The organism is Devosia sp. A369 (assembly GCF_054489345.1).
The window spans coordinates 167,984-281,809 of the sequence record NZ_JBTMWV010000002.1 but is presented as its reverse complement, the minus strand read 5'-3'; the positions used below and the strand labels follow the sequence as shown (position 1 = coordinate 281,809).

General features: G+C 64.0%; 105 protein-coding genes, 1 tRNA gene and 1 riboswitch (2 of these 107 only partly in view). Of the genes, 41 read left to right on the top strand and 65 right to left on the bottom strand.

Features of this window, described 5'->3' with window-relative positions; translation table 11 throughout:
• On the top strand, window positions 1-641 hold the end of the coding sequence (gene gcvPB, locus ACX3OZ_RS04860; RefSeq protein WP_459096654.1) for an aminomethyl-transferring glycine dehydrogenase subunit GcvPB. It extends 907 nt beyond the left edge of the window; the window shows 641 of its 1,548 coding nt (coding positions 908-1,548); the start codon falls outside the window, past its left edge; it ends in the stop codon at window positions 639-641.
• Between the two features lie 141 nt (window positions 642-782).
• On the opposite strand, the gene ACX3OZ_RS04855 is transcribed toward gcvPB, so the two are convergent.
• From ACX3OZ_RS04855 to ACX3OZ_RS04845, 3 genes are all read right to left on the bottom strand, one after another.
• Window positions 783-1,370 (bottom strand): hypothetical protein, encoded by a 588-nt coding sequence (locus ACX3OZ_RS04855; protein ID WP_459096653.1) that lies wholly within the window; start codon window positions 1,368-1,370, stop codon window positions 783-785.
• A 22-nt stretch (window positions 1,371-1,392) separates the two neighbouring features.
• Window positions 1,393-1,887 (bottom strand): redoxin family protein, encoded by a 495-nt coding sequence (locus tag ACX3OZ_RS04850; RefSeq protein WP_459096652.1) that lies wholly within the window; start codon window positions 1,885-1,887, stop codon window positions 1,393-1,395.
• Window positions 1,888-2,009: 122 nt separating this feature from the next.
• Entirely contained in the window at window positions 2,010-2,822 is an 813-nt protein-coding gene (locus tag ACX3OZ_RS04845; protein WP_459096651.1) for a protein-disulfide reductase DsbD domain-containing protein, read from the bottom strand.
• A 112-nt stretch (window positions 2,823-2,934) separates the two neighbouring features.
• Between ACX3OZ_RS04845 and ACX3OZ_RS04840 the strand changes: the two genes are divergently transcribed.
• Entirely contained in the window at window positions 2,935-3,510 is a 576-nt protein-coding gene (locus tag ACX3OZ_RS04840) for a YqgE/AlgH family protein (protein ID WP_459096650.1), read from the top strand.
• 12 nt (window positions 3,511-3,522) lie between these two features.
• Here the strand turns inward: ACX3OZ_RS04840 and ACX3OZ_RS04835 are convergent, their stop codons facing one another.
• The 11 genes from ACX3OZ_RS04835 to coxB all read right to left on the bottom strand — a co-directional run bounded on the left by ACX3OZ_RS04835 (window position 3,523) and on the right by coxB (window position 16,028).
• Window positions 3,523-6,378, bottom strand: coding sequence for a putative bifunctional diguanylate cyclase/phosphodiesterase (locus tag ACX3OZ_RS04835; protein ID WP_459096649.1), 2,856 nt, complete (start codon window positions 6,376-6,378; stop codon window positions 3,523-3,525).
• 196 nt (window positions 6,379-6,574) lie between these two features.
• Window positions 6,575-7,183 carry a GNAT family N-acetyltransferase gene (locus ACX3OZ_RS04830; protein ID WP_459096648.1) on the bottom strand — a complete coding sequence of 203 codons (609 nt, stop codon included), beginning with the start codon at window positions 7,181-7,183 and terminating at the stop codon, window positions 6,575-6,577.
• 15 nt (window positions 7,184-7,198) lie between these two features.
• A complete protein-coding gene (locus tag ACX3OZ_RS04825) occupies window positions 7,199-8,461 on the bottom strand; it encodes a M16 family metallopeptidase (RefSeq protein ID WP_459096647.1) in 1,263 nt (420 codons plus the stop codon).
• Between the two features lie 54 nt (window positions 8,462-8,515).
• Entirely contained in the window at window positions 8,516-9,907 is a 1,392-nt protein-coding gene (thrC, locus tag ACX3OZ_RS04820; protein ID WP_459103943.1) for a threonine synthase, read from the bottom strand.
• A gap of 62 nt (window positions 9,908-9,969) precedes the next feature.
• Entirely contained in the window at window positions 9,970-10,719 is a 750-nt protein-coding gene (locus tag ACX3OZ_RS04815; protein ID WP_459096645.1) for an SURF1 family protein, read from the bottom strand.
• 74 nt (window positions 10,720-10,793) lie between these two features.
• Entirely contained in the window at window positions 10,794-11,630 is an 837-nt protein-coding gene (locus tag ACX3OZ_RS04810) for a cytochrome c oxidase subunit 3 (protein WP_459096644.1), read from the bottom strand.
• Window positions 11,631-11,632: 2 nt separating this feature from the next.
• Window positions 11,633-12,199 carry a cytochrome c oxidase assembly protein gene (locus ACX3OZ_RS04805; protein WP_459096643.1) on the bottom strand — a complete coding sequence of 189 codons (567 nt, stop codon included), beginning with the start codon at window positions 12,197-12,199 and terminating at the stop codon, window positions 11,633-11,635.
• Window positions 12,199-12,381, bottom strand: a complete 183-nt coding sequence (locus tag ACX3OZ_RS04800; RefSeq protein WP_459096642.1) for a hypothetical protein — start codon at window positions 12,379-12,381, stop codon at window positions 12,199-12,201. The genes ACX3OZ_RS04805 and ACX3OZ_RS04800 overlap by 1 nt, the downstream gene beginning before the upstream one ends.
• A complete protein-coding gene (locus ACX3OZ_RS04795; protein ID WP_459096641.1) occupies window positions 12,381-13,313 on the bottom strand; it encodes a heme o synthase in 933 nt (310 codons plus the stop codon). The genes ACX3OZ_RS04800 and ACX3OZ_RS04795 overlap by 1 nt, the downstream gene beginning before the upstream one ends.
• Window positions 13,314-13,368: 55 nt before the next feature.
• Window positions 13,369-15,066 carry a cytochrome c oxidase subunit I gene (ctaD, locus tag ACX3OZ_RS04790; RefSeq protein ID WP_459096640.1) on the bottom strand — a complete coding sequence of 566 codons (1,698 nt, stop codon included), beginning with the start codon at window positions 15,064-15,066 and terminating at the stop codon, window positions 13,369-13,371.
• Between the two features lie 23 nt (window positions 15,067-15,089).
• On the bottom strand, window positions 15,090-16,028 hold the full coding sequence (gene coxB / locus ACX3OZ_RS04785) for a cytochrome c oxidase subunit II (RefSeq protein WP_459096639.1): 939 nt from the start codon (window positions 16,026-16,028) through the stop codon (window positions 15,090-15,092).
• Between the two features lie 349 nt (window positions 16,029-16,377).
• Between coxB and ACX3OZ_RS04780 the strand changes: the two genes are divergently transcribed.
• Together ACX3OZ_RS04780 and ACX3OZ_RS04775 are read left to right on the top strand one after the other, a co-directional pair.
• Window positions 16,378-16,842 (top strand): invasion associated locus B family protein, encoded by a 465-nt coding sequence (locus ACX3OZ_RS04780; RefSeq protein WP_459096736.1) that lies wholly within the window; start codon window positions 16,378-16,380, stop codon window positions 16,840-16,842.
• 15 nt (window positions 16,843-16,857) lie between these two features.
• Window positions 16,858-17,109, top strand: a complete 252-nt coding sequence (locus ACX3OZ_RS04775; protein WP_459096638.1) for a PilZ domain-containing protein — start codon at window positions 16,858-16,860, stop codon at window positions 17,107-17,109.
• Between the two features lie 158 nt (window positions 17,110-17,267).
• On the opposite strand, the gene ACX3OZ_RS04770 is transcribed toward ACX3OZ_RS04775, so the two are convergent.
• Window positions 17,268-17,525, bottom strand: coding sequence for a hypothetical protein (locus tag ACX3OZ_RS04770; RefSeq protein ID WP_459096637.1), 258 nt, complete (start codon window positions 17,523-17,525; stop codon window positions 17,268-17,270).
• A gap of 151 nt (window positions 17,526-17,676) precedes the next feature.
• Between ACX3OZ_RS04770 and ACX3OZ_RS04765 the strand changes: the two genes are divergently transcribed.
• The 4 genes from ACX3OZ_RS04765 (at window position 17,677) to ACX3OZ_RS04750 (ending at window position 21,801) form a co-directional block, all read left to right on the top strand.
• The gene (locus ACX3OZ_RS04765) at window positions 17,677-18,564 is read left to right on the top strand and encodes a LysR family transcriptional regulator (protein ID WP_459096636.1); all 888 of its coding nucleotides are present in this window, start codon (window positions 17,677-17,679) and stop codon (window positions 18,562-18,564) included.
• 201 nt (window positions 18,565-18,765) lie between these two features.
• On the top strand, window positions 18,766-20,379 hold the full coding sequence (gene xseA, locus ACX3OZ_RS04760) for an exodeoxyribonuclease VII large subunit (RefSeq protein WP_459096635.1): 1,614 nt from the start codon (window positions 18,766-18,768) through the stop codon (window positions 20,377-20,379).
• A 49-nt stretch (window positions 20,380-20,428) separates the two neighbouring features.
• Window positions 20,429-20,650, top strand: coding sequence for a DUF2093 domain-containing protein (locus ACX3OZ_RS04755; protein WP_459096634.1), 222 nt, complete (start codon window positions 20,429-20,431; stop codon window positions 20,648-20,650).
• A gap of 2 nt (window positions 20,651-20,652) precedes the next feature.
• The gene (locus tag ACX3OZ_RS04750; RefSeq protein WP_459103942.1) at window positions 20,653-21,801 is read left to right on the top strand and encodes a hypothetical protein; all 1,149 of its coding nucleotides are present in this window, start codon (window positions 20,653-20,655) and stop codon (window positions 21,799-21,801) included.
• On the opposite strand, the gene ACX3OZ_RS04745 is transcribed toward ACX3OZ_RS04750, so the two are convergent.
• The 3 genes from ACX3OZ_RS04745 to ACX3OZ_RS04735 are packed head-to-tail and all read right to left on the bottom strand — an operon-like array spanning window position 21,798 to window position 24,213.
• Window positions 21,798-23,069: an O-antigen ligase family protein gene (locus tag ACX3OZ_RS04745; RefSeq protein ID WP_459103941.1), complete on the bottom strand. Its 1,272-nt coding sequence runs from the start codon at window positions 23,067-23,069 to the stop codon at window positions 21,798-21,800. The two genes, ACX3OZ_RS04750 and ACX3OZ_RS04745, sit on opposite strands and share 4 nt — an antisense overlap.
• 45 nt (window positions 23,070-23,114) lie before the next feature.
• On the bottom strand, window positions 23,115-23,357 hold the full coding sequence (locus ACX3OZ_RS04740) for a DUF4170 domain-containing protein (RefSeq protein ID WP_459096631.1): 243 nt from the start codon (window positions 23,355-23,357) through the stop codon (window positions 23,115-23,117).
• Complete coding sequence (locus tag ACX3OZ_RS04735; protein WP_459096630.1) at window positions 23,347-24,213, bottom strand: 3'(2'),5'-bisphosphate nucleotidase CysQ; 867 nt, start codon at window positions 24,211-24,213, stop codon at window positions 23,347-23,349. The genes ACX3OZ_RS04740 and ACX3OZ_RS04735 overlap by 11 nt, the downstream gene beginning before the upstream one ends.
• 265 nt (window positions 24,214-24,478) lie before the next feature.
• On the opposite strand from ACX3OZ_RS04735, the gene ACX3OZ_RS04730 reads away from it, so the two are divergent.
• A complete protein-coding gene (locus tag ACX3OZ_RS04730) occupies window positions 24,479-24,994 on the top strand; it encodes a DUF6101 family protein (RefSeq protein ID WP_459103940.1) in 516 nt (171 codons plus the stop codon).
• A 124-nt stretch (window positions 24,995-25,118) separates the two neighbouring features.
• Window positions 25,119-25,853 carry a class I SAM-dependent methyltransferase gene (locus tag ACX3OZ_RS04725; RefSeq protein ID WP_459103939.1) on the top strand — a complete coding sequence of 245 codons (735 nt, stop codon included), beginning with the start codon at window positions 25,119-25,121 and terminating at the stop codon, window positions 25,851-25,853.
• A 5-nt stretch (window positions 25,854-25,858) separates the two neighbouring features.
• On the opposite strand, the gene ubiA is transcribed toward ACX3OZ_RS04725, so the two are convergent.
• A complete protein-coding gene (ubiA, locus tag ACX3OZ_RS04720; protein ID WP_459103938.1) occupies window positions 25,859-26,791 on the bottom strand; it encodes a 4-hydroxybenzoate octaprenyltransferase in 933 nt (310 codons plus the stop codon).
• A 128-nt stretch (window positions 26,792-26,919) separates the two neighbouring features.
• Here ubiA and ACX3OZ_RS04715 point away from each other — a divergent pair, with 128 nt between their 5' ends.
• The 6 genes from ACX3OZ_RS04715 to ACX3OZ_RS04690 all read left to right on the top strand — a co-directional run bounded on the left by ACX3OZ_RS04715 (window position 26,920) and on the right by ACX3OZ_RS04690 (window position 34,663).
• On the top strand, window positions 26,920-27,660 hold the full coding sequence (locus ACX3OZ_RS04715) for a 16S rRNA (uracil(1498)-N(3))-methyltransferase (RefSeq protein ID WP_459096626.1): 741 nt from the start codon (window positions 26,920-26,922) through the stop codon (window positions 27,658-27,660).
• Between the two features lie 66 nt (window positions 27,661-27,726).
• Window positions 27,727-29,097: a glutamate--cysteine ligase gene (locus ACX3OZ_RS04710; RefSeq protein ID WP_459103937.1), complete on the top strand. Its 1,371-nt coding sequence runs from the start codon at window positions 27,727-27,729 to the stop codon at window positions 29,095-29,097.
• Window positions 29,098-29,285: 188 nt separating this feature from the next.
• Window positions 29,286-30,560 (top strand): phosphoribosylamine--glycine ligase, encoded by a 1,275-nt coding sequence (gene purD / locus ACX3OZ_RS04705; protein ID WP_459103936.1) that lies wholly within the window; start codon window positions 29,286-29,288, stop codon window positions 30,558-30,560.
• Window positions 30,493-31,572, top strand: coding sequence for a patatin-like phospholipase family protein (locus tag ACX3OZ_RS04700; RefSeq protein WP_459103935.1), 1,080 nt, complete (start codon window positions 30,493-30,495; stop codon window positions 31,570-31,572). The genes purD and ACX3OZ_RS04700 overlap by 68 nt, the downstream gene beginning before the upstream one ends.
• A 187-nt stretch (window positions 31,573-31,759) precedes the next feature.
• Complete coding sequence (locus ACX3OZ_RS04695) at window positions 31,760-32,275, top strand: GFA family protein (protein WP_459103934.1); 516 nt, start codon at window positions 31,760-31,762, stop codon at window positions 32,273-32,275.
• 81 nt (window positions 32,276-32,356) lie between these two features.
• Window positions 32,357-34,663 (top strand): Tex family protein, encoded by a 2,307-nt coding sequence (locus tag ACX3OZ_RS04690; RefSeq protein ID WP_459103933.1) that lies wholly within the window; start codon window positions 32,357-32,359, stop codon window positions 34,661-34,663.
• A gap of 124 nt (window positions 34,664-34,787) precedes the next feature.
• Here ACX3OZ_RS04690 and ACX3OZ_RS04685 read toward each other — a convergent pair whose 3' ends face one another.
• Window positions 34,788-35,234 carry a nucleoside deaminase gene (locus ACX3OZ_RS04685; RefSeq protein WP_459103932.1) on the bottom strand — a complete coding sequence of 149 codons (447 nt, stop codon included), beginning with the start codon at window positions 35,232-35,234 and terminating at the stop codon, window positions 34,788-34,790.
• Window positions 35,235-35,324: 90 nt separating this feature from the next.
• Between ACX3OZ_RS04685 and mutL the strand changes: the two genes are divergently transcribed.
• Together mutL and ACX3OZ_RS04675 are read left to right on the top strand one after the other, a co-directional pair.
• Window positions 35,325-37,145 (top strand): DNA mismatch repair endonuclease MutL, encoded by a 1,821-nt coding sequence (gene mutL / locus ACX3OZ_RS04680; protein ID WP_459103931.1) that lies wholly within the window; start codon window positions 35,325-35,327, stop codon window positions 37,143-37,145.
• A gap of 3 nt (window positions 37,146-37,148) precedes the next feature.
• On the top strand, window positions 37,149-38,750 hold the full coding sequence (locus tag ACX3OZ_RS04675; protein WP_459103930.1) for a VOC family protein: 1,602 nt from the start codon (window positions 37,149-37,151) through the stop codon (window positions 38,748-38,750).
• Between the two features lie 82 nt (window positions 38,751-38,832).
• On the opposite strand, the gene edd is transcribed toward ACX3OZ_RS04675, so the two are convergent.
• The 4 genes from edd to ACX3OZ_RS04655 all read right to left on the bottom strand — a co-directional run bounded on the left by edd (window position 38,833) and on the right by ACX3OZ_RS04655 (window position 44,045).
• The gene (edd, locus tag ACX3OZ_RS04670) at window positions 38,833-40,647 is read right to left on the bottom strand and encodes a phosphogluconate dehydratase (RefSeq protein ID WP_459096618.1); all 1,815 of its coding nucleotides are present in this window, start codon (window positions 40,645-40,647) and stop codon (window positions 38,833-38,835) included.
• A gap of 123 nt (window positions 40,648-40,770) precedes the next feature.
• On the bottom strand, window positions 40,771-41,466 hold the full coding sequence (gene pgl / locus ACX3OZ_RS04665) for a 6-phosphogluconolactonase (protein WP_459096617.1): 696 nt from the start codon (window positions 41,464-41,466) through the stop codon (window positions 40,771-40,773).
• 145 nt (window positions 41,467-41,611) lie between these two features.
• Window positions 41,612-43,090, bottom strand: coding sequence for a glucose-6-phosphate dehydrogenase (gene zwf / locus ACX3OZ_RS04660; RefSeq protein WP_459096616.1), 1,479 nt, complete (start codon window positions 43,088-43,090; stop codon window positions 41,612-41,614).
• 13 nt (window positions 43,091-43,103) lie between these two features.
• Window positions 43,104-44,045 carry a glucosamine kinase nucleotide-binding domain-containing protein gene (locus ACX3OZ_RS04655; RefSeq protein WP_459096615.1) on the bottom strand — a complete coding sequence of 314 codons (942 nt, stop codon included), beginning with the start codon at window positions 44,043-44,045 and terminating at the stop codon, window positions 43,104-43,106.
• A 214-nt stretch (window positions 44,046-44,259) separates the two neighbouring features.
• Between ACX3OZ_RS04655 and cobU the strand changes: the two genes are divergently transcribed.
• Window positions 44,260-44,814: a bifunctional adenosylcobinamide kinase/adenosylcobinamide-phosphate guanylyltransferase gene (gene cobU, locus ACX3OZ_RS04650; RefSeq protein WP_459096614.1), complete on the top strand. Its 555-nt coding sequence runs from the start codon at window positions 44,260-44,262 to the stop codon at window positions 44,812-44,814.
• Window positions 44,815-44,971: 157 nt separating this feature from the next.
• Here the strand turns inward: cobU and cbiB are convergent, their stop codons facing one another.
• The 4 genes from cbiB to cobA form a co-directional block, all read right to left on the bottom strand.
• Window positions 44,972-45,934: an adenosylcobinamide-phosphate synthase CbiB gene (cbiB, locus tag ACX3OZ_RS04645; RefSeq protein ID WP_459103929.1), complete on the bottom strand. Its 963-nt coding sequence runs from the start codon at window positions 45,932-45,934 to the stop codon at window positions 44,972-44,974.
• Window positions 45,935-46,227: 293 nt separating this feature from the next.
• Window positions 46,228-47,676, bottom strand: coding sequence for a cobyric acid synthase (locus tag ACX3OZ_RS04640; RefSeq protein WP_459103928.1), 1,449 nt, complete (start codon window positions 47,674-47,676; stop codon window positions 46,228-46,230).
• Between the two features lie 8 nt (window positions 47,677-47,684).
• The gene (locus ACX3OZ_RS04635; RefSeq protein WP_459103927.1) at window positions 47,685-48,974 is read right to left on the bottom strand and encodes a cobyrinate a,c-diamide synthase; all 1,290 of its coding nucleotides are present in this window, start codon (window positions 48,972-48,974) and stop codon (window positions 47,685-47,687) included.
• The gene (gene cobA / locus ACX3OZ_RS04630) at window positions 48,967-49,731 is read right to left on the bottom strand and encodes a uroporphyrinogen-III C-methyltransferase (RefSeq protein WP_459103967.1); all 765 of its coding nucleotides are present in this window, start codon (window positions 49,729-49,731) and stop codon (window positions 48,967-48,969) included. The genes ACX3OZ_RS04635 and cobA overlap by 8 nt, the downstream gene beginning before the upstream one ends.
• Window positions 49,732-49,907: 176 nt before the next feature.
• Here cobA and ACX3OZ_RS04625 point away from each other — a divergent pair, with 176 nt between their 5' ends.
• Window positions 49,908-50,636, top strand: a complete 729-nt coding sequence (locus ACX3OZ_RS04625; RefSeq protein WP_459103926.1) for a cobalt-precorrin-6A reductase — start codon at window positions 49,908-49,910, stop codon at window positions 50,634-50,636.
• Here the strand turns inward: ACX3OZ_RS04625 and ACX3OZ_RS04620 are convergent.
• Window positions 50,570-51,049 (bottom strand): cobalamin biosynthesis protein, encoded by a 480-nt coding sequence (locus tag ACX3OZ_RS04620; protein ID WP_459103925.1) that lies wholly within the window; start codon window positions 51,047-51,049, stop codon window positions 50,570-50,572. The genes ACX3OZ_RS04625 and ACX3OZ_RS04620 overlap by 67 nt on opposite strands.
• A 278-nt stretch (window positions 51,050-51,327) precedes the next feature.
• Here ACX3OZ_RS04620 and ACX3OZ_RS04615 point away from each other — a divergent pair, with 278 nt between their 5' ends.
• Complete coding sequence (locus ACX3OZ_RS04615) at window positions 51,328-52,227, top strand: cation diffusion facilitator family transporter (protein ID WP_459103924.1); 900 nt, start codon at window positions 51,328-51,330, stop codon at window positions 52,225-52,227.
• A 43-nt stretch (window positions 52,228-52,270) separates the two neighbouring features.
• A complete protein-coding gene (locus ACX3OZ_RS04610) occupies window positions 52,271-52,741 on the top strand; it encodes a hypothetical protein (protein ID WP_459103923.1) in 471 nt (156 codons plus the stop codon).
• A gap of 188 nt (window positions 52,742-52,929) precedes the next feature.
• Here ACX3OZ_RS04610 and cobO read toward each other — a convergent pair whose 3' ends face one another.
• Genes cobO through ACX3OZ_RS04585 form a run of 5 tightly spaced genes read right to left on the bottom strand, consistent with a single transcriptional unit; the run spans window position 52,930 to window position 59,321 of the window.
• Window positions 52,930-53,571: a cob(I)yrinic acid a,c-diamide adenosyltransferase gene (gene cobO / locus ACX3OZ_RS04605; protein WP_459096606.1), complete on the bottom strand. Its 642-nt coding sequence runs from the start codon at window positions 53,569-53,571 to the stop codon at window positions 52,930-52,932.
• Entirely contained in the window at window positions 53,568-57,305 is a 3,738-nt protein-coding gene (gene cobN / locus ACX3OZ_RS04600; protein WP_459103922.1) for a cobaltochelatase subunit CobN, read from the bottom strand. The genes cobO and cobN overlap by 4 nt, the downstream gene beginning before the upstream one ends.
• A 21-nt stretch (window positions 57,306-57,326) precedes the next feature.
• Window positions 57,327-58,385 carry a cobalamin biosynthesis protein CobW gene (gene cobW, locus ACX3OZ_RS04595; protein ID WP_459103921.1) on the bottom strand — a complete coding sequence of 353 codons (1,059 nt, stop codon included), beginning with the start codon at window positions 58,383-58,385 and terminating at the stop codon, window positions 57,327-57,329.
• Window positions 58,382-59,113: a CbtA family protein gene (locus ACX3OZ_RS04590; protein WP_459103920.1), complete on the bottom strand. Its 732-nt coding sequence runs from the start codon at window positions 59,111-59,113 to the stop codon at window positions 58,382-58,384. Before ACX3OZ_RS04590 ends, cobW begins: the two co-directional genes overlap by 4 nt.
• 22 nt (window positions 59,114-59,135) lie before the next feature.
• Entirely contained in the window at window positions 59,136-59,321 is a 186-nt protein-coding gene (locus ACX3OZ_RS04585) for a CbtB domain-containing protein (protein ID WP_459096602.1), read from the bottom strand.
• A 39-nt stretch (window positions 59,322-59,360) separates the two neighbouring features.
• Window positions 59,361-59,601: riboswitch (cobalamin riboswitch) on the bottom strand.
• A gap of 156 nt (window positions 59,602-59,757) precedes the next feature.
• Between ACX3OZ_RS04585 and ACX3OZ_RS04580 the strand changes: the two genes are divergently transcribed.
• Together ACX3OZ_RS04580 and ACX3OZ_RS04575 are read left to right on the top strand one after the other, a co-directional pair.
• Complete coding sequence (locus ACX3OZ_RS04580) at window positions 59,758-60,012, top strand: DUF2164 domain-containing protein (RefSeq protein WP_459096601.1); 255 nt, start codon at window positions 59,758-59,760, stop codon at window positions 60,010-60,012.
• A gap of 94 nt (window positions 60,013-60,106) precedes the next feature.
• A complete protein-coding gene (locus ACX3OZ_RS04575; protein WP_459096600.1) occupies window positions 60,107-60,463 on the top strand; it encodes a DMT family protein in 357 nt (118 codons plus the stop codon).
• Between the two features lie 131 nt (window positions 60,464-60,594).
• Here ACX3OZ_RS04575 and ACX3OZ_RS04570 read toward each other — a convergent pair whose 3' ends face one another.
• Window positions 60,595-61,539: a zinc ABC transporter substrate-binding protein gene (locus ACX3OZ_RS04570; RefSeq protein ID WP_459103919.1), complete on the bottom strand. Its 945-nt coding sequence runs from the start codon at window positions 61,537-61,539 to the stop codon at window positions 60,595-60,597.
• A 186-nt stretch (window positions 61,540-61,725) separates the two neighbouring features.
• Here ACX3OZ_RS04570 and znuC point away from each other — a divergent pair, with 186 nt between their 5' ends.
• From znuC to ACX3OZ_RS04555, 3 genes are read left to right on the top strand one after another with little or no spacing between them, the layout of a single operon-like run.
• Entirely contained in the window at window positions 61,726-62,526 is an 801-nt protein-coding gene (znuC, locus tag ACX3OZ_RS04565; protein ID WP_459096598.1) for a zinc ABC transporter ATP-binding protein ZnuC, read from the top strand.
• Window positions 62,516-63,334: a metal ABC transporter permease gene (locus tag ACX3OZ_RS04560; protein ID WP_459096733.1), complete on the top strand. Its 819-nt coding sequence runs from the start codon at window positions 62,516-62,518 to the stop codon at window positions 63,332-63,334. The genes znuC and ACX3OZ_RS04560 overlap by 11 nt, the downstream gene beginning before the upstream one ends.
• Window positions 63,324-63,737 (top strand): Fur family transcriptional regulator, encoded by a 414-nt coding sequence (locus ACX3OZ_RS04555; protein WP_459096597.1) that lies wholly within the window; start codon window positions 63,324-63,326, stop codon window positions 63,735-63,737. The genes ACX3OZ_RS04560 and ACX3OZ_RS04555 overlap by 11 nt, the downstream gene beginning before the upstream one ends.
• Window position 63,738: 1 nt before the next feature.
• Here the strand turns inward: ACX3OZ_RS04555 and rsmD are convergent, their stop codons facing one another.
• From rsmD to ACX3OZ_RS04520, 7 genes are all read right to left on the bottom strand, one after another.
• Window positions 63,739-64,302 (bottom strand): 16S rRNA (guanine(966)-N(2))-methyltransferase RsmD, encoded by a 564-nt coding sequence (rsmD, locus tag ACX3OZ_RS04550; protein WP_459096596.1) that lies wholly within the window; start codon window positions 64,300-64,302, stop codon window positions 63,739-63,741.
• A 70-nt stretch (window positions 64,303-64,372) separates the two neighbouring features.
• Window positions 64,373-66,325, bottom strand: coding sequence for a pseudouridine synthase (locus ACX3OZ_RS04545; protein ID WP_459096595.1), 1,953 nt, complete (start codon window positions 66,323-66,325; stop codon window positions 64,373-64,375).
• A 116-nt stretch (window positions 66,326-66,441) separates the two neighbouring features.
• Window positions 66,442-67,149: a hypothetical protein gene (locus ACX3OZ_RS04540; protein ID WP_459096594.1), complete on the bottom strand. Its 708-nt coding sequence runs from the start codon at window positions 67,147-67,149 to the stop codon at window positions 66,442-66,444.
• 82 nt (window positions 67,150-67,231) lie between these two features.
• Entirely contained in the window at window positions 67,232-67,795 is a 564-nt protein-coding gene (gene lspA / locus ACX3OZ_RS04535) for a signal peptidase II (RefSeq protein ID WP_459096593.1), read from the bottom strand.
• A 151-nt stretch (window positions 67,796-67,946) separates the two neighbouring features.
• On the bottom strand, window positions 67,947-70,865 hold the full coding sequence (ileS, locus tag ACX3OZ_RS04530) for an isoleucine--tRNA ligase (RefSeq protein WP_459096592.1): 2,919 nt from the start codon (window positions 70,863-70,865) through the stop codon (window positions 67,947-67,949).
• A gap of 79 nt (window positions 70,866-70,944) precedes the next feature.
• Window positions 70,945-72,138, bottom strand: coding sequence for a glycosyltransferase (locus tag ACX3OZ_RS04525; RefSeq protein ID WP_459103918.1), 1,194 nt, complete (start codon window positions 72,136-72,138; stop codon window positions 70,945-70,947).
• Window positions 72,138-72,494 (bottom strand): hypothetical protein, encoded by a 357-nt coding sequence (locus ACX3OZ_RS04520; protein ID WP_459096590.1) that lies wholly within the window; start codon window positions 72,492-72,494, stop codon window positions 72,138-72,140. Before ACX3OZ_RS04520 ends, ACX3OZ_RS04525 begins: the two co-directional genes overlap by 1 nt.
• 151 nt (window positions 72,495-72,645) lie before the next feature.
• On the opposite strand from ACX3OZ_RS04520, the gene ACX3OZ_RS04515 reads away from it, so the two are divergent.
• Entirely contained in the window at window positions 72,646-73,752 is a 1,107-nt protein-coding gene (locus ACX3OZ_RS04515; RefSeq protein ID WP_459096589.1) for a helix-turn-helix transcriptional regulator, read from the top strand.
• On the opposite strand, the gene ACX3OZ_RS04510 is transcribed toward ACX3OZ_RS04515, so the two are convergent.
• From ACX3OZ_RS04510 to ACX3OZ_RS04495, 4 genes are all read right to left on the bottom strand, one after another.
• A complete protein-coding gene (locus ACX3OZ_RS04510; protein ID WP_459096588.1) occupies window positions 73,742-74,716 on the bottom strand; it encodes a bifunctional riboflavin kinase/FAD synthetase in 975 nt (324 codons plus the stop codon). The genes ACX3OZ_RS04515 and ACX3OZ_RS04510 overlap by 11 nt on opposite strands.
• A gap of 4 nt (window positions 74,717-74,720) precedes the next feature.
• Window positions 74,721-75,587, bottom strand: coding sequence for a TIGR01459 family HAD-type hydrolase (locus ACX3OZ_RS04505; protein ID WP_459096587.1), 867 nt, complete (start codon window positions 75,585-75,587; stop codon window positions 74,721-74,723).
• A 113-nt stretch (window positions 75,588-75,700) separates the two neighbouring features.
• Window positions 75,701-76,918: an EAL domain-containing protein gene (locus ACX3OZ_RS04500; protein ID WP_459096586.1), complete on the bottom strand. Its 1,218-nt coding sequence runs from the start codon at window positions 76,916-76,918 to the stop codon at window positions 75,701-75,703.
• Between the two features lie 112 nt (window positions 76,919-77,030).
• On the bottom strand, window positions 77,031-78,194 hold the full coding sequence (locus ACX3OZ_RS04495; protein ID WP_459096585.1) for an ROK family transcriptional regulator: 1,164 nt from the start codon (window positions 78,192-78,194) through the stop codon (window positions 77,031-77,033).
• A 213-nt stretch (window positions 78,195-78,407) separates the two neighbouring features.
• Here ACX3OZ_RS04495 and ACX3OZ_RS04490 point away from each other — a divergent pair, with 213 nt between their 5' ends.
• Window positions 78,408-79,835: a sigma-54-dependent transcriptional regulator gene (locus tag ACX3OZ_RS04490; RefSeq protein ID WP_459096584.1), complete on the top strand. Its 1,428-nt coding sequence runs from the start codon at window positions 78,408-78,410 to the stop codon at window positions 79,833-79,835.
• Between the two features lie 8 nt (window positions 79,836-79,843).
• Here the strand turns inward: ACX3OZ_RS04490 and ACX3OZ_RS04485 are convergent, their stop codons facing one another.
• From ACX3OZ_RS04485 to ACX3OZ_RS04475, 3 genes are all read right to left on the bottom strand, one after another.
• Complete coding sequence (locus ACX3OZ_RS04485) at window positions 79,844-80,794, bottom strand: DMT family transporter (RefSeq protein WP_459103917.1); 951 nt, start codon at window positions 80,792-80,794, stop codon at window positions 79,844-79,846.
• A 26-nt stretch (window positions 80,795-80,820) separates the two neighbouring features.
• Entirely contained in the window at window positions 80,821-81,015 is a 195-nt protein-coding gene (locus tag ACX3OZ_RS04480; protein WP_459096582.1) for a hypothetical protein, read from the bottom strand.
• A gap of 392 nt (window positions 81,016-81,407) precedes the next feature.
• The gene (locus ACX3OZ_RS04475) at window positions 81,408-81,770 is read right to left on the bottom strand and encodes a DUF427 domain-containing protein (protein ID WP_459096581.1); all 363 of its coding nucleotides are present in this window, start codon (window positions 81,768-81,770) and stop codon (window positions 81,408-81,410) included.
• 184 nt (window positions 81,771-81,954) lie between these two features.
• On the opposite strand from ACX3OZ_RS04475, the gene ACX3OZ_RS04470 reads away from it, so the two are divergent.
• The 3 genes from ACX3OZ_RS04470 (at window position 81,955) to ACX3OZ_RS04460 (ending at window position 84,318) form a co-directional block, all read left to right on the top strand.
• A complete protein-coding gene (locus tag ACX3OZ_RS04470; protein WP_459096580.1) occupies window positions 81,955-82,245 on the top strand; it encodes a co-chaperone GroES in 291 nt (96 codons plus the stop codon).
• A gap of 53 nt (window positions 82,246-82,298) precedes the next feature.
• Window positions 82,299-83,939, top strand: a complete 1,641-nt coding sequence (gene groL / locus ACX3OZ_RS04465; RefSeq protein WP_459096579.1) for a chaperonin GroEL — start codon at window positions 82,299-82,301, stop codon at window positions 83,937-83,939.
• Between the two features lie 142 nt (window positions 83,940-84,081).
• Window positions 84,082-84,318, top strand: a complete 237-nt coding sequence (locus ACX3OZ_RS04460) for a BrnA antitoxin family protein (protein ID WP_459096578.1) — start codon at window positions 84,082-84,084, stop codon at window positions 84,316-84,318.
• 11 nt (window positions 84,319-84,329) lie between these two features.
• On the opposite strand, the gene ACX3OZ_RS04455 is transcribed toward ACX3OZ_RS04460, so the two are convergent.
• From ACX3OZ_RS04455 to ACX3OZ_RS04425, 7 genes are all read right to left on the bottom strand, one after another.
• Window positions 84,330-85,079 carry a TSUP family transporter gene (locus tag ACX3OZ_RS04455; protein WP_459103916.1) on the bottom strand — a complete coding sequence of 250 codons (750 nt, stop codon included), beginning with the start codon at window positions 85,077-85,079 and terminating at the stop codon, window positions 84,330-84,332.
• A 15-nt stretch (window positions 85,080-85,094) separates the two neighbouring features.
• Window positions 85,095-86,294 carry a glycosyltransferase family 2 protein gene (locus ACX3OZ_RS04450; RefSeq protein WP_459096576.1) on the bottom strand — a complete coding sequence of 400 codons (1,200 nt, stop codon included), beginning with the start codon at window positions 86,292-86,294 and terminating at the stop codon, window positions 85,095-85,097.
• 61 nt (window positions 86,295-86,355) lie between these two features.
• The gene (hisG, locus tag ACX3OZ_RS04445; protein WP_459103915.1) at window positions 86,356-87,072 is read right to left on the bottom strand and encodes an ATP phosphoribosyltransferase; all 717 of its coding nucleotides are present in this window, start codon (window positions 87,070-87,072) and stop codon (window positions 86,356-86,358) included.
• A complete protein-coding gene (locus ACX3OZ_RS04440) occupies window positions 87,069-88,133 on the bottom strand; it encodes an ATP phosphoribosyltransferase regulatory subunit (RefSeq protein WP_459096574.1) in 1,065 nt (354 codons plus the stop codon). Before ACX3OZ_RS04440 ends, hisG begins: the two co-directional genes overlap by 4 nt.
• Before the next feature lie 22 nt (window positions 88,134-88,155).
• Window positions 88,156-89,688: a histidine--tRNA ligase gene (gene hisS / locus ACX3OZ_RS04435; protein ID WP_459096732.1), complete on the bottom strand. Its 1,533-nt coding sequence runs from the start codon at window positions 89,686-89,688 to the stop codon at window positions 88,156-88,158.
• 145 nt (window positions 89,689-89,833) lie between these two features.
• The gene (locus tag ACX3OZ_RS04430; RefSeq protein WP_459096573.1) at window positions 89,834-90,094 is read right to left on the bottom strand and encodes a hypothetical protein; all 261 of its coding nucleotides are present in this window, start codon (window positions 90,092-90,094) and stop codon (window positions 89,834-89,836) included.
• A 354-nt stretch (window positions 90,095-90,448) separates the two neighbouring features.
• Window positions 90,449-91,072, bottom strand: coding sequence for a DNA-3-methyladenine glycosylase I (locus tag ACX3OZ_RS04425; RefSeq protein WP_459096572.1), 624 nt, complete (start codon window positions 91,070-91,072; stop codon window positions 90,449-90,451).
• 244 nt (window positions 91,073-91,316) lie between these two features.
• On the opposite strand from ACX3OZ_RS04425, the gene ACX3OZ_RS04420 reads away from it, so the two are divergent.
• Together ACX3OZ_RS04420 and ACX3OZ_RS04415 are read left to right on the top strand one after the other, a co-directional pair.
• Window positions 91,317-91,943 carry a L,D-transpeptidase gene (locus ACX3OZ_RS04420; protein ID WP_459096571.1) on the top strand — a complete coding sequence of 209 codons (627 nt, stop codon included), beginning with the start codon at window positions 91,317-91,319 and terminating at the stop codon, window positions 91,941-91,943.
• Between the two features lie 61 nt (window positions 91,944-92,004).
• Entirely contained in the window at window positions 92,005-93,834 is a 1,830-nt protein-coding gene (locus ACX3OZ_RS04415) for a ubiquitin-activating E1 FCCH domain-containing protein (RefSeq protein WP_459103914.1), read from the top strand.
• Window positions 93,835-93,963: 129 nt separating this feature from the next.
• On the opposite strand, the gene ACX3OZ_RS04410 is transcribed toward ACX3OZ_RS04415, so the two are convergent.
• The 5 genes from ACX3OZ_RS04410 to ACX3OZ_RS04390 all read right to left on the bottom strand — a co-directional run bounded on the left by ACX3OZ_RS04410 (window position 93,964) and on the right by ACX3OZ_RS04390 (window position 98,997).
• Complete coding sequence (locus ACX3OZ_RS04410) at window positions 93,964-95,484, bottom strand: TolC family protein (protein ID WP_459103913.1); 1,521 nt, start codon at window positions 95,482-95,484, stop codon at window positions 93,964-93,966.
• The gene (locus ACX3OZ_RS04405) at window positions 95,481-97,454 is read right to left on the bottom strand and encodes an FUSC family protein (protein WP_459103912.1); all 1,974 of its coding nucleotides are present in this window, start codon (window positions 97,452-97,454) and stop codon (window positions 95,481-95,483) included. The genes ACX3OZ_RS04410 and ACX3OZ_RS04405 overlap by 4 nt, the downstream gene beginning before the upstream one ends.
• Complete coding sequence (gene mdtN / locus ACX3OZ_RS04400; protein ID WP_459103911.1) at window positions 97,435-98,481, bottom strand: multidrug transporter subunit MdtN; 1,047 nt, start codon at window positions 98,479-98,481, stop codon at window positions 97,435-97,437. The genes ACX3OZ_RS04405 and mdtN overlap by 20 nt, the downstream gene beginning before the upstream one ends.
• Window positions 98,481-98,753 (bottom strand): YtcA family lipoprotein, encoded by a 273-nt coding sequence (locus ACX3OZ_RS04395; protein WP_459096566.1) that lies wholly within the window; start codon window positions 98,751-98,753, stop codon window positions 98,481-98,483. The genes mdtN and ACX3OZ_RS04395 overlap by 1 nt, the downstream gene beginning before the upstream one ends.
• A gap of 167 nt (window positions 98,754-98,920) precedes the next feature.
• Window positions 98,921-98,997: transfer RNA gene (locus ACX3OZ_RS04390), tRNA-His, on the bottom strand.
• 272 nt (window positions 98,998-99,269) lie between these two features.
• Here ACX3OZ_RS04390 and ACX3OZ_RS04385 point away from each other — a divergent pair.
• From ACX3OZ_RS04385 to ACX3OZ_RS04355, 7 genes are all read left to right on the top strand, one after another.
• The gene (locus ACX3OZ_RS04385) at window positions 99,270-101,801 is read left to right on the top strand and encodes a histidine kinase dimerization/phospho-acceptor domain-containing protein (RefSeq protein ID WP_459103910.1); all 2,532 of its coding nucleotides are present in this window, start codon (window positions 99,270-99,272) and stop codon (window positions 101,799-101,801) included.
• 201 nt (window positions 101,802-102,002) lie between these two features.
• Entirely contained in the window at window positions 102,003-103,049 is a 1,047-nt protein-coding gene (locus ACX3OZ_RS04380) for an extracellular solute-binding protein (RefSeq protein WP_459096564.1), read from the top strand.
• A gap of 42 nt (window positions 103,050-103,091) precedes the next feature.
• Window positions 103,092-104,750 (top strand): ABC transporter permease, encoded by a 1,659-nt coding sequence (locus ACX3OZ_RS04375; RefSeq protein WP_459096563.1) that lies wholly within the window; start codon window positions 103,092-103,094, stop codon window positions 104,748-104,750.
• 121 nt (window positions 104,751-104,871) lie between these two features.
• On the top strand, window positions 104,872-106,353 hold the full coding sequence (locus ACX3OZ_RS04370; protein ID WP_459103909.1) for an ABC transporter substrate-binding protein: 1,482 nt from the start codon (window positions 104,872-104,874) through the stop codon (window positions 106,351-106,353).
• Between the two features lie 168 nt (window positions 106,354-106,521).
• Window positions 106,522-107,475 carry an ABC transporter permease gene (locus tag ACX3OZ_RS04365; RefSeq protein ID WP_459096561.1) on the top strand — a complete coding sequence of 318 codons (954 nt, stop codon included), beginning with the start codon at window positions 106,522-106,524 and terminating at the stop codon, window positions 107,473-107,475.
• A complete protein-coding gene (locus tag ACX3OZ_RS04360) occupies window positions 107,472-108,314 on the top strand; it encodes an ABC transporter permease (RefSeq protein WP_459096560.1) in 843 nt (280 codons plus the stop codon). The genes ACX3OZ_RS04365 and ACX3OZ_RS04360 overlap by 4 nt, the downstream gene beginning before the upstream one ends.
• On the top strand, window positions 108,301-109,860 hold the full coding sequence (locus ACX3OZ_RS04355) for a dipeptide ABC transporter ATP-binding protein (RefSeq protein ID WP_459096559.1): 1,560 nt from the start codon (window positions 108,301-108,303) through the stop codon (window positions 109,858-109,860). Before ACX3OZ_RS04360 ends, ACX3OZ_RS04355 begins: the two co-directional genes overlap by 14 nt.
• Before the next feature lie 41 nt (window positions 109,861-109,901).
• Here ACX3OZ_RS04355 and ACX3OZ_RS04350 read toward each other — a convergent pair whose 3' ends face one another.
• From ACX3OZ_RS04350 to ACX3OZ_RS04335, 4 genes are all read right to left on the bottom strand, one after another.
• Window positions 109,902-110,870: a Bug family tripartite tricarboxylate transporter substrate binding protein gene (locus ACX3OZ_RS04350; RefSeq protein WP_459103908.1), complete on the bottom strand. Its 969-nt coding sequence runs from the start codon at window positions 110,868-110,870 to the stop codon at window positions 109,902-109,904.
• A 77-nt stretch (window positions 110,871-110,947) separates the two neighbouring features.
• Window positions 110,948-112,603 (bottom strand): beta-galactosidase BglA, encoded by a 1,656-nt coding sequence (bglA, locus tag ACX3OZ_RS04345; protein ID WP_459096731.1) that lies wholly within the window; start codon window positions 112,601-112,603, stop codon window positions 110,948-110,950.
• 44 nt (window positions 112,604-112,647) lie between these two features.
• Entirely contained in the window at window positions 112,648-113,313 is a 666-nt protein-coding gene (locus tag ACX3OZ_RS04340; protein WP_459096557.1) for a UPF0149 family protein, read from the bottom strand.
• Between the two features lie 68 nt (window positions 113,314-113,381).
• Window positions 113,382-113,826, bottom strand: the 3' portion of a protein-coding gene (locus ACX3OZ_RS04335) for a GH1 family beta-glucosidase (RefSeq protein WP_459103907.1). The gene runs 869 nt beyond the window's last position; the window shows 445 of its 1,314 coding nt (coding positions 870-1,314); the start codon falls outside the window, past its right edge — the gene reads right to left on this strand; its stop codon occupies window positions 113,382-113,384.

Here is a 113,826-nt window from a genome sequence, read left to right as displayed (position 1 = left end):
GCGCGGGTCCGGTGGTGCTGTCGGCAGCGCTGGCGCCCTTCGCTCCGGTGCCGTTCGTGCGCCAGGGCAGCGCTGGGCTGGAACTGGTGGAACATGCCGAGGGCGACGCCCTGGGCCGTATCACCGCCTTCCAGGGCCAGATGGGCATGTATGTTCGCGCGCTGACCTACATGCTCAGCCATGGCGGCGATGGCCTCGCCCAGGCGGCCGAGGATGCGGTGCTCAATGCCAATTACATCAAGGCGCGACTTGAGCATGTCTTCTCGGTGCCGTTCAATGACTATCCGACCATGCATGAGGCGCTGTTCGACGACAGCTTCCTCGCCGGCACCGGCGTCACCACGCTCGATTTCGCCAAGGCGCTGATCGACGAGGGCTTCCACCCGATGACCATGTATTTCCCGCTGGTGGTGCATGGCGCGATGCTGATCGAGCCGACCGAAAGCGAGAGCAAGCAGACGCTGGACCGCTTCTGCGATGTGATGGAAGAGCTGGCGATCGACGCCAAATCCGGCAATAGCACCCGCTTCACTTCCGCCCCGCTCAAGGCCCCGCGCCGTCGCCTCGACGAAACCCGCGCCGCCCGCTCGCCGATCCTGCGCTGGGAACGGCCAGAGGAACTGCCCAAGGCAGCGGAGTAAGCTCTTCCTCGCCCCACCCTCGATGTCACCCCGGCCCTGAGCCGGGGCCCATCCTGAGAAGCCTCCCAAACGGGAAGAGAAACAAAAAAAGCCCCGTGGACTTATCCACGGGGCCTTAAACTTCACTATTCTCGGCTGATGTCAGCTCTTGGTATCGAAACCGACCCAGATGGTGATTTCCTCGCCGCCCAGATAGGGGATGGCGACGTTTTCGATGACCTTGACGAATTCAGCCGAACGCGCCGGCGCGGTGATCGCCACGGGCAGCGTATATTTTTCCGAGAACACCGCCTGGCCATCGCGCTCCACCGCAAAGCGGATCGGGGCATTGACCGTGCTCTGCTTGCCGGCGGGGCCGAGCAGCACGCGGCCGACAACACCCATATTGACAGTGATCAGCCCGTTGCTCACCACGCAGTTGCGCGAGCTTTCGTCGATCACGCCCTGATATTGCAGCGACTTGGCGTCGCCGGTGCGGCCGCCGCCATAATAGAACATCGCCTCGCTACCGGCGCGCACACGGATGGGCGGGCATTCGGTGGCGATGGCAGGCAGCGCATTGGTCTGCGCCTGCGCCACGGCCGCCGGGGTGGCGGTGGCGTTCTGCAATTGCTGGTTCTGCGCGGCATTGCCGCCGCCAAACATGCCGCCCATCGAGCAACCGGCCAGCACGGCAGCGGTGACCCCGAGGATCGGCAGGCGCAGCATCAGGGACGAAGGCAGGTTCATGAGGGTATCTCCTGACGCGACACTAGCTATTGGCGGCTTCGAGCGCCATCAGAATGGCAGGCGCGCCGCTGGCTGTCACGCCCGGCGCATCTTCGGTGAACACCGCGTCGACGACGCCATTGCGGATCAGCATGGCCGAGCGGGCGAAGCGCTGGCCCATGCCGGCGCCGGAAAAATCCTTGTCGAGGCCCAGCGCCGTGGCCAGCTCGGCATTGCCATCGGCGATGAATTCGATCTTGCCCAGCGCGCCCGAAGCTTCGCCCCAGGCCTTCATCACGTGATGATCATTGACCGAGGCGCAGACGATGCGGTCGACGCCGGCCGCGCGCAGCTTGGCCTCATTGGCGACGAAGCCGGGCAGATGGTTGACGTGGCAGGTGGGCGTGAACGCCCCCGGAACGGCAAAGAACACGACCAGCCCGGAGCCGAGAACGGCGTCGCTGGTTGTATCCGTCGCGCCATCGGCACCCACAAGTTTCACCCGCACGGACGGGACCGGACTGCCGCGATCAATCATAAAAGGATATGCCCCATGACTTTGGCCACCGGGCGGCGGCCGTTCCTCAGTCTTAAAGTGCTTTCGGGATAAGCGGCTTTGACGCCGCCGACAAGGCCAAAAGGCCCTTTCCCTCGCACCGTTCAGTCGGCCGACGCATCCACGATGGTGCGCGTCACCTCAAAAGCTCCCATGCCGGTAAGGAATGTGAGCTGAACAGCCTGGTTTTCCAAGTCGATTGCATCGCTTTTGCCCAGGATGGGAATGAGCACTAGGTTCGGTTCCGGGCTTTTTTGCGGCACGCCGAATAGCGGCTCGCCACTGGCGCTCGAAACGATCAGCGACGCCGGATCCAGCGTGGGGTCACTGAGATGAACCGCCAGCATGCCCGCCTCGGCCTGCCATTCGACCGCGCCAAACGGCTGGAGCTCGCCATCCCAGTCGATGGGCGCCGTCGCCAGCGCCTGGCGGATGCGCAAGCCATTGGGCCGGTCGGGCTTGGCGTCGGTCAGCGGCAGCGAAAACCGCGCCTGTGCCGGGACGCAGATTTCGGAGCAGACGCCGAGCATGGCGCTCAACTCGACATTGGCGGCGCCCGGCGCCAGCGTCAGTTCGACGGGCAAGACGGTGGGACCGAAATAGACGTAATCGAGATAATCGTCGGTCTGCTGCCGGGTTGGATAAGGCCACAGCACCTGATGACCCAGCACACCACTCGAGCCGGCAAAATCCAGCTCGGTGGGCAGGCCGGTATCGCCCGGTATGCGCCAATAGGTCTTGGTGTTCTGCGGCATGTCGAGTTCGAGCCCGAGCAGCGTCCTGCCATCGGCCTTGATCTGCCCGGTGCTGACCAGCCGCAGCTTCACGCCGGGGGCAACCTCCTGCCACGCCGTCTCGCCCGCAGAAGCGGGCATGGCAAGCAGCAGCAAAGCGGAGATGAGGATCAATGGACGCATGGCCAAGCCATTAGCGCAGGATGGGGTTTAGAAATAGCTGACAGGCCATCAGGCCTTCGTGATGATCGCATCGTAACTTGGCATTGTGCCGCCGCGTGCCTACAATTGGGCCATGAACTCGCTTGAAGGACAATTTCTCGTCGCCATGCCGGACATGATGGACGAGCGCTTCGCGGAAAGCGTTATCCTGCTCGTCGGCCATGGCAGCGAGGGGGCGATGGGGCTGGTCGTCAACCACGAGCTGGCCAATCTGCGCTTTGCCGACGTGCTGGACGAACTCGATTTGGGCGATCCCGATGCGGTGATCCGGCTGCCCGATTCCATCCGCCAGCGCGTGGTGATGCGGGGTGGTCCGGTGGAAAAGGGCCGCGGCTTCGTGCTGCATTCCCCCGATTATCACAGCGGCAACACCTATCAGGTCACCGAAGGCATCTGCCTCACCGCCACGCTGGATATTCTCAAGGCCATGGCCTTTGGACCAGCGCCCAAGGCGTCGATGTTCGCTCTGGGCTGCTGCGGCTGGGGCGCCGGTCAGCTGGAAGACGAAATCGGCGACAATGGCTGGCTGACCGCGCCCTTCTCACAGAAGCTGCTGTTCGATACCCCGGTCGAAGACCGCTACGAAGCCGCCCTCGCCAGCCTGCGCATCACCCGCGCCACGCTGAGCCCCGACGCCGGCCACGCGTAAGCCCTCTTGGTGCTACCGCGCCAGTTGTGCGCTCAGCTTCTTGCCGAATTCGCCGCCGGTCATCGCCGCGCCAAAGGCAAAGCCCTGGGCATAGCGGCAGTTGAGCTGACGCAGACGTTCGATCTCATCCAGCGTCTCGACGCCTTCGGCGATCACCATCAGGTCCAGATCGGCCGCCAATTGCACCACGGCCTTGATAATCGGCCCCTGTGTATGGGCGATGCCATTGCTGCCACCCATGGTCACGAAGGGTGCGGGGATCTTGATGGTGTCGAACGGGAAGCGGTGCAGATAGCTCAGCGAGGAATGCCCGGTGCCGAAATCGTCGAGCGCCAGTCCCAGCCCCAGATTGCGCAATGCCTGCAGCATATAGGCGGAGTGCTCGGGATTGGTCATCACCTGGCTCTCGGTGATCTCGAGCTTGAGGTGGCGCGCCAATTCCTTGTCCTGGCTGACCAGCATCCGCATGTCGTTGAGCAGCGTCTCGGTCGCCAGTTGCGTTGGCGACAGGTTGACCGAGATGAAGAATTCCTCGGGCAGGCCCAGCGTCGTCATCCAGTCCTTGGCCTGGGCCGCCGATTGTTCAAACGCCAGCCGACCGAGCTTTTCGATCTGGCCCGAGCGTTCGGCCAGTGGCACGAATTCGTCTGGATTGACCACGCCGCGCGTCGGGTGGGTCCAGCGCATCAGCGCCTCGGCGCCGGCGATCTGGCCGGTCTGGATATCCATCACCGGCTGGAACTGCACATGCAGCTCGCCCTGTTTCATGCCGCGCTCGAGGTCTTCCTCGCTGGCCCGGTTATAGGCGGCGATGGAGCGCGCCGAGGCGCGATAGGCCTCGATGCGGTCGCCGCCCAGGCGCTTGGCGTAATACATCGCCAGCTCGGCGTCGCGCAGCACATCGGTCGCAGCGGCGGGGTTGCTGTCATAGATGGTGACGCCGATGGAGGCCGACAGGGTCAGGTCGCGGTCGCCGAAATTGAAGGGGGCCTTGAGCGCCTTGCGGATCTGCTCGGCCGTCTCGGCAATCTTGCCGGCGGCCTGCTCGGAGGCCAGAATCACCGCGAACTGGTCGCCGGTGATGCGCGCCACGGTATCGAGCGGCCGCATGATGCGGGCAATGCGGCGCGAAATCGCCAGCAGCACCGAATCCGCCGCCGAGTGGCCGATGCGTTCTTCCAGCTCCATGAAGCGGTCGATATCGATCAGGAACACCGCCGGCTTGGTGCCGCCGGGCGTGCGGGCCCGCACCAGGGCGCGCTCCAGCCGGTCGAGGAACAATTGCCGGTTGGGCAGGCCGGTGAGGCTATCATGAACCGCGTCGTGCAGCAGGCGCTCGCGGGCGGCCCGGTCTTCGGTGACGTCCTGCAGCGTGCCAACGATGCGATTGACCTGCCCGTCGCCGCCCAGCACCGGCTTCACCCGCATGCGGAAGCTGCGATAGCTGCCATCATGGCCGGCAATGCGCATATCGGCGCTGACCTTGCCGCGCCGCAGCTCCACCAGCGTGTCGAAGGCGGTGCGGAAACGATCGCGATCATCGGGATGCACGCGGTCGAGCCAGCGCTTGATGGCGCCGCGCAAGGCACCGCGCTTTTCGCCGAGGCGGGTTGCCAGCTCATCGCTGACCGAGACGCGGTCGCGCTCGATATTCCAGTCGAAGACAAAATCGCCCGAGCCGGTCAGCGCCAGCGCCCGGCGCTCGACTTCGGACAGGGTGCCGATCGACACCTGCCCTTCGGAGAAGGCGTGTTGCACGGCGGTAAAGCCGAGCAGCATCACAATGAGTACGAGACCGCCCCCAACGGCGGGCTGGGCCACGTCGTTGGACACCTGCCCCGACACGACGAGATAGGAATAGAACAACCAGGCGATCAGGATGATCCAGGTGGGCACCAGCAGCACGGCGCGGTCATAGCCGCGCAAGGCCAGCAGCAGGATCAGGAAGAAGCCGGAAACGCCGAGCAGCGCCAGCACCAGCCGCGCAATGGTGGCGGCAATGGCGGGCTGGAAGAAGGCAAAGGCAAACAGCGCGAGGAACAATGCCGCCAGCCCAAGCGCCAGATGGATAAAGCGCAAATGCCAGCGATGCAGGTTGAGATAGATAAACAGGAACCCCGCCAGCGTGGTGGCTATGCCCGCCTCCGCCGCCGCGCGCAAAGGCTGCATGCCCCCCGCATCGAGCCCGAGCAACCGCCCCAGCACGCCAAAATCGATCAGCAGATAGGTCAGCACCGCCCAGGCGAAGGCCGCCGTCGCCGGGAACACGCCGCGCCCCTTGACCACGAACATGATGGTGAGGAACACCGCCGCCAGCGATGCGACGCCCAGCACCACGCCGCGGAACAGCGTGAACGAGTTGACGTAGTCGCGATAGGCGTTGGGCTGCCACAGATAGAGTTCGGGCAGATCCTGCGCCGTCAGCTCGGCGACAAAGGTCACCGTGGCGCCGGGGTCGAGCGTGACCTCCCAGACGTCGGCTTCACTGTCCGTGAGGCGCACTGGTCGGATGCCGGCGCTCGGCGTCAGCGCCTTGAGCCGGTCATTGCCCAAATCAGGCTGGAAAATGCCGGAGCCCGGCAGGCGGAAAAACGGCGCGACCAAGAGGCGCTCGATCTGCTGATCGCTCTCATTGCGCAGTGCAAACAGCACGAAATTGGGATTGGTCCCCGGCTCGCTCGCCAGCACCTCGATGCGGCGAATGATGCCGTCTTCGCCGGGCGCGGTCGACAGCTGCACGCGGCCATTGGCGCCGGGCTGCAGCTCAACCACATCGCTGAGGTTGACGGCATTGACGTCTTCGGGGACCGAAATGACTTCGAAGGCGGTGGCGGGCACGAGGCCAGACAGCGCGAACGCAAGACACATCGCGAGTGCAATTAGGTGACGCATCACGGGCGAGTATATCCTGCGATAGGCTTCATTGTGGCAACGTTTTGGCAATGTGGTGTAAAACAGCCACGTGCTGAAACGGCATCCTCTTGGCGGGAGCGCCTCTTTGGTAGCGGGGATTGCCGCCTGCGACAAGGTTAAGGGACTGTTGCTAAATGGCAACAAGGCGAGCCTAGGCCCGGCGCAACAACCGGCTCAGCTCATAGCGTTCCTTGGTCAAACCGAACAACACGTGGTCTTCCCAGCGGCCGTTGATCTGCAGATATTTTTCGGCAAAGCCTTCTTCGACAAAGCCGTTCTTCTCCAGCACCCGGCGCGAGGCCATGTTGCCGGGCAGGAATGCGGCGTGGATTCGGTGCAGATCGAGCGTATCAAACACAAAGGGCAGACTCAGCCCCACGGCTTCGCTCATCATGCCCTGCCCGGCATATTGCTGGCCCATCCAATAGCCGAGATTGACGAATTGGGCGGCGCGGCGCCGCACATTGGAGAGCGTGATGCCGCCCACCAAAACCTCCTGCCCGTCTTGGGCGAGGAAGATGAACAGCGAATAATCGGTGCCCTCTTCGGCCTCTTCACGGGCCCGCTTGACCCTTGTGGCAAAGATGCGCTGCCCCAGATCGGCCTCGGTCCAGCGCGGCTCGAATGGCCGCAGGAAATCGCGGCTGCCCCGGCGCAAAGCGTACCACGACGCATAGTCGCTCATCAGCGGCAGCCGCATCAGCAGACGCGGGCCGCGCAGGGCGATCAGGGGCGTGGGTGACGACCAGGGCCAGAGCATGGCAGTTCGATCGCCCTACCGCTTGAGATGGTCGCTGATGGCACCGACATCGGCGAGGCCACCAATGGGGCCGATGCCCGCCAGGGTCGGCGCGCTCTGGGTGAAAATCTGCTCAGCCACTTCCTGCACCCGCTTGGCGGTGATGCGGTTGATGCGCTCGACGGTTTCGGCCATCGGAATCGGCCGGCCCCACAATATCTGCTGGCGCGCCAGCTGCCCGGCGCGGGCCGAGGGGCTTTCGAGCGACATCAGCAGGCCCGCGCGGATCTGGTTGCGGACGCGGATCACTTCGTCATCGCTGATGGATTCAGTGGCGCGCTTGAGCTCGTCCAGCACCACCGGCACCAGATCACCCACCTCATCCTCGCCGGTTGCCGCGGCAACGCCAAAGACGCCGCTATCGGCAAAGGCCCAGTGGAAGGAATAGACCGAGTAACACAGCCCGCGCTTCTCGCGCACTTCCTGGAACAGGCGCGAACTCATGCCCCCGCCCAGGATCGAGGCCAGCACCTGCGCGGCGTAAAAGCCGTCGGAATTATAGGCGCGGCCCTCGAAGCCGACGACGATGTGGGCCTGCTCGTGGTCAGAAACCAGCCGCTCCTCGCCGCCCTGATATTCGGCACGCTGCGGCGCCGGGGCGCCATTGGGCTTGAGCGTCGAGAAATGCTGCTGCGCCACCTCGACCAGTCCGGCATGATCGACATTACCGGCCGCAGCCATCACCATGTGGTCGCCCACATAGTTGCGGTTCATATATTTGCGGATGGTGTCGGGGCTGAATTCGCGTACCGAATCCACCGTGCCCAAAATCGTCCGGCCAATCGGCTGGGTGGGGAAAGCGGCGGCCTGGAACAGGTCGAACACATGGTCGTCGGGATTGTCGCGCGCCGCGCCGATCTCCTGCACGATCACCTGCTTTTCGCGGGTCAGCTCATCGTCATCAAAAACAGAATTCTGCAAGATATCCGACAGAATATCGGCAGCAAGAACCACGTCATCTTTCAGCACGCGGGCGAAATAGCCGGTGTGTTCGATGGAGGTGGCGGCGTTGAGGTCGCCCCCCACATTCTCGATGGCCTCGGCGATCTGCAACGAGGTGCGCGACGCGGTGCCCTTGAAGGCCATGTGTTCGAGCAGGTGGGAAATGCCGTGCTCAGCCTTGCGTTCGCTGCGGGCCCCGGCCTTGACCCAGACCCCCAGCGAAGCACTTTCGAGATGCGGCATGTCGTCGGTGAGCACCACCATGCCGTTATCCAGGATCGTTGTTTCTACGCTCACGCGAGGCTCCTCCCAGGCCTGGCATTCGAGGGACCGCGTCGGCCCTCGAATGCATCAGGCAGCGCGCGTACGCGCTGAAATGAAATCTTCGACCGCCGTTTGGTCGTTGGCAAGGACGCTTAGGCGTTCCTCGCGCGAATGCAGATCGGCCAGCCAGGCCGGCAGGGCCGGTGCGATGCCGGTGGCATCCTCGACCGCCGCCGGGAATTTGGCCGGATGGGCGGTGCCCAGCGTGACCATCGGCGTCGCCCCGAGATGAGCCCGCGCGACATGCACGCCGACTGCGGTATGCGGATCGAGCAGATAGCCGGCCGCCTTGAGCGTGGTGGCAATCGTCGCCTTGGTCTCGGCCTCGCCGGTGGTGCCGGCGGCAAAGTCGCGGCGGATGGCGGCCAGCGCCTGCTCCGGGACGGCAAAGCCACCCGATTGCCTGAGGCTTTCCATCATGCGGACTACGGCAGCGGCATCGCGGCCGGCGCCCTCAAACAGCAGGCGTTCGAAATTGGACGAAATCTGAATATCCATCGACGGGCTGATGGTGGGCGCCACGCCGTCCATCTCGTAGCGGCCGCTATCCATGGTGCGGCGCAGAATGTCGTTGGCATTGGTGGCGATGATCAGCTGCTCGATCGGCAGGCCCATGGCCTTGGCGCAATAGCCGGCGAAAATATCGCCGAAATTGCCGGTGGGCACGGTGAAGCTGATCTTGCGATGCGGGCTGCCCAGGGAGGCCGCAGCAGTGAAATAATACACGATCTGCGCGACGATGCGGCCCCAATTGATGGAGTTGACGCCGCTGAGGCGCACGCTGTCGCGGAATTTATGGTTGTTGAACATCGCCTTGACGATGTTCTGGCAGTCGTCGAACGTGCCATCGAGCGCGATATTATGCACGTTGGCGTCGAGCACGGTGGTCATCTGCAGGCGCTGCACGGGCGAGGTGCGCCCCTGCGGATGCAGGATGAAGATATCGGTGGTGTCGCGCCCGCGAAACGCCTCGATGGCGGCCGAGCCGGTATCCCCCGAAGTGGCGCCGACAATGGTGGCGCGCAGGCCGCGCTCGGCCAGGATGTGGTCCATCACCCGGCTGAGGAACTGCATGGCCACGTCCTTGAAGGCCAGGGTCGGGCCGTGGAACAGCTCCAGCACGAAATGGTTGGGCTCGATCTCGACCAGCGGCGTCACCGAAGGGTGGCGGAACACGGCATAGGATTCGTCGAGCATCGCCTTGAGAGCTGCCGGGGCAATTTCATTGCCGGTGAAACGGCTGATGATGGCATAGGCGACATCGGCATAGGGCTTGCCGGCGAAACTGGCGATTTCAGCGGGGCTGATCTGGGGCCAGCTCTGGGGAACATAGAGTCCCCCATCGGACGCCAGGCCGGCGAGAACTGCATCCGAAAAACCGAGCACGGGCGCCTGGCCGCGCGTTGAGACAAACTGCATTCGGGGAAAGGGCCCTTTTAGAAACGCTGCAACCTATTCAAACAGCGGGCGAACCGCAAGTTTCACGGACGCCGCTGGCGCCGAAGCCAGAAGCCCAGCATGACCACGGCGACAATGGCGAAGCCATACCAAGTATAGGCATAGCCCAGGTGGTTGTTGGGAAATTCGATGACCGTCTCGCCGCCCTGCGGCAGTTGGCCCGGCGGACCGGCGGGAAGATCGACATAGAACGGGGCGAAGGGCGCCAGCGCCGGATCGACCATCGCGGCCAGCCGTACCGGGTCACGCACCCATTCGATGCGGTTGGAGGTGTCGGGGCCCGGCGTCATGAAGCCGGCCGCCTCGCCAGGACGCAGCAGGCCGGAAATGGTCACCTGGCGCTCATCGCCTTCAGCATCGGTGACAGCGGCTTCCTGATGGCTCTGGGGCACGAAGCCACGATTGACGAACACCGAGCCGCCATCGGCCAGCACGAAGGGCGTCACCACCCAATAGCCCGGGCCCGAGGCGGGGCCATTGGCATTGCTGAGGCTGGTGAACACCGTCACCGTCTGATTGTAGCGGAAGGCGCCGGTCAGCGAGACCGGCTGGAAATTGAGGGCTTCGAGATCGAGGCCCGGCCATTGCGCCATTGGCGGCGCCGACACCGGATCGGCCCCGAGACGGGCGTCGACAGCGGCGATCAACGCTTCCTTCTCGGCGAGGCGCTGCATCTGCCAAGTGCCGAGCCAGAGGCAGGTGGCGGCGAGCGCCAGCATCAGCACGACGAAGGTCCAGGTCATGGCTCGCCCGAGGGCGCGTTGTTCGGTCATTGCTGGCTTCCGGGTCGACAAACAAATTGGGGCGCAGCTTGCGGCTGCGCCCCATGAATTTTGGTGGGCGAACCCTAGTGGCTAAGAGCCACGCCCCAGCTGCCCCACACATAGATGGCAGCAAACAGGAAGATCCAGACCACGTCCACGAAGTGCCAGTACCAGGCGGCCAGCTCGAAGCCGATATGGCGCTGCGGGGTGAAATCACCGCGGACGGCGCGCAGCAGGCAGACGGCGAGGAAGATGGTGCCGATGATGACGTGGAAGCCATGCAGGCCCGTCACCATGAAGAAGGTAGCGCCATACATGTTGCCGCTGAAGCTGAAGCCGGCTTCGCTATATTCGATAGCCTGCACGATGGTGAACAGCACGCCCAGCAACACGGTCAGCCCCAGACCCCACTTGAGACCCTCACGGTCGTTCTCCAGCAGCGCATGGTGCGCCCAGGTGACCGTCGTGCCCGAGGTGAGCAGCAGCAGCGTATTGAACAGCGGCAGGTGGAACGGATCGAACAGTTCCACACCAATCGGCGGCCAGATGCCACCGGTACCGGCAACACGGGCATACTGCTCGATGTCATCGAGGCGGAAGAAGCCGTCGAAATAGGCCCAGAAGAAGCCGAAGAAAACGAAGATTTCCGAGGTGATGAACAGCATCATGCCGTAGCGCAGATGCATCTGCACCACCGGGGTGTGATCGACGCCGTTATTGGCTTCCTTGATCACGTCGCTCCACCACGCATACATGGTGTAGAGCACGCCGGTCAGGCCGATAAAGAACACCCATGGCGTCCACTGGCGCATCCAGAAGACGATGCCCAATGCCAATATCAGTACGGCAGCCGACATGACAAAGGGCCATGGGCTCGGTTCGACCATGTGATAGTCGTGGTTCTTGGCTACTCCGGCCATGGTCAGCTTTCCCCGTTATCTGAAGAGTAGAAGGTATAAGAGAGGGTAATCTCTTTGATGGTTGCGAGTTCGTGGTCATCCGCAAGATCGGGATCCACGAAGAAGACAATCGGCATCTCGGCGGTTTCGCCGGGCTGCAGCGTCTGCTCGGTAAAGCAGAAGCATTCGATCTTGTTGAAATAGACGCCGGCCTTGTCGGGCGACACATTGAATGTCGCCATGCCCGAAATGACCTTGTCGGTATTGTTCGTCGCCACGTAATGCACGGTGTCGACAGTGCCGATCCGGTCAGTGACAGGCGCGGCGGCCTTGACGGTCCAGGCCAGATCTCCGGCCACGTTGGAGTCGAAGCTCACCTTCATTTCGCGGTCGATGGCGCCCTTGGGCGCGCTCTCGGCGATCTGCGGCGTGCCACCAAAGCCGGTGACCTGGCAGAACAGCTGGTAGAGCGGCACGGCCGCATAGGCCACGCCGACCATGCCGGCTGCGATAAACACACCCGTCAATGCCATCCGCTGGTTGCGGCGGCGCGTCATGGCGTCAACATCATGCTGCTTCACATCGGTCATTACAGCGCCCGATCGAACAGAGCCGGCCCCATCTTGATGATGGTCAGCGCGTAAAAGGTCAGGGCGAACAGTGCCAGCGCAACGCCCAGGGCAATCGAGCGACGGCGGCGGATTTTGGCGCGTGCGGCGGCAACTTCAGCCGTTTCCGGCGCGACGCTGCGGATTTCGTCAGGAGAACTCATCAGAACAGTCCCCCGAAACGCGTCAGCAGATTGTCGGTCATGTAGGCGAAGAACAGGACGAACAGATAGCTGAGGGAATAATTGAACAGCGAACGGGCCGACTTGCGCATCGCCACGTCCTCTTTCGTCCGCAGCAGGCGCCAGGCGAAATAGGTGAACGAGGCGCCGGTGATGACGGCAACAGCGGTGTAGATCCAGCCGGCATAGCCGAAGAAGGTCGGCAGCATGGCCGAAGCCGACAGCAGCAATGTATAGGCGAAGATCTGCACCTTGGTGGAGTCGACACCCACGACATTGGGCATCATCGGCACACCGGCAGCGCCATAGTCGGACTGCTTGTAGAGCGCCAGCGCCCAGAAATGCGGCGGGGTCCACAGGAAGATGATGAGGAACAGCACGATGGGTTCAAACGCCACCGAGCCGGTCACCGCCGCCCAGCCCACGATGGGCGGGAAGGCACCCGCAGCACCGCCGATGACGATGTTCTGCGGCGTCGCGCGCTTCAGCCACATCGTATAGACGACGGCATAGAAAAAGATAGTGAAGGCGAGCAGGCCGGCAGCAACCCAATTGGTCGCGAGGCCCAGCAGCGCTACCGAGAACACCGACAGCACCAGCCCGAAGACCAGCGCCTGCTGCGGCGTCATGCGACCAGCCGGGATCGGCCGGTTCTGCGTGCGGCTCATGATCCGGTCGATATCGGCATCATACCACATGTTGAGCGCGCCCGAGGCCCCGGCCCCGATGGCGATGCAGGCAATGGCGATGATCGCCAGCACCGGATTGATACCACCCGGCGCCACGATCAGGCCAACGATGGCGGTGAACACGACCAGCTGCATGACGGATGGCTTCAGCAGCGCGAGGTAATCCTCGACGCTTGCTTCGCCGGTCAGACCGGACAGGTTCCTACTGTCATCGATGAGAGCCACTAGCTTGCCTTTATCCTTGTAATGGCGGGCCGCGCGAACGCGGCCCGGAATTGCATTAATGTGCGTTGGTCGAAGTTTCGAAGTTCGGCAGCGTGGTGAACTGGTGGTGCGGCGGCGGGCTGGACAGGGTCCATTCCAGCGTCGTGGCACCAATGCCCCACGGATTGTCACCAGCCGGACGCTTCTTCCGGAAGGCTTCCCAGGTTGCGTAGAAGAAGATGATCATCGCAACGAAGGTGATGTAGTAGCCGATCGAGGAGACACGGTTCCACAGGGCGAAGGCATCCGGATAGTCGATATAACGACGCGGCATGCCGGCGAGACCGAGGAAGTGCTGCGGGAAGAAGATCAGGTTCACACCGACAAACATGATCCAGAAGTGAGCCTTGGCCATGAACTCGCTGTACATGTAGCCGCTCATCTTGGGGAACCAGTAGTACCAGCCCGCGAAGATGGAGAACACAGCGCCCAGCGACAGCACGTAGTGGAAATGCGCCACGACATAATAGGTGTCGTGCAGCATCCGGTCCGCGCCGGCATTGGCCAGCACCACGCCCGTCACACCACCAACGGTGAACAGGAAGATGAAGCCGATGGCCCAGAGCATGGGCGACTTAAAGGTGATGGAGCCGCCCCACATGGTGGCGATCCACGAGAAGATCTTCACGCCGGTCGGCACTGCGATGACCATGGTGGCGGCCACGAAGTAGCGCTGCACGTCAAGGCTGAGGCCCGTGGTGTACATGTGGTGAGCCCACACGACGAAACCGACGAAGCCGATGGCCACCATGGCATAGGCCATGGCCATGTAGCCGAAGATCGGCTTGCGGCTGAAGGTCGAGACGATGTGGCTGACAATGCCGAAGCCCGGCAGGATCATGATGTACACTTCGGGGTGACCGAAGAACCAGAACAGGTGCTGGAACAGGACCGGGTCACCGCCCTCGGAAGGCTTGAAGAAAGCCGTACCCAGGTTGCGGTCGGTCAGCAGCATGGTGATGGCGCCAGCCAGCACCGGCAGAGCCAGCAGCAGCAGGAAGCCGGTGACGAGCACGGACCAGGCGAACAGCGGCATCTTGTGCAGCGTCATGCCGGGAGCGCGCATGTTGAAGATCGTGGTGATCAGGTTGATGGCGCCCAGGATCGAGCTGATACCGGCCACGTGCAGCGACAGGATCACGAAATCCATAGCCGGACCAGGCATGCCGGTCGTCGAGAGCGGCGGGTAGATCGTCCAGCCGCCACCAGCACCGAGCGCCTCGGGACCAACGCCCTCAACAAACAGGCTGATCATCAGCAGGATGAACGCCGGCGGCAGCAGCCAGAAGGCGATGTTGTTGATGCGCGGGAATGCCGTATCGGGGGCACCGATCATCAGCGGCGCGAAATAGTTGGCAAAGCCGCCCATGGTGGCGGGCATCACCACGAAGAACACCATGATCAGCGCATGCGCCGTGGTGAACACGTTGTACATGTGCTTGCCGGCGTCGAGCGCGGCGTCGCCATCAATGCCATAGACCATCCCGGCGAGGCCGTGGAAAATCTGGATACCCGGCTCCTGCAGTTCCAGGCGCATGACGCCGGACAGCAGGCCACCGATGATCCCCGCCACGATGGCGAAGATCATGTACATAATACCGATATCTTTGTGGTTGGTCGAATAGACCCAACGACGCCAACCGGTCGGCGTATGGTGTTCATGCGCAGGAGCAAGTCCGGCAGCATGGGTCTCGAGGTGAGCTGTTTCGGCCATGTGTTGTTTCCCCTGACCCGTGTTTACTGCACTGCCGCAAGCGTGGCGTTGGCAGCAGCGTAACCGCCGCTTTCATACGCCGCCATGAAGGCGGTGAATTCTTCCTTGGTGACGACGCGCACGGCGATCGGCATGAACGCATGGTCCTTGCCGCACAGCTCAGAGCACTGGCCGTAATAGATGCCGGTCTCGCGTGCATTGAACCAGGTCTCATTGAGACGGCCCGGCACGGCGTCGATCTTGATGCCGAAGGACGGCACGGCGAAAGCGTGGATCACACCGATCGGGTCGGCCGTGATCTGCATGCGCACCGTGGTATCGACCGGAACGACCAGCTCATTGTCGACGGCGAGCAGGCGCGGCTGGTTCGGCTTGTCGGCCAGGCGCTCTTCTTCCTGCAGCATCAGCGACGTCAGGGCGAAACCCTGGTCGACATATTCATAATCCCAGTACCACTGCTGGCCGATGGCCTTGACGGTCAATTCGGGAGCCGGAACCTCGACTTCGCCGAACGAGAAGATGTTGGCGCCGAGATACTTGCGCTCGCCATCAGGGGTGGTGAGCTGGTCGCTCAGCACGCCGAAAGACGGAATGGCAATGATGATCAGCACGACGATCGGCAGGACCGTCCAGATGATCTCGACCATCGTATTATGGGTAAAGCCGGCCGGAACCGGATTGCGCTTGGCGTTGTAGCGGAAAACGATCCACGCCAGCAAAACCAGCACCAGGACAACGATGAAGCTGATGGACCACATCAGGATGCCATCGTGGAAAGCCACGATGGAGTCCATGATCGGGGTCACCGATGGCTGCAGATGAATCTGGCCTGGGACAGGATGTCCCGCTCCACTATCCTGCGCCGTGGCAAGAGCTGGGGCCAGCGCCATTGCGGCCGCCGAAATCGCCCCCATCTTTCTCAAGAACTGCCCGGTCACATTAAACCCCCGTATCGACTTCAACTGGTGCTCCACACCGGGATTGAGGGGCAAAAACAGCGGCATAGCATACGCCGCCCCGACTCAACCTCGGAGCGCAAAAACTCTTCCTGACCTAAATCACATCGCCAAGGCCGAGTCCATTGCGGCAAGCGGGCGCGCCACTGCGTCATATTGTTCGAGGCCAACCGCAAAAATGCCTCACCACCGCCGCAGTTTGGCGCGCATAAGCCTTGCAAAACGGGGCTTTGGTTGACTTGAACCCCAGCCTGTCGGAAACAGGAAAGCTCGCGTTCGCGCGCGATTCGTCTGGAGAATTGATACAGTGAAGCCAATTGTGAAGCGTCGCCTGGCCGGTCTGGGCCTTGCACTTATGGCAGTGGCGGCAGCAGCCGGCGCCAGCTTCGGTCAGGGCGTGGTCCGCGCCCAGTATGGCGACTGGCAGATGAGCTGCGACACGCCCCCCGGCGCCAGTTTTGAACAATGCGCCATCATCCAGAATGTGATGGCCGAGGATCAGCCCAATGTGGGCCTGTCGGTCATCGTGCTGCGCACGGCGGATCGTGAAGCCCGCCTGCTGCGCGTGCTGGCCCCACTCGGCGTGCTGCTGCCCAACGGGCTCGGGCTCAATGTCGATGGCGAAGATATGGGCCGCGTCGCCTTTGTGCGCTGCCTGCCCAATGGCTGCGTCGCCGAAGTGGTGCTTGATGACACGCTGATCGAAACCTTGTCGAAAGGCAGCAATGCCATTTTCGTCGTGTTCAAGACCCCCGAAGAAGGTATCGGCATCCCCGTATCGCTCAATGGGTTTGCTGATGGCTTCGCCCAACTCCCCTGATCCGGAGTAAAGCCGATGACTGACGAGCACCGCATATCGCCACGCCAGCGCACGCTGAAAGGCGGGCGCATCGTGGTCAATGACGGGTTTTCGACCTTTCAATGCACCGTGCGCAATATGTCGGAGACCGGCGCTCGCCTCAAACTGCCCAGCATTGTCGGCATTCCCGACAGCTTCCAACTGGTGATGGATGACGGCCGTAAATTCGCCTGCACCGTCGTCTGGCGCACCGCCACCGAAATCGGCGTCACCTACGCCGCAACCTGAACAAAAAAGCCGGACAAGCGCTCAACGCACTGGTCCGGCAAGTCATCAGGAAACGGGACCGACGGCAAAACCGGCCCGGAAGATGGCACGAGCGCGCATAGCGATTGTCCGTACCAACAGGGACGCGTCGGCATCAGGCTGACGCAAATCCGGCTTGATCAGAGGCGGGCGCTGCAGGCGCGGGCGGCGCTGAGCACCCGACCAGCCTGGCCCGGCGTGGTCATCGCCACGACAACGTCATCACGTGAAATGCCGAGATCGCTGAGGCGACTGTGATCGAGATCCAGCAGGGCTGACAACGCGACCCGTCGGGTATGCGCGGCCTGGGCCTGGGCGATCCAGCGCGCGAAGGCGGCAATTGGATTGGCTGGCGTGGCGGCCGCGATTGACCGCTCGCCGGGGAGCGAGAGAGCCATGATAGTCTCCAAACATGTGGTTGTGCCGAGGGAGGTCGGCGGGGCCGGCGCGAGAATATTGCGTCGATGATCAAGAGCTAACGCTCTGGACATCCATTCGTCCAACAAATAGATTTCATCTACCCTATCAAATTGAGTGATGGTGATTGCGATGGCATCTCCCCTCGATCTCGATCAATTGCAGAGCTTCTGCGCCATTGCCGATTGCGGCAGTTTCACCGAGGCAGCGCGCCGGGTGAACAAGACCCAGTCGGCGGTGTCGATGCAGATCAAGCGGCTGGAAGAACGGCTGGGCCAGTCGCTGCTGACCCGCGATGGCCGCAGCGTGACGCTGACCCTGCATGGCGAGGCGCTCTATGCCCGCGCTCGCAAGATGCTGCGCACCAATGCCGAAATTCTCGATCATTTCTCCGATGGCGACCTGGCCGGCTCGATCCGCTTCGGCGTGCCCGACGACTATGCCGTCCGCCTGCTGCCGGTGATCCTTTCCAGCTTCCAGCGCACCCACCCCAAGATCGCCGTCGACGTCGCCTGCATGGCCTCCGAACATTTGCTCGAAGGCATGCGCGCTGGCCGCTACGATCTCATCGTCTTCACCCAGGGCACCGAGCAGAATTACGGCGAGCTGTTCCGCACCGAAAAAATGTTCTGGGTGGCCAGCCATGGCGGGCGGGCTTTGGCCAGCGATCCGGTGGCCATCGCCTGCGGGCCGCAATATTGCATCTGGCGCAAGGACGCTATGGAAGCGCTGGACCGCAGCGGGCGGGACTATCGCATCGCCTATACCTCCTCCAACGCCACCGCGATTTCGAGCGCCGTGCTGTCGGACCTGGCTGTCGGCTTCCTGCCGGAAAGCGCGCTACAGCCGGGCATGCGCGTGATCAATGACGAGATCGCCCTGCCCCGGCTCAACGACGCCCAGATCGCGCTCAAGCGGGCCAGCCACGCCTATGGTGGCATCTATGACGCGCTGGCCAATCATATCGTCCAGTCGATGGGCAATCTCGACGCACCACGCGGGGCCGAGGCGGCGGAGTAGTCGCCCTCGGTCGCCGCCCTCGGGTCGAGCCCAACCCTCGATCGTCACCCTCGGGCTTGACCCGAGGGCTCTTCACTTCCCCAGGTCAGACGAAGTGCAGCATCCTCGGGTCGAGCCCGAGGATGACGGTCTGTGGGTGACTTTGTGGACGAGCCCTCACCGAACCCTTGACCAGCCCCTTCTGATATCGCACCAGAGAGCATGGCCGACACCCTCACCAATGCCGCCGAATTTACCGTCAGCGAAATCTCCCAAGCGGTCAAACGCACCGTCGAGGATGAGTTCGGCCATGTGCGCGTCCGCGGCGAAATTTCCGGCTTTCGCGGACAACATTCCTCGGGCCACGCCTATTTCACCCTTAAGGATGAAAGCGCCTCAATCGACGCGGTGGTATGGAAAACCAGCTATGCCAAGCTGAGCTTCAAGCCGCAGGAAGGGCTGGAGGTGATCGTCACCGGCCGGCTCACCACCTTCCCGCGCTCCTCCAAATACCAGATCGTCATCGACAATATCGAGCCGGCCGGCGCCGGCGCGCTGATGGCATTGCTCGAAGAGCGGCGGAAAAAGCTGCTGGCCGAGGGCCTGTTCGACCGCGACCGCAAGCGCGCCCTCCCCTATCTGCCGCGCGTCATCGGCGTCATCACCTCGCCCACCGGCGCGGTGATCCGCGATATTCTGCATCGCCTCGACGACCGCTTCCCCAGTCATGTGCTGGTGTGGCCGGTGCGGGTGCAGGGTGACACCTGCGCGCCCGAAGTTGTCAACGCCATCGAAGGCTTTAACGCGCTGCTACCCGACGGACCGATTCCTCGCCCCGATCTGCTGATCGTGGCCCGCGGCGGCGGCTCCATCGAGGACCTGTGGGGCTTCAACGAGGAAGCTGTAGTCCGCGCTGTCGCCGCCAGCGGCATTCCAATCATTTCAGCTATCGGTCACGAAACCGATACGACGCTGGTCGACTACGCCTCGGACATGCGCGCGCCCACGCCCACCGCAGCCGCAGAAGCGGCGGTGCCGGTGCGGGCCGAACTGATCGGCTATGTCGACGATCTGGGCTCGCGCCAGCGTCAGGCCGCGCGCCGGCTGACCGGCAGTGCCCGTGACCGCCTGCGCGCCGCCGCAGCCGGCCTGCCCCGCCCCGGCGATCTCGTTGCCACCCAGCGTCAGCGCCTCGACCATGCCGCCAGCAATCTGTTTACCGGGTTGCGCCACTCCGTGCAGGAGCACCGCCTGCAATTTTCGCGGCTCGAGCCTCGCCTCGGCCCCAAACTGCTGGAGCGTCGTCAGGCCGAATTTAGCGAGCGGCTGCGCAATCTCTCCATGCGCGCCGATGCCGGCCTGCGCCAGACCGTCGATCGTGCCCGCCTGACCCATAATCCACGTGCCGAACGCCTCGCCGCTGCTGCCGGCCGACTGGTCGAACGCAAGCGCGCCCAATTCGATGCCATATCGCCCAAGCTGTCGCCAAATGCGCTCAAGTCCGAACTGCGCCACTCCCAGGGCCAGTTGGCGCCACTGACCGCAAGACTGCTGGCCGGCATCACCCAGACGCTGGCCGACCGCCGCGCGGGGCTGGCCCAATCGGGCAAGCTGTTGGCCTCGCTGAGCTACAAAAATGTGCTGGCGCGCGGCTATGCGGTGATCAAGGATGGCGAGGGCAATCTGGTGCAGCAACGCGCTGGCCTGCAGCCAGGCGACATGGTGGCTATCGAGTTCGCCGATGGCGCAGTGGGCGCGACCATTGCCGGCAGTCCGGCGGTCAAAAAGAAGCCCCGTCCCGCCTCGGACGGCGACACGCAGGAAAGCCTCTTTTGATCTGGCGCATTGCTCGCTATATCGATGCAACGCTTGAAGGAGTGCCAGCATGAACATCTTCGACAAGGGCTTCGCGCCCACCGAGGCGGTCATCCGCTATCTTGATGGCGACTATGTCGTGCTCAAGCCCGGCAGCTTCGTGCGCTGCGCCATCACGCAAAAGCCCATTCCGCTCGATGAACTGTTTTACTGGAGCGTCGACCGGCAGGAGCCCTATGCCGACGCCGTTGCCGCCCACACCGCTTTCGAGCGCTTCGGCCGCGGAGTCTGACGGTGGCGGCCGCAGCGTCGGGCCCCAGCCGGTTCCTTTTCATTTCCAACGGTCATGGCGAAGACGCCATCGCCGCAGCCGTCATTGCCCAGCTCCCCAATACGGTCGCCGTTGAAGCCTATCCGATGATCGGCGCCGGCAATGCCTATACCGGGGTCTGCCCGATTGTCGGGCCACGCGCCACGCTGGCCTCCGAAGGCTGGCGCAATGTTAAAGGCTCACTGCGCCGCGACATCGCCACCGGCGGTCTGGGCACCGTGCCCCCGGCCCTCGGCTTCCTTCGCAAGATGGTCGGAAAATATGATCGCGTGGTCGTGGTCGGCGACATGGTCGGGGTGCTGGCCTGCTACCTCACCGGCCATCGTGGCCTCTATTATCTCGACGTCTACAAAACCGGCGCCGCCCGGCTCTATTCCAGCGCCGAACGCTGGACCATCAAGCGCGCCTGCACCACGATCTTCTGCCGCTCCGACAGCCTGGCGCAGGTGCTGGAACAGGCCGGCGTCGATGCGCGCTCGGCCGGCAATGTGATGATGGACACCATTCCGCAGGGCGATTACGACGCCAACAGCAGGCGCAGCCGGCCAATGGCGGTGACGCTGCTGCCGGGCAGTCGCGCACTGACGGCGGAAAGCTTTGCCCTCCAGGTCGATGCGCTGCGCACCCTGCCGACCGAATTGCGCCCGGATGTCTTCCTCGCCGTCGCCGGCAGCATCAATGTCGATGATCTGGCGCGCAAGACCGGGCTCAAACGCACCTCCATGCTCAGTGTCGAGCCGGGTGATCTCGGCGAACTTTCCGACGGCGACCTGACCATCCACATGGCGCGTGGCGGGGCGATGGGCAATCTGCTGCTGGCCTCCGATGTCGTGCTGTCGCAGGCCGGCACCGCCACGGTGCAGGCACTGGGCCTGGGCAAGCCGGTAATCACCTTCATCAACCCACGCGACCGCCGCTCGCGCTTCAACGACGAACAGCAACTCTTCGGCGAAGCCCGCACCGTCACCACCGCGGAGGCCCCCGCCATCGGGGCCGCCCTGCACCATTTGCTGGAAAATGATGATGAGCGCCGCCGGCTGGCCGGCATCGGCCGCCAGCGCATCGGCGGCCCAGGAGCCATCCACGCCATCATCGACGCCCTGGTGCGCTAAGGCTGGCTGGCCAAAGTGGCGCGCTGCAAGGCCATCAGGTAGCCCAAGACCAGCACAAACAGCATGGTTTGCGGCAAGATACCGAACATGGCGTTGGTCAGCCCCAACACGCCATAGCTCACCACCAGCATGATACTGCCCAACACCAGCGCGTGGTTTTTCCGCGCCGCCGCAGGCCATAGCAACACCAGCGGCGACAGCATGACGAAGCAATAGGCGAGGATACCGAACAGGCCTGCCATGGCGGCAAAATTGGCCAAATCGTTGTGGTAATTGTCCAATTCGGCCAACCCAGCCATACCCGGATACAGTTGGTTGGCGAAGGGCATGATCTGGCCCAGCCCAATCCCCACGATTGGCGACGATTTGAACGCCGCCAAAGCCGAATTCAGCATCGCCAACCGGATGCTATCCTGTTCCCGGATCGCCTGTGCCACTGGCGTCTGCGCAATGAGCACGGACAGCTCGGACGCGTCAGGGACCTGCTCGGGCGGAAGCCCCGCGGCGGCCTGGGCAATCTCGTGGTCGGCCAACTCGGCCGCATCAAAGAGCATGGTGGTTGCGCGATTATCTGGCGAGAGTGTCGTCAGCCCTACCGCCGCAGCCAATATAATTGCCACCCCGACAAGGGTCAGCCAATCGCGCCGGTTCCACCACACCAGGAAGGGAACCGCCACTGCCGCCGTCGCGAACCAGGCCAGCAATGGGCCACGGGAGCCCGACAGCAGGACCGCGACCAAGCCAGCCAGTGGCCCGATCAAAAACAGCAGCCGCATCGGCGATCGCCCGGCAACAACCCCTGTCAGGGCCATGAAGCCCAGCACGGCAGCAATGCCGCCATAGTGGATGGGATTATTGCCGACACCAACGCGCATGCCCTCAATCGACGCGGTCTCGGCGAGCCCCATCAGGCAGGCGGTCACGGCACCGGTCAGGCAGGCCAGGGCAAAGGCATAAGGTGACAGCCATTCCGGGCTGCGCTGGATCAGCACTGCGACGCCGGGCGCCAGCAAAAATGCTGAGAACACGGCCAGCGGCAGCAGATCCAGTTCACTCTTATAGACAAAGGGAATGGTGAGCGCGATCAGCACCAGAGCCAGCAGCGGGAGTCGAGCCGGCCAGGTCTTCAGCACGGCGTCACGGCTAACCAGCGCCAGCCCCAGCCCAAACAGGCCGGCCGCCAACACGATATAGTCGGCCACGAAGGGCGCCGTGCCCATGAAGGCGAGCCCGGAGACCAACATGATGCTGGAAAGGGAATTCAGCACGCCGCTATCCTCGTCTAATACAGCAAAAAACCTGACCGCGAAGTCTTACGGCTTGTAGGTTTCGGGCTCGAGCAGGCGGTGCAGGTGGACGATGAAATAACGCGTATGGGCGTTGTCGACGGTCATCTGCGCCTTCTGCTTCCACACCGCATAGGCCGATGCATAGTTGGGGTAGAGCCCGACGATGTCGACCTTGTCGAGATCGGAGAAGGTCACGCCCTCAAGGCTCGACAATTCGCCGCCGATCACGAGATGCAACAGCTGCTTGGTGGGATCTTCATTTGCCATCGGTCAGGTCCGTCAGTGAGGGAATGGAGAGTTCGGTGTCGCCGGCATCGGGCGCGGGACAACCATAGACTTTGATCAGTGCCGCGTGCACCAGCGGTTTTAGGCTCATGTCGCTCAGCGCTGCAAGCGCCCCGTGGCGCACGTCCCGCTTGTTGAATAGCGGGAACCCCTCGCACACATCAGCAAAATCGATGCCCGCCTCGTTCAGAATGAGCGCGGCGGCGGCAATATCCCAGTCCTGGCTGCCGCGCCGGGCCACGGCGGCGTCGAGCTTGCCGGTGGCCACCTGCACCAGCCGATAGGCCAGCGAGGGGAAAGCGGGGCCGCGGGTATAATGCAGGCCGGCCGTCTGCATCTCCTGATGCACGGCGCCCGGCGCCGGAATCAGCGGTGGCGCACCGGCCCGGCGGCTACGGCGAATGAGCTGGCCATTGAGACGCGCGCCGCCACCCTTGAGCCCGTCATACATTTCATCGCGCACCGGGGCATAGACCACCCCCGCCACCGGCACGCCATTTTCGACCACCGCCAGCGAAACCGTCCAGCTGTCCTCGCCGCGCAGGAACCCGCGCGTCCCGTCAATCGGATCGACGATAAACACCCGTTCGCATTGCAGCCGGCTAGGATTGTCGGCGGTTTCCTCGCTCAGCCAGCCATAATCGGGACGGGCATGCAGTAAAGAGGAGGCCAGATAGCGGTCGACCAGGATATCGGCCTCGCTCACCGGCGAGGCATTCTCCTTGTTCCAGCTCTTGACGTCGCGCCGGAAGAAGCTGCTGGCAATGATCCCGGCCGCGACCGCAGAGGAGCGGAGCAGTTCGAGATCGTCACTGTAACTGGTGGCGGGCGCTGGCATTGCGGGCCTTTTAGGCTTGGCGCGTGCCTTGGGCAAGGCCCCCGCCCCGCCGCAGCGCCGGGTGGCGGAATATGGCACGGTTAATGCCACCGCACCGAGCGCGGTTAATCGGTTCCTACCCGGTGCAAGACACCGCTAACCCTCTCGAAAAACAAGATAAACTTAACCCAACCGATTAAGGAGGCAGGTAAGGCGGCGCGCTATGGTGGGGGCATAAAGAGAGCGCAAAAAACAGCTCTCGAAGTTGACAGGAAGGCGAATTCAAATGGTTCATGGTGTCGCGATGGAAGGGACTTCGGTCGTTCTCGCATTCGGCCGCCCGACGCTGGCAGATCGCCGCTTCGTGGCTGCCAACGACAACGGCCCCAAAGATCCCGTCAAGACCGTTACCGTGCGCCGCATGCTGGAACAGAGCGGCGTGGCCATCAAGGTCAAGGTGCCGGTCACTGAATTCATCGGCGTCGCCGTGGCGACCCGCATCTCCGAAGAAGGCGTGCTGACCAGCTCGATCGAGCTGGTCCACTCCGACAACGAACTGAATTATCGCGTGTTTGAGGAAGAGGGCAATCACAACGTCGTCGCGGAATGGCAGAACTGGGGCAAGAAGCTCCGCCTGCCGCTGTTCATCAAGGCCGGCGACGGCGCCTATATGCCCTATAGCCAGCAGGTTGATGGCGTCATGGTCGGCAGCTCGGCCTCGCGCCGCAAGCTGGTCGCCGAAGCCAATCGCCGCCCGCGTTTCCTCAACCGCCGCAAGCCGGGCGCCCAGCCCGACGGCTAAGTTTACTGCGCCTCCAAAGCACGTCAAAAGGGGTGAACCGGTGGTGCGGTTCGCCCCTTTGGCGTTTTAAAAAATACGCCACCGCCGCATGGTGTGCATATTGAGCCGCCCGGAGGATGCTGGCATGAAACAAGAAGACATTTGGGATGAGCAGGCGGCCAAGAGCTACGACACGCCCGGCACCGGCATGTTCGCGCCAGAGATACTCGGCCCCACGGTCGACCGCCTGGCGAAATTGGCCGGCTCGGGCCGCGCTCTGGAATTTGCCATTGGCACCGGCCGGGTCGCCGTGCCGCTGCGCGAACGCGGCGTGCCGGTCGCCGGGATCGAGATTGCGCCGCCCATGGTCACCCAATTGCGAACCAGGGCTGACGAGCAAACCATTCCCGTTGTCATTGGCGATATGACCAAGGCCACCGTCCCCGGTGAATTCTCGCTGGTATTCCTGGTGTTTAACGGCATTTCCAATGTGCTCACGCAGGACGAGCAGATCGCGTGCTTCCGCAATGCCGCGCGGCATCTAGGCCCGGGTGGGTGCTTCGTGATCGAATTATGGGTTCCCGAGCTGCCCCAGGCATTGCCGGCTGCGCAGGCGGTGGTGGGGCGCAGTCAGAATGGCTACATGCTGGTCGACAGTTTCGATGTCGTCGCCCAGCACGTCATTTCGCACCACTTCAACTTTGCACAGGATGCTGCGCCCACTCTGTTCCGGTCACCGCACCGCTATGTTTGGCCGTCAGAACTCGACCTGATGGGACAACTGGCTGGATTTACGCTAGAAAGCCGCCACGCTGATTGGACGGGGTCGGCCTTCACCGCCGCATCCAGATCCCATATTTCCGTCTATCGCCTGCCGTAACCGCGCTACCACACCCAATCGGCCAGCAGCGCCAGCGTCAGGGCAATGCCGACATAGTGGTTGGATTTGAACCGGGCCAGGGCATTCTCGGTGCCCCCGGTATCCAGCGTCTGCACCTGCCAGGCCAGAATGCCTGCCGCCACCAGCGACAGCACCGCAAAAATAATGCCGCCGCCGACCATCATGGCGGCCGTCAGCCACAGCAGATAGGCTACGATATAAAAGCCGGAAACGATCAATCGGGCCTGCGCGCCAAACAGGCGGGCAGTGGATTTAACGCCGATCAGCGCGTCATCCTCGATATCCTGCAGCGCATAGAGGGTGTCGTAACCGATGACCCAGAGGATGGTGCCGAAATACAGCAGCAGCGCCGGTACGGCGAGGCCGCCGGTTTGTGAACTCCAGCCCACCAAGGCGCCATAGGAGAAGGCCAGCCCCAAAAACGCCTGCGGCCACCAGGTAACCCGTTTCATGAAGGGATAAATCGCCACCAGCACCAGCGAAGCCACGCCGGCCCAGACGGTGAAGCGGTTGAACTGGAACAGGACCACCGAGCCCAGCAGCGCCTGCGCCACCAGAAACGCCAGCGCGTCGCGGGCCGTCACCTGCCCCGAGGGGATCGGACGCGAGCGGGTGCGGGCCACCTTGTCGTCGATGTCGCGGTCGACAATGTCGTTAAAGATGCAGCCGGCGCCGCGCATCAGGATGGCGCCCACCAGCATCAGCACCACGCCCCACCAGTCAAATCCCTGCGCCGGATTGGCCACGGCAGCCAGGGCCAGCCCCCAGGCGCAAGGCCAGAACAGCAGCCAGAAGCCGATCGGCCGGTCCCAGCGCGCCAGCCGCGCATAGGGTTTCAGCCAGGCCGGGGCATAGCGATCAACCCAGTTGCCGGATTGGGCATCGGCAACGGTGCCGGAAGGATTTGCGTCTGGCATAGTGCCACGACCTCGTGGTTCGACAAGCTTAACAAGAGGTCTACTCCAACTCCGCCAATCACAGTAGACCTCATCCGGCCTTGTCGCAGGACGAGGTCGTGGCACAATGCCGCAAACTGGATTTCGTCATGCCCCGTACCCACGCCACCCTGCCTCGCCTGTTCGTTGAACCCGACCTGATCGCGGGAACCCAGCTCACCCTGGGCAAGGACCAGTCGCTGTATCTGGCGGCGGTGCTGCGCAAGAGCGTCGGCGATGAGGTGGTGCTGTTTAACGGACGGGACGGCGCCTGGCTGACCCGACTCACCAGCGACTCGAAAAAGTCGGTCGCACTCGAATTGGTCGAACAGATCGCGCCGCAAACGCCGGTATCGAATCTCTGGTATGGCTTTGCCCCGCTCAAGACCGAGCGGCTCGACTATGTGGTACAGAAGGCTGTGGAAATGGGTGTCGGCACCATCCAGCCGGTCATCACCCGCTTCACCCAGGTCAATCGGCTCAAGCATGAGCGGCTGCTGGCCAACGCCATCGAGGCGGCGGAACAATGCGAAGTGTTGAGCGTGCCCACAGTCGAAACCGAGATCACTCTGGAGCGCTTGCTCGACAATTGGCCCGCCGAACGGGCGTTGATCCTGGCCGATGAGGGCGCCGCCTCATCCTCGCCGGTCGCGGCGCTGGCCGCGCTCAAGGGCCGGCCGGTCGGGGTTCTCATCGGGCCCGAGGGCGGATTTTCCGACGAGGAACGCGCCAGATTGCTGGCACTGCCCTATATTGTGCCCATCAGCCTTGGCCCCCGCATCCTGCGGGCCGATACGGCGGCGGTGGCGGCGCTGGCGGTGATTCAGGCGACCATCGGCGATTGGCGATAAAAGCCGATTGCTTTCGGCTTGGACGGCGCTATGTTCCGCGCAATTATTTCCTGCAGAGTACGCCGAATGGCTGACCACGAGACGAACGAGCCGCTGATCGAATCGCGCGCCGACCTGATTGACGCCATGGCGCGCGGGTGCAAACCCGAGAGCGACTGGCGTATTGGCACCGAACACGAAAAACATGTGTTTCATACCAACCCCTTACGGCCCGTGACCTATGAAGGTCCGCAGGGCATTCGGGCACTGCTCGACGGCATTCAGGCCGAAACCGGCTGGCACCCCTTCTATGACGGCGACAGCCCGATCGGGCTGCGCAATGACGAAGTGGCCGGCGGGATTTCGCTGGAGCCCGGCGGGCAGTTTGAACTCTCCGGTTCTCCGCAGGCCGATTTGCATGGCACCGCCGCCGAACTCGCCGAACACATGGCCGTGACCAAGAAGGTCGCCGCACCGCTGGATATTCATTTCCTCGGGTTGGGCGTCACCCCGATCTGGTCGGTCGACCAGATCCCCTCGATGCCGAAATCGCGCTACGGCATCATGAAGCCCTATATGGAGCAGGTCGGCACGCTGGGCACGTCGATGATGTTCCGCTCCTGCACCGTGCAGGCCAATCTCGACTTTTCCAGCGAAGCCGACATGGTCAAAAAGCTGCGCGTCGCGGTGGCGCTGCAGCCGGTGGCCACCGCTTTGTTTGCCAATTCGCCCTTCTCGGAAGGCCGCGAGTCCGGCTATCTGAGCTATCGCAGCCATATCTGGCTCAACACCGACGACGCCCGCACCGGCATGCTCCCCTTCGCCTTCGACGAGGGTTTCGGCTTCGAGCAATATGCCGACTATGCCCTTGATGTGCCGATGTATTTCGTCATCCGCAATGACCAGTATGTCAATGTCGCAGGCGAGAGCTTCCGCGCCTTCCTGCGCGGCGAGCTGCCGCAATTGCCGGGCGAAAAGCCGACCAAGAAGGATTGGGAAGACCATCTCTCGACCATCTTCCCCGAGGTACGGCTCAAGCAGTTCCTCGAAATGCGCGGCGCCGATATGGGCGACGAGGCTTCGGTGGTGGCGCTGTCGGCATTCTGGACCGGCCTGCTCTATGACGAGGTTTCGCTGGAAGCCGCCTATGAGCTGATCGAGCCCTGGTCCAACGAAGACCGCGAGCAGATGCGCCGCGAGGTGCCGCGCCTGGCGCTGATGACCCCGCATGACCGCTCCAACCTCTATGATGTCGCCGCGCAGGCCGTGGGCATCGCCGAAGCGGGCCTCGTCCGCCGCGGCCGCCGCAACGCTCAGGGCAAGGATGAAACCATCCACCTCGCCCCGCTGGAAGAAACCATCCGCCTCGCCAAATCCCCAGCCCAGCGCTGGCTGGACAAGCTCCACGGCGAATGGAACGGCGATCTGACCCGCATCTTCAAAGAAGCCGAAATGTAGGCTGGGGCCACAAGCCTCTCCCCACCCACAATGTCACCCCGGCCTTGAGCCGGGGCCCATCCTGAGATCTCGAGATGGATCCCGGCTCAAGGCCGGGATGACACAGCGTTTTGGGGTGCGCCGGAGCAGAGCCCTTGCCACCACCGCCCCGCTGGTGCATCACGCCCCCAGCAATGACGGAGGCTATGATGCGGGTTTTGGTGATCGGTTCGGGCGGGCGCGAGCATGCCTTGGCGTGGAAAATCGCCCAGTCTCCCCAACTGACCAAGCTGTTCATCGCCCCCGGCAATGGCGGCACCGGCGCCGTGGCTGAAAATGTCCTCATCGACATCACCGACCATCAGGCCGTAACCGACTTCTGCAGACTGATGGCGATTGATTTCGTCGTGGTCGGCCCCGACGCACAAGTTGTGGCCGGGTTGGGCGACGATGTGCGCGCCGCCGGCATTGCCTGCTTCTGCCCCAGCAAGGCCGCCGGCCAGTTGGAAGGCTCCAAGAGCTTTACCAAAGCCCTCTGCGACGAGATGAATATCCCCACCGCCGCCTATGGCCGCTTCGATAACGAAGCGGCGGCGCTAGCCTATCTCTACACCCAGGGCGCGCCGATCGTGATCAAGGCCGATGGGCTCGCCGCCGGCAAGGGTGTCACCGTCGCCATGAGCGTCGATGAAGCCGAAGCCGCCATTATCGACTGTTTTGCCGGCGCCTTTGGCGCATCCGGCGCCTCGGTGGTGATCGAGGAATTCATGGAAGGCGAGGAGGTCAGCCTGTTCGTGCTGTGCGACGGCACCAACATTCTGCCGCTGACCACCGCCCAGGACCACAAGCGCGCCTTTGAGGGCGACACCGGCCCCAATACCGGTGGCATGGGCGCCTACTCCCCCGCCCCCGTGATGACGCAAGAGCTCTATGACGAAACCATCGAGCGGGTGATCTGGCCGACGGTCCGGGGCCTCGCCGCGCGCGGCACGCCCTATCAGGGCGTGCTCTATGCCGGGCTGATGCTAACCGCTACCGGCCCCCGGCTGGTGGAATATAATGCCCGCTTCGGCGACCCCGAAACCCAGGTGCTGGTGATGCGCATGGAAAGCGACCTGCTGCCGCTGCTTTATGCCACCGCCACCGGCACGCTGGCCGGCCATGACGTGGCCTGGATCGACCAGTTCGCGTTGACGGTCATCATGGCGACCGAGGGCTATCCGGGTGATTATGGCAAGGGCTCGGAAATTCGCGGCGTCGGCACGGTCAATCGTGATGACACTATGGTGTTCCACGCCGGAACGCGTCGCGATGGGGAACGTTTACTTGCTGCTGGCGGTCGCGTGCTGAACGTCACCGCGCTGGGCAAGGACCTCAAAGAGGCGCAACAGCGTGCTTACGCGGGCGTGGACCAGATTGATTGGCCAGAAGGCTTTTGCCGCCGAGACATCGGCTGGCGCGAGCTCGCCCGCACGTCCGTCTGAACCATTCCTCAACTTCGCCGGCCTAGGCTTCCGCAAGACCGTCTTTGACGCAGCATCGCCCCGCTCCCTGACCCCGCTGCAATTGCGCGGTCAGGCCCTCGGCCAGCAGCTGCGCTCGAAAGGCAAGGAGCGGGCCGGCATGAACAGCGGAGGGCTACCTCGGATCGGCGTGGCACTGGGCGGCGGGTCCGCCCGTGGGCTGACGCATATTCCTTATATCGAGGCGATGGACGAGCTGGGGCTGAAACCCTCGGTCATCGCCGGCACCTCCATCGGCGCGCTGATCGGCGCCGGCTGGGCCGCCGGCATGACCGGCAAGGAATTGCGCGAACACTCCTATCTGGTGCTGGGCACCATGCGCACCATCGCCAGCAAATTGTGGGCCGCCCAGATTCGCAGCATTGGCGGCATTCTCAAAAACGGCATTTCGATGCAGCTCGACGCCACCAGCATTGTCGACGCCTTCGCCCCGGGTGATTTTCCGCTCGAATTCAAGGACCTCAAGGTGCCGCTCTATGTGGTGGCCACCGATTTCCAGTCCTGGCATCAGGTGGTGTTCAATACCGGGCTGCTGCGCCCGGCCATTGCCGGCTCCATCGCCATCCCGAGCCTGTTCAAGCCGGTGCTTTATGCCAATCACATTCTGGTCGATGGCGGCGTGGTCAATCCGCTGCCGCTGGATCAGGCCGATATCGACACCGATTTCCTCATTGGCATCGACGTCAATGGCGACCCTTCCGAGGGCCTGACCAAAACCGACCACAAGGCGCTCGATATCTGGTTCGGCTCGGCCCAGATCATGATGCATTCGCTGACCGCCCACATGATGGCGGCCTATCCGCCCGACATCTATATCCGCCCGCACGTCGCCGCCATCGGCGCGCTGGAATTCTGGCGCGTCCGCGAAATCGTCGCCCACGCCGAACAGGAAAAAGAACGCTTCAAGCGCATCCTGGCGCAGAAAATCGAGGACTACATCGCAGATCGGGTCGAGGTCATCGACAGCAATTAACGGCAGTAGCCTCAAAAAACTCGGTGTCATCCCGGCCTTGAGCCGGGATCCATCCCGAGATCCATTTACCGGCACAATCTCGAGATGGGCCCCGGCTCAAGGCCGGGGTGACACCGTGGGTGGGACCCGCCCCTTGTCGAATCCCCCCATTTCCAGTCGACTGGCTCAATCGACACGGAACCAGCAAATGGCACAAAATCGCGACCGTCAGGTCACTGCCACCTGCAGTTGCGGGCAGGTGGAAATCGAAGCGTGGGGCAAGCCGATTGCCAGCGTCATCTGCCATTGCGACGACTGCCAGGCGGCAGGGCTGATCCTGGGCGCGCTGCCGGGTGCGCCGCCGATGCTCGACGCGGCCGGGGGCACCGCCACCGTGCTCTATCGCAAGGATCGGGTGCGCTTCGGCAAGGGCGCGGACCTGCTGGTGAGCCACAAGCTAAGCCCGGATTCGGCGACCAACCGGGTAGTGGCCAGCTGTTGCAATGCGCCGCTGGCGGTGACGTTTGACGATGCCCGCCACTGGGTGCCGCTCTATCGCGACCGGTTGAGCGGCGCCGTACCGCCGGTGCAATGGCGCATCTGCACCAAATTCATCCCCGAAAACACCACCCTGCCCGACGCGATCCCGAGCTCTCCCATGTATCCCTTCGGCATGATGGCCGCCCTGACGCTCTCGGCGCTGGCCATGCTGCTGCTGGGGTAAGCTGAGGATAGTGCCCTAGTTTGGGTGTCATCGCTGCGTAAGGTCCAATAGGATTGCGCCCTTACGAACCGAAAGCCTGACATGTCCGCACTCGACACCCGCATTGCCGCCCAGATCGCCACCGAAATCGTCGCCCGACCCGAGCAGGTCAAGGCGGCGGTCGAATTGCTGGACGGCGGGGCCACGGTGCCCTTCGTGGCGCGCTACCGCAAGGAAGTGACCGGCGGGCTCGACGACACGCAATTGCGCAATCTGGCCGAGCGGCTGACCTATCTGCGCGAGCTGGAATCGCGCCGTGCCGCCATCGTCAAATCCATCGATGAACAGGGCAAGCTCACCCCGGTGCTGACGGCATCGATCATGGGCGCCGTGACCAAGGCCGAGCTGGAAGACCTTTATCTGCCCTATAAGCCCAAGCGCCGCACCAAGGCCGAAATCGCCCGCGAGCGCGGGCTTGGCCCGCTGGCTGAAGCGATCCTGGCCAATCGCGCCAGCAACCCCGTCATGCTGGCCGAGAGCTACCTCACCGAGGAAGTCCCCGGCACCAAGGAAGCGCTGGAAGGCGCGCGCGACATCGTCGTCGAAGGGCTGAGCGAGAACGCCTCCCTGCTCGGGCAATTGCGCGCATATATGCGCGACAAGGCCATGCTGCGCGCCAAGCTGGTCAAGGGCAAGGAAGAGGCCGGGGCCAAATTCTCCGATTATTTCGACCATGCCGAACGCTGGAACAAGGTCGCCGGTCACCGCGCGCTGGCGATGATGCGCGGGCGCGATGAAGAGTTTCTGAGCCTCGATATCGAGGTCGATGCCGACGTCACCGAGCCGGTCAAGCCGATAGAGCGCTTCGTTGCCGGGGCCTTGCAGGCCCAGGGCAATGGCGCTGGCGATGCCTGGCTGCGCGAAGTGGCCGGCTGGGCCTGGCGCACGCGGCTGCGCATCACCCTCTCCATCGATCTGATGGTGGAACTGCGCGAGCGGGCCGAAGTAGAAGCCATCGCGGTATTTGCCCGCAATCTCAAGGATCTGCTGCTGGCCGCCCCGGCCGGTGCCCGCACCACCATGGGCATCGATCCCGGCATTCGCACCGGCTGCAAGCTGGCGGTGATCGACGCCACCGGCAAGGTGCTCGATACCGAGACCATCTATCCGTTCCAGCCGCGCAATGACGTGATGGGGTCACAAGCCGCCATCGGCCGGCTGATCGCCAAGCACAAGGTGGAACTGATCGCCATCGGCAATGGCACCGGTAGCCGCGAAAGTGAAAAGCTGGTCGCCGATCTGATCGCCCGCCTGCCCACCCCGCACCCCACCAAGGTCATCGTCTCGGAGGCCGGCGCCTCCGTCTATTCTGCCTCGGCATTGGCAGCGGCGGAATTTCCGCAGCTCGATGTGTCCTTGCGCGGCGCGGTGTCCATCGCCCGCCGCCTGCAGGACCCGCTGGCCGAACTGGTCAAGATCGAACCCAAAGCCATCGGCGTCGGCCAGTATCAGCACGACGTCGATCAATATCGCCTCAACCGTTCGCTCGATGCCGTGGTGGAAGATGCGGTGAACGCCGTCGGCGTCGATCTCAACACCGCCTCCGCCCCCCTGCTCGCCCGCATTTCCGGCCTCGGCCCCTCTGTCGCCGAAGCCATCGTCGTGCATCGCGATGCCAATGGCCCGTTCCGCAGCCGCAAGGCCTTGCTGGAAGTGCCCCGACTGGGCCAGCGCACGTTCGAGCAGAGCGCCGGCTTCCTCCGCATCACCGGCGGCACCGAGCCGCTCGACGCCTCCTCGGTCCACCCCGAGGCCTATGGCGTCGCCCGCCGCATCGTCGCTGCCTGTGGCCGCGACCTGCGCTCGATCATGGGCGACAAGACGGCACTGGCCGGGCTCGATCCGCGCAGTTTCGTCGATGAGCGCTTCGGCCTGCCCACCGTGCGCGATATCGTGGCCGAACTGGAAAAGCCCGGCCGCGACCCCCGCCCGGCCTTCAAGACCGCAACCTTTGCCGATGGCGTTGACGATATCAAACACCTCAAGCCCGGCATGATGCTGGAAGGGACGGTGACCAACGTCGCCGCCTTCGGCGCCTTCGTCGATATCGGCGTGCATCAGGACGGCTTGGTCCACGTCTCCCAGCTGGCCGACAAATTCGTCAAGGACCCGCATGAAGTGGTGAAAGCTGGCGACGTGGTCAAAGTCCGCGTGACCGAAGTCGACGTCCCTCGCCAGCGCATCGGCCTCTCGATGCGCAGCGAAACCACCGATGACGCCCCGCGCAACGAACGCCCGCGCGACCGCCCCACCGGCAACACCCGTCCAAAACAGCCCGCCCCACCCTCCGGCGGCCTCGGCTCCCTCGGCGACCGCCTGGCCGAAGCCATGCGCAAGGGCAAGAACTGACCACAGCCTCACCCCACCCACGATGTCACCCCGGCCTTGAGCCGGGGCCCATCCTGAGATCAGGCCGGCGAATACATGTCAGGATGGATCCCGGCTCAAGGCCGGGATGACACCGCGTTTTGGACTACCGCAGCGCCCTAAAAAATTCCCGCAACAGCGCTTCGGACCGACTCGCCCCCAGCCCGCCAATCACCTCCGGCGCATGGTGGCAGGTCGGCTGCGCAAACAGCCGCACCCCATTCTCCACCGCCCCAGCCTTCACATCTTCAGCCGCAAAATACACCCGGCGCAGCCGTGTATGGGCAATCGCCCCGGCGCACATGGCACAGGGCTCCAGCGTCACATAGAGATCGCAGCCATCCAGCCGCCCCGTCCCGCGCTTGGCCAGCGCCGTGCGGATCGCCAGCATTTCGGCATGCGCGGTGGGATCGTTCAGCGCCTGCATCCGATTGCGCTCGGCGGCCAGCACCACCTCGCCTTCCATGATCACCGCGCCAATCGGCGCTTCGCCATTGGCGGCGGCGTCTTCAGCAAGGGACAAAGCGAGGTCCATGGGGGATTGGCTGGGCATGTTGCTTCCGTAACCTCTTGTGCGCGGTTTCGCAAACGGGTCGGAAAGCGGCGACGGCTCGCCTATATTAGCGGTTCAGGAGAATCGCCCGTGCCCATCCGCCAGCTACCCGAAGATCTGATCAACCGCATTGCTGCCGGCGAGGTGGTGGAGCGGCCGGCCAGTGTGGTCAAGGAGCTGGTGGAAAATGCCATCGACGCTGGCGCCAGCCGCATCGTCGTCACCACCGCCGAAGGCGGCAAGGGGCTGATCCGCATCGAGGATGACGGCCACGGCATGGGTCGGGCCGATCTCGAATTATCGGTCGAACGCCACGCCACCTCCAAGCTGAGCGAAGACGAGCTGGACGATATCCGTACGCTGGGCTTTCGCGGCGAGGCGCTGGCGTCGATTGGTTCGGTGGCCGAGCTGTCGATTGCCTCGCGCCCGGCCGATGCCGAAAGCGGGCTGCGCCTCGAGGTGCATTTTGGCCGCCGCGCCGGGCCGGCCCCGCTGGCGATGAATCGCGGCACCATTCTCGAGGTGAAGAACCTTTTCGCCAAGGTGCCGGCGCGGCTGAAATTTCTCAAGACCGACCGGGCCGAGGCCGGCGCGATCACCGATGTGGTCAAGCGCCTCGCCATGGCCAATCCGGCCGTGCATTTCGTGCTCAATGGCAGCGACCGTTCCCCCGCCAACTGGCCCGCCGTCACCGGCCAGGGCGCGCTGGAGTCCCGGCTCGGTCAGGTGATCGGCGATGATTTCGCCCGCAATGCGGTGACCTTGGCCACCAGCCGCCATGGCGTGGTGGTGGCGGGGCTCGCCGGATTGCCGACCTATACGCGGGCCAATTCGCTCAGCCAGTTCTATTTCGTCAATGGCCGCTCGGTGAAGGACAAGGTGCTGGTCGGCGCCGTGCGCGCCGCCTATGCTGACTATATCTTCCGCGACCGTTTCCCCGTGGTGGCGCTGTATATCGCCGTCGATCCGGGCGAGGTCGACGTCAACGTCCACCCCGCCAAGGCCGAATTGCGCTTCCGCGATGCTGGTGCCGTGCGTAGCGCCGTGATCCGCGCCATCGGCGAGTCGCTGACCGCCGCCGGCTTCAAGGCCTCCGGCACCGTGGCCGAAGACGTGCTCGGCGCCTTCACCACCCCCGCCTATGCCAGCCCCGCCCCGACCCAGCCGACACGCTGGAGCAATCCCCTGCCGCTGGCCGGCTATGAGCGCACAGTGGGCACCGGCAGCGCCAACCCGTTTGCCCCCGACTATGCCAGCCAGTCCGGCCTCGCCGGCTTCACCGAGCCCAGCGCCCGGGTCGAACCCGAAGCCCCCGGCGCGCTGATGGAATATCCGCTCGGCACCGCCCGCGCCCAGATGTTCGACAATTTCATCATTGCCCAGAATGAAGAGGGCCTGCTGCTGGTCGATCAACATGCGGCGCATGAGCGGCTGGTCTATGAGCGCTTCAAGGCGCAACTGGCCGCCGGTCCCATCGCCAGCCAGGCCCAGTTGATCCCGCTGATCATCGAACTGCCCGAGGAAGATTGCGCCCGGCTCGAAGACGCGGCTGCCGAGCTGGAAGGCTTCGGGCTCTATCTCGAACGCTTCGGCCCGCGCGCCATTGCCGTGCGCGAAACCCCGGCTTTGCTCGGCACCTCCGATATTGACGGGCTGGTGCGCGACGTTGCCGATGGGCTGGCCGAATGGGACAGCTCCCGCGCTGTCGCCGACCGCATGGATGCCATCATCGCCCGCATGGCCTGCCACGGCTCGGTGCGCTCGGGTCGTCGCCTCCGCGTCGATGAAATGAACGCGCTGCTGCGCGACATGGAAGCCACCCCCCATTCCGGCCAGTGCATTCACGGCCGCCCCACCTATGTCGCGCTCAGCCAAAAGGATATCGAGCGCCTGTTCGGACGGACCCGATAGCACATGACCAGCGGCATTCATCACGTCACCCTGATCACCGCCGAGGTGCAGGCCAATGTGGATTTCTATGTCGGCTTTCTCGGCCTGCGGCTGGTCAAGCGCACCGGCGGCTATGAAGACCCGCGCCAGCTACATCTGTTTTACGGCGATTACGCCGCCAGCCCCGGTTCGCTGCTCACCTTCCTCGTCTGGCAGGGCGGCTCGGCCGGACAGGCCGGTGCCGGCCAGGTCAGCGAAATCGCCCTGGCCATCGCCCCCGCCTCCATCGGCTATTGGCTCGAACGGGCACTGCGCCATCAGGTTACAGTGGAAGGCACAGCGCAGGAATTCGGCGAAAGCGTGCTGCGCCTGCGTGACCCCGATGGGGTGATGCTCAAGCTGGTGGGCGCGGACCTCCCAGCCCTGACCACGCCGCAAAGCGATATCCCCGCCGAACACGCCATCCGCCGCATTCGCGGCGTAACGCTGCTGTCGGATGTGCAGGAGGAAACCGTCGGCTTCCTCACCAGCCATTTCGGCTTCCGCGCCGGCCCGGTGGAAGGCACGACGCAGCGCCTGCTCTCCGAGATCGGCGACAGCCTCGATATCCGCGATGCCTCCGGCTTCTGGCCCGGCGCAGCCGGAGCCGGCACATTCGACCACGTGGCCTTACGCGCGGTCGATGCCGAGCAGGTGGAAGCCGTGGAGCGCGTGTTGCGGCAGCGCAATTCCAGCCTCACCAATCTGCATGACCGGCATTATTTCACCTCGCTCTATGTGCGCGAACCCGGCGGCACGCTGATCGAACTGGCCAGCGACGGGCCGGGTTTTACCCTCGACGAACCGCTGGACACCCTGGGCAGCGCCCTGTTCATGCCGCCCGACGCCGCCGACTCCGAAGCCATCAAAGTGATGCTGCCGCAATTCGGCCTGCCCGGCGACGACCGCGTGGTCTACCGCGATTTGATCTACACCCACCGTTTCTACACGCCCGAACAGCCGAACGGCCAAACGCTGGTGCTGCTGCACGGCACCGGCGGCGACGAAACCGATTTGCTGCCGATAGCGCACCGCGCCGCGCCCAACGCCACCCTGCTCGGCCTGCGCGGTCGCAGCACCGAAGACGGCACCAGACGCTGGTTTCGCGGCCTCGCGCCGATGCTGTTCGACCAAAAGGATATCCGCTTCGAAGCCGGCGCGCTGGCGGCATTCCTCGAAGAAGCCCGCAGCGCCTATGCGCTCGACCCCTCGGGGCTAATCGGACTGGGCTATTCCAACGGCGCCAATTTCCTCGCGGCGGCGCTATTGCTGCAGCCAGAGCTATTAGCGCGCCGAGCCATCTTGCTGCGACCCGTGGCGGTGCTGGATCAGGTGCCGGAGGCGGATTTGCGCGGAGTCGAAGTGCTCGTTCTAGCCGGCGAGCGCGATGCCTATCGTGCCAAGAGCGAGGCGCTGGCGGCCATGCTGGAAGCGGCGGGGGCGGCTGTGCGGCTGGTGGTGGTCCCCGGCGGGCACGAGCCGGGCGACGCCGACGCAGCGGCGATTGCGGAGTGGCTCAACGCACGTGCAAGCGGTCCCACCCCCTCTAGCCTCCCCCATCAAGGGGGAGGTACAGATCGAGTTTAGGGCACGATTTTGCCCACGAGTGGAGCGATATACCTCCCCCTTGATGGGGGAGGCTAGGAGGGGGTGACGGTTAGCCCCGATCCTACTGAAACACACTCGCCCCACGATCTGCCACGCCCACCAGGCTCCTGAATCCGGCAAACAACTCGCGCCCCATGCCAAAATGCTGGGACCGCAAATCCTCCGTCGCCGGCGTGCGCGAGAAGAATTCCTTCTCATCGCCCAAAAACGTCAGCGTGCCTTCATTGGCATCCAGCCGGATCATATCCCCATCGCGGATCTTCGAAATCGGCCCACCGTCCACCGCTTCCGGCGTCATATGGATCGCCGCCGGCACCTTGCCCGAGGCGCCCGACATGCGGCCATCGGTGACCAGCGCCACCTTGAAGCCGCGATCCTGCAAAATCCCCAGCGCCGGGGTCAGCTTGTGCAGTTCCGGCATGCCCAGCGCGCGCGGCCCGGAGAAGCGGACCACCGCGATCATGTCGCCGGTCAGCTCGCCAGCCTTGAACGCGGCCTGCAAGCCTTCCTGGCCGTGGAACACTTTTGCCGGAGCCTCAATGATGCGGTGTTCCGGCTTGACCGCCGAGACCTTGATCACCGAACGCCCCAGATTGCCGGAAAGCAGCTTGAGCCCGCCGGTCGGCGAGAATGGCGCGGCCACCGTGGTCAGCACCTTGGGCAGCGCCGATTCATGCGGCGAGGGCTGATAGGTCAGCTTCTCGTCGATCAGCTTGGCTTCCACCGTGTAGCCGGAGAGGCCATGGCCCCAGACGGTCTTGACGTCCTCATGCAGGTGCCCGCTTTCCAGCAGTTCCTGAATCAGAAACCCCATGCCGCCGGCAGCGTGGAAATGGTTCACATCGGCAACGCCATTGGGATAGACGCGCGCCAGCAGCGGCGTCGCGTCGCTCAGTTCGCTCATATCGTCCCAGGTCACCTGCAAGCCAGCGGCAGCGGCGATGGCGATCAGATGCATGGTATGGTTGGTCGAGCCGCCGGTGGCGTGGAGGCCGACCAGGCCGTTGACGATGGCCTTTTCGTCGATGACGTGGCCGACCGGGGTGTAATTATTGCCCTGGGCGCTAAGCGACAGCGCCCGCACCGTGGCTTCGCGGGTCAAGGCATCGCGCAACGGCGTGCCCGGATTGACGAAGCTGGAGCCCGGCAGATGCAGGCCCATGATTTCCATCAGCATCTGATTGGAATTGGCGGTGCCGTAGAAGGTGCAGGTGCCGGCCGAGTGATACGACTTGCTCTCGGCTTCGAGCAGTTCGGCGCGGCCGACCTTACCCTCCATATAGAGCTGGCGGACCTTGGCCTTTTCATCATTGGGCAGGCCCGACGGCATCGGCCCGGCGGGCACGAAGACAGCCGGCAGATGGCCAAAGGTCAGCGCGCCGATCAGCAGGCCCGGGACGATCTTGTCGCAAATGCCGAGATAGACGGCAGCATCGAACATGTTGTGGCTGAGCGAAATCGCCGTCGACATGGCAATGACGTCGCGCGAAAACAGCGACAGATCCATGCCCGGCTGGCCCTGGGTGACGCCGTCGCACATGGCCGGCACGCCGCCGGCCACCTGCGCCGTGGCGCCGATTTCGCGGGCCGCCTGCTTGATGATCTCGGGATAGAATTGATAGGGCTGATGCGCGCTGAGCATGTCGTTATAGCTGGTGACAATGCCCAGATTGAGCGACTTGCTGCCGGCCAGCTGCGCCTTTTCGGTCGGGGTGCAGGCGGCAAAGGCGTGGGCGAGGTTGCCGCAGGACAAGACGGTGCGGTTGACGCCGGCTTCGCGCGCGGCATCGAGGCGGCTGAGATAATCGCGACGGCTATCGCGGCTGCGGGCCGCGATCCGGTCGGTGACATCCTGAATGGCCTGACGGACAGACATAGGCGAGCTCCTGACTTTCAGTTGGGCGCGCGCTCGCATGGAACAGTGACCTGCACCGCTCTCGAGAACGCGCCGATGGAGCCCTTCGTGGCCTAAGCGATCAATTGGGGATCGCGAAGGGGACTATGGGCACCAATAGACGTTGACAGCATGGCCGGACCGCAAGACGGCGCGGATGGGCATGTCCTCGATCGGACCATCACCCAGAGCCGTGTCGAGAACGGCGGCCTTTTCCTCTCCTTCGATGTGAAGATACAGCCCATCCGTGCGGAGGAGACGCGGAAGGGTAAAGGTGACGCGTGGCTCGCCCGCGCCGGGAGCGCGGATAGCCAGCACCGGGCCGGCGGCGCTGAGCGCCTCGGCCAGCGTATCGCCGCCGGGGAAGAACGAGGCGGTGTGCCCGTCATTGCCCATGCCCAGAACCACCGCGGCGAACTGCTCGGGCAACTCGCCCAGCAGGGCATTGGTCTTGGCGATATGGGTGGCGTCGGGTTCGTCGCCACCGGAATAAAGCGGGAAGAAGCGCGCCGTGGCGGCCGGTCCCTGCAGCATGCGTTCATTGACCAGCAGCGCATTGGAGCGGTCGCTGGTGTCATCGACCCAGCGCTCGTCCACCAGCGTCACGATGACCTTGGACCAGTCGATATCCTTGGTCTTGCCCAGCGCCTGGAAGAAGCGGCTCGGCGTCGAGCCACCGCTGACGGCAATCGCCGCCATGCCGCGGGTTTCGATGGCCGCGCGAATGCGATCGGCAACGGCCTCGGCCAGTTCCTTGGCCAGGGTCGGCTTGTCAGCAAAACTGCGGCGGTCAATGGTCACTTTAAGTCTTCCTTTCAGTCACATGGCGCTGTCATCCCGGCCTTGAGCCGAGATCCATCCTGAGATGGAATGAGCGGCATGATCTCAAGATGGGCCCCGGCTCAAGGCCGGGGTGACATCGTGGGTGGGAGAACCTCACACCCTGTTATTCATCCTCATACCACGTCCGGCCGTCGCGTTCGATCAGGGCGATGGCGCCGCTCGGGCCCCAGGTGCCGGCGACATAAGACTGCGGCGGTTCGCTCGAGCGGTCCCAGGCCTCGCGGATCGGGTCGATCCACTTCCACGCGGCCTCGAGTTCGTCGCGACGCATGAACAGCGTCTGGCTGCCGCGAATGACGTCCATCAGCAGGCGCTCATAGGCTTCCGGCGTGCGCTCATTGAACGTGGCGGCAAAGCTGAGGTTGAGCGGCACTTCGCGCAGGCGCATGCCACCCGGACCCGGGTCCTTGATCATCATCATCAGCTTGACGCCCTCGTCGGGCTGCAGGCGGATGATCAGCTTGTTGGCCTTGGGCGCGCCCTCGGCATGGTCGAAAATCGAGTGCGGGATCGGCTTGAACTGGATGCAGATTTCCGAGGCGCGGCTGGCCATGCGCTTGCCGGTGCGGAAATAGAACGGCACCCCGGCCCAGCGCCAGTTTTCGACATCGACCTTGAGGGCGACGAAGGTTTCGGTGCGGCTGCCCTTCTTGTCGTCGGGCAGTTCGTCCTGATAGCCGGCCACCGAGGTGGTTTCCGACTTCACGCCCTTATACTGGCCGCGCACGGTGTTCTTGGCCACTTCGCCATTGCTTATTGGCTTCAGCGCGCGCAGCACTTTGAGCTTTTCGTCGCGCAGCGCATCGGCATCGTCGCTGGCCGGTGGCTCCATCGCCACCAGGCACAGCAGCTGCAGCATGTGGTTCTGGATCATGTCGCGCAGCGCGCCGGATTCGTCGTAATAGCCGCGCGTACCGGCCCCGACCGATTCCGCCACGGTCAGCTGGACGTGGTCGATATGCGCCGAATTCCAGATCGGCTCGAACAGCGTATTGGCGAAGCGCAGCGCCAACAGGTTCTGCACCGTCTCTTTGCCGAGATAATGGTCGATGCGATACACCTGATCTTCCTTGAAGATCTTGGCGACGCCGTCATTGATTTCCACCGACGAGGCCAGATCATGGCCCAGCGGCTTCTCGATGACGACGCGGGCGTCGCGGCGATAGAGCTTCTTCTTGTGCAGATATTCGGCGATCGGCTCGAACAGATCGGGCGCCACGGCCAGATAGAAGGCGCGCACCACCTTGGGGTCGTCGCGCAGCTTGGCGCCGAGATCGCCCGAGGTTTCGGGGTTGCTGGCATCGACCGGCACATAGGAGAAAATCTTGACGAAGCGGTCGATCACCGCGGCGTCCTGATATTCCTTTTCCACAAAGGCGGTGATGGCGTCGCGCGCCACCTGCTGGAAATCGGCATCGCTCAGCTTGCTGCGCGAAGCGCCGATAATGTGGCTGGTCTCGTCGAACTGGCCGTCCTTGAACCGGTGATACAGCGCCGGAATCAGCTTGCGCTTGGTCAGATCGCCCGTGGCGCCGAACACCACATAATCGAAAGGCTGGACGGGAATGATGCGGCTGGACACGAGGGGCTAGTCCTTAGTTAGAAGCGAAATTCTGGCGGGCGAGGATGACGGCGCCATGCAGCGGCTCGAATTTGGGCAAAGCGACGAAATCGCCATAGCGCTGTTGGAGCATGGGGAACAGGCGTTCGCCAAAGCCGCCGACAACGGCCATCACCTGGGCATTGTGGCGTTTGAACCAATTGGCATAGGTGTCGATATAGCCAAACTCGATGTCGAGCATCTTGTTGGCCACCGGATCGCCCTGTTCGAGATATTCGATGAACAGCGGCATCAGCTTGCCGAATTCGGCCGGTGCGCGCCCGATCAGGGCATCGTCGCACCCTTCCTTGCCATCATTGCTGATGACCTTCAGCTCCAGCGCCGTGCCAAACGCCCAGGACATCACCGCCTGATTGTCCCCGCCCAGCTGGGCGATCACCGCCTTGGTCAGCGGCGAGCCTTCGACCAGCCCATCCTCGGATTCCACCGCGTAGCGCATCAATTCGCGCCCCAGGATAGCGCCACTCATCTGGTCGCCGGTGGGAAAGCCCCAGCCGCCGGCCTGATGGCGTTCGCCATCGACGATGGAGAGCGCCGCCGAGCCGGTGCCGACGATGATCACCCCGCCCTCGCCGCCACCCAGCGCGCCGGCATGGGCAATGTCGATATCGTCATAGACCTGCACCCCGGCAAACGGCCAGGGCCGCGCCGCGAACTCGGCGCGGGCACTATCCATCCGGCCGCCGGCCATGCCGAAACAGGCATAAGTATTGGCGGTTTCGCTGAAATCGAGGCCCGCTGCCTTGAACACGTCGCGCGTGCCATCGCTGATAGCGCGGAAGGCGGGCTCGCCATCGTCGATCTGCAGATTGGAACGGCCGTTCTTGACTTCGGCGAGAGTCTTCAGATTCTCGTCGGCCAGACGCACGCGGCAATTGGTGCCGCCGCCATCAACGCCAAGATAATACCTGGGCACGCGGGGAATCTCCGGGATGGAACGGAAGGTAAAATATCGTTTCGGCGCGGACCATAATGCCAAAGGTGCTAAGACGAAAGTAGAATAAGGCACAAAAAGCGCCCGCTAGCGGCAAGGTGGCGCATAGTCGGCGCATACCGGCGGCGCAACCGGTTCGGCACGGAGACTATTTCCCGCTATACCGCAGCGGCGGACGGAAATGGAGAGTGATACAATGACACGACACGTATTGATCCTGGGGGGCGCCCGCTCGGGCAAGACCGCCTTTTCCGAGCAATTGGCCATTCGCAGCGGCAGTCGCCCTGCCTATGTCGCCACCGCCGAAGCGCTCGACGCCGAAATGCGTGATCGGGTGGCCAGCCATCAGGCCAGCCGCGCCACCCGCTTCACCACCATCGAGGAACCGCTGGCGCTGCCCGAGACCCTGCTGCGGGCTTCGGCCAAGCATGACGTGATCCTGGTCGATTGCCTGACGCTGTGGATCACCAATCTGCTGCTGGCCGAAATGGATGTCGCCCTGGCGGTGAGCGAATTGGGCGCCGCGCTGGTGCAGATCGAAAACTGCAAGATCATCCTGGTCAGCAATGAGGTGGGCCAGGGCATCGTGCCCGACAACGCCATGGCCCGCACCTTCCGCGACCTGGCCGGCGCCGCCCACCAACGCCTCGCCGAAATTTGCGACGACGTGCATTTCATCATTGCCGGCCTGCCGATGACCCTGAAAGGCGAAGTCGCCGAGCGCGCCGAAGGGCGAATTTACCGGGCCTGAGGCCACCGGTGACAGTCCAAACTCGATGCCATCCCCTCCCCCTTGAGGGGAGGGTTAGGGTGGGGGTGTCGTGGTCTCCACACCCACCGCGCCAGGGGAGGTTCCGACACCCCCACCCCGGCCCTCCCCTCAAGGGGGAGGGAGAAGAAAGAGTCCCTCAGGCCACAAACACCAGCAGCCCAATCACCACACTCACCCCCAGCAGCACATTGAGCGTGCTGCGATACAGCACCAGCGCCCGCAGGATATCACTCCCCACCAGCGCCGATTTGCCATCGCCAAACTGCGGCAGCTCGACCAGCTCCCCGTCATAACTCCGCGGCCCGCCCAGGGCGAAGCCGAGCGCGCCGGCAAAGGCGGCTTCCGGCCAGCCGGCATTGGGCGATTCATGCTTGCGCGCATCGCGGCGCGCCATCGCCCAGGCCTTCGACGGACTGGCATGGGGGGTGATGAAACAGGCGGCGGTGATCAACAGCGCCGTCAGCCGGGCCGGAATCCAGTTGACCACATCGTCCAGCTTGGCCGCCGCCCAGCCATAGTCGCGATAGCGCTCATTAAGATGGCCGATCATCGAATCGGCAGTGTTGATCGCCTTGTAGACGGCGATCCCCGGCAGCCCGAACAGCACCAGAAAGAACCACGGCGCCACCACGCCGTCCGACGTGCTTTCGGCCAGGGTTTCGATAGCAGCCCGCGCCACCCCTGCCTCATCCAGCGCCTGCGGATCGCGCCCGACAATATGGCTGACCGCTTCCCGCCCAGCCTCCAGCGAGGTCCGCAACGCGGTAGCTACCGCCTCGACGGCGCGCCCAAGTTCCTTTTGCGCCAGAAACGGCGTGGCCACGAGAATTTCCATCACCCAGCCAAACGGGATGCTGCGCAAGAATTGCTGCACCAGCATAGTGATCACCAGCGTCACCCCCAGCAGCATCGCCAGCGTCAGAATGCCGGCGTCACGGCGCTGGCGCGGTGTCCGTTCGCGCTTGTCGACGCCCTGCTCCAGCCAGGTAATGCCCCGGCCGATCCAGACCACCGGATGACCGATCAGCGCCAGCAGCCGCGGCGGATAGCCAAGCCAGCGTTCCAGCAGCAGCGCGAGGGGAGCGATAAAGGCGTGCATGATGATTCCGGACCCAATATTCAGCCGCCCTACCTAACCACTGCATCATCCCCACGAAAGCGGGAATCTCTTTGCCCCAGCGCTCCCACACCCTTGATGTCATCCCGGCCTTGAGCCGGGACCCATCCTGAGATGGCGAGCTCGGCGCGCGTGACACCCCTACCCTTGATCCCTCCCAACAAGGGGGAGGGAGACGATGAGCACGGACGCTGGCGCTGGCGCCTCCCTCCCCATTGATGGGGAGGGATAGAGGGTGGGTGGGGCCAGGCACACCAAGACGGCAATAGTGACGCCTACTCCGCCAGCGCCAGCAACGCGTCGATATCCAAATGCGCTTCCAGATGCGCCGCCAGCGCATCCAGCGTTGCCTCGATGCTGGTTTCATAGGCCAGATCCGCACTGGCCCCATCGCCCAAAAAAGCCCGCCGGAACGGGTCGGCCGCAAACAGCCCATGCAGATAGGTGCCAGCCACCCGCCCATCCGCGCTCACGGCGCCCTCATGGTCGGCCCCGACCTGCGCAAACGGCCGCCCCCGGTCCGGCCCCTCAGTCACCCCCATATGCATATGATAGCCGCTGATCGCCTCCCCCGACGCCACATGACGGGCCTGCTCCACCCGCAATTGCTTGACCGGCGTCAGCACCGTCTCGACATCGAGCAGCCCCAGCCCCGCGCTCGTCCCCGGCGCGCCCTCAATCCCATCCGGATCGGCAATCGAGCGCCCCAGCAGCTGATAGCCGCCGCAAATCCCCAGCACCCGCCCCCCGGCCCGGTGATGCGCCGCAATGTCGATATCCCAGCCATGCTCCCGCAGCGCCGCCAGATCGCCGCGCGTGGCTTTCGACCCCGGCAGGATGACCAGATCGGCATCGCGCGGCAAAGCCTGCCCCGGCTCGACCAGAACCAGCGTCACCCCGGGCTCGGCCCGCAACGGATCGAGATCATCGAAATTGGCAATCCGCGGCAGGCGCGGCACGGCGATGGTGAAGCCACCCGAACGAGCCGTGCTGTAATCCTCCAGCGCCAGCACATCTTCGGCGGGCAGTTTCCCCGCGTCAGCAAACCACGGCACCGGCCCCAGACAGGGCACGCCGCTCCGCTCGGCAATGAAGCGTACCCCATCGGCAAACAGCGCCGGATCGCCCTGAAACTTGTTGATCAGGCTGGCCCGGATCAGCCCCGCATCCTCGGGCGCAATCACCGCAAAGGTGCCGATAATGGCGGCGATGACCCCGCCGCGCTGGATATCCCCCACCAGCACCACCGGCACTTTCGTCGCCTGGGCAAAACCAAAATTGGCCAGATCATTGGCCCGCAGATTGACCTCCGAAGCGCTGCCCGCGCCCTCGACCAGCACGATATCGGCACTCTCGGCCAGCTCGTTAAACGCGGCCAGCACCTCGGGCATCAGCCTGCCGCGCTCGGCCCAATATTGCCGCGCCGACATCGACGCCCGGCGCTGCCCCCGCACCACCACCTGCGAGCCGGTCTCCTGCTCCGGCTTGAGCAAAACCGGGTTCATCGCCGTAATCGGCTCTCGCCGCGCCGCCCGCGCCTGCAACGCCTGCGCCCGGCCGATTTCGCCGCCATCGGCGGTCACGGCGGCATTATTGCTCATATTCTGCGGCTTGAACGGCGCCACGCGCAGCCCACGATTGGCCAGCGCCCGGCACAGCCCAGCCACCAGCAGCGATTTGCCGACATCGGAGCCGGTGCCCATGAACATCAGGGATTTAGCCATGATCAGCCCTACGCCCCATCCACCACATGCGCATACGACCCCATCACCCGCCCAATCGCCGCCCCCATTGGCGGCAGCGCCTCGCCCCGTGCATCCGTCGCCGCAAACAGCGGCGGCAGGCGGGATTGCTTGGCTGACGAATAGTGAAACTCATGGCCATTGAGCCGCCCCGGCCACGGCAAGGCCCCGGACTGCACCAACCGCCGATAACCCAAAATCCGCTTGGGCCGATCAATCCGCGTGGTCACCGGCAGCAGCCCGGCCATTTCATGGCCCTGCCCGGCCTTGTCGACCAGCATTTCGCCCAGCACCATGAAGCCACCGCACTCGCCATAGAGCAGCGCCTCGCGGTCGCGCGCCGCGACCAGCCCGGCCTTGAAATTTGCCGCATTGGCGAGGGTCGCGCCATGCAATTCGGGATAACCACCCGGCAAAAACACCGCGTCACAATCACTGCCGGGCGCTTCATCAGCCAGCGGCGAGAAAAAGCTCAATTCGGCCCCCAGCGCCCGCCAGCCATCCAGCAGATGCGGATAGGCAAAGGCAAAGGCGTCGTCGCGGGCTATGGCGATGCGCTGGCCCAGTGGCGGCAGCGGCGCGGACGGCGCATCGGCTTCGGGCAATGGCGCGGCCAGCGCTTGCAGGCGGGGCAGATCGACATAGGTGCCGATGGCCGTGGCAGCGGCGTCAATAAAACCAGCAAAAGCCGCCATCTCCCCCGGCAACACCAGGCCGAGATGACGTTCGGGCACCACCAGCGCCGGATCGCGCGGAATGGCCCCGAGGCAAGGAATGCCCGTCGCCGCCAGCGCCTCGACCAGCATGCGCTCATGCTTGGTCGACGCCACCCGGTTGAGGATGACGCCGCCAATGCGCACGCCGGGCCGCCAATTGGCAAAGCCGGCCACCAGCGGCGCCACCGACTGGCTCTGCCGCTCGCTATCCACCACCAGCACCACCGGCAGCTCGAGCAATTCGGCCAGATCGGCGGTGGAGCCGGTATTGTCGGCCGCGCCATCAAACAGGCCCATGACGCCCTCGACCAGCAGCAGATCGGCGCCGGTCGCCTGCGTGCTGGCCAGCGTTTTGAGCCGCGCGCCACTCATCGACCACGGATCAAGATTGACCGCCTCGCGCAATGCCGCCCGCGCCAGAAACGCCGGATCAATATAGTCCGGCCCGGTCTTGGCGGGGGCCACGACCACGCCGCTTTGGCGCAAAGCCGCCAGCAGGCCGAGGGTGATCACGGTCTTGCCCGAACCCGAACGCGGCGCGGCGATGACGAGGCCCTTAGCCAAAAATATGCCTCCTGGCGGCGTCGACATACCAATCGAGCGAGGCGCGATAGGCACTGACCGGCCCCAGCACGATAATGGCGGGCGTCGGCACATCACTCAGCGTCCCAGCTGCGGCCAACGTGGTTTCAATCACTGCCTGCTGCGGTGTCGCGGCATGCGAGACGATGGCGAGGCGCTCATTGCCATCGCGGCCGGCGGCGATCAGCTTTTGCGAGATCGAGCCCAGATGTTTGACCGCCATGAACATGACGATGACCGGAGCCGCCTTGGCGATGGCCGGCCAATCGACGCCCTGCGGCACCGCGCCGGTTTCGTCGTGCCCAGTGAGGAAGATCACCGCATGATTGGTGTCACGATGGGTCACCGGAATGCCGGCATAGGCCAGCCCGCCGAGCCCCGAGGAAATGCCCGGCACGATGCGGAACTTCACCCCCGCCCGCGCCAGCGCCCCGGCCTCCTCACCGCCGCGCCCGAACATGAAGGGATCGCCGCCCTTGAGCCGCAGCACCCGCTTGCCGGCCTTGGCCAGCTCGATCAGTTGCAGGGTGATATCGGCCTGTTTCGGCGACGGCTTGCCGCCGCGCTTACCAGCAAAGACGATCTGTGTGTGGCGCGGCGCCATGGCCAGCAGCTCGGGCGACACCAGCGCATCATGCACGATGACATCGGCCTGCCCCAACGCATGAAACGCCAGCAGCGAGGTCAGCCCCGGCCCGCCGGGACCGGCGCCGACCAGCCAGACCGTGCCGGGCTGCATTGCCGGAAAATCGGCGTGATCGAGCCGGGCGAAGTGGCCGGCAGTGCGGCGGCGTTTGAACCAGTTGAGCATCAGGCAGGGCCTCGGCAGGAGGGATCGCGCAGAGCGGCCCCGGGTTGGCCTTGTGAGCGGCTATCGGAATAGGCACATTGGAAGGCAGGAGAAACGCAAAACCGATGAAGATTCTGATCCTTGGCGGCACCGGCGAAGCGCGCGAACTGGCCAACCGGCTGGTGGCGCTGGGCCATGACGTGATTACCTCGCTGGCCGGGCGCACGCAGGACCCCAAATTGCCGCAAGGCGAATTGCGCATGGGCAATTTCGGCGGCATTCCGGGGCTGGCGGCCTATCTGCGGATCGCCAAGATCGAGCGACTGGTCGATGCCACCCACCCCTATGCGGGGCAGATTTCCATCAATGCGGTGGCAGCGGCGCAGACCATCAGCGTGCCCCTGGTGCGCTATATGCGGCCGGCCTGGGAGCAACAGCTGGGCGATGACTGGCTGACCGTGGCCAATGCCGCCGAGGCCGCCGCCGCCCTGCCCGCCAATGCCGAAGTGCTGCTGACCACCGGCCATACCGGGCTGGAGCAGTTTCTCGAACGCGACGATTGCCACTTCGTGGTCCGCACCATCGAGGCGCCGGCCGAAAAGCTGCCGCCGCATGCGCGCCTGCTGCAATCGCGCCCGCCTTACACGCTCGACGCTGAACTGGCGCTGCTGCAGCGCGAGAACATTACTCATCTAGTCACCAAGAATTCCGGTGGCGCGCAGACGGCGGCCAAGCTCGAAGCGGCCCGCAGGCTGGGCGTAAAAATCATCATGATCGCGCGCCCTGCCTATGGCCCGGCGCTGGAAGTCGACAGCCTCGACGCCGCCATCGAAGCGCTCCAGCGCGACGCCTGACCAAAGCTCAGCGCATCGAAATCGGCCGGACAGAGCGCCAGGGCGCAGGTGGCATAAGCCGATTTCTGCTTGGCCAGCACCAACTGCCCCGCCGCAGCCGCCACCGCTTCGGCAATGGACAGCCGGCCGATCGCCGCAAAAACCACCTCGGACGGCGTGGGCATGTCCTCGGCCAGCTCACCGTCACCCAGCAGACGCAGCGGCACATCGAAATGGCTGGCAGCGTCCATCAGCGCGACGACACCGGATTTGCGACTGTGACTGGCAATGGCGGTGAGAGCGGAGGCCTCGACCCCCAGTCTGGCGAGGCAGCGGTCCAGCAAGGCGACGATTTCATCGGCGCTCGCGGCGCTGTTGCAGCCGATACCGGCCACCAGCCTGGCCCCGTGGGGCAGTGTCGTTCCCGTCGTCATCATCGCCTCTCAAAGCAAGAGGCAGGTTCACTCAAGACCGTTGCAGCTCCGGACTTGGTCCCCGATTTGGGTCGACCGCACCGGATTCTGTTTCAGTTCCTTTGTCGGAACTCTGCGCCAATCTGGTTCTAGGCGGGCAGAAGCGCGTGGTCAATCAATGGCTTGCGCCAGACGCCGGCCAGATCAGAATGCTTCTGAAAATGATTTGCAAATTCAACGACTTGCCCTCGATCCGCGGAGCGGTTATGGGCAATATCGACCAATCGGAAATCGCTATTGTGAGCATCACTGCAAACCGAACGCTGGCCATTGCCGCCGCGAGCCTTGTCGTCGGCCTGGTGGTGCTGGGGCTGAAATTCCTCGCCTGGAATATCACCGGCTCGATCGCGCTCTATTCGGACGCGCTGGAATCGATCGTCAATGTGGTGACCGCCATCGTGGCGCTGATCGCGGTGCGGCTGGCGCAGAAGCCGGCCGACGCCGCCCTGCCCTATGGCTATCACAAGGCCGAATATTTCTCGGCGGTGATTGTCGGCGTGATGATCATCGTCGCCGCCATCCTGATTTTCCGCGAGGCGGTGCTCGGCGTGCTGAGCCCGGCGCTTCCCGAGGCCCCGGTGCAGGGGCTGGTGGTGAGCGCGGTGGCCACGGCGATCAATGCGGTGTGGGCTTTTGTGCTGATGCGGCATGGCCGCAAGGTGCGTTCGCCGGCGCTCGAAGCCGATGGCAAGCATTTGCTGACCGACGTGGTGTCGACCATCGGCGTGCTGGTCGGGCTGGCGCTGGTGTTTATCACCGGCTGGGCGGTGCTCGATGCGCTGCTGGCCGGGCTGGTGGCGCTCAACATCCTGTGGTCGGGCTGGGGCGTCATCCGCTCCAGCGTCGGCGGACTGATGGACGTCGCCGTGCCGGTCGACACCCAGAAAACCATCCGCGAGGTCATCGCCACCAATGCCGATGGCGCCATCGAAGCGCATGACATCCGCACCCGACAGGCCGGCAAGCTGGTGTTCATCGATTTCCATCTGGTGGTGCCCGGCGCCATGAGCGTCGACGCGGCGCATAGCATTTGCGACCAGATCGAAGCCAAATTGCGCGAAACAGTGGAAGACGTGCAGATCACCATCCATGTCGAGCCCGAGAACAAAGCCAAGCATGCCGGCATCGTGGTGGTGTGAGCCGGGGCTTGCACCAACGCCCCGCCGCTGGCAGATTCCCGCCATGCGCATTCTCCTCACCCTGCTCCTCGCTTTGTTCACCACCCCCGCTTTTGCCCAGGGCTGGGATCACTACGACAATCCCCGCTTCGGCTATGGCGTCGACATTCCGCCGGGCTTTACCGGCAGCGATCTCAGCGACAATGGCGATGGACAGGGCTTTCAGAAGCTCGACGCAGCGGCGGGCCTCGTGGTCTGGGGCGGCTATTTTCTCGATGATTTCGAGACCGAGGTGAGTGCGGCGACGGCCGAAGCGGAAGCTGACGCCTGGAATATCACCGGCCAGACCACCACGCCGCGCTGGGCCGAATTCTCCGCCCTCAAAGGCATCCGCATCCTGCACCAGCGCATGGTCATGCTCTGCGATGGGTCCAGCTATGCCGCGTTCCGGGTAGAATATTCGGTGCGGGATTCCGCCGAGATGGAAACCGACATCAACCGCCTGACGCGGTCATTGCGCGGTGATGGCTGCTAGGGCTTGCCGAAGACACCCCGCATGCACAATGCGCCCCCTCCCCCTTGAGGGGAGGGCCGGGGTGGGGGTCGTTTCGTGGCCAACTGGACGACCCCCTCCCTCATTCCCTCCCCTCAGGGGGGAGGGAGGCGAAAGAACCGATACACTCAGTTCGACTCCAGATCGCCGGTCCAAGGAGCGAAGCTCCCCTAAAACTCAATCCCCGCCTGCGCCTTAACCCCGGCGCGGAAATGATGCTTGATCTCGGTCATTTCCGTCACCAGATCGGCGATCTCGATCAGCTCATCCTTGGCATTGCGCCCGGTGACGATCACATGCGTATCCACCGGCTTGTTGCGCAGAAACTCGACCACTTCCTCAATCGGCAGATAGTCATAGCGCAGCACGATGTTCAGCTCATCGAGCAGCACCAGCTTGTTGCTCGGATCGTTGATCAACACCTTGGCCTGTTCCCAGGCCTTGCGGGCGGCGGCCAGGTCGCGCTGCCGGTCGGCCACGTCCCAGGTAAAGCCCTCGCCCATGGCGTTGATGGTCACCAGCTCGGGGAACTTCATCAGCACGTCGCGCTCGCCGGTTTCCCAGACGCCCTTGACGAACTGCACCACACCCACCTTGAAGCCATGCCCCAGCGCCCGGAACACCATGCCGAAAGCGGCGGTGGATTTGCCCTTGCCCTTGCCGGTATGGACAATCAGCAGCCCCTTTTCCTGGGTCTTGGTCGCCAGAATTTTGTTCCGCGCCTCGCGCTTCTTCTTCATCTTTTCGGCGTGATAGGCGTCGCGCTCGGCTTCGCTCATCAGGTCGGTTTTCTTGACGGGCTTATCGGTCATCTGGAATCCTCCAAAAAGGCAAAGGCGGAATTGGAACGCGGCGTCCACAGCCCGCGCTGGCGGGCCTCGTTGAACTTGGCGAGCAGTTCGTCATAGCCATGGGCGTTGCTGGCGCGGATAAACTCGCGCACCGCGTCACTTTCGACAAACGCCTCAAAAGCCAGATCGAAATGATGCGTCTTTACCGCGCCGGTGGTGGCGGCATAGGCGAACATGAAATCCACCGTGGCGATGATTTCAAACGCGCCGCGATAGCCATGCCGCATCATGCCGGCGATCCATTTCGGATTGACCACCCGCGAGCGCATCACGTGGGAGATTTCCTCTTCCAGCGTGCGGATCACCGGCCGCTCGGGACGGGAATGATCATTGTGATAGGCGGCGGGTTTGACCCCGCTCAGTGTTTCGGCGGCGGCGGAAAGCCCACCCTCGAACTGGTAATAATTATCGCTGTCGAGCAGGTCATGCTCGCGATTATCCTGATTGTGGATCACCGCATCGATATCGCCGAGCCGTGCGGCAAAGCGCTCGCGCTGCGGCGTGCCGTCGGCCTGTGCGCCATAGGCATATTGCCCCCAATCCAGCGCCCGCTGGGCGAGATCGGCCTTGCTGGTCCAACTGCCGGAATCGATCAGCGCATTGAGCCCGGCCCCATAGGTGCCCGGCTTGGAGCCAAAAATCCGGTGTCCGGCAGCGAGCCCGGCGTCACCTTCGGACTGCCCCTCGGCCATCAGCCCCAGCGCATCACTGCGCATGCGGGCGGCGATGGGATTATCATCAGTCGGCTCGTCCAGGGCGCCGATCGCCCGAATGGCACGATCCACCAGCGCAATCTGCGCCGGAAACGCATCGCGGAAAAACCCCGAAATCCGCAAGGTGACGTCCACCCGCGGCCGCCCCAGCTTGGCCAGCGGAATGATCTCATAGCCAGACACCCGTAGCGAACCCGGGTCCCAGGTTGGCCGCGCGCCGACCAATGCCAGCGCCTGCGCGATATCATCGCCGCCCGTCCGCATATTGGCGGTGCCCCACACCGACAGCGCCACCGCGCGCAGATGATGGCCATGATCCTGCAAATGCCGCAGCACCAGACTTTCGGCAGATTTCTGCCCCAGCTCCCAAGCCGTCGGCGTCGGCACCGCCCGCGAGTCGATGGAGTAAAAATTCCGCCCCGTCGGCAACACATCCAACCGCCCGCGCGACGGCGCCCCCGACGGCCCCGGCGCAATGAACTTGCCATCGAGCCCATCCAGCAACGCTGCCAGCTCCGCCGGCCCCGACGCAGCCAGACGCGGCCGGATAGTGCTTTCCACCGTCTCCAGCACCGCCTTGGTAGCAGCCCAATCCTCGGGCACGGCTCGGCCATCGACCAGCTCCGCCGCCAGATTTTCCAGCAGTTCCACCACATCGCCCAGCGTGCGCAGAGAACCCGCGCCAGCCACGTCTGGCCCCACCCACGGAGTGCCGAGCTTGACCATCAACGGATCAAACCCCAGCTTGAGATCATCCGCCAACGCCCGGATCAACGACGCTTCACCGGCGATTTCCCCACGCGGCACCCGCGCCAAGGCCACGATCAGATCGCGCTGCAAATCCCCCTGCGGCGACTGCCCGAACACATGCAGCCCATCCCTGATCTGCGCTTCCTTCAGATCACACAGGAAATTATCGATCTTGATCAGCGCCTCGGTCTCATCCTCCGGCAGCCCGATATCCCGATCCAGCCGCGCATCGCGGGTAAAATCCAGAATCCGCCGCTTGAGATCGACCAACCGCCGCCGATCCATCCCCGCCGCCGCGTAATATTCATCGAGCAGCGCCTCAAGGTCCTTGAGCGGCCCATAGGTTTCCGCCCGCGTCAGCGGCGGCACCAGATGATCGATGATCACCGCGCCAGTCCGACGCTTGGCCTGCGTGCCCTCGCCCGGATCATTGACGATGAACGGATAGAGATGCGGCAACTGCCCCCACAGCGCATCCGGATAGCTCGCCGCATCCAGCGCCGTCGCCTTGCCCGGCAGCCATTCCAGCGTCCCATGCTTGCCATTATGGATCAGCGCCTGCGCGCCAAACTCATGCCGCAACCACAGATACGCCGCCAAATAAGCATGCGGCGGCACCAGCACTGGGTCGTGATAGCTGAGCGTTTCATCCAGCTGATAGCCCCGACCGGGCTGGAGCAGGATGGCCACATTGCCAAAGATCAGCGCCGGGAGGTGGAAACTGTCTAGGCGCAGGAAGGGGTCGGTCGTTGGTGCGCCCCAACGCGCCGTCACCGCCGACTGGATGGCGTCAGGCAACTGAGCAAACAACTCACCATACCGCCCAAGACTCAACCGCGCCGCAGACGAACCCCGCCCCGGCTCAGCATTGGTCGGCCCGGCTTGCAGGGCGGCGATGAGATCGGCAGCGGTCAGTGCACCGGACAGGTCCAGCGTGTAACCCGCCGCCGCCAGCGTCTGCAAAATCGCCACCGTCGACGCCGGCGCATCATAGCCAACGCCATTGGCCAATCGTCCATCGCGCAGCGGATAATTCGCCAACACCAACGCAATCCGCCGCTCACCGCGTGGCGTTGCCCGCAACCTTGCCCAGTTCGCCGCCAGCGACACCGCCCGCTCAATCCCCGACGCATCCGGCGTATAAGCCGTCAACGGCACCTGGCAGCGTTCGTGCCAAACCGCGTCGGCCTTGTGCCCAACGATCAATCCGCCGATCCGCCCATCCACCTCAGGCATGACCAGGAACATCGCCATGTCCTTGGAACTCAGCCCTTGGATGTCAGCCTGCCATTGCGCTTCCGAGCGGCCGGTCTGAATCAGTTGCAGTACCGGGGCGTCGCTGGTCGAAAACGGATTGGCCTTGGCGTCGAGCCCATCAATGCCCAGCGCAAAGCCGGTGAGGTTGAACACCGCCGCCGGCGGAAAGGCGCTCAGCGCATTCTGCACGAAGCGAACGCAGGCCGCTTCCTTGAGCGAGGAGACCAATAGCGGCACCGGGGCCAGCCCTCGCGCTTCGAGCGCCGCAATGATCGCGGCGATGGTCGCCGTGCCGGCGCCTTCCAGCGCAGCGCGATAGAACAGAATAGGGATATGGGGCGCGTCTGGAACGGTTGGATGCAGCGCGCGCAAGCCAGCTTCGTCGGTCATGCCGAGCGCAGGATGCCAAAGGCCGAAGCGAGCGAAGGGCTGCGGCGTCAGCTCAGTCAGAAAACCACCAGAAAACTGCAAGCTTGCTGCCAGCGGCTGCTGGCTCGCGCCTAGGGTGTTGAACGCCGCCAAAATCGTCTCGGCATTGTCGGGGCCGCCGGCAACGAACAGGGAATGCAGGCGCATCCAGTCGTCAGGATGGACGCTGGAGCGCGCTTGCAGGATCGGATCGGGGTTGGCGTCGCCGGGCAGCAAAACCAGCGGAATCTTGCGGTTGCTGCACAATGCCGTCAGCTCGTCGACGCCATATTGGAAATAGGCCGCGCCGCCGATCAGCCGCAGCACGACCAGTTTGGCATGCGCAACAGTCTGCTCCAGCCATAGATCGACCGACAGATTATTGGACAGGCGCAGCGTGTTGGCGAGGCGCATTTCACCCTCCCCCGCCCGGTCGGCAGCGCCGGCCAGCATGGCCAATTCGCTGTCGGCCGAGGAGGCAAACACCAGCGCGCCGGGGCGCTGGGCGAGGTCGATGGCCTCGCCTTCCTGCTGGATGGCCCCGGCCTGGGCGGAGAGTAAGTGCATGTTGCGTCAGGCCTTTTTATCTCAGGCCGCGACGGCAGCGGCCTGATTGAGGCTGGCCGTGATGGCAGCCCGGTCGAGCGGTTGCTCACCGATCACCACCAGCGCGGTGTCGCGCACTTCGCCGTCTTTCCACGGGCGGTCGAAATAGGCGGTAACGCGCGGGCCGACGGCCTGGATCGCCAGACGGGCAGCGGCGCCGGGAATGGCGGCAAAGCCCTTGAGGCGCAGCACGTCATGCTCGCGGATGGTCTTTTCGATCACCGCCAGCAATTCGTCCTTGCCGCTAACCGATTGCAGGCGAATGGAAAAACTGTCGAAATCGTCATGCTCGTGGGTTTCCCCGCCATGCTCCAGCTCGTGGTGGCTGGGGCGATTGGCAATGTCGTCCTCGCTGCCCATGCCCATGCCGAGCAGCGCCGCGATATCGACATGACCGTTGCGGGCATGCAGCAGGCCGACGCCGGGGCGCAGTTCGGCGCGCAGATTGGCTTCCACCTTGGCCAGCGTTTCCGCATCGACCAGATCGGTCTTGTTGAGGATCACCAGATCGGCGACCGAGAGCTGGTCCTCGAACAATTCGCCCAGCGGGGTTTCGTGGTCGAGCATCTCGTCCTGCCGGCGCAGCACGTCGATGGCGGCTTCGTCGGAGGCGAAACGCCCTTCGGCCAGCGCCGAGGCGTCGGCGACGGTGACGATGCCGTCAATGGTGACCTGGGCCTTGATTTCCGGCCAGTTGAAGGCGCGGATCAGCGGCTGGGGCAAAGCCAGACCAGAGGTTTCGATGACGATGTGATCGAACTTGTCCGGGCGGGCGAGCAGCGCCTGCATGGTGGGAATGAACTCATCGGCCACGGTGCAGCAGATGCAGCCATTGGACAGTTCCACCATATCCTCTTCGCGGCAGGTGTCGTCGCCGCAACCGGCAAGGATGTCCTTGTCGACACCGAGATCACCGAATTCATTGATGATCAGGGCGATGCGCTTGCCCTTGGGGGCGTGGGCCAGCAGGTGGCGGACGAGGGTGGTTTTGCCGGCGCCGAGGAAGCCGGTGATGACGGTGGTGGGGATTTTGGTGGTCATGCGCGGGCTCCAACCAGATTAGTGCTGCGAGCAGCGAAAACATCATTGAGCTTGCCGAACACCGTGGTCAGCACCAGCCAGAACACCAGCGAGGTGCCCAAAGTGATGGCGGCAAATTCGGTGGCGAGATGGGCGGGGACGGCGCTCGGCTCATCGGGACCGACGGGCGCGCCGATGATGTGGGGGATGACGACCAACGCCGCGGCAACGGCAAAAGCCCAGCCGGCGCGGGTCTTGGCCAGCAGCAGGCACGCCGCGCCGGTGGCCAGCGCCGTGCCGGCCCACCAGAGCTGGCGGGGGAAGACTTCAGCGGCGGGCATGCCGGGCAATTCGGGGGCGAGGCCATAGGCCGGCGCCAGCGAGAAGGTGATGAAGCCGGCAATGCCCCAGAGGAAGCCGTTGGCGAAGGTGATCGGGATATTGGCGAACATCGAGACGGCGCCGATGACCAGCGCGAAGCCGGCGGCGGCGAGCACCGTGGCGAGCGTGGTGTAAGCGGTGCGCTCAAAGCCGTCCTGCGGCGCCCATTCCTCCACTGCCTCGGCCTCGGCGGCGGCAGCGTCATGGCTGTGTTCTTCGGTGGCGTCGCCGTGGCTATGGCCGCCGTCGCCCTCGAAGGTTTCGGCATGCAGGATCAGCGGGGTGACGCGGAAATGCTGGATCGCGGCCGTCAATAGGCCAGCGGCCAGCGCTGCGAAAATCGCAGCGGCAAACAAATTGCGGATCATGATTATTCTCTCGTGGTCTGCCTTAGTGGCAGGGGAAACCCATGGCGTGGCGGGTGTCGTGGGCGCCGTTATGCAGGCGGAAATCGCCGGCAAAGCCGGTGCCGACCAGCAGGGTCAGACCAAGCATGAGCGCCAGCGAACCGGCAATGAGACGCTGGGAAATCGAGAGCGACTGGAGGCCAGTCGAGGTAGTGGTCGCAGTATTCATGGCAGCACCCTCCGTGCGCGGAATAGTTATTGGGCGTTGAGCCCGGCTCGCGTGTTGGCAGGTCTCCTGGCTTCGCGGTGGAGATAGTGCCCTCGCCTTCCCGGCTTTCGCCAGTGGCATGAGAGGGCACGCACCGCTTACAGTTGCGGGGGCAGCCACGGTTTTGCGCCCTGATGGGTACGTCGCACCGTGTTCCCTTTTCTAGCCTGCCGCCTTGGGCTTCAGGCTGGGTATCCCTCCGGCTCAACGGCCTTCGGGAACCAACACAGGTCTGGTGTGCCACCAAATGGCGCGAAGTGCAACGTCAGGTCGCCGTTGCTAGGAAAACCGCCGCCGGGTCAAGCCCGCGGGGAACCCCTGCGGGCTGATTTGCCGCCCCAAGGCAGCATCGACTCACACTAGAACCCGATCCAACAGGTCTCAGGAGATTGGACACATGAAGCCCATCAAATTCAGCCGCGAGGAAACCAAGGCCATCGTCGCCGAAATCCAGGATTACTTCCGCAACGATCTCGATCAGGACATCGGGGCGATCCCAGCCGAGATGTTGATGGCCTTCTTTGCCGACAAGATGGGCGCCTATTACTACAATCGCGGCGTCTATGATGCGCAGACCGCATTGAAGGACCGCATGGATTCCCTGCATGACGATCTGTACGGGCTTGAGCAACCCACCAAGCATCGACGCTGACCGGCGCTCTCACCACCGCTAAAAAACGCAGGTTGCCGCTTTCGCGACAATGACACAGCGGGTAGTGAAGAGCAGTCGTCTTTAGGAGGAAGCCTTGGGCTTCAACGTCGCCACCCTGGCGCCCATCGGGCTGCTGCTCGCTTCCAACATCTTCATGACCTTTGCCTGGTATGGCCATCTGAAATGGCCAAGTTCGGCGCTGTGGATAGCGGTGCTGATCAGTTGGGGCATCGCGTTTTTCGAATATTGGCTGGCGGTGCCGGCCAACCGGATCGGCGGCGCGGTCTATTCGCCCTCCGAACTCAAGACCATCCAGGAGGTGATTTCCCTCTCGGTCTTCGCCGTGTTCACGGTGTTCTATTTCGGCGAAAAGCTGACGCTGAACCACGGCGTCGGCTTCGTGCTGATCGGGCTGGGGGCGTTTTTCATCTTCAAGGGGCCGTTGAAGTAGGGGCTGTTGATAGCCACTGCCGTAACCACACTCTCGGTGTCACCCCGGCCTCGAGCCGGGGCCCATCCTGAGATCTCAAGATGGGCCCCGGCTCGAGGCCGGGATGACACCGTGGTGGGAGCTCCGAGGATCTACTTCAAGCAATCCACCATATCAGCCGCCAACCCGCGTAGCAGATTGGGGTAAAGCTCCACCCCGGCGTCCAACGCACTGCCCTCTGGATCGAGCGTGCCCGCCTTGGCGGCGCTGCCTTCGGTGATGGCGGCGATGATGCTGGGCGGGAAATTGGGTTCGGCGAAGACGCAGGTGGCGCCCAGTTCGGCGACCCGGGCCTTGAGTTCATCAATCCGCGCGGCGCCGGGCATCACATCCGGCGTCACAGTGACCGAGCCGGCCAGGGTCAGGCCGAAGCGGGTCTCGAAATATTGATAGGCATCGTGAAACACCACGAAAGGGCGGTCGGCGACCGGCGCCAGCGTGGCGGTGAGTTCGGCTTCGAGGGCGTCGAGGCCGGCGATGGTCGTTGCGGCATTGGCGGCATAGGTGCCGGCATTCTCCGGATCGACCTCTGACAGGGTGGCGGCAATCTGGGTGACCATCAGCGCGGCGTTCTGCGGATCGAGCCAGAAATGCATGTCGCCTTCGCCATGTTCCTCATGCGCCTCATGCTCTGCATGCTCATCTTCGTGGTCGCCATGCTCCTCGTGGCTGTGGGCGTCAAATGCGCCGCCTTCGCGCACCGGCAGCAGGGTGATGCCCGGGGCGTCGGCGAGTTCAACGACCGTTGCGCCGCCGGCAAGGGTGACCAGCGCATCGGCGAGAAACATCTCCATGCCGTGGCCGGTCCAGAACACGATATCGGCGGCCTCGAGCGCGCCGGCGTCGGAGGGCTTGAGGGCGTAGCTATGCGGCGAGGCAGCGCCTTTGACGATCAGCGTCGGCTCACCCACGCCTTCCATCACCGATGATACCAGCGAATGCACCGGCTTGATCGAGGCCACCACGCTGGGCGCGGCCCAGGCGCTGGTGGTGAGCAGGGCCGTGGACAGCAGGGCGAGAGGGGCGAGCAATTGCATCAGCGTGACTTTCGGTCTGGGATGTCGTGATATGTTATGTTATTACGTCTTGCCGCGATGTTATGCTATAACGTATTTAGCGCCGTCAAGACCGGTCAGTGCAGATTTTTCGCGACGACCGGCCACGACGACAGACTGCCACCCCGTCCCTCCCCTTGGGGAGGGTGCGACAGAACCGAGACCGCAATGAGCGCAACAGTGCCGCGAGAAACGCTGATCACGCTGACCAATGCCGGGGTAACCAGTGGCGGGCGAACGCTGGTAAGCGGGGTGGATCTGACCATTGCGCGCGGCGAGATCGTGACGCTGATCGGCCCGAACGGCTCCGGCAAATCCACCACCGCCAAGCTGGCGACCGGCGTGCTCAAGCCCAGCATGGGCACGGTGACGCGCCAACCGGGGCTGCGCATCGGCTATGTGCCGCAGAAGCTGAGCATCGACTGGACGCTGCCGCTAACGGTGGAGCGGCTGATGACGCTGACCGGGCAGCATTCGCCCAGCGCTATCGACGCGGCACTGGAAGCCGTAGGCGCGACGCGGCTGCTCAAGGCGGCCGTGCAGGAGCTGTCGGGCGGGGAATTCCAGCGCGTGCTGTTTGCCAGGGCGATGATCCGCAAGCCCGATCTGCTGGTGCTGGACGAGCCGGTGCAGGGGGTGGATTTTTCCGGCGAGGTGGCGCTGTACGAATTGGTGCGGCAGATCCGCGACACGACGCGGAGCGGGATCTTGATGATTTCGCACGACCTGCATGTGGTGATGGCCGAGACCGACACGGTGATCTGCCTCAATGGCCATGTGTGCTGCCGGGGCACGCCCTCGGCGGTGAAGCGCAGCCCCGAATATCTCAAGCTGTTCGGCGAGCGGGCCGCGGGGTCGCTGGCGATCTACCAGCATCATCACGACCATGAGCATGACGCGGATGGGCATATCCACCACGATCATGACCATGCTCACCACGACCATGCGGAGCATGACCATGTTCGGTGATTATTTCTCCCGCGCGCTGATCGCCGGCGTGGGGCTGGCGCTGGTGGCGGGGCCACTGGGCTGCTTCGTCGTGTGGCGGCGCATGGCCTATTTCGGCGACACCATGGCGCATTCGGCGCTGCTCGGGGTGGCGCTGAGCATCATCCTGTCGATGAATATGACGCTGGGCGTGTTCGCCGTGGCGGCCCTGGTGGCGGGGGCGCTGATCGTGCTGCAACGGCAGGCGACATTGTCGACCGATGCGCTGCTCGGCATTCTCAGCCATTCGACGCTGGCCGTGGGGCTGGTGCTGGTGGGGTTCCTCACCAGCGTACGCATTGATCTGATGGGGTTTCTGTTCGGGGATATTCTGGCCGTCTCGGTGGAGGATATCGCCATTATCTATGGCGGCGGGGTGGCCATTCTCGCCATTCTGATCCTGGCCTGGCGGCCGCTGCTGGCTTCCACCGTCAGCGCCGAACTGGCGGAGGCCGAGGGGCTGCGGCCGGAGGCGAGCCGGATGGTGCTGATGATCCTGATGGCCAGCGTCATCGCCATCGCCATGAAGCTGGTCGGCGTGTTGCTGATCACCGCGCTGTTGATCATCCCGGCCGCAACCGCGCGGCGGCTCAGCAGCACGCCGGAAATGATGGCGGTGGTGGCGGCGGTGCTGGGCGCTATCGCCGTAGTCGGCGGGCTGTTCGGCTCGCGGCAATGGGATACCGCATCGGGGCCGTCCATCGTGGTGATGGCCTTGATGTTATTCCTGGTGTCGTTGACGGTACCAGTGACGCTATTGTTCGGCAGGAGGCAAACCCATGGCACATAGTCACGATGTTCCGAGCGATCTGACGCGCAATCAGGGCCTGGTGCTGGGCGCGCTCACCCATTCGGTGGGGCCGCTGAGCGCCTATGACATTCTCGACCGGCTGCGCGGCGATGGGCTGCGCGCGCCGTTGCAGGTCTATCGGGCGCTGGACAAGCTGGTGGAGCGCGGGCTGGCGCATCGGCTGGAATCGCTCAGCGCCTTCGTCGCCTGTGCCGACGCGGATTGCCACCGCAAGGGGCTGATCGCCTTCGCCATCTGTGACGGTTGCGGCAAGGTGGATGAATTCACCGACGCAGTGATCGAGGAACGGCTGGGCGACTGGGCCAATGCCAAGGGCTTCACCGCCGAGCGCACGACGATGGAAATCCGCGGCAAATGCGCGGCGTGTGGCGTGGCGGCCTAGCCTATTCGGCCGACCCAAAACTCAAGAAATGCACCGCCGCCGAGCCGTATTCGCGGCGGTCTTCCAGGGTGAAGCCGGCCGGGATTTCGATCTTGGCGTCGACGCTTTCCTCGAATACCAGCGTGGCGCCAGGGGCGAGCCAGCCATTGGCGGCGATATGCGCCAGTGCCTGTTCGCCCAGGCCCTGACCATAGGGCGGATCGAGAAACACCAGATCGAACTGACCAAAGGTGCCCGGAGTGCCCAACGCGGTGGCGTCGCGGCGCAGCAGCTTGGTGATGCCTCCTGCCCCGAAGGCTTCGATGTGATCGCGGATCAGCCCGCGCGCTTCAGCACCGATATCGACGAAGGTGACATGGCTGGCGCCGCGCGACAGGGCCTCGAAGCCCAGCGCGCCAGTGCCGGCGAACAGGTCGAGCACGCGCACCCCGTCGAATACCGGACCAAGGCGGCTGGCGAGGATGTTGAACATCGATTCGCGGACGCGGTCTGCGGTGGGGCGGATGGAGTCGTCGGCAGGCGAGCTGAGGGCCTTACCGCGAAATTTACCGGCGACGATGCGCATGAAACTCGTCTTTCGAATGCTTGAGACATCACCCCCGGGTCAGGCCCGAGGGTGATGATAGTGGGGAAGCCTAGGCCTTGGGGCGACGCGGACCAGCAGGCCGACCAGCACCACCGGAAGGGCGACCAGCGCCGCCCGAGGGACGACCGGCACCGCCGGACGGGCGACCAGGGCCACCGGCGGGGCGACCGCCTGCAGGCCGGCCAGCACCACCACCGGGCTTGCCGAAGCCGCCAGCGGGACGACCAGCGCCGCCCGCAGGCTTGCCAAAGCCACCCGGCTTGCCGAAGCCGCCGGGGCGCGGGCCCCGAACGGGTGCAGCGCCATCGCGCTTGGGCATGGGCTTGCCATCAGGACGCATGCGCGGCTTGCCATAGGTCTTGGCCTCGGAGCCGAATTCGTCGCGGCCGGGGCGTTCCTGGCGCGGACGTTCACTGCGCTGCGGCGGGCGCTCGCTGCGCTGCTGCGGCCGTTCGCCGTCGGCGCGGAAGCGGGCCGGCTTTTCGGAGAAGTTACGGCCGGGACGCTTGGCCTCGCCCTTGAAGGCAGCGCCGTCGCCGCGTTCACTATCGGGACGCACGCGCGGCGTGAACTCGCGGGGAGCCCCATCAGCCACCGCATCGCTGCGACGCGGACCGCGGGGCGTACCGACGAACTCACGACCCTGCGGCGGCCGGGTGCCACCCTCGGGACGACCAGCACCGTCGCGCGACGGGCGCTCGCCAAACGGCTTCTTGTCACCGTAGGGCTTCTTGTCACCATACGGCTTTTTATCGCCGTAAGGCTTTTTGTCGCCGAAGGATTTCTTGTCACCAAACGGCTTCTTGTCGCCGAAGGATTTCTTTTCGCCAAACGGCTTCTTGCCGCCAGCGGGACGGGGCGCGGCCTTGCCAAAGGTGCTGGCCGACTGGTCTTCACGATCGGGACGTTTCACAACGCGGGTATTGAGTTTAGCCACAAATTCCTCGGAGGCACGGCCCTCTTCATCGTCAAAATGGATCTGGCGGGGCGGTGGTGCATATTCGTCGTCACGCGCTTCTTCGCGCTTGACCATTGGCTTGCGGCTGTCGAAGCGGCCGGGACGGTCCTGCCGGGGGCGTTCGGCGCGGACTTCTTCTTCGGTCTTTTCGGCGCCATCGGTGAAGCGGAAACGCTGACGGGCGATTTCGACGGTATTGGTGCCACGGCCGGTCAGGCGGTCACGGGTCGGCTTGCCGATCAGCGCATTGGCTTCGGCCGGCATCTCGCTGTCGAAATCGACATCAGCGGCATCGGCCAGCTTCTTGCCGAGCTGATCGCGCAGCATCTTGGCCTTGATGGTCTCGACCGCACCCACCGGGATGTCGCCGAGCTGGAACGGGCCGAAGCTGACCCGGATCAGCCGGTTCACGTCGAGGCCCAGCGCGCCCAGCACATTCTTGACTTCGCGGTTCTTGCCTTCGCGCAGCGCCAGCACCAGCCAGACATTGGCGCCCTGCTCGCGCTCCAGCGTGGCTTCGATGGGTCCATAGCGGATGCCATCGATCTCAATGCCGTCCTTGAGCTTGTCCAGTGCCGCCTGTGTGACGGTGCCGTGGGCGCGCACGCGATAGCGGCGCAGCCAGCCGGTGGTCGGCAGTTCGAGGACGCGCTTGAGGCCGCCATCATTGGTCAGCAGCAGCAGGCCTTCGGTGTTGATATCGAGACGGCCAACCGTGACGACGCGCGGCAGGCCATGGGCTTCAAGATGCTCGAAAATGGTCTCGCGACCCTCGGGGTCCTTCTCGGTGACCACGAGGCCGGCAGGCTTATGATACAGCCAGACGCGGGTGCCCTGACGGGCGGCCAGCGGGGCGTCATCGACCATGATCTTGTCACGCTCGGTGACGTTGAAGGCGGGGGTCAGCACTTTTTTGCCGTTGACCACGACGCGGCCCTCGGTGATCCACACCTCGGCATCGCGGCGGGAGCACAGCCCGGAACGGGCAATGACCTTGGCGAGACGGTCGCCGGTGTCGGGTTTGGTAGGGGCAGAGTCGCTCATCGGGCGTACTTTCATGTCATGCGGGACCCATCGGCCTGGGGATCAGGCGGGCGGCGCGAAAAAGGCGAAGCGGCCGGATGATCCGGCCGCTTGTAAAATTTGAACTGGCGCTGGGGTCAGAGCCCGATTTCGGAATCGGTGAGCTTGACGCCCCGACCGCCGAAACTGTCGACGCTGGTGCTCGGACCGGTCTGGCTCGCGCGGATCGCCTTGCGCACCGCCTCGGGGCATTTGGGATCGTTGATCGAGACCAATTCGCCACCGGGGGTCGAGCAGACCAGCTCGGAATTGCCGACGCGGGTGAAATATTCATCGGGCGGCAGATAGAGCGGACGCTTGCTGGTGGTGGACACCGACATATTGGCGGCGCGCATGCGCGCGGTCAGGGTCCGGGCTTCCTGCTCGGTCAGCGGGCGACCGGACAGCGAGCGCAAATCGACCACCTTGGCGTTGCGCAGGCGCTGCATATCGGCCTCGGTGAGATTGGTGGTGTCAATGCGCACCGTGTCGCTATTGACCGGCAGCTGCGCCAGCGCAGCTTCCTTGGCCGGCGCTGGCAGCGCCTGGCCAGAGGCCGGCAGCACCAGTGGCGCGCGCGCGTTGGTGATGTCCGCCTTGGGCGCTTCGCCCGGCAGCAGACCGACGCCGCGCGCCGTGGTTGTCATCACTTCACGCTCGAAGGTGCCGAAATCGGTCAGGGCGTTGCCGCCCTCAACCGTGGTGCACGCGCTCAGAGCCACAGCCAGCACAAGGCCAAGAGCTGCCATACCGGCCCGGCTGAGTGTTTCCAGAGCAGCTTGCTGCCCGGTCAATCCAATACGCATGAAACGTCCTTCGCGATGTCGGCGGCGCTTATAGCGCATTATGCGGCCTAAGACCAGATTCTGGCGGTAACGTGTCGCGGCATTAATTGGCGACCTGACGCGGCCGCCCCAACCCGATGAGATCGGCCAGCAGCAGGATCACCCCAGCCGTGATGGCGATGTCGGCAAGGTTGAAAATATAGAAGGACCAGGTGCCCCAATGCAGGTGGAAAAAATCGGCCACCGCGCCATAGATCAGGCGATCCAGCGCATTGGATAGCGCGCCGCCAATGCATAGCGCCAGCCCAATCCGGACCAGTGCGGAATCGGCCCGCAGCCACCAGATCGACAGCGCCACGATGGCGACGACCATGACCATGCCGAGCACCCAGGCCGGCATGCCATCGAGCAAGCCATAGGAAATCCCGGTATTCCACACCAGCACATAATCGAAGAAATCAGTGACGCGCAGGATTTCGCCACCGCGCCAGCCAGTCATGGCGAACGGCACATAGCTGGTGAACACCTCGACGCACGGCGCAGCGCCAATGGCGATGCAATCCGCCGACACCTGAACCGCCTTGTGGGCGCGGTCGATGCCGAAGGCGAGGATGGCCATGGTCAGGGAGAAATAGACGGTGGGGTTGAAGAAGGATTTCAGATTCATCGGGACTCCCACCACCCCCTCCCAGCCTCCCCCATCAAGGGGGAGGTGGAATGCGGGGGATTTGACTGGATCGAGCCACTATCGCCGAACCGCACCTCCCCCTTGAAGGGGGAGGCTGGGAGGGGGTGGCCGGGGCTATTCGCCAAGGCGATTACAGCCCTGCCGCAGCGCGTTCGCGCAGGGCCTGGGCGTCGCGGGGGGAGACGTCGGGATATTCGGCGTCCGAACCAACCTCGGGCAGGATCTTCCACGAGCGGGCGCAGCGCTGGCCTTGTGCCAGTGCCGGCACCACGGCGATGCCGGGCACGTCATCCAGCGTGAAACCCTCGCCCGGACCAGCCACAACCTCAATCGCCGAGGTGATGGCGATTTCGGCGAGGTCCTGGCCCTTGAGCGCGGTCACATAGCGCTCATCGGCAATGAACACCTTTGGCGCCGCTTCGAGCGAGGAGCCGATGCGCTTTTCGCGACGCTCGATTTCCAACGCGCCGGTGACCACGCGGCGGACCGCACGGATCAGCGTCCACTTGCTGGCCAGATCGTCGTTGAGCCAGTCGGCCGGCACTTCGGGGAAGAGCCGCAGATGGACGGACGAGCCGTCCTCAGGATGCCGCTCGAGCCAGACTTCTTCCATGGTGAAGACCAGGATCGGGGCGAGCCAGGCGGTGAGGCAATCGAACAGATGATTGAGCACCGTCAGCGACGCCCGGCGGGTCCCCGAGGAGATCGGGTCGCAATAGAGCGCGTCCTTGCGGATATCGAAATAGAATGCCGACAGCTCGATATTCATGAAGTTGGTGAGCAGCGTGACGATGCGGCGGTAGTCGTAGTCCTTATACGCCGTGCGCACCTGGCTATCGAGCTGGGCCAGCCGATGCAGCATGAGCTGCTCCAGCTCGGGCATGTCGCGGAAATCGACCGTGTCGCTGGGCTGGTAATGCGCCAGATTGCCGAGCAGCCAGCGCATGGTATTGCGCAGCTTGCGATAGCTGTCCACCGTGGTCTGGATGATGTCCTTGCCCAGCCGCAGATCTTCCGAATAGTCGGACGAAGCGACCCAAAGGCGCAGAATGTCGGCGCCATATTGCTTGATGATGTCCTGTGGGGCGACGGTATTGCCCAGCGACTTGCTCATCTTGCGGCCTTCGCCATCCATGGTGAAGCCGTGCGTCAGCACGCCCTCATAAGGGGCGTGACCATTGGTGGCGCAGCTTTCCAGCAAGGAGGAATGGAACCAGCCGCGATGCTGGTCCGAGCCTTCCAGATAGAGCGAGGCCGGGAACTTCAGATGCGGCCATTTTTGTTTATTGCGCAACACCCAGGCATGGGTGGTCCCGCTGTCGAACCAGACGTCGAGCACGTCGGTGACCATCTCATAGTCGTCGACCGCATAGGCGTCGCCGAGATAGCGGGCCGCAGCGCCGGGCTTGAACCAGGCATCGGCGCCCTCTTCCTCGAAGGACTGGGCGATGCGGTGATTGACCGCCTCATCCTGCAGGAGGGCGTTGGTCGCCTTGTTGACGAAGACGGTGATCGGCACGCCCCAGGCGCGCTGGCGCGACAACACCCAATCGGGGCGGTCGGCGATCATGGCGCGCAGGCGGTTCTGGCCGGCGGCGGGGTAGAATTTGGTGGCGTCGATGGCGTTGAGCGCGCGGTGGCGCAGGGTATCGCCCGACGCGCCCATGATGTCGCGGTCCATATAGACGAACCACTGCGGCGTGTTGCGGAAGATCACCGGCTTCTTGGAGCGCCAGGAATGCGGATAGGAATGCTTGACGCGACCACGGGCGACCATGGCGTTGCGCTCGGCCAAAGCAGCAATGACGCGGTTATTGGCATCGCCCTTCTTCCCGTTGTCATCGATGACGCGGGCGCCATCGAAGCCGGGGGCTTCATTGGTGTAGAAGCCGCCATCATCGACCGCATAGGGGATGGACGGGTCGATACCCTTGTCCTTCAGCACGCGCGACGAATTCATCCACAGCTCGAAGTCCTCGAGGCCGTGGCCGGGCGCGGTGTGGACGAAGCCGGTGCCGGCATCATCGGTGACGTGATCGCCATCGAGCAGCGGCACGGCAAAGTCATAGCCGCCGCCATGGCCCTTGAGCGGATGGTGGCAGATCATGGATGCCAGAGCGTCGGCGGGCACAGCGCCGCGATTTTCGTAGGCTTCGACCTTGGCCTTGGCGAACACTTCGGCCGCCAACTTGTCAGCGATGATGTATTTCTCGCCGATCTTGGCCCAGTTCTCGGCCGGGGCCCGCGTCACTTCATAGAGGCTGTAGTCGACACGCGCCGAGTAGGTGATGGCGCGGTTGGCCGGGATGGTCCATGGCGTGGTGGTCCAGATCACCACCGAGGTACCGGCAAAGGCGCCATCGGCGACCGGGAACTTCACCCAGATGGTGTCGCTCTCGTAATCGGCATATTCGATTTCGGCTTCGGCCAGCGCGGTGCGCTCGACCACGGACCACATCACCGGCTTGGAGCCACGATAAAGCTGGCCGCTGGTGGCGACCTTCATCAGCTCGCGCGCGATCTGGGCTTCGGCGTCAAAGCTCATGGTGAGATAGGGATTGTCCCACTCGCCGAGGATGCCGAGACGCTTGAATTCAGTGCGCTGCACATCGACCCATTGCTCGGCAAAGGTGCGGCATTCCTGGCGGAATTCGACCAGCGGAACGTCGTTCTTGTCCTTGCCCTTGGCGCGGTATTGTTCCTCGATCTTCCACTCGATGGGCAGGCCGTGGCAGTCCCAGCCCGGCACATAGGCCGAGTTGAAGCCCAGCATCTGCATCGAGCGCGAGACCAGATCCTTCAGCGTCTTGTTGAGCGCGTGACCGATATGGATATTGCCATTGGCGTATGGAGGGCCGTCATGGATGGTGAACAGCGGCCGATCCTTGGCCTGCTCGCGCTGCAGCGCGTAAATATCCATGTCTTCCCAACGCTTGAGCCAGCCCGGCTCGCGGTCAGGCAGACCGGCGCGCATGGGGAAGTTGGTTTCCGGCAAAAACAGGGTGGCCGAATAATCGGTTTCGGCGGCGCCCGGGGCAGTATCGGTCATGGAAACGGCAATCGGTAAAGGGAGATTTGCCGCCTTTTAGCAAGGGCAGGCCCAAGGGGCAAAGGTTGATTTGGGGCGGTCAGGCCAGAAGCGGCAGCAAACGCCGGCGCACCAGACCGGCAAGATCGCCAAACAGGCCAGGATAGAGCTCATCGGACACCGCCACGGCGCGACGGGCGCGGCCCGCATCGGCATGGGCCTGGTGGATGGCCTGCCGGATCGCTGTGATGTCGCGCTGATGTGGTTCGAACACCGTCACCGTGCCGAAAACGGCGGCGCGGCGGGCGTGATAGAGATGCTCCAGATGCTGGGGGAAGGCAATCTGGGGCAGGCCCAGCCCCAGCGCCATGCAGAGGCTGCCATGCTGGCCGGCATGCAGCATCAGCCGGCTGCGGCGGGCGATCAGTTCGAGCGGTACCGGTGCCTGTTCGATGATGACGCCGGCCGACGTCAGCTGCGCGGCCAGCTCAGGGCCGATGCCCGGCATGAATAGCCGCGTGGGCAGGGCCAGACCGGCGATGGCAGTCATCAAGGCCTGGTCGTCGCGCTCGGCGGTCGAGAAATAGATGAAAATCTCATCGCCGCCACCACCCAATCCGCGCGGCAGCGCCTCGTTGAGCGGCGGCAGGAGCGGCTCGCTACGCCACGGGCCGTAGGGATCGAGAGCGGGAATAGTGCGCGGCATCGACACGGCGTCGCGATAAATATCGGAAAACCGCGTGATCGGCGGCAGGCCGAAATGCTGCAAGGCGCGGTTGACGGCACTGGTGAGCTCGCGCTCGGCATAGATGCGGGTGGTGTGCTCCTCCAGCAGGACGGGGAAATCGTCCATGCCCGCCGGCGGCGTGGAATAGCCGGTGCCGACGGCGACCATCGGGATATCGGCGATGCGGGCTGCGAGCATCGCGATGGGCGAAAAATCGCCGATCAGCATGCTGCTCTGGCGCGCCTCGATGGTGGCCAGCCACCACCCGATCTGGGGGATCAGCCGGTCGGCACTGGCAAAGCCCAGATCGCCGAGAAATTCGGCCCAGCTGGCAGTATTGGGATTGCCGGCGGCGGCGCGGCGCGTGGAATCAAGGCCCAGCCGGGCGCCGGCAAATACAAGATCGCAGAGCGGCGCGAGTTCGCCGGCATGCTCCATGCGGCAAAGCGCGGCGTCATAGACAAAGCCATCGCCAAGCGCCTCGGCCATGGCTTTGAGGGTGGTGAGATGGCCACGCCCTGCCCCGCCTTCCCAAGCCAGCAGGACGCGGCCAGTATTTTTTGGCATCAGGCCAGTTGCTGGCAGACCGGGCCGCAATTGCCGGGGACGAGTTCGCACTCCGGTGGCGGCGGCGGCTCGACCACGACAACGGGTGGCACGACAGCGGGCGGCGGCGGGCCGACAATTACCGGCGCAGGACCGCCCGAGCTGGTGATAATCGATGGCGCCCCATGGAGGTTGGGCAGGCATTGGGCGGCGTGCGCTTTCCGGTCGGAGAAGAACAGGCCGATGCAGGTGGACGTGTGTTGCGCATAGGCGCGCTGAATTTCCGAAGCCTGGACCGCCATCCCGGCCCCGGCGACGAGGGTAACGGCAGCGGTGGCGGCAGTGATGGCGCGGCGGGTACGACGGTACTTTTCCATGGGCTAACCTTTTTCAAAATCAGCCAACCCTAAAAAACCGGGCGCGAGCCCGCATCCGACACATGTTCGATGCCGAGCCGGACCGTGCGGGGTACTTGCACAAAGGGCAAAACAGGTATGCAGTGTGCTTCGCGCCCCTCAAGGGACCGAAATGGACGCCATTCTCGGGCTGATCGAAGACATCTATGCGGCGGGCGCCGACCCGGCGCAGTGGCAGCACGCGCTCGGCACCCTGGCCAACCTGACCGGCAGCATCGACGCCACCATGGGCGGACAAACGGCAGCGCATGTGCCCCTGCTGGTCAGCGTGCGGACAGACCCTGACAAAGTCCGCAGCTATGCCGAGCATTATCACCGGCGCAATGCCATGCAGTTGGCGATGCATGCGACCCCGGTGGGCCGGCCGGTGCTTGATCGGATGGTGGTCGACCACGCCGTTTTTCGCGCGGGAGATTTTTATAATGAATGGTGCGTGCCGCAAGGCTATCTGCATGGCGCGGCGCTGAATTTGGCCACCTCGCAAGGGTGGCGAGCCACCCTGATGATCTCGGGGAAGCGGCAATATGAGCCCGACACGCTTCAGTTGATGTCAGTGGTGACGCCGCATCTGATCCGGGCCTTTCAGTTCAACCAGTTGCTGTACGAGACGCAGACGCTCGGCCTGGGCGCCCTTGCGGCGCTGGAATATCTGGACCGGGGCGCGCTGCTGGTCGGGGTCGGCGGCGCCATTCGCGCTGCCAACGCCATCGCCGAGACCATCCTCGCGCCCGGCGATGGACTGGTGCTGAAAGACGGCCAGCTCACCTGCAGCAGCGCCAGCGAGACAGCGACGCTGGAGCGGCTGATCGGGCAATGCGCGCGCGGCATGATGACCGCCGCTGAAGGGATGATGCAGGTCAGCCGCGCCGCAGGACAAGCCCCCTTGCAGGTGCAATGCCTGCCCTTCCCGGCTGGCAATTGGTGGCCCGGCTTTAGCCCGCAACTGGCGGTGATCTTCATCACCGATCCAGATGCGCGCATGGCGCAGGTCACCCAGCGCCTGCGGCAACGCTATGGGCTGACACCGGCCGAGGCCAATCTGGCGTGGGAAATCATGCGGGGCGGCGGGCGCAAGCGGGCGGCAGAGACACGCGGCATCTCGGTGGCGACGGCGCGCAGCCAACTCACCGCCATCTTCGACAAGACCGGCGTGAGGCGGCAGGCTGAACTGGTGCGGCTATTGCTGGATGAACAGCCCGCACCGCCGATCAGCGAATAAAACCCAGTTTCGCGTCCAGATCGCTCAATGGCTGGGCGGCGGCCAAGGCTTCGCGGGCCTTGCGGCTGTCGCGGTCCATGGCGGTGATCAACTCGTCGAGGCCGGCGAACACCTCCTGGCCACGGATATGGCCAACCAGAGCCACGCTGATGGTCTGGCCGTAAATATCCTCATCGAAATCGAACAGATGCGTCTCGAAGGGCGGGCGCTGATTGTCGAACATCGGCTTGCCATAGGCGGCGACACCATCGAACAGCCGGTCACCCAGCCGGGCGCGCACGGCGTAAACACCCTGGGCCAGATGGAAATTGGCATGGGTCATGGTGTTGGCGGTGGGATAGCCGAGCTCCCGGCCCCGCTGGTCGCCCTTGACCACGCAGCCATTGAAAAACCAGTGATAGCCCAGCAGCCGATTGGCGGCGGTAACGGCGCCCTCGGACAGAGCGGCGCGGATGCGCGAGGAGGATATCACCTCGTCGCCCTCATCCATCAGGTCGAGGATTTCCACGGCAAAGCCCTGCGCTTCACCAGCCGCCTTGAGGAAATTGGGGGTGCCGCGACGCTGGCGACCGAAGTGGAAATCGGCGCCGACAATGACGCCGGTGACGCCCAGCGCCTCGACCAGAAAGCGGGAGACGAAATCCTCGGCCTCGATCTGGGAGAAGACGCGGTCGAAATTCAGGATGGTGATGGCGTCGAGCCCAAAGGCCTCGACCAGCCGCGCCTTGGCATCGCCATCGGTGAGGCGGAACATGAAGGGCGCCGGGGCGAAGACATCGCGCGGATGGGGCTCGAAGGTCAGCACCATGGCGGGCACGCCGGCCTGCGCGGCTCTGGCCTTGAGCGTATTCAGCACGGTCTGATGGCCGCGATGCACGCCGTCGAAATTGCCGATGGCGACATAGGCGCCGCGCAGGCTGGTGGGCACCGCATCCAGCGCATCAAGACGAATGAAGCCGGCCATCATCTCACCAGGTCAGGCGCGGCAGGAAGCCGGCCATGGTGGCGCGGCTGGGCGCCACGAGATCGGCGATGGCCTGCGGATCGGGCTTGCCGAAGGCGTCGAGTTCGGCGGCGTGGATCGAGCCGGTGACGAACAGCAGATCAATGCCGAACTGGGCGGCGCCGGTGGCGTCGGTGCGCACGCTATCGCCAATGGCGAGGACGCGGCGCTTGTCGAGCGGCTTGCCGGCAGCGACCTCGGCGAGGCGGAAGGCCTCTTCGTAGATCGGCTGATAGGGTTTGCCAGCCATCAGCACCATGCCGCCCATGGCGGCGTAGAGATCGCCCAGCGCGCCGCCGCAATAGATGATCTTGTCGCCATGCTCGACCACGCGGTCGGGATTGGCGCAGATCATCGGCAGCTTGCGGCTGAGCCAGAATTTGGCCCGCTCACGATACAGCTCGGGGGTATCGTCATCGGTATCGAGGTCGGTGACGACGACGACTTCGGCTTCATCGGCGCCGGTGCGGCGCACGTCGAGCCCTTCATAGAGCGCGTCATCCTCAGTGGCCGGGCCGACGTGATGGATGGCTTTGCCGCGATATTTGGCAATCATGGCGCGGGTGGCGTCGCCGGACGAGACGATGGCATCATAGGCGCCGCGATGCACGCCGAGCCGGTCGAGCATCTCGATGATCGGGCCGGATGGGCGGGGCGCATTGGTGATGAACACCACTTTGCCGCCAGCCTGACGATATTCGGCCAGGGCCTCGACGGCGCTGGGAAAGGCGGCGACGCCATTATGGACGACGCCCCACACATCACTCAGCACCGCGTCGTAGCGGGTGGCAAGCTCGGCAAGGCCGGAGATCGAAGGCAATTGGCTGGTCATCGCTAAATTCCGATGCGAACAGGATGGGCGTTCTATGTGGCAGCTTGGGGGTAGGGATCAAGGGGAAACGGACATCGACCTTGGTATGGAGACCCCAGCGAGGCGGACCGTGCCTATTCGGCGCGGCGCAGTTGCGGGCGGACCGGCTCCAGCGTCAGGTCGGCGCGGACCGGGCCGGGAGCGGCGATATGGGGCCCCTGCACCAGCACGAGCCCGTCTTCCAGCAGCTCGATGATCTGTCGTTCGCTGGTGATGCCGGTGGCCATCAGCTTGATGTCGAAGCGGGCGATGTAATTGGCGATGTCGGAGGCATGGAAATCGGTGAAGGCTTCCGGCTCATCGATGAAATGGGTGGCGTCGATCCGCAGCGAGCGCACGCCCTGGGCGGCGAACTCGGCGATATCGAGGCGCAGCGATTTGACGCCCGTGATAGAAAAACCAACGCCCTTGCGCGCCAGGGCATCGGCAATGGCGCGCTCGGCCAGGGTCAGTTCCTGCCAGTCAGCCGCGCTGATGGCAAAGATCAGGCCGGCAGCGATGGCGCGGTTGGCCTCGATCGTCGCCATGAGCTGCTCGGACGCCGCCGCATCGCCCAAAGTGGCGCGCGACAGCGGAATATAGAGAGCGATCGGCTGCCCGCCGGTGCGCGAGCGGCGGGAAATGGTGATGGCTTCAAGCAGGCCAACGCCCTCGATCTGGCGCAGCACATCTTCGCCACCGCGACGGGGCATGAAATCGGCACGGTCGGCCAGATCGCCATCTTCCAGCATCAGGCGCGGGACTAGGTCATAGCCCTGCGGGCGGCGCTGCGGCAGCGTCACCACCGGCTGGATATGGTAGATCAGCCGGTTTTCGGCCACGGCCTGCCGCAGCAATTGCAGGGGGATGATCGGCTCGCTTTCGCGCTGGGCCGGCGGCGGCGGGGCAGCAGCCAGCACGCGCTCGCTTCTAGCAGGCGGGCGGGTCCGGTCTTCGATGTCGGCCACCGCCTCGGCGACCTGGCGAATGACGGTGCCCAGCACCGAAATATCGGCCTCGACGCCATCGAGGCGTCCACTGGGATTGATATCGGTAATGGCGTTGATGCGCTGGCCGAGCACGGCGCCGGCCTGGGCGTCGGTGGCGAGCAGGCGGGAAAGATCCTCGATGCCTTTTTCCAGCCGGTTCTCGGCGCGCTGGCGCAGGCTGCGTTCCAGCAGCACGACACAGACGCAGCCAAACACCACCGCTGCCAGAACGGCCTCGGCAGGCGTGAAGGTCAGCCCGAAATAGGCGGCGGCGCCGATGGCGACCGCAGCAAGGGCGATGAACGTGTAGACCAATGCCTGCACGGGCGGACCTCGAACCCTTTCAGAATGCCGGGATTCGGCTCATCCCTCATAGCATCGTGCAACAGGCGGCAAAAGCGCGGAGCCGGCGCTCTCCCTAGCCTATTTGCGCGTTTCATGTGGCGAAGAGGTTCCAGGCCCGGGAAAAGAAGCGATGGAACAGCACTCGCTGGGCCGCGCCGGTCGCTGCAGCCGAACCGCCGAGCTTGCCGATGCCCACCGCCGGGCGGGCTGCACCCGATTCTGGCAGCAGGCCCAGATGATGTTCGACGCGCGCCAGCAGGCGCTCCACCACCGGACGCGGCATGACGCCATCGATCACCGCCAGATCAAGCTCGATCACGGCGCTGGTGCTGACGACGGCCGTCGCAAGCGCCCGGCCCGCCTCATCGAGCCAGCTGCCGGCATGGGGCTCCAGCGCCTCCCAGTCCCAGCTCAGCGGATTGCCCTGCGGCAGCGCCGCACCACAGGCTTCGAGCTGCTGTTGCAAGGCAAAAATGGATGCGAGATCCTGCACATAGGTCGGACGCCCGGCGCTGTCGGAAACCAGGATGGCGCCCAGATTGACCGCATTACCCTCGCGCAGGATGCCGTCAATCGCCATGCCGGAGGCCACGAAAGTGCCCAGCCGAAAATAGGCCAGCCCCCCGGGACGCGGGTCGGTCCAACCGATAAATTCGGCCCAGCAACCGGCGTCGCCTTCATTGACCCATTCGGCGGGGAGGCCGGTCAGGTCGCCGAGATGCGCGGCGATATCGAGGCCGCGCCACCGCTCGACCTGCGTCTCGGGCGCGCCCAATTGGGCGAGCTGGCGCTCGAAATGGGCGGGGCCGGCGACGCCGATGCCAATCAGACGTTCCGTTTGCTGCGCGCTCATGCCGGCGCGGATGGTGGCGATTTCCGTGCTGATCTCGGCAAAGATGGTGTCGATATCGGGATAGGCATAGCTGCGACGGACGCTGGTCAGGGTGTTGCCCGTCATGGCGAGCAGCAGCACTTCGAAATGCCGCCAGCCGATTTCGACCCCGATGACATAGGCCGCCTCTGGGTTGATATAGAGCGGGGTCGCGGGCTGACCGCGCCGGCCGCGCAGCACTTCGCCGCGCAGCACCAGCGCGCGCGCCTCCAGATCGGACAGGATGCGCGAGGTGGTCTGCGGGCCCAGACCGGACAGCCGGGCCAGCACCGCATTGGACGCGCCCGGATTGAGGGCGATCAGGGTCAGCACCGCCCGTTCATTGGCGAGGCGAACGCCGGATTGCGCGAAACCGCGGGCCACTGGTTCGGCCCCATCAACAGGCGAATTGTTTTGCATGGCGCTGGAGTTAATAGGCAGAGCGCGGCGCAGGCAAGCGGCAAAACGGCGTAGCTCAATCCGCAAAATGCAATTGGTCGGAACGGATTATTTACCCTGTTGGGGAAGTATTGCCAGAACACCGGGCCGCCCCTGCGGCGAACACCGGGCAATAGTACCGAACGAGGACCGTGCCGCATGGCGATGCAGACGCGAAGCAACGGCGAACCCCATGGCCGGCTGCTGCTGATCGACGCGGACGATGCCGCTGCGCAGCTGGTGGCCGACATCCTGACCCAGAGCCTGGGCGGTTGCCTGCGTGTCACCGTGGCCAGTTCGGGCCGCCAGGCGGCGGACCTGCTGCGCCAGAGCGGCTTTGATATCGTGCTCGCCGATCTGGTGAGCCTGAAAGATCTCAGCGACAGCAATGACGACGCGGTGGCGCGCATGGTGCGGCTGGCCGATGGTGCGCTGTTTGTGGCTCTATCGGATGGCGCATCGGTGACGGCGGCCGTCGGGGCAATGCGGGCTGGGGCGCATGACTATGTGGTCAAGCCGGTCAACGGCCCGGCGATGGCGGCGCGCATCGGCGAGCTGGCCCAACGCCATGGCAAGGCGCGGGCGCTGGCTATCGAGCCGCGCGCCGAGGGCCTGTCGGATTTCGCCGGCTTCATTGGCGCCTCCAGCGCCATGCAATTTGTCTATGAGCAGATCGGGCGCATCGCCACCTCGTCGGCGCCGGTGTTCATCACCGGGGAAAGCGGCACCGGCAAGGATGTCTGTGCCGAAGCGCTGCACTCGAAGGGCCCGCGCTTCAACAAGCGCATGGTGGCGATCAACTGCGCGGCAATTCCGCGCGACCTGATGGAAAGCGAATTGTTCGGCGTGGCGCGCGGCGCCTTTACCGGCGCCCATGACGACCGCAAGGGCGCGGCCGAACTGGCCGATGGCGGCACGCTGTTCCTCGACGAAATCGGGGAAATGGATCTGTCTTTGCAGAGCAAGCTGCTGCGCTTCCTGCAGACCGGCACGCTGAGCCGGGTCGGCGAATCGGGCGTGCGGCAGGTGGATGTGCGGGTGATCTGCGCCACCAATCGCAATCCGATGCAGCTGATCTCGGAAAAGAAATTTCGCGAGGACCTGTTCTATCGCCTGCATGTCCTACCGATTCACCTGCCGCCGCTGCGGCAGCGGCCGAATGATATCATGGTGCTGGCCCGCCATTTCCTGGCGCGCTATGCGGCCGAGGAGCATAAGCGCTTCAGCGGCTTCGCTCCCGAAGTGGCGAGCCTGCTGACCTCGGCGGAATGGCCGGGCAATGTGCGGCAATTGCAAAATCTGGTGCGGCGACTGGTGGTGATGTGCGACGGCGGTGACATCACCATGCCGATGCTGCTGGCGGCCGATATCGAATCACGCGGCGTGGTGGCGCCGGTGGAAGCCGCGCCGCGCCCCGAACGGCGTCCCGTCGTGCTGCCGATGTGGCAGCAGGAGCAGCGCATCATCGAAGACGCCATCGCCAGCTTCGGCGGCAATGTCTCGCTGGCGGCCGCGGCGCTGGAAATCAGCCCTTCCACGATCTACCGCAAGCGACAGGGCTGGGCCGAAATGGCCGCGACCGGCTAAGGCAGGCGCTAAGGCGTATTGGCTTCGCGGGCCTTGACCCGGTCGAGGCCGAGATAGTGTTCGCGCAGGATCACGACGATGCCGGAGGCGACGATGATCACGGCGCCGAGCAGCATCGTCAGGGTCGGCACATCGCCGAACACCACGAGGCCAATGACCAGGGTCAGCAGCAGCGAGACATATTCGAACGGGGCGATCACCGACATGTCGGCATAGCGGTAGCACGAGGTCAGCAGCAGCTGGCCGATGCCGCCGGCAAAGCCCGCCGCGATGAGCAACGCCGCCTGCTCCGGCGTGGGCATCACCCAGCCAAACGGCAGGGTCAGCAGCGACAACAGGCTGGCGCAAATGAAGAAATAAACCACGATGGCCTCGGTGCGCTCGGTCTGCACCAGCCTGCGCACCTGCATCATGGCAAAGGCGGTCAGGATAGCGCCGCCAAAGGCAGCGATGGCGCCCACGGCTTCGCTATCACCGAGCACCCCGCCACCGGAAAACAGCGTCAGGCGTGGCCACAGGATAACCACGACGCCGCACAGCCCCACGATCACGGCCGACCAGCGAAACACGTGCACCCGCTCCTTGAGCAGCAGGGCGCTGAACATCACGATCAGCAGCGGCGCGGCATAGCCAATGGCGGTGGATTCAGGCAGCGGCAGACGGGTCAGGGCAAAAAAACCCAGCCCCATGGAGCTGACGCCAATAATGGAGCGCAGCGCATGGCCGCCAAAATTGCTGGTGTGGAGGGCCGTGCGCAACTGACGACGCCATAGCAGCCAGACGACGACTGGCAGAATGGCGAAGAAACAGCGAAAAAACACCAGTTCCCCAGCGGGGATGGTGCCGGTGGCCTTGAGCAGGGTCGCCATGACGACGAAACAGCAGACCGAGAGCACTTTGAGCGTGATGCCATGCAGGGGGCCAGCCCGGGGGCTGGCGGCGGGTGCGAGAGCGCTCACGACAGTCTCTTAATAGCCAGCCAGAATCAGCGGCTGGAGGCCTGCTCCAGCTTTTCCTTGGCAATGCGCGCGGTGGCGAAAGCCTTGTGCTCGGGGCCAACGGCACTGCCGCTCTTGACCACCTTGCCGGTGGAATCCTGAAGTTCCCACTGCCAGTTGGCATTGGGGCCGCTGCCGCCCTTGAGGCGCAGCTTGATCTGAAGGGTGTTGTCCTGGGTCATGACTGCCTTATGGCCCAGCTTGGCGCGGGGGGAAAGAGGGAAAGTGCGCGATAGGGGCAGTTCCCCGCAGCGATGAGCTTATCCCTCTTATCCCCGCCGCCAAATCTTCCGGCATACTCCACCCATCTTTCCGGGATACGGGCGGCGCTGCAGCGACCGGTGTCCGGCGAGACGGTCGGGAGGGGGGAGGTCGCGCTCCGCCCTGGGCTGTGCGGATGGGGCATTCGGGCATGGGGCTACGGTTCCATGCTGGGGCTTGCGGTCTGCCTTCCGAGAAAAACCCGACGCCCCGAGGCGGTTCGTCTCACTATTTTATACTTACCAGAGGCGACAACCGCCTCGGGGCTCCGCTCGTTCATGACAACCGCACCACAGGCGGGGCCTTGGCACGCCTACACTTCGGAGAACCGATATTCGATGCGATCGCCCGAGAAGGTGAGGTGATCGCGGATCGGCTCGACCAGCGGACACGGGTCGGGATAATAGGTGACCTGATCGGGGCCATCGGCAGTGAGGGTCTTGATGGTGTAATAATGGGCCTCGCCCTTATAGGGGCAGACAGTGCGGGTCTCCGAGCGCTCAAGGATATCTTCGCGAATATCGGCACGCGGCAAAAAGATGCGCAACGGCGCGCCCGGCTCGTCGAGTTCCAGCGCGTGGAGCGAACTGCCGATTTCGGCATCGTCGAACACCACATGCACTCGGCCGTGGGCGGGCCTGATCTTGATATCCTTGTCGAGACATTCGCGCGTCATGATGGCCTGCCACTTTCAAAAATTGGAGCGATCAGGGTCAACGCACGGGAGCAAAAGCGGTTCACCCGACCTTGACTCATCAGAGCACCAATCTTATATCCCCTGCACACTGTTAGCACTCTACGTCTACGAGTGCTAACAGTGCCGAAATTACAGTATTGTGCTGCCAAAAGGAGCAAAAAACATGGGCTTTCGTCCTCTGCACGACCGCGTGGTCGTCCGTCGTCTCGACGGTGAAGAAAAGACCAAGGGCGGGATCATCATCCCCGACACCGCCAAGGAAAAGCCCTCCGAGGGCGTGATCGTCTCCGTGGGCCCCGGCGCTCGCGACGAAAGCGGCAAGATCAATGCGCTGGACGTCAAGGCTGGCGATCGCGTGCTGTTCGGCAAGTGGAGCGGCACCGAGGTCAAGCTGAACGGCGAAGACCTGCTGATCATGAAGGAATCCGACATCATGGGCATCGTCGAAGTCTAAGCGACTTCGCTGCCCTTTGTCATTTTCCCAACCAACTTTAAGGAGCGCCCCTCATGGCCGCTAAAGAAGTAAAATTCTCCACCGAAGCCCGCGACAAGATGCTGCGCGGCGTCAACATCCTGGCCAATGCGGTCAAGGTGACCCTCGGCCCCAAGGGTCGTAACGTCGTTATCGAAAAGTCCTTTGGCGCTCCGCGCATCACCAAGGACGGCGTTTCGGTCGCCAAGGAAATCGAACTTGAAGACAAGTTCGAGAACATGGGCGCCCAGCTGGTTCGCTCGGTTGCTTCCAAGACCAACGACACGGCCGGCGACGGCACCACCACCGCTACCGTGCTGGCTCAGGCCATCGTCAACGAAGGCGTCAAGGCCGTCGCTGCCGGCATGAACCCGATGGATCTCAAGCGCGGCATCGACATGGCCGTTCTGGAAGTCGTCGCGAACCTGAAGTCGCGCGCTGCCAAGATCACCTCGTCGGCTGAAGTTGCCCAGGTCGGCACCATCTCGGCCAATGGCGAGAAGGAAATCGGCGACATGATCGCTGAGGCCATGCAGAAGGTCGGCAACGAGGGTGTCATCACCGTCGAAGAAGCCAAGACCGCTGAGACCGAGCTCGATGTCGTTGAAGGCATGCAGTTCGACCGCGGCTACCTGTCGCCTTACTTCGTGACCAATGCAGAAAAGATGACGGCTGTGCTCGAAGAGCCGCTGATCCTGCTGCACGAGAAGAAGCTCTCCAACCTGCAGGCCATCCTGCCGATCCTGGAAGCTGTTGTTCAGTCGCAGCGCCCGCTGCTGATCATTGCCGAAGACATCGAAGGTGAGGCTCTCGCGACCCTCGTCGTCAACCGTCTGCGTGGCGGCCTCAAGGTTGCTGCCGTCAAGGCTCCGGGCTTCGGCGATCGCCGCAAGGCCATGCTGGAAGACATCGCCATCCTGACCGGTGGCCAGGTGATCTCGGAAGATCTCGGCATCAAGCTCGAGAACGTGACCATCGACATGCTCGGCACTGCCAAGCGCGTTGAAATCACCAAGGAAACCACCACCATCGTTGATGGCGCTGGCTCCAAGGACGACATCCAGGGCCGCGTTGGCCAGATCAAGGCGCAGATCGAAGAAACCACTTCGGACTACGACAAGGAGAAGCTGCAGGAACGTCTGGCCAAGCTCGCCGGTGGCGTTGCAGTGATCAAGGTCGGCGGCTCGACGGAAGTTGAAGTCAAGGAGCGCAAGGACCGCGTCGACGACGCGCTGAACGCTACCCGCGCTGCTGTTGAAGAAGGCATCGTCCCCGGCGGCGGCACTGCCCTCCTCCGCGCCTCGTCCGACCTCAAGGTCAAGGGTGCAAACTCTGACCAGCAGGCTGGCGTCAACATCGTTCGCCGTGCTCTGCAGGAGCCGGTGCGCCAGATCGCCAACAATGCGGGCGACGAAGGCTCCGTGGTTGTCGGCAAGATCCTCGAAAGCACCTCGCTGACGTTCGGCTACAACGCCGCAACCGGCGAATATGGCGACATGATCGCCATGGGCATCGTTGATCCGGTCAAGGTAGTGCGTCATGCGCTGCAGGACGCCGCATCGGTGGCTTCGCTGCTGATCACGACCGAAGCCATGATTGCTGAACTGCCGAAGGACGCAGCGCCCCAGATGGGCGGCGGCGGCGGCATGGGCGGCATGGGCGGTATGGACTTCTAGTCCAGCCAACCCGGATAAGTTTGAGGTTCGTTTCTTCCCAGTCACGAACTTCACGCAAGGCGCGGTGGCAACACCGCGCCTTTTGCTTGCGCGCACCCGGCCCGGTCGCGCTAGAATAGCCCAACCAATCAGTGAGGATTCGATGCGGACACCCCGACGCGGCAGCGCCTTCGATCAGGCCGAAGCCGCCTTCAAGGCCGCCACCACCAAGCCCGTAGCAACGGCAACGCCGAAAGTGGCCACGCCACCCCAGGGCAAGGAAATGGTAACGCTGCGGCTGGACCGCGCCGTGCTGGAGCATTTTCAGGATGAAGGTCCGGGCTGGCAGGACCGTATCAATCTGGCGCTACGCGCCGCCGCCGGGCTCGAAGCCGAGTAGCCGTCGCCAGCTCAGCGGAAGAAGAGCAGCCGCAGCGCCAGGGCGATCGAGACCACCACCACCAATGGCCGGATGATCTTGGCGCCGTAGCGGATGCCGGTGCGCGCGCCGATATAGCCGCCGATGATCTGACCGATGGCCATGGCGATGGCCACCGGCCACACCACCGCGCCGGCCGGAATAAAGATCACCAGCGCCGCCAGGTTCGACACCAGATTGAGGATCTTGGTATTGCCCGAGGCCCGGGTGAGCCCAAGGCCGAACAGCATGACGAAGCCGATGGCGAAGAACGAGCCGGTGCCCGGCCCGAAAATCCCGTCGTAAAAGCCCACGACCAATCCCAATATCGGAACGAACGGGCCAAATGGCAGCCGCGCGGCCTTGTCGGCGTCCGAGAGGTTGGGCGCAAACAGGAAATACAGCGCGATGCCGATCAGCGCGACGGGCACCGCTATGTCGAGCAGCCCGACATCGGCTCGCTGCACCACCAGCGCACCCAGCAGACTGCCGGCAAAAGTGGTCGTAACGGCAGGCACCAGGGCCTTCAGCGAGACAAAACCGCGCCGCCAATAGGTGACCGCGGCTATCGTGGTGCCGACGACCGATTGCATCTTGTTGGTGGCCAGCGCCGCAACCGGTGGCAGGCCAGCCGAGAGCAGCGCTGGCACCGAAATCATGCCGCCGCCGCCGGCGATGGCATCGATGAAGCCGGCCAGCATGCCGACGGCGCCCAGCGCCAGAAGAACCATAGGGTCGAGCATGAGGGTCCGGCGGGTTTAGTTCGGTGGGTCGAGGGGAGGCGTGGCGTCGGCGATCCGGCGCTCATAGATCGGAATATTGATCATCGAGGACATGAAGCCGCTCATCATCAGCTGAAAGCCGCTGACCAGCGCTGTCAGCGCCAAAATCACCGGGCGCATGGTGGTGCTGGGGTTCAGTGCGCCGAAATCGCGCCGCGCCCATTCGCCCAGCCCCCAGAACAAGGCCCCTGCCCCGATCAGCATCAGCAGCAGCGCCACCAGCAGAATCCGCTCCAGCGTCAGCGCTTCGAGCATGCGGTCATAGTTGCCCGAGCGCGGAATGAAGCCATAGCGCGAGGCAAAGCGGCGGCCGATGATCGCAAAGGCGATGGATTGCACGCCGACGATGATGCAGAGCGCCGCCACCAGGAAGGTGTGCACGTCGAAATTGACATGGCCGAGCCGGAACGGGCCGGGCAGCAGGATGCCGCCGACCAGCAGGCCGACGCCCAGCAACATGATGCCGGGATAAAGGAACAGCCAGCGTGGAGAAAACAGCAGCAGGAAGCGCAGATGGCGCCAGCCGTCACGGAACGAGCGCAGATGCGGCGGGCGCGAGCGGCCATCCTTGACCAGCGTGGTCGGCACTTCGCGCAGATCGAGCTGGGCCAGCGTCGCCTTGACCACCATTTCGGAGGCGAATTCCATGCCGCTGGTGCGCAGATTGAGCGCCAGCACTGCGGCACGCGAGAAGCCGCGCAGCCCGCAATGGAAGTCGGCAATCGGGGTGCGGAAGAATAGCCGCCCCACGGTGCTCAGCACCGGATTGCCGATATAGCGGTGGTGCCAGGGCATGGCGCCGGGGCCGATACCACCCTTGAAGCGATTGCCCATGACTAGATCGGCACCATCACGAAGCTGTTCGACAAAAGCGTCGAGCCGGGAGAAATCATAGCTGTCGTCGGCATCGCCCATGATGATGTAGCGGCCGCGCGCGGCCTGGATGCCACCGGCGAGGGCCGCGCCATAGCCGCGCTGCGGCACCGGCACCACGCGGGCGCCAAGGCCTTCGGCCAGTTCACGCGACCCATCGGTCGAGCCATTGTCGGAGATGACGATTTCCCCGGCGATGCCGGTGCGCGCAAGAAAGCTCTGCGCCTTGGCGATGCAGGCCGCCAGCGTCTCGGCCTCGTTGAGGCACGGCATCAGGATGGTCAGTTCAAGTTCGTCAGCCACATTGCCCCCCGGACCAGCAAGCTGCTTGTGCCGTGAATCGGAGTCCGGGGCAATTGCTGCCTCAACTGGCGAGCTTGGCCGCCAGTCCCAGTTGCTCGAGGAAGCTGGTCAACTGCTGCTCGGCCGGGGTGCCGGGCCACTTCGCCGTGCGCGAAACGATGAGACAGGCTTGGCTTTGCAACATAACCCCGTCTTCGAGCACGCGCAGGCCATTGGCGGCCAGCGTCGAGCCCGTAGTCGTGATATCGACCACGATATCGGCCACACCGGAGGCCGGGGCGGCTTCGGTGGCGCCGAGGCTTTCTACCGTGCGGTATTCGGCAATGCCGGCGCGGGCGAAATGCTGGCGGGTGATGGTGATATATTTGGTGGCGATGCGCAGCCAGCGGCCATGCCGAGCCCGGAAATCGGACGCGACATCGGCCAGGTCATGCATATGGGTGACATCGATCCAGGAGTCCGGGACGGCGACAACCACATCGGCCGCGCCAAAGCCCAACTCACCCGCCACCACCACACTGGCCGGGCCGGATTCGCTGGTCTCGTGGATCAGATCGAGCCCGGTGACGCCGATATCAATGGTGCCGCGAATGAGTTCGCGGGCAATCTCGGAGGCCGGAAAGAAGCGCACGGTGACGTTCGGCATGCCCTCGATGGCGCCGAGATAGGAGCGCGCGCCGCCGGGGCGGGTGATGGTCATGCCGTTGGCAGCGAACCAATCGCGCGTAAGTTCTTCGAGGCGGCCCTTGGAAGGCACGGCCAGAGTAATGCCGCTCATGGGCGGACCTCCGCTTCGAGACGATCGACCCAGACGGCGCAGCCGGAGGCGGGAATAGGTGCCTTGGCGCCCAGCCGTTCGAGCAGCCGGTCATATTGACCGCCCGAGGCCAGCACGGCGCCATTGGGGCCGCGCATCTCGAAGACGATGCCGGTGTAATAATCGAGGCGCGGCGAGAAGCTGGCGTCGAAGCTGACGCGGGCTTCGCCCAGCCCGTTGAGATGACGGCGCAAGGCGCGGATCGGCGCGCCAAGCATCAGCTTATGCCGGTGGGCCAGCGCTTCGACCTGAGTCAGCGCCTGCAAGACCGGCCCGGAAATGGCGAGGTAGTCGCGCAGCAAAGCCAGCGTGCTGGCCGGCACCTGCGCGGCGTCGAGCGCCTGCTGTTCGAGATAGCGCTCGGCGATTTCCTCGGGCGAGCGGCCATCCGAAAGGCTGAGGCCAGCGGCGACCATCTGTTCGGTGACGCTCTCGACCAGAGCCGCCCGGCTCGGCTGCTGTTCGCGTAGCGCGTCGGGAGCGGCGTCGAGCCGGGTCAACAGCCGGTTGAGCGCCTCGGTGTGACCGAAGCGATTGCGAATACGCGGCCGCCAGGCGTCGGGCATATCGGCCTGCACCAGCAGCGCCTCGAACAACCCCACGCCGCCAAGCCGAATATCGGGAGCAACGCCAAAAATGGACAGGGCGGCACGGGCGAAGGTCAGCACCTGATCGAGCGCCACATCGCCGTCGGGCTGGGCCAGCAACTCGATGCCGGCCTGATCGAATTCAGCCGGTCCGGTCGACCGCTGGCGAAAAATGGGGCCCATATAGGAGAAGGCCGCCGGCTTGCCAACACCGTCCTCGATATAGGATTTGACGATGGGCAGGGTGAAATCGGGGCGCAGGCAATATTCGGCGCCGGTGACATCGGTGGTCAGCAACAGGCGCCGGCCGAATTCCTCGCCGGCGAGATCGAAATAGGGGTCGGCCGACAGCAGCAGCGGCGGCGTCGCCCGGTTGGCACCCTGGGCTTCGACCAGCGCTTCGAGCTGGGTGCGGCGGAAAGCGCCGTTGGTCATGCTGATGCTCCCGGACGCAGCATCATGGTTCGCTCAGCAGCTTTTTGATGGCGTCCACCAGCTTGTCGCGCTTGATTTCGAACTGGCCCGGCCGGGCAGCCTTCCACTCGGCATTGTCGGTGATGGCGGCAGCCGCCTGCTTGCCGGCGATCAGATCCTTGATCTGCAGAATGCCCTGCTCGCGCTCATTGCTGCCTTCGATGACGACGGCCGGTGCATTGCGCTTATCGGCATAGGCGACCTGCTTGCCGAAATTCTTGGTGTTGCCGAGGAACATTTCAGCGCGGATGCCGGCATTGCGCAGCTCGGACACCATGGCCTGATAGGCGGCGGTCTGTTCCTTGTCCATGACGAGGACAACCACCGGGCCGACCGGCTCGGTTGAGCCGAGATTGCCGGTGAGTTTCAGCGCATTGGCCAGGCGCGAGACGCCGATGGAAAAGCCGGTGGCGGGCACCGGCTCACGGCGGAAGCGCGACACCAACCCGTCGTAACGGCCACCGCCGCCGACCGAACCAAACACCACGTCCTGGCCCTTTTCGTTCTGCACCTTGAAGGTCAGTTCGACCTCAAACACCGGGCCTGTGTAATATTCGAGGCCGCGCACCACCGAAGGGTCGATCTTGATCTTTTCGGGGCCGTAACCGCCCGCATAGAAGAGAGCTTTCATTCGACTGAGTTCATCTATTCCCTCAGTGAAAGACGGGCTCACCTTATTTATGTAGTCGTTCACCGGGAAATTGACGTTAGGCCTTAAAGCCGCCGCACCTTCAAACCCTCCGACCCTAGCGGCATTCTGTTCGGCTGCTATGCTGGAAAACAAAACGCCTAGAATAAATTCTGCTTGCTCAGAGTTAAGGCCGGCGCCTTCTGTGAAGTCTCCACTTTCATCTTTTCGACCGGCGCCCAGCAGGAGTTTTACGCCCTCTGGGCCCAGGCGATCCAACTTATCGATCGCACGCATCACAACCAGCCGGCGGGTAGGATCGTCCGCCAAACCAATAGCGTCGAGCACGCCGTCGAGCACTTTGCGATTGTTCACCCGGACAACGTATTTGCCCTCAAGGCCCAGTGCATCCATGACGTCGGCCATCATCATGCACATTTCGGCATCGGCCTCGGGGCCGGCGGCGCCAACGGTGTCGGCGTCAAACTGCATGAACTGGCGGAAACGGCCGGGACCGGGCTTTTCGTTGCGGAACACATAGCCCTGCCGATAGGAGCGATAGGGCTTGGGCAGGGTCTCAAAATTCTCGGCGAAATAGCGGGCGAGCGGCGCGGTGAGATCGTAGCGCAGGCTCATCCACTGCTCGTCATCGTCCTGCAAGGAAAACACGCCGGCGTTGGGCCGGTCGGTGTCGGGCAGGAACTTGCCGAGTGTCTCGGTGAACTCGAAGAGCGGGGTTTCGACCGGGTCGAAGCCGTAGCGTTCATAGACTTTCCTGATCTTGTCGATCATGGCGCCCACCGCGGCAATGTCGCCGGGCGTGCGGTCCTCGAAGCCGCGCGGCAGGCGCGGGGCGATCAGTCTGGTCTTTTCGGTCATTTTTGGCAGTCCTGAGAAGTCGCGCCGGACTTCGTTTGTCGCATCGTTCTCGCGGAAAACCGGTTCCCACTTCCCGCACGATGCTCTAGCGGATCAGGGAGATTGAGACAACAGGCGGGTGGAGGCGGCCGGGATTGCCCCGGCCGCCCATGCCCTACATGCCAGGCCTCCGCAGCGGCGGCGGCGTGGTGCGGCTGGGCGCAATGTCGAGCCAATAGGCCCGCGTCGCATCGGGCGGCAGGCCGATATCGGCCCGCAGACGATCCGGCAAATTGTCCGGCATCCTGGGCCGGTGCCACCAGGCCGAGATGGCGGCGCCGAGCACAGCGAGCAGGCCGCGCTGATACACGGCGTCGGCGATGGAGAATTCAAGGCGCAGCACAACGCCGCCCTTGGGAAGGCTGTCATAGGACATGATGGTTTCCGGGCGCGCCACGACGCGAACCGGCCTCTATTGGGTTGGATGGCAGATGGAGGGGGACGCGCAGTCGTGAAACGACCCGGGTCAGCTCATCAACGTTTGGATGCTAGAAACGTCCGCGGCGGTGAGCCGGGCGACAAAGACTGGCCTAGGCCAGATGGCAATGTCGGAGCGCGACACCCGGGAGACGTACAGTCATGATTTTCATGCAGTGCCTCCCTTGGGTTGGCGTTAATGGACGATCGGTTTTTAGATCGCGATTCCGTGATCCGCAAGTATAGATGTGGCAGTCTGTCGCAGAGGCGGCGAATTGTTGCATGGCTGCAACAGGATGGCGAACGGCCGGCTTTACTTCGGTCGCGTCAACGCCCCGCGCTCAGCCTCGACTTCGCTGCGGCAGAAGCAGCCTTCGATGTGGTCATTGACCAGCCCCATGGCCTGCATGAAGGCATAGCAGGTGGTGGGGCCGACGAAATTGAAGCCGCGTTTGCGCAAATCCTTGCTGAGCCGGACCGAAGCGTCGGTCTGGGCCAGCCGGCGCAGGTTTTCCCAGCTCAGATCATCGGGACGATGTTCGGGCTTGGTTTCGAAGCGCCAGATATAGGCGGCGAGCGAGCCGAACTCGCGCTGGATTTCCAGCGTGCGCTTGGCGTTGTTGATGGTGGCGGTGATCTTGCCGCGATGGCGGATGATACCGGCGTCTTGCAGCAGGACTTCGATATCGGCCTCGGTCATGGCGGCGACCTTGGCAATATCGAAGCCGTGGAACACTTCGCGGAAGCGCTCCCGCTTGCGCAGGATGGTGATCCAGGACAGGCCGGACTGGAAGCCTTCGAGGCAGATTTTCTCGAAGAGCCGCGTGTCGCTGGTGACCGGACGCCCCCATTCGCTGTCATGGTAATGGCGATAAAGCGCATCATCGCCGGGCCAGGGGCAGCGTGGCAGACCATCGATAACCGGTGCAACGGACATGGGCGAGCTACCTTCAGGATCGAATATCGGAGAGATGCTTAGACCGTCAGGCGGGCAATTGGAAACGCGGCCGACGCCATTTGGCACAAGAGTCTGGTGATCGGCCAGCGCAGTTCGCCCTAACCAGCCGCTAACCATCAGTCCCAGCAATGGTTTAACCATGCCGGTTCACCGCATGTTGGACAATATGCAGCATGGTGCGCAGCCAGAGCCGGCGTGGGGCCGGTCGGATGCGGATGCTGCCATGATCGGGACCAAGACAGCTAAAACCGGCGCGCTGGCGCTGCTGATGGCGTTATCGACACTGCTGCCGGCTCATGCCGGAGGCTTGCAACCGGGATGGCGCTTCGCACCGCCACCGGGGATCACCATCACCCAGAACAAGCCGCGCCATGCGCTGGCCTTGCAGGCCAATACCCAGGTCAATCCGATCTATCTGCGGCAGGTGGTGCAATATCCCACCAGCGAGCGCAGCGGCACCATCGTGGTCGATACACGGGCGCATTTCCTCTATTTCGTGCTCGGCGACGGGCGCGCCCTGCGCTACGGCATCGGCGTGGCCAAATCGGGCTTTGAGTGGACCGGCACACATCAGGTGACACGCAAGGCAGAATGGCCGAGCTGGACACCGCCCGCCGAAATGCTGAAGCGCCGACCGGAGCTGCCGCGCCACATGGCGGGCGGGCTGGATAATCCGCTGGGCGCGCGGGCGCTGTATCTGGGGTCGACGCTGTACCGCATCCACGGCACCACCGAGCCGTGGAGCATTGGCCAGAATGTGTCTTCAGGCTGCATCCGCATGACCAATGCCGATGTGATCGACCTGTTCGAGCGCGTCAAACTTTACACAAAGGTGGTGGTCCTTTCCTAAGGACTTTCCACGAGAGTGAAGCTGCTCCCTGTGGGGCACTGAACCTATGGGGGCCTGCAGCATGGCTCAGCTAATTGCTCTTGTCGCTCGTTTCGGACGTGATGAGCGGGGCGTCTTCGCCGTGATCTTCGGCATCATGGCCATCGTGCTGGTCGCGCTGAGCGGGGCCGTGGTGGACTATGTGACGCTGGAGCAGGCCCGCAACCGCTCGCAGATCGCGCTGGACGCGGCAGTATTGGCGCTGCAGCCGGAAATCCACAGCGCGACGCTGACCGACGAAGATATCCGCAGCCGGGCCGAAGCCTTGATGCGTGATCGCATCAACGATGCAAAAATCAAGGCCGATGTGGATACGATCCGCGTCAACAAAGAAGAAGGCTCACTGTTCCTTTCGGCCCGACTTACTGTGCCGACCAATTTTGTCGGTCTGGTGGGGGTCCACACGCTCAGCGCGGTTGTCCGCTCGCAGGCGGCACGCGGGCAGCTAAACGTCGAAGTTTCGATCGCGCTCGACATTACCGGCTCCATGGCCGGGCAGGACATTGAGGATCTCAAGGAATCGGTAACGGGGCTGGTCGATGTCATCATCAAAGACGATCAGGAACCCTATTATTCCAAGATAGCGCTGGTGCCGTATGCCCAGGCGGTCAATGCCGGCAAATATGCCGAAGCACTGCGCGGACCCATTCGGGGACCAAAGGATATCACCAGCATTTCCTGGGCCAGTGGCAACACCAAAACCATCACCGGTGCGACACGCGCCAAACAGAGCAATGTTGAAATCAAATCGGCCAAACATGGCTTCAACACTGGAGACTGGGTGTATATCTGGGACGTGCAGGGCATGACCCAGATCAATAACAAGCCGTTCCAGATTACCAGCGTCACGCAAGACGCCTTCAACCTGTTAAACACCAGCACCGGCACTTACGGCACCTATTCCCATGCCGGAAGCGTAGTGAAATGCCATGTCAAAAATTGCGACGTCGTGGTGACGTCACCCAATCATGGCTATGCCAATGACGACGACATCTACGTTACCAATGTCTTGGGCATGACCGCGCTGAACAATCGCATCTTCCGTATTTCCAACGTGACGACCGATACGCTGGTCCTGCCCGACCTCGCCATCGGCGGCGGCGGCACCTATGTCGCCAATACCGGCAAGCTGCACTGCACCTGGCAGAACAAGGTGGAAGGGTGCAGCTATTTCGTGTTCACCAACACCTCAAAGGCGACCCAGATTCTCGCGGCGACCACCTGCGTAACGGATGGCACCGTCAAGGGCATCTATGACCAGCCGCCGACCACGTCCTTCATGGGACGGAACTATCCAGCCGCCAATACCTGCCCCGACGCAAGCATCATCCCGCTGACCGCCGATAGGGCCGCTCTTAAGAATGTCATCAACGGCCTCAAAGCCAAGGGCAATACGGCGGGCAGCCTTGGCATTTTGTGGAGCTGGTACATGCTATCGCCCCATTTCGCCTCGGCCTGGCCGGAAAGCGCCCCCGCCCCCGCGCGCTATGACGAGGAGCACCTGCTGAAGGCGGCGATCATCATGACTGACGGTGAGTTCAATACAGCGCATTGCGACGGTGCGGTGTCACGGGATTCCAGCGGCGGCACGGAGCGGATCAATTGCAACGCCACGAATGGCAAGCCCTATGATCAATCGCGTGCCTATTGCGATGCGATGAAGGCCAAGGACGTCGGCATCAAAATCTATACGGTCGGCTTCAACATTCGCAAAGGTACGGAAGCTGCCAACATCATGGCCTATTGCGCCAGCAGCCCCGACCACGCCTTCCTCGCCCAGGACGGTGCCCAATTGCGTCAGGCCTTCGATCAGATCGCCAAGAATATCTCGGCATTGCGCCTGACGCTATAAAGCGCGACAGCGGCCGGGCTGTCTCTGCAATGATCAAGCACCGGCATAGTTGCGATCGGCGATCAGGGGGCCGCGGCGGGAAGGCCATCAAGGACCATACGGGCCCTTCGATCGCTGACCTGTCCGGTGCTACGGCACGCCGGCATTGGTCAGTTGGCCGGTGGCAAAGGCCATGGTCGCGGCGGCGCTGAGGGAATCGCTGCGGGCCTGGGCTCGGGCATATTGCGCCTTGAGCAGACCGGTCTGGCCGACGCTGATATCGGACAGCGTGCCCAGGCCGTTCTTGTAATAGTCGAGCGTGGCGTCGTAATTGGTCTGGGCCGCATTCACCAGCTCGGTCGCTGCGGCATAGCCTGACAGACTGGTGCGCAACACGTCATAGGCGACGACGATTTCCCGCGCCGCCATATTCTGCATCTGGGCAAATTCCTGCTCGGACGCGGCAGCCTGGGCGACCGCCGCCTCCATGCGCGCATCGCGCAATCCACCATCGAAAATCGGCATGGTGACGCCCAGCAACAGGGCCGCATTGGGCTGGTTGACGTCGAGACTGCCGATCGTGCCAAAGCGGCTGTCATCGACCGAGTAGTGCCCGATAACCTGATTGGCGGTGCCGGTCATGGCGATCTTGGGCATGAACTCGGCCCGCGCCGCGGCAATGCCTTCCTTGTTGGCCTTGACCCGAGCGAAGGCCGCCTGCACGTCGGGACGACGCTGCAATGAGGCGACGATCAGATTGTCCAGATCGGTGGGCACGGCGCGCGGCAGCGCGCGGCCAGAGACATCCTCCACATTGATCTTGGTGGTGGGCGAAATGCCCATGGATTCGAGCAGATAATGATAGGTATTGCGCTCGCGTCCGGTGGCCTGGGTCAGATCGAACTCGGCCTGCGCCACCTGCTGCTTGGCCTGCGCCACTTCCATGGTGGTGGCGATGCCCTGCCCCAGCCGCGCCTCGGATGCCGCCAGCACCACCTTGGTATTGGCCAGTGCCTCACGGTTGATGCGGGTCTGCGACCGCGCCGCGCTATACTGGAAGAAGGCGTTGCTGACGTCGAAGATGAGCTTTTGATGCGCCGCATTGAAGGTGACATTGGCGGCGAACGACAATTGCCGCGCACTGGCCAAAGCCGCATCGCGCCCACCGAAATCGAACAGCAGCCATTTGACCGCCAAAGCCGGCGCCACCTGCAAACCGGAGCTGGTGACCGAGCCCGATGACACGGTGATCAGCGGCGTATCGATGCCGGGTACCGTATTGGAAGTGACCGCATAGCCAGCCAGCACATCGGCGGTAAGAATGGGCAGATAGGTCGCCTCAACAGCGCCCGTCGCTGCGGCGGCCTCGCGCGCCCGCTGCCAGGCGGCGCGGGTCACCGGATTGGACAGCTGGGCGATATTGATCAGTTCGGGCAGGCTATAGCTGTGGTTGGCATCGAGCTGGGGGGCGGCGATGACGATGGGCATGCTGGCGTCGGGCGTCACGCCATAGTCAGCGCCCCCACCACCGACGGCGGCTTGGCCGGCAACGCCGCGATAGGGCGTGGTGGCGCTTGCGGGTGCCAGGCTCAGGCTGCTGGGCGCACAGGCGGCAAGGCCCAGCGCCGTAAGCCCGGCAAGGGCGAGGCCCCAAAAGCCGCGCGCCCTCAAAACACCTGCTCCGTGGCGCTGGAGAGTTCAGCCTGCAATTTGCGATAGAGCACCATGGTTCGATCCAGATCCCGTTTCCATCCGGAGCGCGGCCGGGCATAGCGCGTAGCCAAAATCTCCAGCCGCCCGAGCGCGGCGGCACTGCGGGCCAGACGCCGCATCAGCTCCGCCTGCATGGGAGGCTCGGCGCTAACCATAGCGGAACCGGCCCGGTCGAGGAACTCAGCCGCCGACGCTTCATAGGCAAGCGTTGCTGCTTTCACACAGCGCGGCGCACCGAACAGGTAGCGCGGGGTCTGCCGATTGGCTTCCACCCGCACCAGCGTCTGCGCCACTTCGTCGACAGCATCGGCAATGGTGCGCCCATGGGGCAGCACCGGCGAGCGGATCCGCAGCCGGTTGGCCTCGAAAATCGAGAGGCTCCCCAGCCGCCGCGCTTCGGCCAGCAGCGGCCAGACGCTCGCCAGCCGGGTCGGCTCGCGCCGCAACGCATTGCGCAGCGGCAGCACCGCGCTTCGCAGTGCCTGGGCGAACGCGCCGGTGACGCTGACCGGCCATATGCCGAGGAACACCAGCGCCACCACCACATTGCCCAGCAGAATACCGATAACGCGGTTGGTGGCGACCGACACGTCAAAGCTCGGCCCAAAGCCGGGCAGCACGCAGAGGAAGAAGGCCAGCGCCATCTGCCAGCCCATATACTGGATGCGGCTGCTGCCATTGGACACCCAGGCGGCGATGAAGCTGCCAATGCCCACCAGAACCAGCAGATGGCCGATATCGGTCATCTGCGGCATGAACAGGAAAATAGCGCCGACGCCCATGACCGCGCCGATCAGGCAGCCGGCAATGCGCAGCGCCGATTTGTGCAGGGTTTCGCCGGCACTGCCCAGCGCCACATAAAAGCAGGTGATCATAGCCGTGTGGACCTCGAACCAGTCCCAGGCGGTATAGATGAGGTAGGTGATCAGCACCGCCAGCAGCGCCTTGAGGGCGAACTGCAGATAGACCGGATTGGTGAAGGCGTCGGGGGCCAGCAGCGGGGGCTTCGGCTCGGCGGCAGCTGTTGCCGAAATGGTGCCGGCCCACAGCCCGGCGAGACGTTTAACGGGATCAGCCAGCGGCCCCGGCGGCATTGGCTTGCCCTGCCGCACCGCATCGGCCAGCACTGCCAACGACGCCGCAGTATCGACCTGTCCAGCTGTCGGCAGCGCCACGGCCAGCGCCAGCAGATTTTGGCTGTCGGGCGCCATGGCCAGCAGCCGCCGTGCTTCGTCGCGGGAGAAATAGCCGAACAGCCCGCCCATGCCGGTAAAGGTGGCAAGATCCCCTGCCCCCGCCGCCAGCAGCGCTTCGCCCTCGGCTCGGGCCGTCGCGTCGCCCGCCAGCAGTCGCGCCGTGATGCTCAGCCGGTCGGCAATGGCGCGCCGCGCCAGATGCGCCGGATTGGGTCCCAGCAGCGCATTGACCAGAATCAGCGTGGCCATGGGGAAAAACACCACGACCCACATCCAGCTCAAGGCGCGCGACAGCAATTCCGGGATCGGGATGATGTCGTAAAGCGTCATCACGAAGGCGAAGACGAAGCCGATCGTTGCCGCGATGGCCCCGGCCCGGCTGGCCTGCGAGAAAAACATGCCGCCAAAGGTGAACAGCACCAGCAGCGCCAGCCGCAGCATCGGCTCATCGGCGGCCAATTGCAGAAACAGCAGCCCGATCAGAATGCCCACCGAGGCGGCGACGATCAGCCCACCGGCGATCAGGATGCCGGAGCCGGCATTGTTGCGCGCTGCGAAAAAGATCAGATAGCAGGACAAGGCCGCCTCGGGCACCTGCTGGCTCATGGCGATCAGCACCACGATCATGCAGGCCAGCGCCATGCGCAGCGAGGCGCCCAGCCGCCCGTCATAGGGGCGCAGTTCGGCGCGCAGGAAGTCCGTCAGGCGGGCGCTAGTGCTTGCCGCTGCCATCGCCGGTCCCCGATTGGGTGTCGGAAATGACGACGACAGCCGAGGCGCCCACTCGCATCAGACCATCCGGCGGCTCGTGCAGATGCACATAGACCGGAAAGCGCTTGGCGACCTTGACCCAGTTGAGCGAGTTGGACACCAGCGGCAGGCCCAGAATGGTGGCCGAATCTTCCGAGCGCACACCCCAGCCAATGGCCGAGACGGTGCCGGCAATCGGATTGTCGGCGTCGGCCATGACGAAGACCTGGGCGCTATCGCCGATGGTGATGGACGGCAGCTCGGTTTCGCGAAAAAACGCCACCGCCTCCCAGCCCGAAGTGTCGATCAGCGAAAACACCGTCTGCCCGGTGAGCACATATTCGCCGGCCGGCATGACCAGCCCGACGACCCGGCCGTCGAAGGGGGCATAAATCACCGTGTTGTCGAGGTCGCGCTGCGCCAGCCCGACGGTGGCGCGCGCGGTATCGACCTGGGCCTGACGGGTATCGAGCGTGCCGATGATGCCGCTGGCGCCCTGCGATTGCTGCAGGGCCTGATCGAGGCTGACCAGCGAATCATTGAGCGTGGTGCGCGCCTGATCGACCTGCTGGGCGGTGACGAAACCCTGCGCCAAAAGCGGCTCGAGCCGATCCAGCGTCTGCTGGGCCAGATCGGAATTGAACTTGGCCCGCTCGATCTGCTTCTGCGCTACGTCGGCATTGCTCTGTTCGGTGGCGATATTGCGTTCGCCCTGCGCCACCTCGGACTGGGCGGCGCGCAGCTCGGCCTCGGCCTGCTGCAGGCGCAACTGATACGGCTCGGGGTCGATGCGGAACAGCACGTCACCCTTGCTGACGCGGGCATTGTTGGCCACCTCGATGGCAACAATGCGGCCCGGCACGGTGGAGGAAATATGCACGATCGGCGCTTCGATTTCGGCGACATCGGAGCGCGGGCTATGCACATTGGTGGACCAGGCCAGATAGATCAGCCCGAGCGTAACCGCGAAGATGGCGTAGCCAATGATCTTTCCCAATACGGCGCGCATCAGCCAATCACTCCCGACCACAGCAGCCACGCCACAATACCGCCTGAAATCGCCAGACACAGATAGACCAGCGGCGGGGCGGGCAGATGCTCATCCAGCCGTAGCCGGATCAGCAGGGCCCGCACCACCAGCGCCAGCACCACGCCACCAACGGCGCAGATGATCCAGGCGGGAAAGAACGAGCCGAACACCGGAACCGATGGCGCCCGCGCCGTCCCGGTGCAACCCACCAAGGCCAGTGCCGCCGCCGCTGTCAGAAAAAACCGGATCATGTGTGATTTCATAAAAATGAAGAATTTCAACAACCGACCCTACACGCAGTTGGCTGCAGCGGTAAATCGGAGGGTGCCGCGGCTTCACCCCGCGTCAATCGGCGCGAAGTAAACCCAGGCGCGGAGATGCGCCCATCCCGCGAACACCGATATTGGTCAGGAAGGAATGGTACCGCCTCCCCGGATTGAACGGGGGACCTCTAGATCCACAATCTAGCGCTCTAACCAACTGAGCTAAGGCGGCAAATGCTCTGCGAGGGATGGCCGAAAGCTCGTCCCGAAAGCGGGCGGAACATAGGTCGAGAAATCTGGGAAGACAAGCTCCGATTTTGCCTTGGCGGACTATTGGCGCCGAAGCGCGGTTTAACCATCCCAAAGGAAGGCAAAGCCTGGTGGCTGCACCGCACTGGACCCTGCCGGCTGCACCCTATATTGAAGAAACCTTGCAGTTCCGGGGATAATTGTGCCGGAATGACACGATACGCCGGCGCATCCGTAACGGAGAATTAATCGTCGATGGATGCTGACTGGATCACATCACCGAGCGCCCGCCGCGTGCTGCAGCACGCCGGGGATTCGCGCCCGGCCTGGCTGTGGTCGCAGGATGGGCTGTTGCTGCTCTGGCAAAATGACGCAGCGTCGCTGTTTCTGGCCAAGGTCAAGAAGCATGGGCTGAAGCTGGCGCCGACCGCTGTGCCGATCAAAGGCCAGATGGCGCGCAGCATCAGGCTCGGCTCGATCGGGCGGACCAGCCTCGCCCGCATTCAGTTCCTCGCCGGCGGCAAGCCGGCCTCCAGCACCTGCGCCACTACGCCGCTGGTCTGGCAGGACGGCCAGACCGTGCTGCTGGTGGTGGGGGTCGATCCTATCGCGCCTGAGATCCTGGCGGCAGCCGGCACTGATTCTGAAGGCACGGCCCGCGAGCTGGTCACCAGTGAAGCTGAGTCTTTTCCGGCGGAAGCACCACCGGCGCAGCATGACGATGTAGCGGCTGCCTTGGCCGATGGGGCTGATGACGAACCCGCTCCCGACAACACGCCGCAAGAAGATGCCGTAGAGCGGCCGGTCGAATCCGACGACAGCCTTTATGCCCGCGAGCTGGAAAACTGGCGCGAGGCCGATGGCTCGCCGACGCTTGAGCTGGTTGCCGCTGCCAGCCCCGAGGACGCGGAAGAGACCGAATCGCCCGAAGAAACCGAGGGTCCGGCTGGGCCCAGCCGTCTCAGCCAGTTGGTGGACCGTTTGGCGGCCGATGCGGCGCTCTACACGCCGCTGACCGCAGCCGATGATGTGCCGCCCCCCGCGCCCGTAGCGGACGAGCCGGCACCCGTGAGCCTGTTCACCATCACCGGACGCGGCTTTGTGGCTGATGCCGAATTGGGGCCGGAGCAGACCGACGCCGAAGCCGACCTGGCAGATCTGGCGGTGCTCGACGCGGTGGCGGAGGAGGCTCCGCCTGTTGCCGATGAACTGCCCCCTGAGCCGGTCGCGGATGCCGATACGGTGGAGCGAGTTTCGCGCTATAATTTCGATGAGCTGTCGCGCATCCTCAATGATCGCGTCGGCGATGCCGCCCCGGCAGCAAAGCCAACCACCGAGCCGGTGCCCGCGCCGACGCGCACCGGGTCCCTGATCAATCTGGGTGGCGAAACGCTGGTGCTTAACCGGCTGCCGCTCGGCATTCTGGTGTTTCGCGACCAGCAGGTGCTGTTCGCCAATCGCGCCATCACGGAAATGGTGGGCTATGATTCGGTGGAGAATCTGCGCGCCGCGGGCCTGGCAGCGGTGTTCCCCGCCGCCGGGTCGGAAGGCGACGATGCCGGGCCGGTGAACCATCTGGTGCAGCGCGACGGTACGCTGGTGCCGGTGACGGCGCGGCTGCAGTCGATTTCCTGGCAGGGCCGCCCTGCCCTGATGCTGTCGGCCAGCACGACCGAAGTGCGCACCGGCCATGAAGCGGCGGTCAATGCCTTCGCCCAGAGCTTTGCCGAAATCCGCGGCGACGGCTTTTTCCAAACCAACCGGGCCGGCGTGATCAGTGCCATCACCGCCCGCAGCGCTAATCTGCTTGGGGCCGACGGCATGCTGGAGGGCAAGCCGCTCTCGGCGCTGGTGGCGCCGGGCGAGTTGGCCAATCTGCGTGAATTTCTCGAACGGCCGGCCCGCTTCGCCGAAACCGCGCGCCCCTGCCTGACGCTGCGGGCCGCCTCGGGCAATGCGGAAATCATCGTGTTCGCGCAGGGTCAGGCTGGCGTCATCACCGGCTATTTCGGCTTTGTGCGGGCTCGCGATCTGTCGCCGCTGAAGCTCAAGGGCCCGGCCGATGCCGATCCGGGCCTCTTGGCGCGGATCAGCCGTGGCGTGCGGCGGCCGCTCAACACCATTATCGGCTTTTCCGATCTGATCCGCTCCGAGGCCTTTGGCGCACTGCAGAACGAGCGCTATGAAAGCTATGCCGAGGATATCGCTGCGGCCGGCAACGAAATCGCGGCGCTGGTGGATGAGCTGGACGACTACGCCCGGCTGCGCGATGGCCGCTATCTGCCGCATCGCGCCAGCATCGACCTGACCTCGCTGCTCGAAAGCTGCATCATTCGCATCCGCCAGCAGGCCAGCGGCGCGCGGGTCATCGTGCGCAATGCCATTTCGCAGAGCCTGCCGCGCGTCACCGCCGACCGGGCCTCGCTGGCGCAGGCGGTGCTGAACCTATTGGCCAGCGCCATCGACCAGACGCCGACCGGCGGCGCGGTGGTGATTTCGGCCCAGCATACCGATGAGGGCGGCATCGCCGTGCATGTGCGCGACAGCTCGACCAGCGCGGTGGATATGGCCGAGCGTTTCGTGGTGTTCCGCGATGGCGTCGGGCGTGACGGACAGATGATGACGCCGGTGCGCTCCAGCGTCGGGCTGGCGCTGACCCGCTCGCTCCTGGCGGTCAACGCCTTCTCGCTGTCGGTCGATCCGGCCGGAGAACAGGGCATGTTGTTCTCGCTGCTCATCCCCGCCGATCTGGTGGAACGCCCAGCTACACCTGAGACGGCGAAATAATCCCTGGGCGGACTGCAGAAAATTAAGTGGAGTGGGGCAATCAGCTAATGGGCTGATACTATTTCATTTTACGCTCGGTTCTTTGAATCATTCCAGACTGCAAGTCTTTGATATCGTTTGGTAATATTGACTCTCATGCCGTCATTGTGAGAAAGCGGCTTCACTGCGGGCCTTGACCCCGCCTGACCCGAGAGAAACGCCATGACCAAGACCTCGCGCCTCGCCCTTGCCCTGCTCGGCAGTGTTGCCCTGACCGGCCTCGTTTCCCCCGCCTTCGCCCAGAGCGGCGAAGTCAATATTTACAGCTATCGCGAGCAGAGCTTGCTGCAGCCGCTGCTGGACAAGTTCAGTGAAGAAACCGGCATCAAGGCCAATGTGCTTTATGCCGGCGACGGCCTGCTGGAACGCGTCGCTGCCGAGGGCGAATTGTCGCCGGCTGACGTGGTGCTGACGGTCGATATCGGCAATCTGGTCGGTGCCGAAGAGCAGGGCCTGACCCAGGAGATCACCACCCCGGTGCTGGACGAGCGCGTACCGCAGGCGTTCCGCGATGACAATGACAACTGGACCGCATTGTCGCTGCGCGCCCGCGTGTTCTACGTCTCCAAGGATCGCGTCGACGCCACCGCGCTGAGCTATGACGACATCACCGGCCCGGAATGGAAGGGCCGTCTGTGCACCCGTGCCGGCGACCACGCCTATAATATCGGCCTGATCGCCCAGCGCATCGCCGAGCATGGCCTCGATGAAACCCGGACCTGGCTGACCGGCGTGCGTGACAATCTCGCTTACGCCCCGACCGGCGGCGACCGCGAAGGCGTCAAGAACATCCTGGCCGGGACCTGCGACCTGTCGATCACCAACACCTATTATATGGGTGCGATGCTCAACAACACCGCCGAGCCGGAGCAGAAGGAATGGGCCGCCTCGGCGCGCATCATCTATCCCGACGCTGACGGCGAAGGCACCCAGGTGAACGTGGCCGGCGGCTTCATTGCCAAATATGCCCCGAACGCCGAAAACGCCAACGCACTGATCGCCTTCCTGCTGTCGGACGAAGCCCAGGGCATCTATGCTGACACCAATTACGAATTCCCGGTGGTGCCGTCGGTGTCGCCGTCGGAACTGACGCTGAGCTGGGGCACGCTCAAGCCCGTCAGCACGCCGCTGGTCGAGGTCGCGGCCCACCGCGCCGAAGCCGCTGCGCTTGTCGATGAACTCAAGTTCAACGAAGGTGCGCAAAACTAACACATCGCGCAGCTCGCCTGCGCCGACTGACACGGTGGTTGTTTGACAACGAACGACACGGCATCGCGACGCGAACAGGCCGGCAGGGGATTTTCCCTGCCGGTCGTTCCGTTTTTGCTGGCTGCATTGATGGGCCTGCCGATCATCTGGCTCGGCTGGGCAGCGCTGGCGGCTATCGGTGGCAGCAATGGGTTGGCTGCGACCATGCTGCCGACGGCTTTGCGCGAAACCGGACTGCTGATGGCATCGGTGGGCGTGGTCACCGGCTGCGTCGGCCTGCTCGCCGCCTGGCTGGTGACGCATTACGAATTTCCACTGCGGCGGCTATTCGATTGGGCGCTCGTGTTGCCCTTGGCGGTACCGACCTATCTGGCGGCCTATAGCTATGTCGAGTTCCTCGGCTTTCCCGGGCCAGTGCAGACCCTGCTGCGCTCGTTCAACGGCGCCAAGACGCTGCAGGATTACTGGTTTCCCGATATTCGCAGCAGCTGGGGCGCGGTGATCGTGCTGTCCAGCGTGCTTTACCCCTATGTCTATGTCGCCTGCCGGGCGTTTTTCCTGATGCAGTCGGCCAGCCTCAATATCGCCGCGCGGACCTTGGGCGCCGGCGGCATGCGGACGTTTTTCACCGTGACCCTGCCGCTGTCGCGGCCGGCGCTGGTCGTGGGCGTGACGCTGGCGATGATGGAAGTGGTCAACGATCTGGGCGCCGTCCAATATTTCGGCATCAACGCCATCACCGCGATCATCTATTCCACCTGGATCAACCGCTCCGATTTCGGCGGCGCGGCGCAGCTGGCGGTCACCGTGGTGCTGGTCATCGGCCTGTTGATCGCCGCTGAGCAGCGGGCGCGGCGCGACCGGGTCTATCTGGCGCATCGCGACAGCCGGGTGCCGCCGGCGCGGGAGCCGCTCGCGGGCGGCCGGCGCTGGGCGGCGTTTGTGTTTTGCCTTGCCCTCTTCGGGCTCGGCTTCGGTATTCCGGTGGGCCAGCTGACCTATCTGGCCTTCCGCGTCGTGCTGCCCGAAACCATCGCCATGACCGTTGCCGCGCTGGTGCCGACCATCATCCTGGCCGCGCTGGGCGCAGCAATCACCGTCATTGTCGGGCTGGTGGCGGCCAAGCTGGCGCAGCGCTCCAATTCCAGCGGCCGGGGCGCCATCCGGCTGGCGACTTTGGGCTATGCCATTCCCGGCACGGTGCTGGCGCTGGGGCTGCTGCAGCCGCTGGGTCAGGCCGATCTGTGGTTCAACCGCATGACCATGGCGCTGTTCGACTGGCGTCCGGGGCTGATCCTCAGCGGCTCAATGGCGGCACTGCTCTATGTCTATTCCATCCGCTTTCTGGCGGTCAGCCATTCGACCATCGATGCGGCGATGAAGAAGCGCGGCGATTCCATGCTGCATGCCGGGCGGGTGCTGGGCGAACGCGGGCTGGGCCTGCTGTTCAAGATCGATCTGCCGACGCTGATGCCAGCCCTTTTGAGCGCGGCAACGCTGGTCTTCGTCGAAATCGTCAAGGAATTGCCAGCCACGCTGCTGCTGCGCCCGCTGGGAATCGATACGCTGGCGACGCTGGTTTATATGCGGGCAAATGTCGGACTTTTTGCCCAGGCAGCGCTGCCCGCATTGTTCATTGTGCTGGCGGGGCTGATTCCGGTGATTCTTGCTACGCGGCTGGGTGATCGTAGGAAAGTATAACAAGGCAACCTGCTGCCATGTTAGTGGCGATCCAATATATGTTCGCAATGGACGTTCCAGTTTTGGAACGTCCGGCCGATGGACTGGCTGGCGGCGGCGCCGCCACAATGGGAGCGACCCTATGGACAAGACGTTGCAGGCCTTCGGGCTGGCGCTGGCACTGACGACGGCAATGGCCGGCGTGGCCATCGCTCAGCCGACCGAAGTGCGAATTGGCGTGGCGCTGGAGCCCCCCACGCTCGACCCCACCGCCGGGGCCGCCGAGGCCATCGACATTGTGGTCTATCAGAATGTTTTCGAGGGCCTGACCCGCATCGACCAGAACGGCACTGTGCAGCCAGGCCTCGCCAGCGACTGGACCATCTCGGATGATGGGCTGACCTACACCTTCAAGCTGCATGACGGCGTGACCTTCCACGACGGCTCCAGCTTCGATGCCGAAGACGTCAAGTTCACCTTCGAGCGCATCCTGGCCGAAGACAGCGTCAACGCCCATCGCGAATTCTACGAGCCGATCACCAGCGTCACCGTGATCGACCCGCTGACCGTCGAACTGACGCTGGACCGCCAGATCGGCCGCTTCCTGTTCGATTTGGGCCGGGGCGACGCGGTGATCGTGGCGCCGGAAAGCGCCGACAACAATGCCAATGACCCCATCGGCACCGGCCCCTTTGCCTTCGTGCAGTGGGACAAGGGCAGCCGGGTGATTCTGGAAGCCTATGGTCCCTATTGGGGCGAGCCGGTGCAGCTGACCAAGGTCAGCTATGTGTTCATCAACGACACCGCGACCATGACCAATGCGCTGCTGGCCGGCGATATCGACGGCACCAATAATTTCGGCCAGGAGGCGCTCGGCGTCTTCGAAGGCAATCCGCAATTTACCATTCTGGCGGGCTCGACCGAAGGCGAAACCATCCTCGGCACCAATAATCGCAAGCCGCCCTTCGACAATCTCAAGGTGCGTCAGGCCATGGCTCATGCCATTGACCGCAAGGCGATCATCGATGGCGCGACCTATGGTTACGGCACGCCGATCGGCAGCGCCTTCGCGCCGCACAACCCCTATTATGTCGATCTGACCGGCACCTATCCCTTCGACATCGAGGCCTCCAAGGCCCTGCTGGCCGAGGCCGGTTATCCCGATGGCTTCAACGCCACGCTAAAGCTGCCGCCGCTGGCCTATGCAAAGCTGTCCGGCCAGATCATTGCCAGCCAGTTCGCCAAGGTCGGCATCAAGCTCGAGCTGATCAATGTCGAGTTCGCGCAGTGGCTTGAGGACGTGTACACCAACAAGGATTTTGACCTCACGATCATCAGCCATGTGGAACCGTTCGACATTGGCAATTACGCCAACCCCGACTACTACTTCGGCTATGACAACCCCGCTTTCCAGGCGCTGATCGAGACCCTTAATGGCACGACCGACGAAACAGAGCGCAAGGCTCTGGCCATCGAGGCACAGACCATCCTCGCCGTGGATGCGGTCAATGGCTATCTGTTCCAGCTGCCACAGACCGGCGTGTGGAACAGCAAGCTCACCGGCATGTGGCAGAACTCGCCCATCGAAGGCCTGGTCCTGCGCGATATCCGCTGGACCGAGTAACTTTCGTTTCGCGCGTGTGAATACCCCCACCCTTGATCCCTCCCCACAAGGGGGAGGGAGACGATGGGGCGACGTTCACTGGCACAATCTAGTCCCGACACCGGACAGGCCTCCCTCCCCCTTGTGGGGAGGGAATGAGGGTGGGGGTGTCATGCCCCGATATTTCGCATGATCCTCTTCGCTTTCCGCCGTTTCCTGGGCTTTGCCGCGACGTTATTCGTCGCGGCACTTGTCGTTTTCTGGCTGCTCGACCTGCTGCCGGGCGATCCGGCCCAATTCATTCTCGGCATCAACGCCACGCCGGAATCAGTGGCGCGGCTGCGGCAACAGCTGGGGCTGGATGCGCCGGCCCATGAGCGCTTCTTCAGCTGGATCTGGGGCATGCTGCAGGGCGACTTTGGCATGAGCACCACCCAGCGCGCGCCAGTGGCAGACCTGATCTGGGGCCGGCTCGGCGTGACGCTGCCGCTCTCGGTCTTTGCCATGGTCATCTCCATGGTGGTGGGCCTGCCACTCGGCATTCTGGCGGCACGGCGGCGCGGCAAGCTGCTGGATACGGCCATCATGGTCACCGCCCAGACCGGCATCGCCATTCCCAATTTCTGGTTCGGCATGCTGCTGACGCTGCTGTTTGCCGTCACCCTGCGCTGGTTGCCGCCGGGTGGCTTCACCCCCTGGCATGAAAACCCGACCCTGGCGCTCCGCGGGTTGATCCTGCCCAGCCTGGCGCTGGCACTGCCACAAGCATCCATTCTGGCGCGGGTGATGCGCACCGCGCTGGTCGATGTTACCGGCCAGGACTATATCCGCACCGCGCGCGCCAAGGGGCTGACCATGGGCGAGGCGGTGTGGCGGCATGGCGTGCGCAATGCGCTGCTGCCGGTGCTGACCATTCTGGGCCTGCAATTCGCCTATCTGGTGGCCGGCACCATCATCGTCGAAAACGTGTTCTACCTGCCTGGCCTGGGCCGCCTGATCTTCACCGCCATTTCCGAGCGCGACCTGATCCTGGTGCGCGGCGCCACCATCATTCTCATCGTTGCGGTGACCGCTACCATGCTGCTGACCGACATCGCCTATGCGCTGGTCGACCCGCGCCTGCGCGAAAGGAGCGCGCCATGATCAAGCGCCTGCTGGCCCATCCCAGCCTGGTTATCGGCCTCGTCGCCACGCTGCTCTTCGTCGCCATCGGGCTGGTCTCGCTGGTGTGGACACCCTACCCCATCGACGAGATCGATATCCCGCGCCGCTTCCTCGCCCCCGGCGGCGAACATTGGCTGGGCACCGACAATTTGGGCCGCGACATGGCCTCGCTGCTCATGGCCGGCACCTGGACCAGCTTTCTCGTCGCCGCCATCGCCGTGGCCATCGGCGCCGGCATCGGCGTGCCGCTGGGGCTGGCGGCTGCCGCCTGGGGCGGGCCGGTCGAATGGCTGGTGCTGCGGTTTTCCGATTTCCTGTTTGCTTTTCCGGCCGTGGTTGTCGCCATCCTGATCACCACACTGGTCGGCCCCAGCGCCATCAACGCCATCATCGCCATCGGCATTTTCAACATTCCGGTCTTTGCCCGGGTGGCGCGCGGCGGGGCGCTCAGCATCGCCACGCTGGATTTCGTCGCGGCCGGGCGGCTGGCCGGGCTGGGCAATGCCGGCATCGCCTATCGCCATCTGCTGCCCAACATCATGAGCCTGATCATCGTGCAGGGCACCATCCAGCTTTCGCTCGGCATTCTGGCTGAAGCCGGGCTGAGCTATATCGGGCTGGGCACCCAGCCACCGGCCACCAGCCTCGGGCTGATGCTGCGCGACGCACAGGGGCTGTTCCTGCTGCATCCCTGGCTGACACTGGTGCCGGGCCTCTGCATCGTGCTCATCGTCATCGCGCTCAATATTGCCGGCGACGGCTTGCGCGACGCCATCGATCCCCGCCTGCGGCAAGGAAATCCCAATGTCCTTACTTGAGGTATCCGGGCTCTCGGTGCGCTTCGGCACCAGCGCAGCCGTGGCCGATGTCAGCTTTACCCTGCAGCGCGGCGAGCGCTTCGGCATTATCGGCGAAAGCGGCTCAGGCAAAACGCTGACCGCCCTGGCCATCTCCGCCCTGCTGCCCGAAGGCGCAGTGATGGGCGGCACGATTCTGCTCGATGGCGTGCCCCTGCCCCAAGGCGAGAAAGAAATGGCGCGGCTGCGCGGCCAGCGCATTGGCATGGTGTTTCAGGAGCCGATGACGGCGCTCAATCCGCTGATGCGGGTGACCGACCAGATCGAGGAATCGATCCGGCTCAACACCGCCCATGGCGCCACCCAGTTCGAAGTGCCGGCGCTGCTCAAGGAAGTGGGGCTGGAACTCAAGCATGGCGACCGCTTCGCGCATCAGCTCTCGGGCGGACAACGCCAGCGGGTGATGATCGCCATGGCTTTGGCCAGCCGGCCGGACATCTTGATTGCCGACGAGCCGACCTCGGCGCTGGATTTGATCACCCAGCGCACCGTGCTCGATCTGATCGCCGAAATCTGTACGCGGCGGCGCATGGCGCTGTTGTTCATCAGCCACGATCTCAAGGCGGTCGGCGCGCTGTGTACGCGGGTCGCGGTGATGCACAAGGGCCGACTGATCGAGACCGGCCCGTCCGCCTCGGTGTTTTCCGCCCCCCAGCAGGTCTATACGCAAAAGCTGGTGGCCGCCTCGCGCTTTGACGTGCGGGCGCTGGAGCGCCCACCACTGGGCGAAACACTGCTCACCGTCGACCGGATCACCCGCGACTATCGGCAGGGCGGCGCGCTGTTCTGGCCCGACAAGCCATTGCGCGCGGTTAATGAAGCCAGCTTCTCCATCGCCCGTTCGGAATGTCTGGCGCTGGTAGGCCCCTCGGGTTGCGGCAAGACCACGCTGGCCAAGATCATTGTCGGGCTGGATCGGGCGACCGCCGGCGAGGTGCGACTGGCGGGAACCGCCTATCACGGCTCGGACCTGCCCAAACCGCTGCGCCGCGACATTTCACTGGTGTTTCAGGACCCGTTCGGCAGCTTCAACCCCCGCCTGACCGTCGCCGCCTCGGTGGGCGAACCGCTGCGGCTGGAGCCCGGACTGAGCCCCGAAACCGTCCGGGCGCGGCTGGTGGAGGCCGTCGAAGCCGTGGGGCTCGATGAGGCCATGCTGGCGCGCTATCCGCACGAGTTTTCCGGCGGGCAGCGGCAGCGGCTGGCGATTGCCAGAGCGCTGGTGACCAAGCCCAAGCTGCTGGTACTGGATGAACCAGTCTCGGCGCTCGACGTGTCGGTGCGCGGCGAAGTGCTGGCGCTATTGGCGCGCCTACAGGCCGATTTCGGCCTGACCTATCTGATCATCAGCCACGACCTCGACATGGTCGCCGCCATCGCCGACCGGGTGCTGGTGATGGACGCTGGCCGGATTGTCGAAGAAGGCAAGCCCGTGCAGATTTTCGAAGCCCCGCAGCATCGCCTGACCCAGGATCTGGTGGCCGCGCGCCTGCCCGAGATCGGCTAGGACTTCCCGCGGACTGGGCCCGCGGGAAGATAAACTCGGTGCTACTGCACCGTCACTCCGGCCGCCTCGATTACCGGGGCCCAGCGCGCCACTTCCGACGCCACATGCGCCGCCAGTTCCTCCGGCGTGGAGCCGACGACGATGGCGCCGACGCCGGCCAGGCGTTCCTTGACCGCCGGATCATTGACCGCCGCGACGGCCGCCGCATTGAGCTTGGCGACCACCTCGGGCGGCGTGCCGGCAGGAGCGAATAACGCGTTCCAGGTGTTGGTTTCATAACCGGGAACGCCGGCCTCATCCATGGTCGGCACATCGGGGAAGCTGGCGGCGCGTTCCAGCGTCGTCACCGCCAAAGCCCGCAGCGTGCCGGCCTTCATATGCTCGGTGGCCGAGGGCAGATTGTCGAAGATGATCGGCACCGCCCCCGAAATGGCATCGACCAGCGCCGGACCGGAGCCCTGATAGGGCACGTGAACCATGTCGGTGCCAGTCATCGACTTGAACAATTCGCCCGACAGATGCAGCGGCGTGCCATTGCCCGACGAGGCGTAAAGATGGGTTTCCGGCTCGGCCTTGAGCAGGGCGATCAGCTCTTCGACGGTCTGTGCCGGAAACTCCGGATTGACCAGCAGCACATTGGGCACCGTGACCAATAGCGAGATCGGGGCGAAGTCGGCGGACGGATCGAACGGCGGCGTGGCGTAGAGCGAGGCGCTCAGCGCGTGGGTAGCGATGGTGCCCATCAGGATGATGTAGCCATCGGGTGCGGCATCGGCCACCGCCGTGGCGCCAAGAACGCCGCCGGCGCCGGCCTGATTGACCACCAGCACGGTCTGGCCGAGCTGGGTGCTCATCGCTTCGGCAACGATGCGGCCGACCAGATCGGTCGAGCCACCGGCGGCGAACGGGACCACCATATTGATCGGCTTGTTGGGAAAGTCCTGCGCGGTGACCGGCGCAGCGACGGCGAGCGCCCCGGCCATGGCCAGGGTGACGAACAAGGATTTCATGCGGTTCCTCCAAAGCAGCCAAACCGGAAGTCACCACCCCCGGTTTTGGTTCCCTGCCTTCGGCGGAATTTTACCCCTCAGAGCAGCCCGATATAGCTGCCGAATGGCTCCAGATCGAGTTCCCCATCCAGCGGCGCGGCGATGACGCCGGGGCACCCCGCATCATGCGGCGTCAGCCCCTCAGGCAGCGCAAATTCGGCAGCGCTTTCGCCCATGTTGAAGACACACAACAACCGCTCCTCGGTCGTTTCACGGATAAAGGCGAGCACATTGCCCGGCGCATCCAACAGCCGAATACTGCCCTTGGCCAGCGCCGGATGAGACCGGCGGAATTTCAGCAGCGCGCGGTAAAACTCCAGCACCGAGCCATCAATGCCGTCCTGCGTATCGACAGCATGCAGCAGATGTTCAGCCGGCACCGGCAGCCAGGTGCGGTTGGCGGTGGAGAAGGCGCCATTGGCGGCATGCGCCTGCCACACCATCGGGGTGCGGCAACCGTCGCGCCCCTTGAACTGCGGCCAGAACTCGATGCCATAGGGGTCCACCAGATCCTCAAAGGCCAGCTCGGCCTCCTTGAGGCCCAGTTCCTCGCCCTGGAACAGGCAGACCGAACCGCGCATCGCCAGCAGCAGAGTCGCGGTGAGCCGGGTGAAGGCGGCCTCCTGCCCATGCACCGCCCAGCGGCTGATATGGCGCACCACGTCGTGATTGGAAAAGGCGAGGCAAATCCAGCCATCGGGCGCGGCGGCTTCGGTGGCGGCAATCGAGGCCTTGAAATGCTCGGCGGAAAAGGCCCCGCCGAGATAGTCGAAGGTATAGGCCATGTGCAGATGGTTATCGCCCGAGGTGTATTGGGCCATGATCTCAAGCTGGTGCTGGCTGTCACCGATTTCGCCGACCGTGGTCTTGCCCGGATATTCGTCGATCAGCGCCCGCAGGCGCGTCAGGAAAACGAGGTTCTCCGGCCGCGACTTGTCGAAGAGATGTTCCTGGAAATTATAGGGGTTCACCGCCGGCGCGGTCGAGGCGTTGAAGTCCTCCGGCTTGACCACCGGATTGGATTCCAGCCCCAGCGAGCAGAAATAGAAATTGACGGTATCGAGGCGGAAGCCATCGACGCCGCGCTCCAGCCAGAAGCGCATATCGCCCAGCAGCGCATCCTGCACATCGACATTGTGGAAGTTCAGATCCGGCTGCGAGACCAGAAAATTATGCAGATAATACTGCATGCGCCGGCTATCCCACTGCCAGGCCGAGCCGCCGAAAATCGAGAGCCAATTATTGGGCGGAGTGCCATCGGGCTTGGGGTCGGCCCAGACATACCAGTCGGCGCGCGGATTGGTTCGCGACTGCCGGCTTTCGGCAAACCAGGCATGCTTGTCCGACGAGTGCGAAATCACCTGATCGATGATCACCTTGAGGCCGAGCGAATGGGCCTTCTGCACCAGCCGGTCGAAATCCTCCAGCGTACCGAAACTGGGGTCGATGCCGCGGTAGTCCGAGACGTCGTAGCCGAAATCCTTCATCGGCGAGGTGAACACCGGCGACAGCCAGATGGCGTCGACACCGAGATCGGCCACGTAATCGAGCCGGCTGGTGATGCCGACCAGATCGCCGACGCCATCGCCATTCTGATCCTGAAACGAGCGCGGGTAGATCTGGTAGATCACCGCGCCGCGCCACCAGTCCCTGTCGACCTCGGGTTCCTCGATCGTCTTGGGCTCGGTCATCATGGTGTTGGCAGACATGTCGATCTCCGAGGAAGGTGAAGCAGGCGTCAGGCAGCGCCGTGGCAGCGCTTGTATTTCAGACCAGAACCGCAGGGGCATGGATCGTTGCGACCGAAAGCGTCGCTGCGGATCGGGGTTTGCGCCGCCGTCAGGCGATGAGCACGATAAAGCGTGGCGACGATTTCGGGAATGATCTGCGGCGCGTCGTTGACGAAGGCAATATATTCGGGATCGTTCTGTTCGGCTTCGTCCAGATCGGGGTCGGTGGCGCCCAGCAGCGTCATGATGGCAAAAGCCGCTTCCTGGGCCTGCGATTCCTGGCGGCTCTTGAGCAGCTTTTGCCAGCCGCCGAGGCGCAGGCTCATCGCCGTTTCAAAGCCCACAACCCAGATTTCCCAGAGGATGTCGGTTTCGTCGTCGTCATCGACTTCGTAAAGCGGCTCGTAGCGCGCTTCGGCCAGTTCCGCAGTGATTTCGTCATGGCGCGCGGTAACCAGCGCGATGAGTTCGGCCTGATCGACGCCCGGCACATCGAAGTCCTGGTCGCCCCAAACCAGAGGCAGCCATTCTTCGGGCGCGATGGGTTCGGGCGAAGTGGCGACGCCGCAGAGGAAGCCATCGAGCTGGCTCAAGGTCATGCTTTCATCGCCAAGTTCGATGAGCATGCTGTCGAGGCGGAGCAGGCTTTCTGGCAGTTCGGCGAGTTCGTCCACGGGTAGTCCGATCAGTGGGAGGGCAGATTGTTATGATCTGCCCTCCCACTGGCGCAAAAGCAACGGGCTCAACGCGTATTGTACAGCAACCCCTGAAATGCCCGGTAGCTGGATTTCGGCGTGCGCTGCTGGGTTTCGTAGTCGACATGCACAATGCCGAAGCGCTTGTTGTAGCCCTCGGCCCATTCGTAATTGTCGAGCAGCGACCAGGCGAAATAGCCGCGCACATCGGCGCCCTGCTCGCGCGCAGTCAGCACCGCCTTGAGGTGGTCCTCGTAATATCGCACCCGGCGCGGATCGTCATTGCCCTCCACTTCGGCCATGCCGTTCTCGGTGACGTAAAGCGGGATCTTGGTATATTCATTGGAGACGCGGACCAGCAGGTCGCTCAGCCCCTGTGGGTAGATTTCCCAGCCCATTTCGGTCTGTTCGAGCGGACCTTTGACCTGCTGGACCACCATGCCTCCGGGCTCGCCCGCCTTGTAGATGCCGCGCGTGTAATAATTGATGCCC

Bases quoted from the DNA above. Each gene is read 5' to 3' on its own strand.
- thrC (WP_459103943.1), bottom strand. From the start codon at position 9,907: ATGCAGTTTGTCTCAACGCGCGGCCAGGCGCCCGTGCTCGGTTTTTCG.
- ACX3OZ_RS04770 (WP_459096637.1), bottom strand. From the start codon at position 17,525: ATGGCTCTCTCGCTCCCCGGCGAGCGGTCAATCGCGGCCGCCACGCCA.
- ACX3OZ_RS04625 (WP_459103926.1), top strand. From the start codon at position 49,908: ATGAAGATTCTGATCCTTGGCGGCACCGGCGAAGCGCGCGAACTGGCC.
- ACX3OZ_RS04810 (WP_459096644.1), bottom strand. From the start codon at position 11,630: ATGGCCGGAGTAGCCAAGAACCACGACTATCACATGGTCGAACCGAGC.
- ACX3OZ_RS04755 (WP_459096634.1), top strand. From the start codon at position 20,429: ATGAACATCTTCGACAAGGGCTTCGCGCCCACCGAGGCGGTCATCCGC.
- ubiA (WP_459103938.1), bottom strand. From the start codon at position 26,791: ATGCCAGACGCAAATCCTTCCGGCACCGTTGCCGATGCCCAATCCGGC.
- cobW (WP_459103921.1), bottom strand. From the start codon at position 58,385: ATGACCACCAAAATCCCCACCACCGTCATCACCGGCTTCCTCGGCGCC.
- ACX3OZ_RS04690 (WP_459103933.1), top strand. From the start codon at position 32,357: ATGTCCGCACTCGACACCCGCATTGCCGCCCAGATCGCCACCGAAATC.
- ACX3OZ_RS04440 (WP_459096574.1), bottom strand. From the start codon at position 88,133: ATGACCAACGGCGCTTTCCGCCGCACCCAGCTCGAAGCGCTGGTCGAA.
- ACX3OZ_RS04360 (WP_459096560.1), top strand. From the start codon at position 107,472: ATGATCAAGCGCCTGCTGGCCCATCCCAGCCTGGTTATCGGCCTCGTC.
- ACX3OZ_RS04455 (WP_459103916.1), bottom strand. From the start codon at position 85,079: ATGCTCGACCCTATGGTTCTTCTGGCGCTGGGCGCCGTCGGCATGCTG.
- ACX3OZ_RS04845 (WP_459096651.1), bottom strand. From the start codon at position 2,822: ATGCGTCCATTGATCCTCATCTCCGCTTTGCTGCTGCTTGCCATGCCC.
- ACX3OZ_RS04510 (WP_459096588.1), bottom strand. From the start codon at position 74,716: ATGGCCGGCTTCATTCGTCTTGATGCGCTGGATGCGGTGCCCACCAGC.
- ACX3OZ_RS04695 (WP_459103934.1), top strand. From the start codon at position 31,760: ATGGCACAAAATCGCGACCGTCAGGTCACTGCCACCTGCAGTTGCGGG.
- cobN (WP_459103922.1), bottom strand. From the start codon at position 57,305: ATGCACTTACTCTCCGCCCAGGCCGGGGCCATCCAGCAGGAAGGCGAG.
- purD (WP_459103936.1), top strand. From the start codon at position 29,286: ATGCGGGTTTTGGTGATCGGTTCGGGCGGGCGCGAGCATGCCTTGGCG.
- ACX3OZ_RS04740 (WP_459096631.1), bottom strand. From the start codon at position 23,357: ATGGCAAATGAAGATCCCACCAAGCAGCTGTTGCATCTCGTGATCGGC.
- ACX3OZ_RS04415 (WP_459103914.1), top strand. From the start codon at position 92,005: ATGGCTCAGCTAATTGCTCTTGTCGCTCGTTTCGGACGTGATGAGCGG.
- ACX3OZ_RS04765 (WP_459096636.1), top strand. From the start codon at position 17,677: ATGGCATCTCCCCTCGATCTCGATCAATTGCAGAGCTTCTGCGCCATT.
- cbiB (WP_459103929.1), bottom strand. From the start codon at position 45,934: ATGCACGCCTTTATCGCTCCCCTCGCGCTGCTGCTGGAACGCTGGCTT.
- ACX3OZ_RS04800 (WP_459096642.1), bottom strand. From the start codon at position 12,381: ATGAGTTCTCCTGACGAAATCCGCAGCGTCGCGCCGGAAACGGCTGAA.
- ACX3OZ_RS04710 (WP_459103937.1), top strand. From the start codon at position 27,727: ATGGCTGACCACGAGACGAACGAGCCGCTGATCGAATCGCGCGCCGAC.
- ACX3OZ_RS04835 (WP_459096649.1), bottom strand. From the start codon at position 6,378: ATGTGTCTTGCGTTCGCGCTGTCTGGCCTCGTGCCCGCCACCGCCTTC.
- ACX3OZ_RS04610 (WP_459103923.1), top strand. From the start codon at position 52,271: ATGCGCATTCTCCTCACCCTGCTCCTCGCTTTGTTCACCACCCCCGCT.
- ACX3OZ_RS04515 (WP_459096589.1), top strand. From the start codon at position 72,646: ATGGACGCCATTCTCGGGCTGATCGAAGACATCTATGCGGCGGGCGCC.
- ACX3OZ_RS04640 (WP_459103928.1), bottom strand. From the start codon at position 47,676: ATGGCTAAATCCCTGATGTTCATGGGCACCGGCTCCGATGTCGGCAAA.
- hisG (WP_459103915.1), bottom strand. From the start codon at position 87,072: ATGAGCGGCATTACTCTGGCCGTGCCTTCCAAGGGCCGCCTCGAAGAA.
- ACX3OZ_RS04480 (WP_459096582.1), bottom strand. From the start codon at position 81,015: ATGACCCAGGACAACACCCTTCAGATCAAGCTGCGCCTCAAGGGCGGC.
- znuC (WP_459096598.1), top strand. From the start codon at position 61,726: ATGAGCGCAACAGTGCCGCGAGAAACGCTGATCACGCTGACCAATGCC.
- edd (WP_459096618.1), bottom strand. From the start codon at position 40,647: ATGTCTGTCCGTCAGGCCATTCAGGATGTCACCGACCGGATCGCGGCC.
- ACX3OZ_RS04855 (WP_459096653.1), bottom strand. From the start codon at position 1,370: ATGAACCTGCCTTCGTCCCTGATGCTGCGCCTGCCGATCCTCGGGGTC.
- ACX3OZ_RS04460 (WP_459096578.1), top strand. From the start codon at position 84,082: ATGCGGACACCCCGACGCGGCAGCGCCTTCGATCAGGCCGAAGCCGCC.
- ACX3OZ_RS04685 (WP_459103932.1), bottom strand. From the start codon at position 35,234: ATGCCCAGCCAATCCCCCATGGACCTCGCTTTGTCCCTTGCTGAAGAC.
- ACX3OZ_RS04850 (WP_459096652.1), bottom strand. From the start codon at position 1,887: ATGATTGATCGCGGCAGTCCGGTCCCGTCCGTGCGGGTGAAACTTGTG.
- ACX3OZ_RS04420 (WP_459096571.1), top strand. From the start codon at position 91,317: ATGATCGGGACCAAGACAGCTAAAACCGGCGCGCTGGCGCTGCTGATG.
- ileS (WP_459096592.1), bottom strand. From the start codon at position 70,865: ATGACCGATACTGCCCCGGGCGCCGCCGAAACCGATTATTCGGCCACC.
- ACX3OZ_RS04470 (WP_459096580.1), top strand. From the start codon at position 81,955: ATGGGCTTTCGTCCTCTGCACGACCGCGTGGTCGTCCGTCGTCTCGAC.
- ACX3OZ_RS04505 (WP_459096587.1), bottom strand. From the start codon at position 75,587: ATGACCAGCCAATTGCCTTCGATCTCCGGCCTTGCCGAGCTTGCCACC.
- ACX3OZ_RS04570 (WP_459103919.1), bottom strand. From the start codon at position 61,539: ATGCAATTGCTCGCCCCTCTCGCCCTGCTGTCCACGGCCCTGCTCACC.
- ACX3OZ_RS04735 (WP_459096630.1), bottom strand. From the start codon at position 24,213: ATGCCAGCGCCCGCCACCAGTTACAGTGACGATCTCGAACTGCTCCGC.
- ACX3OZ_RS04830 (WP_459096648.1), bottom strand. From the start codon at position 7,183: ATGCTCTGGCCCTGGTCGTCACCCACGCCCCTGATCGCCCTGCGCGGC.
- cobO (WP_459096606.1), bottom strand. From the start codon at position 53,571: ATGACCGATAAGCCCGTCAAGAAAACCGACCTGATGAGCGAAGCCGAG.
- ACX3OZ_RS04350 (WP_459103908.1), bottom strand. From the start codon at position 110,870: ATGAAATCCTTGTTCGTCACCCTGGCCATGGCCGGGGCGCTCGCCGTC.
- ACX3OZ_RS04715 (WP_459096626.1), top strand. From the start codon at position 26,920: ATGCCCCGTACCCACGCCACCCTGCCTCGCCTGTTCGTTGAACCCGAC.
- xseA (WP_459096635.1), top strand. From the start codon at position 18,766: ATGGCCGACACCCTCACCAATGCCGCCGAATTTACCGTCAGCGAAATC.
- ACX3OZ_RS04490 (WP_459096584.1), top strand. From the start codon at position 78,408: ATGGCGATGCAGACGCGAAGCAACGGCGAACCCCATGGCCGGCTGCTG.
- ACX3OZ_RS04385 (WP_459103910.1), top strand. From the start codon at position 99,270: ATGGATGCTGACTGGATCACATCACCGAGCGCCCGCCGCGTGCTGCAG.
- ACX3OZ_RS04355 (WP_459096559.1), top strand. From the start codon at position 108,301: ATGTCCTTACTTGAGGTATCCGGGCTCTCGGTGCGCTTCGGCACCAGC.
- ACX3OZ_RS04580 (WP_459096601.1), top strand. From the start codon at position 59,758: ATGAAGCCCATCAAATTCAGCCGCGAGGAAACCAAGGCCATCGTCGCC.
- ACX3OZ_RS04675 (WP_459103930.1), top strand. From the start codon at position 37,149: ATGACCAGCGGCATTCATCACGTCACCCTGATCACCGCCGAGGTGCAG.
- ACX3OZ_RS04540 (WP_459096594.1), bottom strand. From the start codon at position 67,149: ATGCGTATTGGATTGACCGGGCAGCAAGCTGCTCTGGAAACACTCAGC.
- ctaD (WP_459096640.1), bottom strand. From the start codon at position 15,066: ATGGCCGAAACAGCTCACCTCGAGACCCATGCTGCCGGACTTGCTCCT.
- ACX3OZ_RS04590 (WP_459103920.1), bottom strand. From the start codon at position 59,113: ATGATCCGCAATTTGTTTGCCGCTGCGATTTTCGCAGCGCTGGCCGCT.
- ACX3OZ_RS04365 (WP_459096561.1), top strand. From the start codon at position 106,522: ATGATCCTCTTCGCTTTCCGCCGTTTCCTGGGCTTTGCCGCGACGTTA.
- bglA (WP_459096731.1), bottom strand. From the start codon at position 112,603: ATGATGACCGAGCCCAAGACGATCGAGGAACCCGAGGTCGACAGGGAC.
- ACX3OZ_RS04815 (WP_459096645.1), bottom strand. From the start codon at position 10,719: ATGACCGAACAACGCGCCCTCGGGCGAGCCATGACCTGGACCTTCGTC.
- ACX3OZ_RS04430 (WP_459096573.1), bottom strand. From the start codon at position 90,094: ATGTCCTATGACAGCCTTCCCAAGGGCGGCGTTGTGCTGCGCCTTGAA.
- ACX3OZ_RS04405 (WP_459103912.1), bottom strand. From the start codon at position 97,454: ATGGCAGCGGCAAGCACTAGCGCCCGCCTGACGGACTTCCTGCGCGCC.
- ACX3OZ_RS04780 (WP_459096736.1), top strand. From the start codon at position 16,378: ATGGCAGTGGCGGCAGCAGCCGGCGCCAGCTTCGGTCAGGGCGTGGTC.
- groL (WP_459096579.1), top strand. From the start codon at position 82,299: ATGGCCGCTAAAGAAGTAAAATTCTCCACCGAAGCCCGCGACAAGATG.
- ACX3OZ_RS04840 (WP_459096650.1), top strand. From the start codon at position 2,935: ATGAACTCGCTTGAAGGACAATTTCTCGTCGCCATGCCGGACATGATG.
- ACX3OZ_RS04475 (WP_459096581.1), bottom strand. From the start codon at position 81,770: ATGACGCGCGAATGTCTCGACAAGGATATCAAGATCAGGCCCGCCCAC.
- ACX3OZ_RS04370 (WP_459103909.1), top strand. From the start codon at position 104,872: ATGGACAAGACGTTGCAGGCCTTCGGGCTGGCGCTGGCACTGACGACG.
- ACX3OZ_RS04520 (WP_459096590.1), bottom strand. From the start codon at position 72,494: ATGGAAAAGTACCGTCGTACCCGCCGCGCCATCACTGCCGCCACCGCT.
- ACX3OZ_RS04805 (WP_459096643.1), bottom strand. From the start codon at position 12,199: ATGACCGATGTGAAGCAGCATGATGTTGACGCCATGACGCGCCGCCGC.
- ACX3OZ_RS04545 (WP_459096595.1), bottom strand. From the start codon at position 66,325: ATGAGCGACTCTGCCCCTACCAAACCCGACACCGGCGACCGTCTCGCC.
- ACX3OZ_RS04395 (WP_459096566.1), bottom strand. From the start codon at position 98,753: ATGATCCGGTTTTTTCTGACAGCGGCGGCGGCACTGGCCTTGGTGGGT.
- ACX3OZ_RS04725 (WP_459103939.1), top strand. From the start codon at position 25,119: ATGAAACAAGAAGACATTTGGGATGAGCAGGCGGCCAAGAGCTACGAC.
- cobU (WP_459096614.1), top strand. From the start codon at position 44,260: ATGACACGACACGTATTGATCCTGGGGGGCGCCCGCTCGGGCAAGACC.
- ACX3OZ_RS04585 (WP_459096602.1), bottom strand. From the start codon at position 59,321: ATGAATACTGCGACCACTACCTCGACTGGCCTCCAGTCGCTCTCGATT.
- ACX3OZ_RS04380 (WP_459096564.1), top strand. From the start codon at position 102,003: ATGACCAAGACCTCGCGCCTCGCCCTTGCCCTGCTCGGCAGTGTTGCC.
- ACX3OZ_RS04555 (WP_459096597.1), top strand. From the start codon at position 63,324: ATGGCACATAGTCACGATGTTCCGAGCGATCTGACGCGCAATCAGGGC.
- lspA (WP_459096593.1), bottom strand. From the start codon at position 67,795: ATGAATCTGAAATCCTTCTTCAACCCCACCGTCTATTTCTCCCTGACC.
- cobA (WP_459103967.1), bottom strand. From the start codon at position 49,731: ATGCAGCCCGGCACGGTCTGGCTGGTCGGCGCCGGTCCCGGCGGGCCG.
- ACX3OZ_RS04525 (WP_459103918.1), bottom strand. From the start codon at position 72,138: ATGCCAAAAAATACTGGCCGCGTCCTGCTGGCTTGGGAAGGCGGGGCA.
- ACX3OZ_RS04560 (WP_459096733.1), top strand. From the start codon at position 62,516: ATGTTCGGTGATTATTTCTCCCGCGCGCTGATCGCCGGCGTGGGGCTG.
- ACX3OZ_RS04775 (WP_459096638.1), top strand. From the start codon at position 16,858: ATGACTGACGAGCACCGCATATCGCCACGCCAGCGCACGCTGAAAGGC.
- ACX3OZ_RS04620 (WP_459103925.1), bottom strand. From the start codon at position 51,049: ATGACGACGGGAACGACACTGCCCCACGGGGCCAGGCTGGTGGCCGGT.
- ACX3OZ_RS04425 (WP_459096572.1), bottom strand. From the start codon at position 91,072: ATGTCCGTTGCACCGGTTATCGATGGTCTGCCACGCTGCCCCTGGCCC.
- ACX3OZ_RS04730 (WP_459103940.1), top strand. From the start codon at position 24,479: ATGGTTCATGGTGTCGCGATGGAAGGGACTTCGGTCGTTCTCGCATTC.
- rsmD (WP_459096596.1), bottom strand. From the start codon at position 64,302: ATGCGCATCGTCGCCGGTAAATTTCGCGGTAAGGCCCTCAGCTCGCCT.
- mdtN (WP_459103911.1), bottom strand. From the start codon at position 98,481: ATGCGCGCCGTATTGGGAAAGATCATTGGCTACGCCATCTTCGCGGTT.